Source organism: Streptomyces olivochromogenes (assembly GCF_001514115.1).
Lineage (GTDB): Bacteria > Actinomycetota > Actinomycetes > Streptomycetales > Streptomycetaceae > Streptomyces > Streptomyces olivochromogenes.
Genome location: NZ_KQ948456.1, coordinates 112,869 through 221,490, shown reverse-complemented (window position 1 = coordinate 221,490; position 108,622 = coordinate 112,869). Strand labels below are relative to the sequence as shown.

Genomic DNA, 108,622 nt, shown 5'->3' with positions numbered 1-108,622 from the left:
CTGGTGGCGCAGTTCCCCGCGCCCCTGAAAGCCTCGGGGCGTCCGGCGTTCGAGGCCAGCGCCAGACACCGCACCCCGCCCTGCGCCATCCACCCCGTCCCGCACCATTCAGCCTGTCCGGCGTTTGAGGCCAATGCCGAAGACGGCATCCCTCCCGCCCCGTCCCGCACCATTCAGCCCGTCCGGCGTTTGAGGACGAGGCCGTTCAGGCCGGTGGGGTGGAAGGGGCGGAGCCCCTGGGGATGGGGCGGGTAGGGGCGGCGGGGGCGAGGGAAAGGGTCAGAAGCCGAGTTTGCGGAGTTGGCGCGGGTCCCGCTGCCAGTCCTTCGCGACCTTCACATGGAGGTCGAGGAAGACCGGCGTACCCAGCAGCGCCTCGATCTGCTTGCGGGACTTGATGCCGACCTCCTTCAGCCGCTTGCCCTTGGGGCCGATGATGATCCCCTTCTGGCTGGGGCGCTCGATGTAGACGAAGGCGTGGATGTCGAGGAGGGGCTTGTCGGCGGGGCGGTCCTCGCGGGGAAGCATCTCCTCGACGACGACGGCGATGGAGTGGGGGAGCTCGTCGCGCACACCCTCCAGCGCCGCCTCGCGGATCAGCTCCGCGATCATGACCTGCTCGGGCTCGTCGGTGAGGTCACCCTCCGGGTAGAGCGCCGGGCCCTCGGGAAGGAGCGGGACGATCAGGTCGGCCAGCAGGTCCACCTGCTTGTCCCCGACCGCCGACACCGGCACGATCTCCGCCCACTCGAACCCCAGCTCCCGCCCGAGCTGATCGATCGCGATGAGCTGCTCGGCGAGTGTCTTGCTGTCGACGAGGTCGGTCTTCGTGACGATCGCGATCTTCGGCGTCTTCTTGATGGACGCCAGTTCCTTCGCGATGAAACGGTCACCCGGACCGAGCTTCTCGTTCGCGGGCAGGCAGAAGCCGATGACATCGACCTCGGCCCACGTCGTGCGCACGATGTCGTTCAGGCGCTCACCCAGCAGCGTGCGCGGCTTGTGCAGACCAGGGGTGTCGACCAGGATCAGCTGGGCGTCGGGGCGGTGCACGATGCCCCGTACCGTGTGCCGCGTGGTCTGCGGCTGGTTCGCGGTGATCGCCACCTTCTGGCCGACCAGAGCATTCGTGAGGGTGGACTTGCCCGCGTTGGGGCGGCCCACGAAGCAGGCGAAGCCGGCGCGGTGGGGTGCCTCGGACGGCTCGGATGACTGGGTACGAACGCTCATGGCGCCCATTGTCCCTGATCCACAGGCCCGCGCCGCACGCCATATGCCTTTGACCGCTCCCGCGCGGCCCTGTGAGGTTTCGGAAACCCCCACGCGATACGAAACACGCCGGAAACGCACACGTGCACAACCGGAAACGCGAGCCCGTGACTCTCTGACGACGCCCCCGCACCCAGGAGAACCGAGGAGAGCCGTCCGTGCAGTTCGTGCAGACCGTGGAGACCCTGGACACCGTCAACCTGGCCGCCGCACCCCACCTCGACACGGGCGACACCGCCTGGCTGCTCGCCGCCACCGCCCTCGTTCTCCTGATGACACCGGGCCTGGCCCTCTTCTACGGCGGCATGGTCCGCACGAAGAGCGTCCTCAACATGCTGATGATGAGTTTTGTGTCGATCGCCCTGGTCACCGTCGTATGGCTGGCGGGCGGCTACTCGCTCGCCTTCGGAGACGACGCCTTCGGGGGGCTCATCGGCGGGCTGCGGCACGTCGGCATGAGCGGTATCGGGCCGGACAGTGTGCACGGGACCGTGCCCACCCTGCTCTTCGCCACCTTCCAGCTCACCTTCGCGATCATCACCGCCGCGCTGATCAGCGGGGCGATCGCCGACCGCGCGAAGTTCGCGGCGTGGCTGGTGTTCGTGCCGGTCTGGGCGCTGCTCGTATACGTTCCCGTCGCGCACTGGGTGTGGGGTCCGGGGGGCTGGGTCCAGGCGAGGCTGGGGGCGCTGGACTTCGCGGGCGGGCTGCCGGTCGAGATCACCTCCGGCGCCTCCGGCCTGGCTCTCTGTCTCGTCCTCGGCCCCCGTCTCGGCTTCAAGAAGGACGCCATGCGGCCGCACAACCTGCCGATGGTGATGCTGGGCGCGGGGTTGTTGTGGTTCGGCTGGTTCGGCTTCAACGCCGGGTCCGCGCTGGGCGCCAACGGACTCGCCGCCGCCGCTTTCCTCAACACCCTCGCCGCCGGCTGCACCGGTCTGCTCGGCTGGCTCTTCGTCGAGCAGAAGCGCGACGGCCACCCCACCACCCTCGGCGCCGCTTCCGGTGCGGTCGCGGGTCTGGTGGCCATCACCCCGTCCTGCGGGTCCGTGTCGCTGCTGGGCGCGCTGGTCGTCGGTCTCGCCGCCGGCGTCGTCTGCTCGTACGCCGTGGGCTGGAAGTTCCGGCTGAACTACGACGACTCGCTGGACGTCGTCGGCGTTCACCTGGTCGGCGGCATCGTCGGCACCGTCCTCATCGGTGTCTTCGCCGACGCGACGATGACCGGCGGCGCCGAGGGACTGCTGTACGGCGGTGGGTTCGGACAGCTCGGCAAGCAGCTGGTGGCGGTCGTGGCCGTTGGGGCGTATGCCTTCACCGTCACGTACGGCATCGGGAAGGTGCTCGACAAGGTCGTGGGGCTGCGGGCGGACGAGGAGCACGAGCACACCGGACTGGACCTTACGGTGCACGCCGAGACCGCTTACGATCACGGGGTCCTGGGCCACGGCGCCCCGGTCTCGTCATCCCTCCCCACCGCTCAGAAGGCCAAGGCCCAGGCATGAAGCTCATCACCGCCATCGTCAAGCCGTACCGCCTCGACGAGGTCAAGACCGCTCTCCAGGAGCTCGGCGTGCACGGGCTCACCGTCACCGAGGCCAGCGGGTACGGGCGCCAGCGCGGCCACACGGAGGTCTACCGCGGCGCCGAGTACCAGGTCGACCTGGTCCCCAAGGTCCGTATCGAGGTCGTCGTCGAGGACGCGGACGCGGAGGCCGCGATCGACGCGATCGTCAAGGCCGCGCAGACGGGGAAGATCGGCGACGGGAAGGTGTGGTCCGTACCGGTCGAGACGGTCGTACGGGTACGGACGGGCGAGCGCGGCCCCGACGCACTCTGAGCCACCACCGGCGGGTACCGCCCCTGCGCGCTCCGAGCGGCCACGGGCGGGTACCGCCCCTGCGCGCCCTGATCACCACCACGGTGGCGGCGATCCCCGCGCCCGCCACCACGGCCACCAGCCACGGGAGCGCGAAGAACGACGTGCTCGCCGACTCCCGGGTGCCGGGCGCGCTGGCCGTCAACGTCACGTGGCCCCAGTCGAGTTGGGGTGCCCCGTGCCACGGTTCGGTCAGCCGGACCCGTTGCCCGGGCAGCAGCTCCGAGGGGATCTTCGTGAGCCCCCGGGACAGCAACGTACGCCCGAAGAGGCCTTCGGCCCTGAGCCGCACCTTCGGGTTCAGGGTCACGTTCCCGGTGTTGTGGAGGGTGTACGAGACGGTGGCGCCGCTCTCGCCGAGGCCGGGGACCAGGGGCTGGTGGTGGCTGATGCGGACCTTCTCGACGGCGAGGGCGGGGACGGTGGGTCCGCCGACGCGGAGGTAGATCCGGGCGCCGACCGCCCGTTGCACCGCCACCGAGGAGGTCGCCGCGTCCCCGGACTCGAGGCGCTCGTCGAGTGCGACCAGCGCGCCCGGATGGTCGCCGGGTTCGGCCTTCGCGGGCACCTGGAGAGTGAACGGCACGGTCACCGAACCGTGCGCGGGCACCGTCACCCGGGAGCGGGCGGGGTGCGCCCACGCGCCGACCCCGAGCTGCTTCTCCTTCACCGTCCGCACCGCGAACCCGCCGTCGCGCGCGGTGTTGTACGCGTCGGCGGCGTACAGCCGGAAGGTCAGCGGGGCGCCGGTCTTGTTGGCGACGGTGACCTTGTCCCGGAGGGTCTGTCCCGGGTCGGCCGAGAGGTAGAAGTACGGGCGGGCCGCGATCTGCGTGGAGACGGGGTAGACGGACCAGCTGCCGTTGTCGGCGGCGTACGCGGCGGGCGTGGTGAGCGCGAGAAGGATCACGGACAGGATGAGGACGTACAGCTTGCGCATGGGTGCGGACCCCCGCGGATGTGGGTGGACAGGCCCTGGGTGGACGGGCGGGTGCGCGCCCGGCCACCGCGGTGCGGAGGGGTGGATCAGGTGAGCGTCAGCGTGAGCACGCCGGAGTAGGAACCCGGCGGGGTGAACGCCGGTACGTCCAGTGACAGCCCGGCGTCGACGGTGAACTCACCACCGGTGAGCGCCCCGTTGGGGGTGGACGCCAGCGTCGCTCCCGCACCGCCCACCGCGCCGGACGAACCGGCCTGGCAGGTACTCGGGCTGCCCGCCTTGGTCGCGCAGGCGGGGGTCCAGCTCAGCTTCCCGGCGTCGATCTTGGCGCCGGGACCGGTGAAGTCGGTGACCTTGCCGGTCAGGGACCAGCCCGCGGGCCCGCCGCGGAAGTCCTTGACGGTCACCGTCTGCAGGGCGCCGGTGGAGGCCCCGCCCTTGCCGAAGTCCACCGCCGACAGCTGGACGGCGTCCCCGGCCTGGGACATCGACAGGGTTCCCGCCTTCACCGTGGTGGTGAGTTTCTGGGAGCCCGCGGGGACCGGGGTGTCGTCGACGACCACGTACGCCGCCGGCCCCGCGCCCTTGGTGTCGCTCCAGCTCGCGCCCTCGTACGCCACCACACCGGTCGTCGTCTTGTCGTTGACGGCCAGCGTGCCGCTGATCGAGCCCTGTGCGTCGGCGGTGGTGGTGGCGGTGTCGGCGGTCTGGGTGGCCCCCGACCGTCCGGCGAGGGTCACGCTCGCGCCCGGGGTGAAGTTGCTGCCGGTGACGGTCACGCTGTCACCGGGCTTCCCGGAGGCCGAACCGAGCGAGATGGCACGGTTGTTGGTCTGGGTTCCGTCCGTCGCGGTGATCGTCCCGGAGACCGGGGCGGGCGGGTTGGTGACCGTGCAGGGGGTGTCCAGCTCCAGGATGTAGCTGGTGTGGATGTTGTAGTCGCCGGGCGCGAGGGTGATGGCGCCCGGGCTGGTGACGGTGAAGGTGCCCGTCATGCTGAACCCCGGGAAGGGCGCGTTGCCCGCCACCGGGTCGTTCTTCCTGGGGCCCGCGACCGTGACGTCCCCCGTCTGCGCGCCGCCGAGGGCGACCTTGCCGGTGGGCGTCATGATGTCGGCGGGCAGGGCGAGGGCGGTCGGGTTGTTCGCGGCGGGCGTGACCACCTTGTACGTCACGGTGACGGTGTCACCGACCTTGGGACTGGGGTTGTCCACCGTGATGATCGCGGTGGTGGTGCCGTCGATCGGCGGAATGCCCGCGATCGCCGGCGGGATGCAGTGCGTGGCGAAGTCCACGTTCTGGGAGTCCGCGGCCGCGGCGCCCGCCGGGGCCGCCAGCGCGCCTCCCGCGGTGACCGCCAGCGCGGTCACCCCGAGCAGTGCCGCCCAGCGGCGTCTTCGGGCGTGCGAACCCCTGGTTCCCCTGTGCGTTGCCATGTGCCCCCTCCTGAGGGATGCGGGCGCAGCGGCTCGTCTGCGCCGACAGGGGGCCATTGATGTGCGGGTTGTGTGAGAAGTCAATGGAGGGCCCGGACGGTAACTGATGGGCCATCAGGTCGTGTCAATATCGTCAACTGGACACCCCTGTAGGCCAGTTGGCTGTGATCAGGCAGTTGTTCAGTTCAGTTTTTCAGGCAGTACGAGGACCGGTGCCGCCGCGCGCCGGCGACACCGGTCTTCACGCAGGTGCTGTGGCGGGGCTCAGCTGAAGACGAACGGGCCCGGTGCCTGCGCCGCACTCGCGGTGCATGTGATGGTGATGCCGAAGACGACCATCTTCAGCGAGCCCCCGTACGCGTCGAGGCTGTCGCCGGAGGCGACGGTGCCGCTGAGCGGGCCCACCGTGACCCCGCCGCCCAGCGGAATGGCGGGATTCTTCGTGCCGGTGAACGCGACGGTGCCGCCGCCGGTCTTCGCCATGGTCAGGGTGGAGGCGATGGAGTCCTGCGCCAGCGCGATCGGCGCGGTGATCGAGGTGGAGCTGAGGGTGATGGTCGCGGCCGTGCCGTCCTGGGTGGCGGTGAGGGTGGCCGCACCACCACCGCCGATCGTGCAGGTCGCGTTGATGGTCGCGGTGAGCGGGGTGACGGCCGCGGCGGTCGGCGCGAGGGCCAGGCCGGTCGCGGCGAGGGTGCCGGCGGCTAACGCCGCGGCGATTCCGAGTTGCTTGCGTCTCATCGGGTTCCCTTCCCTTGTGGGGGAATTGCCATGTGGGGATGGAGGGACGGAACCGTCTGCTCAGAGGCCGGGGCCGGGCCGGGCACACGGACGCGTCACCGGTGAACGCCGGTGCGGGTGCGGAGAGATGTGTACACGGACCGTCCGCGAGCGGGGTGCGGGACGCCAGCGGAGGCGTTTCTGACGGTCCGTCGGAACTAGCGGTTCCATTGATGCGCGAGCGGCTTGGGATTGCAAGGCATGCCGGGCGGTTTCTTCAGGGGTTGTCGAAAGTGGCCGAAGTTCGTCCCTGCCCCCTGATCGGCCCGCTCCTCGTGATCGGCCCGCTACTCGGCGAGTTCCGCGATCAGCGCCGTCGCCACCGTCCGGAACCCCAGGCGGCCGTACATCCGCGCCACGTCCTCGTCCCCGGCCGACAGGAACAGCGTCTCGACGCCCCGCTCCCGCGCGTCGGCCACGAGGGCGGCCGTGACGGCGTACGCCAGCCCGCGGCGCCGTTCGGCGGGCAGGGTGCCGACGCCCGCGATCTCGCTCACGCGGCCGACGGGCAGGTGCATCCCGGAGCAGACCACGGCGCCGTTCTCGACCGCCGCGGCCAGTACGGTGCGGCCCACGCGGATGCGGTCCGCGGCGGCGGGCACCTCGGCGGCACGGGCGGTGATCTCGGTGGCCAGTTCGCCGGTTCCGGCCTCCCCCACCGCCGTGCCCGGCGCCGCGAACGCCACATGCGGCACCGCCAACGCGCCCGCCAGGAAGGGGTCTTCGGGATCCAGGACGCGGACCAGGGGATGCGGGTCGGGCAGCGGCGCCTCCTCGTCACGGATCATCAGGGGATGCGCGTGCACCCGTAGCCCCGTCGCCTCGACCGCCTCCCGCAGGTCCGGCGTCACCTCCGCCACCCACTCGAAGGCCTCCGGCACACACAGCTCCCGCTGCCGCGCCCGCACCCGTTCGACGTCCTCGGCGGTGGCCGCCGGGCCCGTCCACTCCAGGGTGGGGCGCGCGTAGTACGGCCAGCCCGTGGCCTCCCGTACGAAGAGGGTCAGCGGGCCGAAGTCCTCGGCCCGCGCGGCGGCGCGCGGTACCGAGTCGTAGTAGCGCTCAAGACGGTCGAGGGGTGTGTCGTGCACCGTGTTCATGGAGCCATCCAAGAGCAACACCGATGCCGGTGGCACCTGAATTCACTCCACGCCCCTGATCCGCCCCACCAGCAGTGCCCCCGCCAGTCCGATCACCGCCGCCACCAGGTACAGCACCCGGTAGCCGCCCAGATACGTCACGATCGGTGCCGCCAGGGCGGGGGCGGCGACCTGGGGGAGGGCGTTGGCGACGTTGATGACGCCGAGGTCCTTGCCGCGGTCCAGGGCCTTGGGCAGGACGTCCGTCATCAGGGCGAAGTCGACGGAGGTGAAGACGCCGAACCCGATGCCGAGGACCGCCGCCGCGACGAGCGCGCCCGGCCAGGTCTGCCACCCGGAGAGGACCGCCGTCGCCACCGCCATCAGGACGCCCGACCAGATCACGAACGGCTTGCGGCGGCCCACCCGGTCCGACCACACCCCGCCGACCACGACCGTGGCGAGGAGGGTGACGCCGTTGACCGCCGTGAGGATCAGTACGCCGTTCTCGGGGTCGTCGTAGTGGAGCCGGTCGCGGAGGTAGTACAGGAGGTAGAGCAGGACCAGGGCGTTGCTCAGCTTGATCAGGAAGCGGGTCAGCCAGGCCCAGGCCAGGTCCGGGTGGCGGCGCGGACTCAGCCAGAACGAGGCCGTGAACGTGCGCCAGGACCAGGCGGGCCGCGCCGACGCCGGCAGTCGCAGGTCCTGGTACCGCAGTACGTACGGCAGCACGCCCACCAGTGTGAACACCGCGCACGCCGCGTAGCCGCCGCCCACACCCCCCGCCGCCGTCGCGAGACCCGTCCCGCCCACCACGCCCAGGATCTGCGCCGCGCCCAGCCAGCCGCCCACGGAACCCCGCTGGAGGCGGGGCACCCGGTCGGGGACCGCCGCGGTGATCGCGGCGAAGGCGGCGTTCAGGGTGAGCTGGACCAGGCACCAGCCGGCCGCCATCGTCCAGACCCCGCCCGCGCCCGCCAGGAGCAGCAGGGAGAGAGCGCCGCCCGCCGCACCCGCCACGATCCACGGCGTACGGCGGCCCCAGCGCGCCGTCGTCCGGTCGGACAGCGCGCCGAAGAGCGGGTTGGCGACCAGCGACACCACCGCGCCCGCGCCCGTGACCCACGCCAGCATCGTCTCCTTCGACATGCCGGTGCCGGGCGCGAAGTCCTCCGCCTGGGAGGCCAGCAGGATCTGCAGCGGGCCGTACCAGCCCACCCAGATCGCCCCGTTGGCGAGCGAGAGCGCCGAGGTCCAGCCCCGGCCGACCCGCTCGACGGGCTCGGCGAGCGCCTCCACGTTCGCGACGGGGTCCGCCGCCGTCATCCCCGCGCCCGCAGCGCGTCGCGCAGCCAGGTGTACGACGCCTTCGGGGTCCGCTTCAGCGTGTCGTAGTCGACGTGGACCAGTCCGAAGCGCCGCGCGTACCCCTCGGCCCACTCGAAGTTGTCCAGCAACGACCACACGAAATACCCGCGAACGTCCACGCCCTGTTCCAACGCCCGGTGCAGCGCCCGGACATGGCCGTCGAGGAACGCGATCCGCTCCTGGTCGTCGATGCCCTCGTAACTGCAGCCGTTCTCGGTGATGACGACCGGCGGGAGGCGGTCCCCGTAGCGCTCGCGGAAGCCCACGAGGAGCTCGGTCAGCGCCTCGGGGACCACCGGCCAGCCGAAGTCGGTGACCGGGTAGCCCTCCAGTTCCCGTACGGAGAAGGGGAGTTCGGCGGGCAGGGTCAGTCCGCTGAACTCGATCTCCGCGCCTTCGGGGGCGCCCACCTTGGTCGGCTGGTAGTAGTTGATCCCGTACCAGTCGATCGGCTCCGCGATGACCTTCAGATCCGCCTCGACATCGCCCGGCATCAACTCCCCGATGCCATCCGGGTATTGGCCCAGCAGCAGCGGGTCCGCGAACAGGCGGTTGAGGAGGAGGTCGTAGAAGTCGGCGGCCTCCACGTCCTCGGGCCGCTCGGAGGCCGCCCAGGTCGGGCCGTGCGAGTTGGCGATGCCGATGTCCGTGACGCCGGCCGCGCGCAGCGACCGGACGGCGAGGCCGTGGGCCAGCAGCTGGTGGTGGGCGACCGGAAGTGAGTCGAACAGGAGCTGTCTGCCCGGGGCGTGGGCGCCGAGCGCGTGGCCGAGCAGGGTGTGTTCGGCGGGCTCGTTGAGGGTGATCCACTTCTTGACGCGGTCGCCGAGGCGGGCGGCGACGACACCGGCGTACTCGGCGAAGCGCTCCGCGGTGTCCCGGTTCAGCCAGCCGCCGGCCTCTTCGAGCTTCAGCGGGAGGTCCCAGTGGAAGAGGGTGGGTACGGGGCGGATGCCCGCCGCGAGCAGGGCGTCCACCAGGCGGTCGTAGAAGTCGAGGCCGCCGGGGGAGTTCACGCGGGGCCAGGAGATCGAGAAGCGGTACGCGTCCACGCCGAGGTCGGCGAGGAGGGCCACGTCCTCGGGGTAGCGGTGGTAGTGGTCGCAGGCCACGTCCGCCGTCGAGCCGTCCTTGATGTGGCCGGGTTCGGCCGTGAACGCGTCCCACACCGACGGGTCGCGTTCGGCCGCGGCTCCCTCGATCTGGTGGGCCGAGGTGGACACGCCCCAGAGGAAGCCGGGCGGGAACTGCGGTAGGGGGTTCGTCGCCATGCGCGCGATCATCCTTACCGACAGTAAGGGAAGTCAACGGGTTGGTGTGAACTGGGAGTTACGGCTTTTTCGGGGGGCGCCCATACGGAGGGGTGGTGCGGTGTTCTTCGCGACTGCGGCCCGGTGGGGGCTTGTCGCGCAGTTCCCCGCGCCCCTGAAAAGCTCCCCTGAACCGGCGTTTCTAGGCGCCCTCCTTCAGGACCCTCGAAATCAGGCTTCGCTGTTCCTCCGTCAGTCTCGGGTCGGCGGCGTAGACCGTCTTCCCGTTCACCGTGATCTCGTAGCTGAAGCCGTCGGGGACCCCGGCGGGGCGCGTGCCCTGGCCGGAGGCGATCGCCTGCTCGGCCAGGGCATGCCACTCGGGCGCGTCGGAGCGCCCCGAGGTGTCCACCTCGGCACGGCGCTCGATGCCCGCGAATCCACCCGTGCGCCTTACCTGAATACGCATGGGTCCTGTCTAGTACGAGTCGGGCGCCGAAGCTACGACGTCGGCACCCCGACCTGTTCCCAGGCCTTCGTGACGGACTGGAGCTCCTCGCCCTCGCCGTACCGGCTCCTGGCCTGGGCGACCGTCAGCTTGGCGAAGTCGGAGAAGCTCGCCTGGGACTGGAGCTCGCCGCCGGTGAGGACGTCGTACCAGATCTGCCCGGCGCGCTCCCAGGCATGGCCGCCGAGGGACTGGGCGACCAGGTAGAAGGCGTGGTTGGGGATGCCGGAGTTGATGTGGACACCGCCGTTGTCGCGGCCGGTCTTCACATAGCCGTCCATCGTCGCGGGCTGCGGGTCCTTGCCGAGCACGTCGTCGTCGTACGCCGTGCCGGGCTCCTTCATGGAGCGCAGCGCCTTGCCGGTGACGCGCGGGGCGAGCAGGCCCGCGCCGATCAGCCAGTCGGCGTCGGCGGCGGTCTGGCCGAGCGTGTACTGCTTGATCAGCGAGCCGAAGACGTCCGACATGGACTCGTTCAGGGCGCCCGGCTGGCCGAAGTAGGTGAGGTTCGCCGTGTACTGGGTGACGCCGTGGGTCAGCTCGTGGCCGATGACGTCGACCGGGATGGTGAAGTCGAGGAAGATCTCGCCGTCGCCGTCGCCGAACACCATCTGCTCGCCGTTCCAGAAGGCGTTGTTGTAGTCGACGTCGAAGTGGACGCTCGCGGTGAGGGGCAGGCCCTCGCCGTTGATCGAGTTGCGGGCGTAGGCGTTCAGATAGAGGTCGAAGGTGGCGCCGAGTCCGGCGTAGGCGCGGTTGACCGTGGCGTCCTTGCCGGGCTTGTCGGCCTCGCCGCGGACCTTCTTGCCCGGCAGGTCCTGGTGGTGCCTGGCGTCGTAGATGGTGCGCTGCGGCTTGTCCGCGGGCGCGCCCTGGGGCGGGGCCACGGTGGGCGCGCCGATGACCGTGGTCAGCCGGCGGTGGGTGCGCTCGAAGGCGTCGCGCTCCAGGGTGCGGCGCGCGGGCCCGGCGAGCGCGGGGTCCTCGTGCTGGGCCAGCGTGTCGAGGACGTGGGGCGGCACGATGGTGCAGAAGACAGGCTCGAAGCCTGCCGGGTTCGCGGTCATGCTCGGCACAATTGCACTGAGTTACTTCGCTGTCACTACCGGCGACCAAGATTGCGTGAAATGCGGCGATAAGGAGCCCATCGGTCCGCTCTTCAGTGGTAAGAGGGCTCACTCTGAGTGGTGCGCCACACTTTTTGTCCGTTTTCTTCCTTATGTGGTCACGATCCCGCATACTGATACAGCCCTCCGGAGAGAGTGAGGCTCGGCTAGGCTGCGGAGCATCATGCGTATCGGGCTGCTTCTCCTTAGCTGCCGCGGCGAGGGCCTGTAGTCGAGGCCGACCCCCTCCCCGCGGAGTTCGGCGTTGCGCCGTCGGCCGTCCTTCCGGACACCCTCTGAGGAGCCCACGCATCATGCCGAACTTCCAGCAGTCCACCGCCATGCCGGTCCACAAGTACGGCAAGTACGAGCAGGTGGACATTCCTGACCGCACCTGGCCGGACAAGCGTGTCACCGTCGCCCCCCGCTGGCTGTCGACGGACCTGCGGGACGGCAACCAGGCGCTGATCGACCCGATGTCTCCGGCCCGCAAGCGCGAGATGTTCGACCTGCTCGTGAAGATGGGCTACAAGGAGATCGAGGTCGGATTCCCGGCCTCCGGGCAGACCGACTTCGACTTCGTCCGTTCGATCATCGAGGACGAGACCGCGATCCCGGACGATGTCACGATCTCCGTACTGACCCAGGCCCGCGAGGACCTGATCGAGCGCACGGTGGAGTCCCTGGTCGGCGCCAAGCGCGCCACGGTCCACCTGTACAACGCGACGGCCCCGGTCTTCCGCCGGGTCGTCTTCCGCGGCTCCAAGGACCAGATCAAGCAGATCGCCGTCGACGGCACGCGGCTGGTCATGGAGTACGCCGAGAAGCTGCTCGACGAGCGGACGGTGTTCGGCTACCAGTACAGCCCCGAGATCTTCACCGACACCGAGCTGGACTTCGCCCTGGAGGTCTGCGAGGCGGTGATGGACGTCTACCAGCCCGGCCCGGGCCGCGAGATCATCCTCAACCTGCCCGCCACAGTGGAGCGTTCGACGCCGTCCACGCACGCGGACCGCTTCGAGTGGATGTCGCGCAACCTGTCCCGCCGCGAGTTCGTCTGCCTGTCCGTGCACCCGCACAACGACCGGGGTACGGCTGTCGCCGCCGCCGAGCTGGCCCTGATGGCCGGCGCCGACCGCATCGAGGGCTGTCTGTTCGGCCAGGGTGAGCGCACCGGCAACGTCGACCTGGTCACCCTGGGCATGAACCTGTTCTCGCAGGGCGTCGACCCGCAGATCGACTTCTCGAACATCGACGAGGTCCGCCGCACCGCCGAGTACTGCAACCAGATGGAGGTCCACGCCCGTCACCCGTACGTCGGCGACCTCGTCTACACCTCCTTCTCCGGCTCCCACCAGGACGCCATCAAGAAGGGCTTCGACGCCATGGAGGCGGACGCCGCCGCGAAGGGCGTCACCGTCGACGACATCGAGTGGGCCGTCCCGTACCTGCCGATCGACCCGAAGGACGTCGGCCGTTCGTACGAGGCCGTGATCCGCGTCAACTCGCAGTCCGGCAAGGGCGGGATCGCCTACGTCCTGAAGAACGACCACAAGCTGGACCTGCCGCGCCGGATGCAGATCGAGTTCTCGAAGATCATCCAGGCGAAGACGGACGCCGAGGGCGGCGAGGTCACCCCGAAGGACATCTGGGCGATCTTCCAGGACGAGTACCTGCCGAACCCCGACAACGCGTGGGGCCGCATCCAGGTCAGGGCAGGCCAGACCACGACCGACCGCGACGGCGTCGACTCGCTGACCGTCGAGGCCTCGGTGGACGGCGTCGACACGGTCCTGACCGGTACCGGCAACGGTCCGATCTCCGCGTTCTTCGACGCCCTGCAGTCCGTCGGCATCGACGCACGCCTCCTGGACTACCAGGAGCACACGATGAGCGAGGGCGCCTCCGCGCAGGCCGCCTCGTACATCGAGTGCGCGATCGACGACAAGGTCCTGTGGGGAATCGGCATCGACGCGAATACGACACGCGCGTCGCTGAAGGCCGTGGTCTCCGCGGTCAACCGCGCGGCCCGCTGAGGACTTTGACCGGCACTTTCGGGGCCCTGTCCGCCTTTCGAGGCGGGCGGGGCCCCGTCGTATACCGGCCAATCGCCGTGGAGATCACGGAAAGGTCTCGTCCAAGGTACTGACTCTGCCTCAACAATGTGGCTAACATCACGCCAGCGCGGCGATGTTGCCGCGGCGTTACGGAGGTGTGCGAGCGTGCTGCCAGGATGGGGACGAAACGGTCGTGCAGTGCAGATTTCCCGCATCCTAGGCACCCGTACCGCGTGGACCACCATGGGGGACGGCGAGTTCTTCTGCCCGGGCTGCGGGGGCGACCGCAACTATCAGCGGCTCACCGGCCGGCGCCGCTTCACCCTCCTCGGCGTCCCGGTCCTGCCGCGCGGTGACACGGGACCCGTCGTCGAGTGCGCCGCCTGCGGCTGCCACTACGGCGCGGACGTCCTGGACCACCCGACCACCACCCGCTTCTCGGCGATGCTCCGCGACGCCGTCCACACCGTCGCGCTCGCCGTGCTCGCCGCCGGCGGCACCTGCTCCCGTACGTCCCTGGAGACCGCGGCGACCGCGGTGCGCTCGGCCGGCTTCGACGACTGCACGGAGGACCAGCTCGGCGCCCTCGTCGAGGCGCTCGCCGCGGACACGGGCCGGATCTTCGGGGAGCCGTGCGGGGCGGGCCTCGCCATAGAGCTGCACGAGGCCCTGGATCCGCTGGCGCCGCACCTCGCCGCGACGGGACGCGAATCGATCCTGCTCCAGGGCGCCCGGATCGCCCTGGCGGACGGGCCCTACACCCCCGCCGAACGGGACGTCCTCGCCACCGTGGGCGCGGCGCTGACGATCTGCGCGGACGACGTGACGCGACTGCTGGCGGCGGCGCGCACGCCCTCGTAGCGAGGGGCGGGAGTGACGGTCGGTGACTCAGGGTACGGTGTGAGCGACACACCGTAACCGGACCCTCGTGTTGCGCGGGGGAGAGCGGGGACCACCCTGAGCCGCAGCCTCGTCGCCGCCCTGGCCTTCGGCCTGCTCGCCTCCGGCGTCGGCGTCGAGTCCGCCGCCCCCGGTTCCCGTGCCGACTGCGCCTCCTCCGTGCCGTACACCGCGGGCGAGGGCGGCTACGACACCTACCGCATCCCGGCGGTCGTCACCACCCGCGCGGGCACGGTGCTCGCCTTCGCCGAGGGGCGGCACGACGGCGCGGGCGACAGCGGCCACATCGACGTCGTCCTCAGACGCTCCTTCGACGGCGGCTGTACGTGGGATGCGCCGCGGGTCGTCGCGGCGGGGGCCGGGGACACCCGGGGCAACCCGGCGCCCGTCGTGGACCCGCGCACCGGCCGGATCGTCCTGGTCACCTCCTACAGCAGCGGCGCGGTGACCGAGGCGCGGATCATGCGGGGCGAGGTCGCGGCGCGCCAGGGCCGCCGCGTCTTCGTCCAGACGAGCCGCGACGACGGCCTGCGCTTCTCCGCTCCCCGGGACATCACGGCCGAGGTGAAGCCGCCGGGCTGGCGCTGGTACGCGACGGGCCCCGGCCATGCGATCGCCCTCCGCCACGGCCCGCACGCCGGTCGTCTGGTCGTCCCCGCCAACCACTCCGCCGCCCCGCCCGCGGGCTCGGCCGACACCGGCCGGGAAGCCAAGTACTACGGGGCGCACGCGATCTACTCCGACGACGGCGGCCGTACCTGGCACCTGGGCTTCACCGACCGCACCTACGACGGCCGGGTCGACGCCAACGAGAGCGGCGCGGCCGAACTCCCCGACGGACGCCTGTACTTCAGCGCCCGCGACGAGGGCGGCACCACCCCCGGCAACCGACTGGACACCTACTCCAGCGACGGCGGCGAGACCCTGGACCGCCCCTACGCGATCCAGCCCACCCTGGACGACGTCCCCGTCGTCCAGGGCAGCGTCCTCCAACTCCGGGGCGCCCATGCCCCCTTGCTCTTCTCGGCCCCTTCCGTACCCACCGCCCGCCGCGCGATGACCATCTGGCGCAGCACGGACGACGGCAAAACCTTCACCAGGGCGACGACCCTCTCCTCCGCACCCGCCGCCTACTCGGACCTGGTCGACCTTGGAACCGACCGGGTCGGGATCCTGTACGAGACGGGCTCGACACGGCCGTACGACAGGATCGAGTTCCGCCGTCTGCGCCGGCCGGGTCCGCCCGTCAGGTGAACGCGGGCAGGACCTCGCGCTCGAACAGGCGCAGGCTCGACCAGGCCAGCTCCATCGGCATTCCGCCGCACAGGGGGTGGAACTGGGTGAAGGGCCGCGGTGAGGACTTCAGTTCCGCCACGAACCGCTCGGGTGTCAGGACCCGGTACTGGCCGCTCTCCCGCAGCTCGTCGGCGCCGGTGACGGAGTGGAAGGGGGCGGCGAGGTCGTCCTGGGCCTGCCAGGCCCCGTAGGCGTTCGTCTCGTGGAGGAAGAACGGCGCCATCTGCTCCCACCCCTTGTCGGGGTCCTCGGCGAGCGCCACGACCTGGTTCCTGCCGATCGGGCTTGGGCCGGGGTCGGGCCGGCCGAGCATCAGTACCTCGTCCCGGTAGTACTCCCACACCTCGGACACGGAGGGGATGAAGCCGTCGGCGATACGGGCGGCCCGGCGCGCGGCCGGTTCGGTGCTGCCGCCGAGCGAGACGCTCGGGCCTCCCGGCCGAAACGGCGCGGGCGTGAGGCGTACGGTGCGGCCCCGGTAGGTGAACTCCTCGCCGGTGAACGCCGCCTTCAGGGTGGTGACCACCTCGGTCACCCGTTTCGCCCGCTCGTTCATCGGCACGCCGAACAGGGCGAACTCCTCGTGCACATAGCCGCCCGCGACGACCAGGTCGACGCGCCCCCTGCTCAGGTTGTCGAGCACGATCATTTCCTCGGCGAGCAGCAGCGGATCGTGGAACGGGGCGATCAGCGCGGCGACGAGGAAGCGGACGTTCGTCGTCCGTGCCGCCATCGCCGCGAGCATCGGGATCGGGGCGGGCAGGTAGCCGTCCGGTGAGCCGTGGTGTTCGGAGACGGTGATCCGCGCGCAGCCCAGACGGTCGGCCCACTCGGCCATGTCCAGGGCGGCCGCGTAGCGATCGGCCGTGGTGGTTCCGGCCTGCTCCGGATTGCGGAAGTCGAATCGAAGCGCGAAGGCTGTCACCGGACAAGAGTATGATTCTGATATTTCAGAACGCAATACTCGTGAAGTGAAAATGAGATTCTCACTTCCAGGGCTGTTCTCTTCCAGGGCGTGTTCTAGAGCAGGCCCGCTCCCGCCAGGTACTTCCCCACCCGCTCGACCTCCGCCTCCGACAGCGGCACCTGCGGCTCCGCCGTGGCCGGACAGGCGATGACGCCCCGCAGGTGCAGTGCCGCCTTGAACGCCCCGAGCGCCGACGAACCCCCGCCCATCCGGGCCGGGTCCCCCACCCCGACCATCCCGAACAGCCCGCACAGCCGCTCCTGTTCGGCCCGCGCCCGCTCCCAGTCGCCCCCTCGGCAGAGCCGGTCGAGCCGTACGTACCCGTGCGGGTCGACGTTGGCGAGACCCGGCACGGCCCCGTCCGCCCCGAGGGCGAGCGCGGAGTCGACGACGAGTTCGGACCCGGTGAGAGTGGTGAAGCCGGCGATGTCGGGCTGGGCGCGGGCGCCCGTGACGACGGCGCGGAAGGCGGCGAGGTCGCCGCTGGAGTCCTTGAGGCCGCTCAGCACACCCTCCGCGGCGAGGGACAGGACCAGCTCCGGGTCCAGCTTGGTGTGGACGGACACCGGGATGTCGTAGGCGAAGACGGGCACGGACGAACGGGCGGCGACCAGGCGGAAGTGGCGTGCGATCTCCGCCGGATGGGTGCGGGCGTAGAAGGGTGCGGTCGCAACGATCGCGTCCGCGCCCGCCGCCGTCACATACGCCACATGGTCCAGCACCCTCGGCGTGGTCATGTCGATCACCCCGGCCAGCACGGGGAGCCGGCCGGCCACATGGGCGACCACCGTCTCCACCACCAGCCGCCGCTGGGCGTCCGTCAGGAACGCCGCCTCCGAGGACGAGCCAAGGACGAACAGGCCGTCGACGCCCCCGTCCACCAGGTGGTCCACGAGCCTGATGAGCGAGGGGACGTCCACCTCGCGGTCCGGTGTCAGGGGCGTGCAGACGGGCGGAACGACACCGGTCAGCGGGGTGGGGATCGGCATGAAGACTCCCTCGGGACGATCAAGGCTGCTGCTGGGCGGGGATGTCGGCCACGGCGGGCGCCGCGGACACGGCCTGGGCCACCAGGTCGCGCGTCGACTGGTCCTCCTGCACAGGATGGTGGCACCGGAAGTGGTGGTCCGGCGTCGACGCGGCCGTGAAGTCCGGCATCACGCTCACGCACTCCCCGTCGGCCTTCCAGCAGCGGGTGCGGAACGGGCAGCCGGTCGGCGGGTGCGTGGCCGAGGGCACCGGGCCCACCAGCGGGATCGGGTCGATCGGGTCCAGGAGGCCGGGCGTGGCGGAGAAGAGGGCCCGGGTGTACGGGTGCCGGGCGCGGTCGGTGACCCGGGCGGCCGGGGACTCCTCCACGATCCGGCCGAGGTACATCGTGATCACCCGGTCGCTCATCCTCCGTACCGTCTGGATGTCGTGCGAGACGAAGACCAGGGCCAGGTCCAGGCGCTCCTTCAGGTCCAGCAGGAGGTTGAGGATCTGGGCGCGGACCGAGACGTCCAGCGCGCTCGTCGGTTCGTCCGCCACCACCAGGTCCGGGTCCAGGGCCAGGGCGCGCGCGATGGCCACCCGCTGGCGCTGGCCGCCGGACAGCTGGCCGGGCAGGGCGTCCGCCAGGGCGCGGGGGAGGCCCACCAGGGACATCAGCTCCCGCACCCGGTCGTCCCGTTCCCGTGCCGTGCCGCGCCGGTGCACGTCCAGGGGGTCCCGCAGGATCCGGCGTACGGGCAGACGGCGGTTCAGGGCCGTCGACGGGTCCTGGAAGACCATGCCCGTGCTGCCGCCGACGGACGCTCGTCGCTCGGCGGGCTTCATCGACCAGAGGTCACGGTCACGGAAGCGCACGGTGCCGGACGTCGGCCGCTGGACGCCCACCAGCACCTTCGCCAGCGTCGACTTCCCGCACCCGGACTCGCCGACGACGCCGACCGTCTCGCCGGGCGCGATGGTGAGGTCGGCGCCGGTCAGGGCGTACACCCGGTCGCGCGTGAACAGGCCGCCGGAGCGGGCCTTGTGGACGACATGGGCGTCGGAGAGGGTGATGAGCGCGTTCACTGGACGGCCTCGCTCTGCGTGGTGATCAGATCGACCGCGGGGTGATGGCACGCGGCCGTGTGCGTCCGGGTGCCCAGCAGGTCGGGCGCCGTCGTCCGGCACACCTCGCTCGCCAGCGGACAGCGGTCGGCGAACCGGCAGCCCGCCGGGAAGTCGGCGGGTGCGGGCACGACCCCCTTGATCTGCGTCATCCGTTCGGCCGCGGACTCCAGGGACAGGACGCTGCCGAGCAGGCCGCGCGTGTAGTGGTGGGCCGGCGCCTCCACCAGGTCCGCCGTCACGCCCGTCTCCACGATCTGCCCGCCGTACATCACCACCACCCGGTCCGTGACGTCCGCGACGAGTGCCAGGTCGTGCGAGACGAGGATCAGCGCGAAGCCCAGCTCTTCCCGCAGCTTCAGCAGCAGGGTGATGATCTGCGCCTGGACCGTCACGTCCAGTGCCGTGGTCGGCTCGTCCGCCACGATCAGCTTCGGGCCCCGGGACAGGGCCATCGCGATCAGGACACGCTGACGCTGGCCGCCGGAGAGCTCGTGGGGGTAGCTGCGCAGGGTGCGCTCGGGGTCGAGACCGACCAGAGCGAGCAGCTCCGCGGGGGTCTGTCTCCCGCCCCGGCGCACCAACTGCTTCAGCTGCGCCCTGATCGTCATCGCCGGGTTCAGGGACGACAGCGCGTCCTGGTAGACCATCGCCATCTCGTGGCCCAGCAGACGCCGCCGTACGCGCATCGGTTCGCCCACCAACTGACGTCGGTCGAAACGGACCTGGCCCCGGACCCGGGCCCCCTTCGGTTCCAGGCCCATCACCGCGAGCGCCGTCAGCGACTTGCCGCAGCCCGACTCGCCGACCAGGCCCAGGACCTCACCGGGGTGCACGTCGAAGCCGATGCCGTCGACGATGTCCACCCCGCCGTGCCGGGCGTCGAAGCCGATGGCGAGGTTCTCCACGGAGAGGACGGGCCGGCCGGTGGGCAGGGGGCGGGCCCGGGAGCGCAGGCGCGCGGCGGCCTGCGTCAGACCGGGCAGTTCGAGGACCTCTCCGCTGCCGGGCTCGGGCGCCTCCAGCCGGTCACCGGCGGTCGCCGCCGCCACCTCCCGCGCCACGGGCGCCGCCCACGCGTCCGAGACGCCCTCGGAGAGGATGTTCAGCGACAGTACGGTGATCAGTATCAGCAGACCCGGGAAGACCGTCGCCCACCAACCGCCGGTCAGCACCATGTTCTTGCCGTCCGCGATGACACTTCCCCAGGACGGGTCGGGCGGCCGGACGCCCGCGCCGATGAAGGACAGCGAGGCCTCGAAGACGATGGCCTCGGCGACCTGGACCGTGCAGAACACCAGCACCGGGGCGGCGCAGTTGACGGCCACGTGGCGCAGCACGATGTGCGGGGTGCGGGCGCCGATCACCCGTTCCGCCGTCACGTAGTCCTCGCCGTACTGGTCGAGGACGTTCGCGCGGACGACCCTGGCCACCGACGGGGTGAACAGGAAAGCGATCGCGCAGATCAGCACCGTGATGCCGCCGCCGAAGACCGCGACCAGGACGGCGGCCAGCGCGATGCCGGGGAACGCCATCACGACGTCCAGGCAGCGCATCAGCGTCTCGTCGACGGCCCCCCGGGAGGTCGCGGCGATCGCGCCGAGGAGCGCGCCGACGACGAGGGCGAGCGAGGTGGCGCCCAGGCCGATCGCGAGGGACCAGCGGGCGCCGTACATCAGCCGGCTCAGGATGTCCCGGCCGAGGCTGTCCTGCCCCATCCAGTGACTGCCGGAAGGGGCGCCGGTGCCGTCGACCTGCGGTTGCTGGTCGAGTGGGTCGTGCGGGGCGAGCAGCGGCGCGAACACGGCCAGCAGGACCACGAGCGTGAGGAAGCCGAGGGCGATCCGGGAGAGGACGGGCAGGCGTCGCAGCCGGATGCCGGGCCGGGCGAGGCCCTCGGTGAGCCGTCGGCGGGAGAGTGGGGGGATCGTCACGTGGCATCCCTCAGTCGCGGATTGACCAGCAGATACAGGATGTCGATGGCGAGGTTCACGACCACGAACCCGGTGGCCGTGGTCAGGACGACGCCCTGGACGACCGCCGGGTCGCCGTTCTTCACGGCGTCGATCATCAGCTTGCCCATGCCGGGGAGCGAGAAGATCGTCTCGATGACGACCGCGCCGCCGAGCAGATAGCCGACGCGCAGACCGAGCACGGTCAGCGGGTTGATCAGCGCGTTGCGGAGCACATTGCGGCCGACCACGACCACCGGCGGCAGTCCGCTGCCGATCGCCGTCCGGACGTAGTCCTTGTCCAGTTCCTCGACCACGGCCGTGCGCACGATCCGGGTGAGCTGGGCGGCGACCGGGAGGGAGAGCGCGAAGGCGGGGAGCGTCATCGTCTTCAGCCAGCCGCTCAGCGAGTCCCCGGGGTTGATGTATCCGCCGGTCGGGAACCAGCCCCGGTCCACGGCCAGGTACTGGATCATCAGCAGCGCCAGCCAGAAGCCGGGCGCCGCGACCCCGGTCAGCGACACGACCCGGATGACCTGGTCGGGCAGCCGGTCGCGGTGGATCGCGGCGGTGACCCCGCCGAGCAGCGCGAGCACGACCGCGATGGCGAGGCCGAGGAAGGTGAGCTGGAGGGTGAGCGGCAGCGCGGTGGTGACCTGGTCGACGACGGGCGCCCGGGTCAGCGCGCTGGTGCCCAGGTCGCCGTGGAGCAGATCGCCGATGAAGTGGACGTATCGCACCGGGAGGGGGTCGAGCAGGCCGTTCTGCTGCCGGAAGTCGTGCAGTTGCCGCGGAGTGGGGTTGGCACCCTGGAAGAACGCGGACGCCGGGTCGACGTCCGAGAACCGCATCACCAGGAACACGAACAGCACGATGCCGAGCATCAGCGGCACGAGCAGGGCGACACGGCGGGCCAGGATGCGGACGATGGCCGTCATCTACGTCAGGCCCACTTGGCCTGGAGGAGGTTGATGCCCGGATAGGGCTGGGCCCTGATCCCCGTGAGCTTCCTGGGGTCCCAGGCCGTCATCAGCTCGTTGTGCACGACCGGGTAGAGCACGGCCTGTTCGGCGACGACGTCGATGTAGTCCTGGATCATCGTCTTCTTCTTGTCGGCGTCCGGCTCCCGGGTCGCCCGGTCCATGTCCTTGAAGAGCTGCTTGGCGACCGGGTCGCCCGCCCACCGGGCGTACTGCATCCACAGGTTCTCGGGGCCGTAGTTGTAGTGCATGATCAGATCGGCGTCGAGGCCGAACTGGTTGGGGTTCGAGGCGGCGGCCACCACCTGGTAGTCCTGCTTCTGGTCCATCTTCGTGAAGACGGCCGTCGTCTCCTGCGGCGAGAGCGTGGTCTCGACGCCGATCGCGTCCCAGGACGCCTTGATGGTCGGCAGGCAGTCGACGATCCAGCTGACGTTCACGGACAGGATCTCGATCTTCAGCCCGGAGACCCCGGCGGCCTTCAGGAGCTGCTTGGCCTTCTGCGGGTCGTACCCGTACACGGTCTTCGCCGGCCGGTAGACCGGGTTCCCCTCGTTGAGGAACGAGCTCGACGGCTTGCCGTGTCCGTGGAGGGCGACCTCGACCATCTTGCCGGTGTCGATGGCGTAGTGCAGGGCCTGGCGTACCCGTACGTCGTCGAAGGGCTTGTGCTTGGTGTTGAACATCAGGAAGAGGTTGTTCATCCCCGCGCCGCCCTCGACGGTCATGCCGCCCTTCCTCAGCTGCTCGATGTTGGCGTACGGGATGTTGTCGGCGATCTGGGCCCCGGCGCTCGCGCCGGAGATCTTCGCGACGCGCGGCGCCGCGTCCACGATCGTCAGCCAGTTCATCTTCTTGAAGGCCGGCTTGCGCGGGCCGTTGTAGGCGGCGAACGCCTCGAAGGTGGTGTTCGACTTGGGGTGGTGGGCGGTCTGCCGGTACGGCCCCGAGCCCACCGCCTTCCCCTTGATCGCGTCGTCCCAGGCACCGGGCCGGGAGAACACGTGCTTGGGCATGATCTTCGCGAGCGTGAGCCGCGCGATGCCTTCCGGGAAGGGGAACTTCAGCACCAGTTCGACGTTCGACGCGTCGATCTTCCGGACCTCCTTCAGCCAGCTCGCGAAGAAGCCCTTGCCGAGGGTCTGCGTCTTCGGGTCGAGGATCCGGTCGAAGACGAAGACCACGTCGTCGGCGGTGACGGGCTTCCCGTCGTGGAAGGTGGCCCCGGCCCGCAGCGTGAACTTCCAGGACGTACCGCTGAGATCGCCCGGCACCTGGGTCGCGAGCGCCGCGTACGGCTCGCGCGAGATCGGGTCCGTGTCCAGCAGCCCCTCGTAGATGTGGCTGTTGGCCGCCATGGCGAAGGCGGACGCCGTCTGCGTCGGGTCCCAGCTGCCGTCGTTCCCGTAGCCGATGACGGCGGTGAGCGTCGCGTCCTTGCCACCCTTCCCGCCGCCGGTGTCATTGGTGGACTGCGGCCCGGACGAACAGGCCGCCAGCGAGGAGGAGAGGGCCCCGGCCACGCCGAGGGCGCCGGAGTACTTCAGGAAACGTCGGCGGTGCAGCGCCGAGTGGTCGGTCACGTCGCGCACGGTTCCTCCAGGGAGAGGCGGGAGATACGACGTCCTACGTCATGGTGGGCAGCGTGACCATAAGAGGGCCCGTGAGGGCGGTCAAGGGATCGCACACGAATGGCGTATCTTCCAGAGGTGCGACCAATGAAGCCCTGAAACACGGGTAGTTGGTGCTGAATCCGCCCGGAGGTGGGACGTCGGATGTCCAGTGAGCGTACGATGCGGCGCATGTCTGAGGAGACCGGGAACCGGCGCCGGCCCGAGCGCAGGTCCGAGCGTCGGGTGAGCAGTCAGATCCAGAGCGAGGTCATGCAGCTGATCCTCGACCGCAGGCTCCAGGCGGGCGCCCCGCTACCCACCGAGACCGAGCTGATGCAGGACCTCGGCGTCAGCCGCAACTCCGTGCGCGAGGCCCTCAAGGCCCTGCAGGCCCTCGACATAGTCGACATCCGGCACGGCTACGGCACCTACGTGGGCGAGGCCTCCCTGACCCCCTTCGTCGACGGCCTCACCTTCCGCACGCTCGCCCAGCCCGACGACAAGAACGAGACCGGGGCGCTGGCGGAGATCCTCCAGGTACGGGAGGTGCTGGAGGAGGGGCTGATACGCCGGGTCGCGGCCGTGCTCACCGAGCCGGAGCTCGACCGCCTCGAAGCCGTCGTGGCCGAGATGGAGGAGGCGGGCCGCTCAGGGCGCCCTTTCCCCGAACTCGACCGCGAGTTCCACGAGTTGCTGTACGCCTCGCTCGGCAACGCACTCGTGCCCCAGCTCCTCGGCGCCTTCTGGACCGTTTTCAGCAGGGTCGCCGGCATACGCGGCTGGACCGACGACCCGTCCCCCGAACTGACCGTCCGCCGCCACCGCGACATCGTCACCGCTCTGCGCGCCCGCGACGTGGAGGCCGCCCAACGCGCGATGGCCGACCACTTCCGCGGCATCGAGGCGAGGGCGGCCCAGGAGTCCAGGGGCGTGGGCTGACACGGGGTCCTGTCCGGCAGCGGGTCCTGTGCGCCTCTAGACGCCGGCCAGGCGCCACACCTGGAGTTCCTTCGTGTCCTCGGCGATCGTGTACCAGCTGCCGTCGCCCAGGGTGTTCGGCACGCCGGATGTCGGGAAGGGGTAGGTGACCTCGCCGAGCAGCCGCATGTCCCGTACGTCGACCAGCCAGTGCCGCCCCGCCCCGTACTCCTCGTCGGCCTCGGTGGTGCCCGCGATGACGGTGTGTTCGTCGAGGAAGCCGCCGTAGTAGTCCCAGTGCGCCTCGGGCTCGTCGTCGTCCGGGTCCAGGGCGGGGTGATCGGGTATGACCTCCTCCGCGTCCAGCTCCGACACCACCGAGCCGTCCTCGACCCGGTGCAGGGACAGGAGCTCCTGGTAGTGGGTCACGGTCAGGAAGTGCTCGCCCGACGGGCTCACGGCGAGCAGACACCGGTCGTCGTCGATCCGTTCGACGGAGAGCCGCTCGCCGTCCCAGCGGCCCCACAGCAGCGGCGCCCCGTCCTGCCCCTCGCCGACGCTCAGTCCCATCTGTCCGGGGTCCGGGTGCGACACGTGCCCCGAACCGGCGGCCACGGTCTGGGTGTCCGCCTGCCCGAGGACCGTGCCGTCCGTGGCGTCCAGCACCAGCCACTCCTCGATCACGTCCGGATCCCCGCCCCCCGCCGCGAGCGGCCCGCGCACATGAGCCCACACGAGCTTGCCGTCCGCGGAGAAGACCACCGAGCCGCTGTCGGCGTACCGGTGCCCGCGACCGGCCGCGCTCCCACCGCTCTCGCCGTACTCCTCGAACGAGGCGTGCATCTCCCGGCAGCTCCCCTCCCAGCAGCCGTGCCGCACCTCCCACAGGGTGGCGCCCCGCCGGTCCACCGCCCGCACCGCGTGCACGCCCGCGAAGACGGCGACGTCCAGCCCCGGCGACACGGTGCACGTCCCGAAGCGGCGCGGCCACGGCAACGGGAACCGGGCCACCGACGCCTCCCCCGCGAGCGCCGCGGCCAGGTCGTACGCGGCGAGCTGGGTGTCGTCGCTCTGGAGGATCAGCGTCCGGCCGGGCAGGCACCGCTCTCCTGGGAAACCGGCCGTGGCCGACTCCAGCGGGCCTGCGAGCGTGGTGACGAGACGGGCGCTCGCGGACATGGTTCCTCCAGTGCGCGTGATGCCGTACGGCGTTGTGTGCGTGGGGTGCACAGTACGGCCGCCCACTGACAACCACGGACGCGGCCGTCCCGTACGACCTCTCACACGTCCCGGCGGTCCACCGCCACCACGACGATCACCGCCGACACCACCGCCCACGCCCCCAGCACCACCCAACTGCCCGTCACCGTCGCCCCGTAGCGCGGGACCCGGGTGAAGGGATCCTGGCCGTAGGCGATGCCGGTCAGCCGCGTCCAGGCGTTGACGGGCATGGCGTGCCGCACGGCGGCCGTCCAGCGGTAGCGGTCGGTGATGAAGCCGGGGACGAGAAGCAGGACGGCGGTGACGGCGACCATCGTGCTCGCGCTGTGTCGGATCAGGGCCCCCAAAGCCATGCCCGCCAGCGCGCAGACCGGGGCGAGCAGCGCGGAGGCGACGACCACGCGCAGGGCACCGAAGTGGGTGATCGACACGGCGGCGTGACGGGTGGTGAGGATCGCCTGCGTCGAGGCGAAGGAGGCAGTCGCGACGAACGCGCCGTACAGCGTCATGACCGCCGTCACCACCACGACCTTCGCCGCCATCAGGGCACGCCGGTCCGGGACGGCCGCGAGGGTCGTACGGATCAGGCCCGTCGAGTACTCCCCGACGACCGTGATCGCGCCGATGCTCGCCGCCGCGAGGATCAGGATCAGCGCCGACCCGTTGGTGAAGGCGTCTCGCAAGGCCAACTCCCATGCGATGGAGCGCATTTGGGGGTTGTAACGCGGATAGTCGTGCGTGTGCACCCGCGCCGCGTTGGCGTTGAAGCCGATGACGGCGAGGGCGCCCGCGCCGAGCGCCCAGTAGGTCGAGCGCAGGGAACGGAGTTTGATCCACTCGGCGGCGAGAAGATCGGTGAACCGTGCGGCGGGGGGTGCGGGAGCGGGGGTGAGGGCGAGAGTGGTCATCGGGCGTCTCCGGCGAGGAACTCGGTGCTCTCGGCGGTCAGTTCCATGAAGGCGGCCTCCAGGGACGCGGCCTGCGGGGTCAGTTCCTCGAGCAGGATCCGGTGGTGGAGGGCGAGTTCACCGATGCGGGCCGCGCTCAGGCCCGTCACCTTGAGGGTCCGGTCGTCGTACGGAGCCACCGCCGCGCCCTCCTCGGACAGCACGGCCGTGAGCTGCGCGAGGTCCGGCGTCCGCACGGTCACCGTCGGCCGGGTGCCGCGCGCCGCGAACGCGGCCACGCTCTCCGCGGCGATCAGCTCACCCCTGCCGATGACGATCAGCTCGTCCGCGGTGTGCTCCATCTCGGACATCAGATGGCTGGAGACGAAGACGGTACGCCCCTCGGCCGCGAGCCCGCGAAACAGCTCCCGCACCCACAACACACCTTCCGGATCGAGCCCGTTGAGGGGTTCGTCGAAGAGCAGCACCGGAGGTTCGCCGAGCAGCGCGGTGGCGATGCCCAGCCGCTGCCGCATGCCCAGCGAGAATCCGTCTACCCGGCGCCGCGCCGCCGCCCCCGCGAGTCCCACCTCCTCCAGCACCTCGTCCACCCGGCTCCGGGGGATGCGATTGCTCCGCGCCAGCGCCTCCAGATGGGCCCGCGCGCTGCGCCCGCCGTGGACGTCGCCCGCGTCGAGCAGCGCGCCCACGTGCCGCAGCCCACGCGGATGACGCCGGAACGGCTGTCCGCCGATCGTCGCGCTCCCGCCGGTCGGGCCGATCAGCCCGAGCAGCATGCGCAACGTCGTCGTCTTGCCCGCGCCGTTCGGGCCGAGGAACCCGGTGACGTGCCCCGGGCGCACCTGGAACGTCAGGTTCCGTACGGCGGTGGTGTCGCCGTACCGTTTGGTCAGTTCGTTGACTTCGATCACACGGACCACCGTCTCGTCGGCGCCCCGCCGCGCGGTATCGCCCCGTGGCCGACACTCTCCCCGGCCGGTGTCGACCAGGGGTGTACGTCCCCGGACCGATGCCCCTCCACGGCCCGCGTGCCTACGATCGCCGCATGCATGCCATGCCGCTCCCGCCCCGCCTCAAGCTCGTGCCGCCCGGTGCCTGGGTGGCCCTGGCCTGGAGCGCGAGCACGGCGTTCACCTTCCTCGCCCGCGTACGGCTCCCCGGTGAGGAGGCAGCCAACGAGTTTGCCGCCGTCCAGTTCTACCGCTGGGACGGCCTGGTGGTCCTGACCATCGCCTGTGCTCTGGCGCTGCTCGGCAGCATGTGGTTGCATCGACGGCCGCTGAGGGCCCTCGGCCTGCTCCTGACGGCCGCCGCCTTCCTCACCATCAACCTGGCCGCGGTGGCGATCCAACTGGCCCAGTTCCTCGCCGTCGATCTCGCCCTCTACTTCATCGCGGCCGGCCGCCCCCGCCGCACCGGAGTCGCCGCCCTCTGTACGGCGCTCGCCGTCCTGGTGGGCTGGGAGTCCCTACGGCTGCTGCGCGGGTGGGGCATCGGCACGCTGGAAGAGCTGACCGTGGCGCTGACGGCCGTCGTCGCCTGGCTCCTCGGCGACGCCTCGCACCGCACCCGCGAGTACGGCGAGAGGCTCCGCGCCCAGGCCGCCACCCAGGCGGTCACCGACGAACGCCTGCGCATCGCCCGCGAGATGCACGACATGGTCGCCCACAGCATCGGCATCATCGCCCTCCAGGCCGGGGCGGCGGCCCGCGTCGTCCACACCCAGCCGGAGGCCGCGCGCGAGGCGATGACGGCGGTGGAGACGGCCGGACGGGAGACCCTGGCGGGGCTGCGCCGGATGCTGGTCGCCCTGCGCCATGCGGACCAGGACCGCTCCCGCGCCGCCGCCGAGGCCGACCGGTTGCACCCGGCCGAGGGCCTTGCCGACCTCGACCGCCTGGCCGCCGCGACAACGGCGGCGGGCCTCCAGGTCGACGTCCACTGGAAGGGCGCGCGTCGCCAACTCCCCCCGGACATCGACCTCTCCGTCTTCCGGATCGTCCAGGAGTCGATCACGAACGTCGTACGCCACGCGGCGACGACCGCCTGCCGGGTGACGGTCGACTACCTGGAGGAGCATGTGACCGTCGAGGTCACCGACGACGGCCGGGGCCGGGGCAGCACCACCGACACCGGCTTCGGCCTGGTCGGGATGCGTGAGCGCGTGGCCCTGCTGCACGGCGAGTTCACGGCGGGCCCCCGTCCCGAGGGCGGCTTCCGGGTGACGGCCCGTCTGCCGGTCCCGGCGACCGCGGCGACGGCGACCGCGGCGACGGTGGCCGCGTGATGCCGATCCGTGTCGTCCTCGCCGACGACCAGCAGCTGATCCGCACGGCCCTTCGGATGGTCATCGCCGACATCGAGGACGTGGAGGTGGTGGGGGAGGCCGCGGACGGCCAGGAGGCGGTGACCCGCACCGAGGAACTCCGGCCCGACGTCGTGGTGATGGACATCCGCATGCCGGGCGTGGACGGCATAGAGGCGACCCGCCGGATCACCACGGGTGCGGGCGAGTCGAGGATCGTCGTCCTGACCACCTTCGACGACGACGACTACGTGTACGGGGCGCTGCGCGCGGGCGCGTCGGGGTTCCTGGTCAAGGACATGGCCCTGGACGACATCATCGGCGCCATACGGGTCGTGGCGGCCGGCGACGCCCTCATCGCCCCCAGCGTCACCCGCCGTCTGATCCAGGACTTCACCTCCGCGCGCTCCTCCGAGCCGGCGCGTCCACGCCGCGACCTGACCGCGATCACGGACCGCGAGCGCGAGGTCCTCACCCTGGTCGGCACGGGCCTGTCCAACGCCGAGATAGCCGAACGGCTCTTCATCAGCGTCGCCACGGCGAAGACGTACCTGACCCGCCTGCTGTCCAAGCTGGACGCACGGGACCGGGTCCAGCTGGTGATCATCGCCTATGAGGCGGGGTTGGTCTCGGTGAACCGGTGAAGCGGCCGGCCGACGGCATGAGTCACTTCTTGGCCGCGGCCGGCTTCGGTCCGGCCTTGGGGCGGTCCGGGCGTACGGAGAAGGCCGTGTCGCCCGCCACGGCCACGATCGTGTCCTTCACGAGCAGCAGGCTCGGGACCGTGGTCTCCGGCGAGTTCCCCGGGTTGTCCAGCTTGTCCGTGTTCCATCGCGCGGCGCCGGTCGCGCGGTCGAGCGCGAGCAGTCGGCCGTAGCGGTTGGCGAAGAAGAGGTCGTCGTACGTCGTCGACAGCACCGGCTTCGACAGATTCTCGATCTGCGTCTCACGCTGCCAGAGCCGGGCGCCGTCGCTCACCCTGACCGCGGTGACGGTCCCGTCGGGCCGGACGAAGTACACGACGCCGTCGAGGAGGGTGACCGAGCCGCGCGGGGGGCCCGCCAGGGGGATCCGGACGAGGGCGCCGCTGGTCGGGTTCACCCTCAGCAGGCTCGAGTACGGGGTGTCCGCATCGTCGACGAACTCGTCGTCCGCCGCGTTGCGTGGCACGGCGAACAGCGGCTGCCCGCCTGTGGTGCCCAGCGGCACCACTCCGTGGGGCAGCTTGGCGAGGTCGTGCGCCGTGCCGTCGGCCGGGTCGAGGCGCACCAGGCCGGTCGGGCCCGTGTCGGAGTTCTGCTGCGTGCACAGGCCGTAGGGGATGCCGTCCAGGGCCAGCGGGGAGCAGGAGTTGGTCACCGACGACTTCGCCGGCGTCCGCCACAGGTCCTTGCCCGTCCGGGCGTCGAAGGCGACGAACTCCGTCCCGTCCTCCCCGTCGTCCGACTTCGCCAGGACGCCGCCGTCGAACAGGACGGCAGGCCAGACCTCGTTGATCGGTCGGTACCAGAGCCGTTTTCCGGTGCCGGCGGAGAGGGCGACCAGCCGCCAGGTCTCGCGGACGTTCAGGCCCGGCTTCTCGTAGGTGTAGACGATCCCGTCCCGGACGCCGAGCGGCAGCGTGGTCTGCGGGGTGTGGCCGGCCCGCCACTCCACGCGGCCGGAGGCGGCGTCGAGCTTGGCGACGGTGAAGCCGGACCCCGCGCAGTACAGGGAGGAGCCGCCGGACACGCAGCCGGATTCCGAGCCGCTGATGGAGATGTCCGCGTACGCCTTGTCCGGGGCCTGGGTGAGGTTCGCGCGCCAGGGCTTCCAGCCGGTGGGGAGCGCCGCGGCGGGAGAAGCGGCGGCGTGGGACGCGGTTGTCCGCCCGCCGGGCGTGCCCTCGGTGCTCTTCGGGCGCGCCACCAGGTAGTACACCGACGCGGACACCGCCGTGACGGCCAGGGCGGCGCCGAGTGCGACGAGGAGGCGTACCCGGCGACCGCGGCGGCCGGAGCCGGTCGAGGCCGTCGTGTCGCCGTGCCTCCGGGCGGCCCCGCGGCCTCCCACGACGGTCGAGGGGCCCGACGCGGCCGCAGTGGCCGGGGCGGTCGCCACGTCCGGCAGGTCCCTGAACAGCCGGTGCAGTTCGGTGAGGTCGGGCCGGGCGGTCGCGTCCTTGTCCAGGCAGCGCTCGGCGATGCTCCTGAGGGGCTCCGGTACGCCGTCCAGGACCGGCTGCTCGTGCACCACCTGATAGCCCGTCATGTACGGGCTGCCGCCGTCGAAGGGACGGTTGCCGGTGGCCGCGTACACCAGCAGCGAGCCCAGCGAGAACACGTCCGAGGCGGCGGTGACGTCCCGGGGCGAGGCGAACTGCTCCGGGGACATGAAGGGCGGGGTGCCGATCAGCCGCCCTGTCACGGTGAGGGCCTGGTTGTCGGCGGCGCGCGAGATGCCGAAGTCGATGACGCGCGGACCGTCCTCGGCCAGCAGGACGTTGCTCGGCTTCAGATCCCGGTGCACCACACCCGCCTGGTGGATGTCCCGCAGTGCCTCGACGAGCCCCAGCGCCAGTGTGCGCAGCGCGTGCCCGCTCAACGGGCCTTCCTGCGCCACGATTTCGGACAGTGTCCGGCCCGGCACGTACAGCGTCGCCATCCACGGCACTTCGGCGTCCGGATCGGCGTCCACCACGGGAGCGGTGAACGCTCCGCTCACCCGGCGGGCCGCCGAGATCTCCTGCCGGAAGCGGACCCGGAACTCCTCGTCCTGCGCGTACTGCGCGTGTACGACCTTGACCGCGACCTGCCGTCCCGAGGCGGAGCGTCCCAGGTAGACGACGCCCATACCGCCGCTGCCGAGCCGGTCGACGAGCGTGTAGCCGCCTATCGACCCGATGGACTCCGACTCCCCGGTGCTCAGCGGCATGGCCGGTTACCTTTCCCAAATCCCCTGTGTCGCACGCCTGTTCTGCGGCATCACACTAGTGCCTGCGGCACTCGAACACCGGCGAGGTCGGCTGACCTGGGACACGAGTCGGCGGCCCAAGGTTGAGGAGCGATTGGCGGAAATGGGCCGGCCGAGACCACCCTTAAGCTCCAGCATCTTCGCGACGTAATCCGCGTACCGCTTGTCATCAATCGGTTTTCGCCACGTCGCTCGAATAAGCCGTCGGTTTGCAGGAGCTCATCGATCCGTCGGGCCACATCCAACTGTGGTTTCCGAATGGCCTGTTCGAAGCGGCCCGTGTAACCCCCGGAGACGCGAACCGTCGGCCATGGTCAAACCCCTTACGGCGCGCCGAACTTGCAGAGGACAGACTCCTGCCGAGTGTAGATGCGGAGCGTCACTTTGGGGATGCGAAGAGTGAAACTCGGAAAGTCGGGGGAACAGGGTGAAGGCACTGCACGCGGCGCTCTGCGTCGAAGAGGCGGAGGTAACGGTGAAGGAATTGCGGACGGCACGGGAGAAGGCCGGAATTACGTCGCTGTCGCTCCGGATCGACCCGGCGAGTTTGGCGCGCGAGGCACCTTGTCCGCGTGTCGAATGCGGCGGCTGCTCCATCGAGGTCGCGACCCGGCTCGCGGCGGCGCTGCGGTGAGGCCGCCGACGAAGCCGCCGATCGGCTCGTGCGTCGTCGACACGCACACAGGGAGGGTGGGCATGGTGATGGGACACGAGGGACCGTACGTACAGCTGAGACCGCTGGGCGGGGGCAAGGAGTGGGACTGCGCGCCGGACGCCGTCCGACGGGCCACCGCGGCGGAGCGGCTCAGCGCGGCCACGGCGTATGCGAACGCACGCAGCCGCGGTGAGGTCCCGTGAGCGCTGGTTCGGCCGGCGTCAGTGCAACGGAGTGACCTCGGCACGCTTGCCGACAGGACCGAGTCGGTCCAGGAGGTGCTGGATGTCTCCGGGGTCCGACGTGACAATCACGGCACCGAGGTCCGCCGCCAGCAACGCGACGGTGCCGTCGACCGGGTCCGATGTGGCGGCCTGTCCCAAGAGGGCCCCCACCCTCCTGGCGAGTGCGTGATCGAGTACGGGGACCTCACAGCCGTTGAGAATCCGGGCCAACTGGGCCTGGCGGGCGCCATCCCGCCAGGCCTGCGCCACGACCGGTGCGGGTGCCAGGGGCAGGCCGCCCGCGGTGAGGTAGGAGCGGTGGGCTCGCCAGAAAGCGGCGTGGTTCCGTTCCGCGGCGATCAGTGGCCCGGCGTCATAGACCACGGGCCTGAGCACGTTCACGCGGCACCCTGCGACTGTTCGGCCGTGAGCGTGGGCTGAGTGACGCGGTTCATGAAATCGTCGACCCATGCCTGCTCGTCCGGCGTGGGCGGATCGACGTATGCCATGGCCTCCTCCGCCGCGGCCAGCCCGGCTTCGATCTTCGCCGCGTGTCCAGCGGCACGCGAAAGCCAGGCGGAGACACTCAGGCCTTCGCGCTCGGCGGCCGACTTGACCGCGTCGAGCGTCTCGCTCGGGATGGTGATGGTGACTCGCTCCAGGCTCATACCGAGAGTCTTACTGACGTGAGCGGTCGGCCGCCAGGCGAGTCGGCCATATTCACCGGCAAGAAGTACGGCACCCGCCGGTGCATGCCCGTGCGTACGCGAGAATGGCCCCATGAGTCTGTTCCGCGACGACGGCATCGTGCTGCGCACCCAGAAGCTGGGTGAGGCGGACCGGATCATCACGCTGCTCACCCGCGGTCACGGCCGCGTACGGGCCGTGGCCCGTGGTGTACGGCGGACGAAGTCGAAGTTCGGGGCCCGGCTCGAACCCTTCTCGCACGTGGACGTGCAGTTCTTCGCGCGCGGGAGCGAGCTGATCGGGCGCGGCCTTCCGCTGTGCACACAGAGCGAGACGATCGCTCCGTACGGCGGCGGGATCGTGACGGACTACGCGCGCTACACCGCCGGTACGGCCATGCTGGAGACGGCGGAGCGGTTCACCGATCACGAGGGCGAGCCCGCCGTGCAGCAGTATCTGCTGCTCGTCGGCGGGCTGCGCACCCTCGCCCGGGGCGAGCACGAGCCGCACCTCGTCCTCGACGCCTTCCTGCTGCGCTCCCTCGCCGTGAACGGCTACGCGCCCAGCTTCAGCGCCTGCGCGAAGTGCGGGATGCCGGGACCCAATCGGTTCTTCTCGGTCGCTGCGGGAGGTTCCGTCTGCGTGGACTGCCGGGTGCCCGGCAGCGTCGTACCCTCGGCGGGGGCCCTCGAACTGCTCGGCGCGCTGCTGACGGGAGACTGGGAGACCGCGGACGCGTGCGAGTCGCGGTACGTCCGGGAGGGCAGCGGGCTGGTGTCGGCCTATCTGCACTGGCATCTGGAGCGCGGGCTGCGCTCACTCCGGTACGTGGAAAAGTAAGACTGAGGGAGACGAGAAGCACATGGTCGTACGCGGGATCCTGGGACGCCAGCGCCGCGAGTACAGGACGCCGGAACCGCACCCGTCCGGCGCCGTCGCGCCCAAGCTCCCCGGTGAGCTGATCCCGAACCACGTGGCGATCGTCATGGACGGGAACGGGCGCTGGGCGAAGGAGCGCGGGCTGCCGCGTACCGAGGGGCACAAGGTCGGCGCCGAACGCGTCCTCGACGTACTGCAGGGCGCGATCGAGATGGGGGTCGGCGCCATCTCGCTGTACGCCTTCTCCACCGAGAACTGGAAGCGCTCGCCCGACGAGGTGCGCTTCCTGATGAACTTCAACCGCGACTTCATCCGCAAGACCCGCGACCAGCTCGACGAACTCGGCATCCGGGTCCGCTGGGTGGGCCGGATGCCCAAGCTGTGGAAGTCGGTGGCCAAGGAGCTCCAGATCGCCCAGGAGCAGACCAAGGACAACAACCGGCTGACGCTGTACTTCTGCATGAACTACGGCGGTCGCGCCGAAATCACCGACGCCGCGCAGGCCTTGGCCGAAGACATCAAGGCCGGCCGGCTCGACCCGTCGAAGGTCACCGAGAAGACCTTCGCGAAGTACCTGTACTACCCGGACATGCCCGACGTGGACCTGTTCCTGCGGCCGAGCGGCGAGCAGCGCACCTCCAACTACCTGCTCTGGCAGAGCGCCTACGCCGAGATGGTCTTCCAGAACGTGCTGTGGCCGGATTTCGACCGGCGCGACCTGTGGCGGGCGTGCGTCGAGTTCGCCCAGCGCGACCGCCGCTTCGGCGGGGCTGTCCCGAACGAGCAACTGCTCGCGATGGAGCAGGGCATGCGGGGCCGCGCGGAATAGGGCCTGAGCGGAACAGGGCCTGATGTGTGAAGGGGCGCTCCGTCAGGAGGCGCCCCTTCAGGGGCGCGGGGAACTGCGCGCCCAGCCCCCACCAACCCGCAGCAAAAAACGAGCCCCCCGCTACCCCTTAGCGGCAGCGCACTCCGCACAGGTACCGAAGATCTCCACCGTGTGCGCGACGTTCACATAGCCGTGCTCGACGGCGATCGCCTCGGCCCACTTCTCGACGGCCGGCCCCTCGACCTCGACCGCCTTGCCGCAGACGCGGCAGACGAGGTGGTGGTGGTGCTCGCCGCTGGAGCAGCGGCGGTAGACGGACTCGCCGTCGGAGGTACGCAGTACGTCGACCTCGCCGGCGTCGGCGAGGGACTGCAGCGTGCGGTACACGGTGGTGAGTCCGACGGAGTCACCCTTGTGCTTGAGCATGTCGTGGAGCTCCTGCGCACTGCGGAACTCGTCCACCTCGTCGAGCGCCGCCGCTACGGCGGCACGCTGCCGGGTGGAACGGCCCCGAACGGGCGATCCAGCGGTTGTCACCGTTGCCTCCTCACGTCTGCCCTTGCCCGGCCATTGTGCCAGCCCGGACTGTGCGTGGTCAGACGCCGACCTTGCGTTCCGGGCCGCGGGTGGCCGGAATCGCGCACTCCGCGGGGTCTCCGGCCCCCTGCGCGGCGGCCAGGGCCCGGGCACGGCGCCGGGCCAGCGGCGTCGCCAGCGCGGTGAGCACGATGAACGCGCCGATGGTCAGCAACACGATCGTCGCACCGGGCGGCACGTCCTGGTAGTACGACGTCACGGTGCCGCCGATCGTCACGCTCACCCCGATGGCCACCGCGATCGCGAAGGTGGCGGCGAAGCTGCGGCTGAGCTGCTGGGCCGCGGCCACCGGGACCACCATCAGCGCGCTGACCAGGAGCAGGCCGACCACCCGCATCGCGACCGTCACGGTGACGGCGGCGGTGACGGCGGTGAGCAGGTTCAGGGCGCGCACCGGCAGGCCCGTCACCCGAGCGAACTCCTCGTCCTGGCTGACCGCGAACAGCTGTCGGCGCAGGCCCAGGGTGACCAGGACCACGAAGGCCGCGAGCACGCAGATCGCCGTCACGTCGGACTCGGAGACCGTGGACAGGGAGCCGAAGAGGTACGAGGTCAGGTTGGCGTTGGACCCGCCCGGCGCGAGGTTGATGAACATCACGCCGCCCGCCATACCGCCGTAGAAGAGCATGGCGAGCGCGATGTCGCCGCGCGTCTTGCCGTACCAGCGGATCAGCTCCATGATCACGGCGCCGAGGACCGAGACGGCCGTCGCCATCCACACCGGGTTGGTGGAGAGCAGGAAGCCGAGGCCGACACCGGTCATCGCCACATGGCCGATGCCGTCGCCCATCAGGGCCTGGCGGCGCTGGACGAGGTAGATGCCGACGGCGGGCGCGGTGATGCCCACCAGGACGGCGGCGAGCAGCGCCCGCTGCATGAAGTCGTAGTTCAGGATGTCCATCAGCTCTGCGGTCCCATCAGCTCAGCAGTCCCGTCCGGATCGGTTCGGCGTCGTGAGCCGCGTGCGGGTGTACGTGGTCGTGGCCGGGCAGCGCGTGCTGGCCGACCGCCCGCGGGGGCGGGCCGTCGTGCAGGACGCAGCCGTCGCGCAGGACGACCGCGCGGTCGATCAGTGGCTCCAGGGGACCCAGCTCATGCAGGACGAGCAGGACGGTGGTGCCCGCCGCGACCTGCTCGCGCAGGGTCTGGGCCAGCACCTCCTGGCTCGCGAGGTCGACGCCCGCCATCGGCTCGTCCATGATCAGCAGCTCGGGTTCGGAGGCGAGGGCGCGGGCGATCAGGACGCGCTGGTGCTGGCCGCCCGACAGGGCGTTCACCGAGTCCTTGGCGCGGTCCGCCATGCCGACGAGCTCCAGGGCGTGCCGTACGGCCTCGTGGTCGGCCTTGCGCAGCACGCCGAAGCGGGCGCGGGAGAGCCGGCCGGAGGCGACGATCTCGGTCACCGTGGCGGGCACGCCGCCCGCGGCGGTCGTGCGCTGCGGCACGTACCCCACCCGCTTCCAGTCGCGGAAGCGGCGCCGCGGGGTGCCGAAGATCTCTATCTCGCCGCCGCTGACCGGGACCTGGCCGATCACGCTGCGGATGGCCGTCGACTTGCCGGAGCCGTTGGCGCCGAGCAGCGCGACGACCTCGCCGCGGTGCACGGTGAGGTCGATGCCGCGCAGGACGGGGCGCGAACCCAGCTCGGCGGTCACGCCGCGCAGGGATATGACGGGCTCGCTCACGCTGTCCTCCTGGAACTCGGACTGGGTGTCACTTGGCGCCCAACGCCGTTCGCAGCGCCTTCAGGTTCGACTCCATGACCTGGAAGTAGTCGCTGCCCCTGGACTTGCCGGTGATGCCCTCGATCGGGTCGAGGACGTCCGTCTTCAGGTTCGCGTCGCCGGCGATGGTCTTGGCGGTCTTGTCGCTGACGAGCGTCTCGTAGAAGACCGTCGAGACGCCGTCGGCCTTCGCCATCTTCTCAAGGTCCTTCACGCGGTTCGCGCTGGGCTCCGACTCCGGGTCCAGACCGTTGATGGCCTCCTCGGTGAGGCCGTAGCGCTCGGCCAGGTAGCCGAAGGCGGCGTGCGTGGTGATGAAGACCTTGGTCCTGGTGTTCGCCAGCCCGCTCTTGTACCGGGTGTCGAGATCGGCGAACTTCTTGCGCAGCGCCGCCATGTTCTTGTCGTAGTCCGCGGCGTGCTTCGGGTCGGCCTTCTTGAGGGCCTTGGCGACCCCTTCGGCGACCTGGCCGTACTTCACCGGGTCGAGCCAGATGTGCGGGTCGGTGGCGCCGCTCTCCTCGCCCTTGGAGGTGTCGTGCGAGGCCGCGTGCCCGCCGACCTCGTTGCCGTGCTTCTCCAGGGTCGTCAGTGACGCGGCGTCGATCTTGGTCTTGACCTCGGACTGCGCCACGGCGTCGTCGACGGCCGGCTGCAGGTTCTTGAGGTAGACGACGGCGTCCGCCGACTGGAGCTGCGCGGTCTGCCGGGCGCTGATCTCCAGGTCGTGCGGCTCCTGACCGGGCTGGGTCAGGCTCGTGACGTGCACGTGCGTCCCGCCGATCTGCTCGGCGAGGTACTGCATGGGATAGAACGACGCCACGATGTCGAGCTTCCCGTCGCTCCTGCCGTCGGCCGCCGTGGAAGCCGAGCAGCCGGTGAGGGCGCCGAGGCCGACGGCGGTGGCTGCCAGGGCCGCGGACCCGGCAGTGCTTATTCGAGAAGCGGCGAGGCGCCGACGTACGTTCATGACAGTCATTTTCAACAAACCTGGAAACGATTGTCAACAAGCCTTCGGTATGCCCTCGGTAAACGAGGCGGCGAATGAGCCGGTAAGGGGCACGATGAGAGGAGGTGTCCCCGAACCGATTTGATACGAGGGTGGGCGGCGCCGGTAACCTGAATCATTCGCTGCCGTCCGTTCGTAATGAAGAGAGCACCGTGGCCGCCGACAAGATCGACACCATCGTCAGCCTGAGCAAGCGCCGTGGCTTCGTTTTCCCCAGTAGTGAGATCTACGGCGGACAGCGTGCCGCCTGGGACTACGGCCCGCTCGGCGTCGAGCTCAAGGAGAACATCAAGCGTCAGTGGTGGCGCTACATGGTCACCTCCCGCGAGGACGTCGTCGGTATCGACTCGTCGGTGATCCTGGCGACCGAGGTCTGGGTCGCGTCGGGGCACGTCGCCACGTTCACCGACCCGCTCACCGAGTGCACCTCCTGCCACAAGCGCTACCGCGCCGACCACCTGGAGGAGGCCTACGAGGCGAAGCACGGCCGCCTCCCGGAGAACGGCCTCGCCGACCTCAACTGCCCCAACTGCGGCAACAAGGGCACGTTCACCGAGCCCAAGCAGTTCTCGGGCCTGCTCACCACCCACCTCGGCCCCACGCAGGACAGCGGCTCCGTCGCCTACCTGCGCCCCGAGACGGCCCAGGGCATCTTCACCAACTTCGCCCAGGTCCAGCAGACCTCGCGCCGCAAGCCGCCCTTCGGCATCGCGCAGATGGGCAAGTCCTTCCGCAACGAGATCACGCCCGGCAACTTCATCTTCCGCACCCGCGAGTTCGAGCAGATGGAGATGGAGTTCTTCGTCAAGCCGGGCGAGGACGAGAAGTGGCAGGAGTACTGGATGCAGGAGCGCTGGAACTGGTACACCGGCCTCGGTCTGCGCGAAGAGAACATGCGCTGGTTCGAGCACCCGCAGGAGAAGCTCTCCCACTACTCCAAGCGCACCGCCGACATCGAGTACCGCTTCAGCTTCGGCGGCAACGAGTGGGGCGAGCTGGAGGGCGTCGCCAACCGCACCGACTACGACCTCGGCGCGCACTCCAAGGCCTCCGGCCAGGACCTCTCCTACTTCGACCAGGAGGCCGGCGAGCGCTGGACTCCGTACGTCATCGAGCCCGCCGCCGGTGTCGGCCGCGCGATGCTGGCGTTCCTGCTGGACGCCTACGTCGAGGACGAGGCCCCCAACGCCAAGGGCAAGATGGAGAAGCGCACGGTGCTGCGCCTCGACCCGCGCCTCGCGCCGGTCAAGGTCGCCGTCCTCCCGCTCTCCCGCAACCCGGAGCTGTCCCCGAAGGCCAAGGGCCTCGCCACCGCCCTGCGCCAGCACTGGAACATCGACTTCGACGACGCGGGCGCCATCGGCCGCCGCTACCGTCGCCAGGACGAGATCGGCACCCCGTTCTGCGTCACGGTCGACTTCGACACCCTCGACGACAACGCCGTCACGGTGCGCGAGCGCGACTCGATGAAGCAGGAGCGCGTCTCCCTCGACCAGATCGAGGGCTACCTGGCCGCGCGTCTGATCGGCTGCTGACCTGGCTTGTCCGTGAAAAGCCCCTGGTTCCCGCGACGCGGGAACCAGGGGCTTTTTCGGATCGCCGGACACTTTGCGTGGCCCCGGCCCCGGCGCCGGACTGATCCGAGAGACAGGCCCTGGCGGCCGGACAGCTCCAAGTAGCCGGACAGGTCCTGGCGGCCGAACAGGTCCCAGTGACCTGAGTCCAAGGAATCCCTGGCCCAGGTCACTGGCCGGTGATCAGCGCGTCCCAGGACCGGGGTCGGGTGAACTCCTGCCACTCGTCCCGGAGCAGGGCCAGCACCGCGACGTCGTATCGGCGGCCCCGGTGCAGGCAGGCGGAGCGGCGCACCCCCTCCTGAACGAACCCTGCCCTGGCCAGGACGCCGAGGGCCCCTGTATTGGTGGTGTGGGTGACCGCCTGGACACGGTGCATGGGCAGTTCACCGAAGGCGAGGTCGACCAGCGCGTCAACGGCGTCCGTGCCATGGCCCCGGCCCCGGTGGTCGGGGTCCAGAAGCAGCATGATCTCGGCTGTGCCGTCCACCATGTCCTGGTCTGTCAGGGCGATGTGGCCGATCGGCGTGCCGTCGGGGAGCAGGACGAGGAAGTCGTCGCGGTCGTGCTCGTCGCGGTCGCGCTCGATGCGCTCGCGCACGGCGGAAAGGGAACGCGGCCAGATGCCGATTTCGTTGGCGGCCACGGGGTCGGAACGCCACCCATGGATCAGCTCCGCGTCGTCGACGTCGAGCGGCGCGAAGGCGACGCCCCTACCCCGCCAGCAGACCTCCCGAGGCGATTCCGCCTCCCCGCCCTCCCCCTGCTCCCCGGCGACGCGCCCGTCCACAACCCTTGCCCCGTCCTCGATCATGGCCGGAGGCTACCGACCACAGGGACCGGTGGACCAGTCATTTCTGTCCCCGCCCGGCCCGCTGCGAGTGGAGAGAACCGCCGAGGAATCTCTGACTCGGGCAGTGGTCGGAGAGGCCCTAGCGGCGGGCGCCGGTCGGTGTGCCCATGGCGCGGGCGACGAGCGCGTCGTAGGCGCGGTCGGGCAGGGCGCGGCGCAGGAAGATGAGGGGCCTGGCCCCGAAACCGACGGCGTACCGGGTTCTGGGGCGGCGAGCCGTGACGGCCTTGGCGACGGTGTCGGCGATGACCGAGGGCGGGGAGCTACGGCGGGCGGTGCTCTCGGACCCCAGGGACTCGGCCATCGCCTCGGCCTGCACGGCGTACGCGGTGTCGCCGGAGGTCTTGCGCAGGTTGTCCGCGGCGATGCCGCCCCACTCCGTCCTGATGGCCCCGGGCTCGACGATGACCACGTCGACGCCGAACGGCTTGAGCTCCATGCGCAGGCAGTCGCTGAGCCCTTCGAGGGCGAACTTGGTCCCGTGGTACCAACCGCCCAGCGGGGTGTGGATCTTGCCGCCCATGGACGAGATGTTGACGATCGTGCCGCTCCGCTGCGCCCGCATGTGCGGCAGCACGAGCTGGATCAGACGGGCGGCACCGAAGATGTTGACCTCGAACTGGGCCCGCGCCTCGTCCAGCGGCACGTCCTCGATGGCCCCGTAGGACCCGTACCCCGCGTTGTTCACCAGGACGTCGATACGGCCCGATTCGGCGATGATCCCGTCGACACCCGCCTGCATCGAGGCGGTGTCGGTGACGTCCATGGGCAGGACGTGGACGCCCGCCTCGGCGAGCCGGGACATGCGTTCCACCCGGCGGGCGGCGCCGTACACGGTGTATCCGAGCTCCTGGAGCTTGAGTGCGGTGACTTCACCGATACCGGAGGAGGCACCGGTGACCAGGGCGACCTTGCTGGACATGGGGCAAACCTTTGATTCGGCCCCTCGCGGGGCGGGGAACGCCAGGTGAAGATGAACCATGGCTCACCTTCATCATGAATCATGGTTCACTTTCCTGCAAGCGAACCGCATAGGCTTGACTCCTCGATGAGACTGGAGGGCACGATGACCCAGGCCCGGCCGCTGCGCGCCGACGCGGTCCGCAACCGCAAGAAGATCCTCGACGCGGCGCACCTGCTGATCACCCGGCACGGCCCCGAGGTACCCATGGACGCGATCGCCGAGGCTGCGGGAGTGGCGGTGGGCACGCTCTACCGGCACTACCCCACGAAGACCGATCTCGTCGGCGCGGTCCTGTCCCGGCATGTCGAGCGGATGACCCTCGCCGTGGAAGAGGCGGCGGATCGCGTGCGGGCGGGGGAGCACGCCATGACCGAGCTCACCGCGCTCGTCTCCCGCGTCATCGAGGCCGCGGCCCAGGACCACGCGGTGAAGGCCGCCGCGCAGGGAGTCGGCGCCTCGTACGCGCCCGAGAACGACACGCGCGCGGCCGCCGCGCTGACCGAGCTCATCACCGCCGGCCAGGCGGACGGTGACCTCCACTCGGACGTCACCGTCGCCGACTTCTACCTCCTGCTGGCCACCGCTCCTCTCGACCAGCCGCGCGAGGTCCGCGAACGCTGGCTCACCCTCACCCTTCCGGGCTTCACTGCGGCGGCGCGCTGAGATCCGCGGGGGCGTGCTGAGAACCGCGGTGGCACGCTGAGATCGGCGGCGGTGCGTCGGAAGTGGACTGCTCAGTGGGCTGCTCGGTGGACTGCTCCCCGAGCCGCCCTGGCTCTCAACGGCCCTGCAGCGCCTTGACGTTGTCGCCGAAGGTCCAGTTCTTCGAGCCGTCCCAGTTGATCGACCAGGTCATCAGACCCTTGAGGCCGGTGCCGTAGTGCCGCCACGCCTGGGAGACCAGGCTCGGTGACATGTAGCCGCCGCCGGCGCCCGACTGGGCGGGCAGACCCGGGACCTGCTTGTCATAAGGCACCTTGATGGTGGTGCCCTGCACGACCAGCCCCTTGTTCAGGCAGTCGGTCTGCGCGGTGAAGCCCTGAACGGTGCCCGCGGAGTAGGAGTCGCCGGAGCATCCGTACATGCTGCCGTTGTAGTACTGCATGTTCAGCCACCAGAGGCGCCCGTTGTCCGCGTACTTCTTGACGATCGGCAGATACGCGCCCCAGATCGAGCCGTACGTGATGCTGCCACCGGTGACGTACGCGGTCTCCGGCGCCATGGTCAGTCCGAAGTTGGCCGGCATCTGCGACAGCACGCCGTCGATGATCCGGGTCAGGTTGGCCTGGGACGTGGAGAGTTGGCCGATGCTGCCACTGCCGACCAGGCCCGTCTCGATGTCGATGTCGATACCGTCGAAGTTGTACTTCTTCAGGATGGGCACGATCGTCGCGACGAACCTGTCGGCGACGGCGGAGGAACTGAGGTCGATGCCCGCCGCCGCCCCGCCGATCGACAGCAGGATCGTCTGCCCGGACGCCTTGGCCGCGCACATCTCCGCCGGCGTCGCGACCTTCACACCGGCGTCCATCCCGTCCTCCCACAGCGCCGTGCCGTCGGAGCGGATGACCGGGAACGCCGCGTTGATCACGTTGTAGCCGTGCGCGGCGATACGGGAGTCGGTGATCGGCGTCCATCCGAACGGCGGGTGCACTCCGTTGGAAGAGCCGTCCCAGTTCTCCCAGTAGCCCTGGAGAACCTTCCCGGACGGGCGGGACTTCACCGCGCAGGTGTCGGCGGCGGATGCGGTGGGGGCGGTGGCGACCGACAGTGGGGCGAGGACGGCTGCGGTGAGTGCGAGGGCGAACAGGCGCAGCTTCCGACGGATCATGCGAGGCCTCCCGGTGGGGGGTGCGGTGAGGTGTCGTAGGCATGACAGTGCCTGCGGTCCAGACCTGTCGTCAATAGGTCTGGACCAAAGTGGGGTGAGGGGTGACTGGTGGCGGATGACGGATGACGGATAACCGGTGACGGATAACCGGTGACAGATATCAGGTGACAGATGACAGATGACAGATATTGAAATCTGTCATCTGTCATGCCATCGTGAAAGGGCACCAATCCTTCAAGGGACACCATGGAGTCCTCATGCAAACCCGCCCCCTCGGAACCACCGGCCCCCAGGTCTCCGCCCTCGGCCTCGGCTGCATGGGCATGTCCGCGCTGTACGGCGAGGCGGACCGCGCCGAGTCCATCGCGACCATCCACGCCGCCCTCGAGGCGGGCGTGACGCTCCTCGACACCGGCGACTTCTACGCCATGGGCCACAACGAGATGCTGATCGGCGAGGCCCTGCGCGCGGCTCCGGCGGCCCTGCGCGAGCAGGCGCTGACCAGCGTCAAGTTCGGCGCCCTGCGCGACCCGGACGGCGGCTGGTCCGGATACGACGGCCGACCCGCCGCGGTGCGGAACTTCGCCGCGTACTCGCTGCAGCGCCTGGGCGTCGATCACATCGACGTGTACCGGATCGCGCGGCTCGACCCGAACGTCCCGATCGAGGAGACGGTCGGCGCGATCGCCGAACTCGTGGAGAAGGGGCACGTCAGGCACATCGGCCTGAGCGAGGTCGGCGCCGACACCATCCGCCGGGCCGCCGCCACCGCTCCCATCTCAGACCTTCAGATCGAGTACTCGCTGATCTCACGCGGCATCGAGGACGAGGTCCTGCCGACCACCCGTGAGCTGGGCATCGGGATCACCGCGTACGGCGTGCTGTCCCGCGGGCTGATCTCCGGCCACTTCACGGCCGACCGGCAGCTGGCCCCGACCGACTTCCGTTCCATGAGCCCCCGCTTCCAGGGCGAGAACCTCCAGCACAACCTCTCCCTCGTCGAGGCACTGCGGAAGATCGCCGAGCAGAAGGGCGTCAGCGTGGCGCAGATCGCGATCGCGTGGGTGTTGTCGAGGGGCGAGGACATCGTGCCGCTGGTCGGTGCGCGGACCCGGGAGCGGCTGACGGAGGCGCTCGGCGCGCTGGACGTCACGCTCGACGACGCCGACCTCGCCGCGATCGAGCAGGCCGTGCCGGCGGACGCCGCCGCGGGCGACCGCTACCCGGCGGCGCAGATGTCGCATCTCGGCACCGACCGCTGACAGTGCCGCCAGGTACGGTTTTCGACATGGCACCGACCACCGAAGCACTGACCGCCGAGCGCATCCTCGAGGCGACCGAGGAGGCGCTGCGCCGCCACGGCCCCGCGAAGGCCACCGTGGTGGACGTGGCCCGCGCGCTCGGCGTGAGCCACGGCAGCGTCTACCGTCACTTCCGTACGAAGGCGGCGCTGCGGGAGGCGGTCACGAAGCGCTGGCTGGACCGTACGTCGCAGATACTCGCGGAGATCGCCAGGCCGTCGTCCTCGCCGCCCCCGGAGGCGCTCGAGCACTGGCTGGCGACGCTGTTCACCGCAAAGCGGCACAAGGCGGGTGACGATCCCGAGCTGTTCGCCACGTACTCGGTGCTGCTCGACGAGGCGAGCGCGGTGGTCGATGAGCATGTCGCCGAGCTGGTCGACCAGCTCTCGGACATCATTCATCGCGGCGTGATGGAGGGCGACTTCATGACCGTGGACGGCGACTCCGTCGCGACGGCCCGCGCCGTCTTCCACGCCACGAACCGTTTCCACGACCCCGCCTACGCCCACGAGTGGGAACAGCCGGGCATCGAGGCCGAGTTCACGACCGTCGTCACCCTCGTCCTGCGCGGACTGCGCCGCCGTATCGACTGAATCCCCGGTCCCGGCGGACCGGTGGACCCGGTGGAGGACTATCCCTCCGTCGGGTCCACCGTCGCCTGATGCGCCTCGGCGAGGTGTTCCTCCGCCTTCAGCCACGGCAGGAACTGCGCGCCCTTGCGCCAGCCGCAGGTGTCGCATCTGATCGTGCGCTGTACACCGGTGCGCTGGACATGGACGACGTGCTCGCGGCCGTGCTGGTCCCAGCGGCTTACCTTGCTCGTGTTGATCTGCAGCATGACACCTCCAGGTGTTACCGCTCCGCTTGCCCGGCAAGGCGTTGGCGGCAAGCCTTTCGCAGCAAGGAGTGTGCAGCATCGGGAAGATCAACGGGGGTTCTTCGGCCGCGAGTTCACCGCGTGGTCGTACGCGATCACGATCCGTCGCCGCCCGCCCACCCTGCGCGCTGCCGAACCCCCCGATCTAGACTCCGCTCATGACGACCGGAACTCCCGCCATCGCCAAGGACCTCGCGCCCCACGGCACCCTGCGGGCCTCGATCAACCTGGGCAATCCGGTGCTGGCCCAGGGCACACCGGAGGCTCCGGCCGGCATCACCGTCGACCTCGCGCGGGAGATCGCCGCCCGCCTCGACGTCCCCGTGGAACTCCTCTGCTTCGACGCGGCCCGCAAGTCGTACGAGGCGATGGCAGAGGGCCGTGCCGATCTGTGCTTCCTGGCCGTCGAGCCCGCGCGGGAGGCCGAGGTCGCGTTCACGGCGCCGTACGTCGTGATCGAGGGCGTGTACGCCGTCCCCCGTGACTCGGACCTGACGACCGTCGCCGAGGTCGACCGTCCCGGCGTACGGATCGGTGTGAAGCGCGGGTCCGCCTACGACCTCTTCCTCTCCCGCACGCTTCGGCACGCGAGCGTGGTGCGCGGGGAGGACGGCGTCGAGGCGTTCGGGGCCGAGGGGCTGGAGGTCGCGGCCGGGATCAGGCAGCCGATGACCGAGTTCGTCGCGGCACACCCCGAACTCCGCCTGATCGAGGACCGGTTCATGCAGATCCGCCAAGCGGTCGGCACGACGAGGACCCGCCACCCCGAGACCGTCCGCTTCCTCCACGACCTCGTCGAGGAACTGAAGGCGAACGGTTTCGTCGCGAACGCCCTACGCCGCGCCCACCAGCCGGAGACCCTGGCCGCCCCGCTCGCCCGCCCTGGGAGCTGACCTAGGATCGGCACGTGATCGCCGAACTGCAGTGCGTGGTGCTGGACTGCCCCGAGCCGCTCCGACTCGCCGAGTTCTACGAGGCCTTGCTCGGCGGCACCGTCAACCGGCCCGACCCGCGCTGGGCACTCGGCGAGACCTGGTCGACGTTGCACACGCCGTCCGGTCTCGTGCTCGCCTTCCAGCGAGTGCCGGCCACGGAGTACCGGCCTCCGCAGTGGCCCGATCCCGCCCGCCCCCAGCAGTTCCACCTGGACTTCAGCGTCCCCGATCTGGACGGGGCGCGGGAACAGGTCCTGGCTCTGGGTGCGACACCGCTCGACGTCTCCGACGGGCGGGGCTGGCACATCTACGCCGATCCGGCAGGACATCCCTTCTGTCTGGTCCGGCACTGAGAAGCCGTAGCCATGGCGGTGGGGCGGACGGTGCCGAAGTGGGTGACGGGCGTCGACGGACATGTGCCTCGCCCGGGGAAAGATGGGAACAAGTTTACTAAAGGCGGCCATGTGTTTTCCCTGCCGCTTCATAGGATGCATCCACCGCACGACTCCGACGAGTCACACGAGTGCGGCAAGTTTCATGCACACGACGGGGGTTGGGTGGCGTGAACAGTCTGTTCATCGTCGGTATGGGCTTCGGGACCGCAGGGATTCCAGCCATTAGGTCGTGACCGCCATCGGCGGTTCGGCCACCAGCGCCAAGACGACACGCACGGCTGCGGCCGAGGGTGCGTGTGTCACGCCGGGCTGGTCCCTGTCGACATCGGCGAGCGAGTGCGGCGCGCAGGCGCCCCGGCCGCTGGTGTTCTCTTCCTACACCGAAGGAGCAACATGAAGCCCTCTCGGGCAACTGCAAGCTCTCGTGTCCGGAAAGTCTTAGTTGTCGCAAGCTCGATGGTGGTCGCGGCCGCCGCTTTTGTCGCGACGCCCGCGAACGCCGCACCGGGGGCCGATTCCGCGCCGGCCAAGGGGTGCAGAACTCTCAGCGCCACGCAGACGCGTCTCGTCGGGGCGGACGGGAAGACCGTGTCCGCGTCGGCTGCTCAAGCCGTACGAGCCGCAGCGGGGAAGGAGTTGACCTACCGTCTGCCGGGCGGCGCGACCATGACGACGATCGTTCCGCCCCAGGGGTTCCGGCCGCAGACAGCGCCGCCCGCGGCGGCGCGGGCCTACGGCTTCGACGCCCCGAACAACGCGAAGGCGCTGGCGGCATGGCGGGCGAAGTACAACGGGTACCGCGAGACCATCCCGTCGGTGCCGTGCCTGGGGCCGTCCGGCAGGTCGGCACTGCGATTCGCCTACAGCAGTAACTGGGGTGGCTATGTCGCCACCGGCCACTCCAACTACAACGAGGTCTACGACGATCAGAACATCCCCACCTACTCCGCGAGTTGCGGTTCCAACAGCACCGCGGTGGCAGCCCCGTGGATCGGCGTCGGTGGCTGGCACACCGGCAAGCTGATCCAGCAGGGCTTCGTCTCGGGCTCGTCGACCACGGCCACCCAGGGTGCCTCGCTGTGGTACGAGTACCTCAACCCCGCGCACCCGAACCCGCCCGTCTATATCGGGCACACGACGAAGACCGGGCACGTCATCTCGCAGTACATGACCTACAGCTCCGGAAAGGTCGTGTTCCACTGGTACGACCGGACCGCCGGATCCGGCTGGACACCCGTCACCGTGTCCGGTCTTTCGTCGTACTACGACGGGACGACCGCGGACTACATCACGGAACGGCCGCTCGGTTTCAAACTGCGTAAGTTCAGCCGGCAGACGCTCAGCGCCGCCGGTGCCAGGTACGGCAGCACCTCCAAGAACCTCTTCGCGCTGCCGACCACCGAGGTGAAGCTGACCACCAACGGCGCCGCGTCCGGTGCCGCCATGTTCACCGACACCCGCTCCAGCTCGACCGCGTTCTACCAGACCTGGAAGCGCTGCTCCTAGCGTCGGGCCAGCCGTACCGGGTGTCGCCGGGAGCCGCCGTGTGCTCCCGGCGACACCCGCGAGTGGGCGAAACTCGCGAGTGGGCGAAACTCGCGCGCGGCCGGCTACTTGGCCGGGCTGAGCCGCACCTTGTGGCCGTCGGCCGTGACCGCGTACCTGACGGGCGAACCTGTCTCGGTGGTCGAGCAGTAGACGGCGACGGTGCCGCCGGGAACGTCGGGCAGAACGTCCTCGGGCTTGGCGTTCGTCGCGGCCAGGTGCTTCGCGCGGACCCGCTCGACGGTGGTGAAGGTGCCGTCGGAGGTGGACTTGCGTCCGAGTGCCTTCTTGCACACGGCGGCGCCTGACGTCGTCGTGGTGTCCTCGCGCCACAGTGCGATGAGCCGGTGGTGACTGTCCAGGAACCGCAGCGTTCGGGCGGCCGAGTCACCCGGCTCGTCCACGGCGACGTAAGCGGTACGCGCGACCGCGTCCAGGAGGTCGGGAGGAGGCGTGGTGAGCATCGGGCAGGGCTGGAACTGCGGCGGCGGCGACACGGCGGTGAACGAGCCGTCCGCATGCAGAGTGAAGCTGCCGCCGGCCAGCGGGCCGCAGGCCCTGTTCACCTGCCATGCGTTCGGTGCCCCGTCGGCGCCGATGATGACGTTCGCCGGCATGCCACTGACGTCGCGCCACGACGAGACGTCGCGACCGTCGATCCGGACAGCGATCCATCGCCCGCCGAGGCCTTCGGCGGTCAGGGCCGCGCTGCGGAAGCTGGGAGTAGCCATGGTGTTGCTCCTGCCGTGGTCCCCCTGCGTCGCGACGGCCACCGATCCGGCGACGGCCACGACGCAGGCGAACACGCCGGCGACGGCGAGCCGTCGACGCCAGCGCCGCCTCGTCCCCACGCGGACCACCTCGTCGATGTCGACGCGGTCGGCAGGAGCACTGATGCTGATGGACGCGATACGCGAGGCGAGTTCTTCTGGCGTCTTGTCAGGATTCACGATGCTCCCTCGATCTTGGTCGGTTGTGTCCGGAGCGCGGAGCGCAGAGCCTCCAGGCCGCGGCTTGTCTGGCTCTTGACGTTGCCCGGACTCGTCTTGAGCAGGGCCGCGGTCTGCTCGACGGACAGATCCTCGAAGAAGCGCAGGACGAGCACGGTCCGCTGGCCGGCCGGGATCGTCAGCAGGGCGGCGATCAGATCGTCGTCACGCTCGTCCATGCTGGTCTGCGGGGGTGAGCGCAACGTGCTCACATCCGCCTCGCTGATCTCACGTCTGGCCGGTCGACGCCGGTAGTCGGTGTGGAGATTGCACAGGATCCGACGGACGTACGCGCGCGGATCACCGGCTGCCACCACCTTGCCCCACCTGGAGTAGAGCCGTCCGAGCGCGTCCTGCACGAGGTCATCGGCGAGGTACCAGTCACCGCAGAGCAGAAACGCCGTCGTACGCAGGCGCGTTCGATGCTCAAGCACCCAGGCACGGAAGTCGGTCTCGCGGGGATGATCGGTCACGCTCTTCCTCGTCTCATGCTCCAGGTGTCGGCTGCGTTGGGCCCGGGCCGACCCGGGTCCGCGTCTCGCTACGCCCTACACGGAACCCGGGGCGCCCAGGGTTGCACGCGTCCGCGAACTCAACGGATGCTCCAACTGGTTCAACCGCACCCACAGCTCAGCTGATCGTGCGCGGCAGCCGCAGGCTCAGGGCCGTCGTCAGGGCCACGCCCGCCAGTTGGACCAGGAGGGTGGTGACGAGGGCGTCCCGCATGCCGTCGCTGGAGGCGAGGGACAGGAAGAGGGTGCCCAGGGTGGCGACGCCGACGGCGAGGGCCGACTGCTGGGTGGTGGCCATGACGCCACTGCCGACGCCGGCCCGCGCGGACGGCACCTCGGAGAGGATGATCCGGATCAGGACGGGGAGCTGGAGCGCCTGGCCCGCGCCCGCGACCGCCGCGCCCGGCAGCAGTTGCCACACGCCCAGGTCCGGCCAGGACCGCCAGGCGGCCAGCGCGATGAGGGCCACGCCCACCGCCTGGATCAGCCCGCCCGCCGTGACGACCCGGGTGCCGTAGCGGGCGATCAGCCGGGGGCCGCAGAGGGAGACGACGAAGAAGACCGCGGCCATCGGCGCCAGGGCCAGGCCCGCCGGGACCGGGCCGAGGCCCGCACCCCGCTGCAGCGCCACCGCTATCACGAACATGAAGCCGCTGAAGCCGATCGAGAACGGCACGATCATGATCAGGCCCCGGCGGAGCGAGGTCAGCGCGAACAGGCTCGGCGGCACCAGGGGCGTACGGCCCTGGCGGTCCTCCCGGCGCTCGACGAAGTAGAACGCCGCGGCCGCGAGGGGGAACAGCGCCAGCGACAGCCAGGTCCACAGGGGCCAGCCCGCCGCCCTGCCCTCGGTGAGCGGGGCCAGGAGCGCGAGAAGGGACACGGCGAGCAGCACCGTGCCGGGGGTGTCGATCGGCTCCGGGTGCTGCGAGCGGGTCTCGGGGACGGCGCGCGTGGCCAGGATCAGGCCGAGGATCACGACGGGCACGTTCACGAGGAACACCGCGCGCCAGCCGGTGCCCGCGATGTCCGCCGCGACGAGCAGGCCGCCGAGTATCTGTCCGGCCACCATGGACAGACCGGCCGTGGCCCCGTACAGGCCCATGGCCTTGGCGCGGCGCGGGCCCGCCGTCGCCGCCTGGATGGTGGCGAGCACCTGCGGGAGCATCGCCGCGGACGCCGCGCCCTGCGCCACGCGCGCCGCCACCAGCGTCCAGGCGCTGGGCGCGAGCCCGCACGCCAGGGAGGTCAGGCCGAAGGCCGCCATGCCGCCGAGGAAGAACTGGCGTCGCCCGAAGAGGTCGCCGAGGCGGCCGCCCAGGACGAGCAGGACGGCGTACGCGACTCCGTACCCGGCGACGACGAGTTCGAGGACGGCTTCGCTCGCGTTCAGGTCCCGGCCGATGGTCGGGAGGGCTACGTTGACGATGAAGAAGTCGATGAGGGGCAGTGCCGCTCCGAGCAGCACGGTGAAGAGGCCGAGGCCGCTGAGCACGGGTGCTGCGGAGGGCGAGCGGACTGGAGTCCTGAGGGTTCCGGTTTCGGTCACGTCCTCCAGACTTCTCCTGACCTCAGACTGGTACCAGAGTGTCCTTATCCTGGTAGAAGCACTACCTGGCAACAGGTTCCGGCGACCGGCAGGCTGGAGGCATGACGACGATGACGCAGGAGAGCACCGTTCCCCGGGCCGTGGAGGCCATGGACCCTGCTCAGCGGGCTGTGTCCGTGACTTCTCCCCGGCCGGTGGACCCCGAGCCGCACGGCACCGCCGCCCCCCGCGGCAGCGAGATCCGGCGGCACGAGCTCGCCACCTTCCTGCGCAACCGCCGTGAGCGCATCACGCCGGAGCAGGTCGGACTGCCCCGTGGCCGCCGCCGGCGCACGCCGGGCCTGCGCCGCGAGGAGGTCGCGCAGCTCTCCGCCGTCGGCGTCACCTGGTACACCTGGTTGGAACAGGCCCGCGACATCCAGGTCTCCGAACAGGTTCTCGACGCCCTGGCCCGCACCCTGCTGCTCGACTCCAGCGAGCGCGCCCACCTCTTCCGGCTGGCCGGAGCCGTCGACCCCACGCCCGCCGCGCGGTGCCCGACCATCACCCCGGCCCTGCTAGAGGTGCTGACCCAGCTGGAGCCAGTCCCGGCCTGCATCCAGAACAGCCGCTACGACATCCTGGCGTACAACCGCACGTACGCCCGGCTGATGATGCGCGACCTCGACGCCGTACCGCCCGAGGACCGCAACTGCATGGTCCTCGTCTACACCCACCCGGAGTGGCGCGAGTCGATCGTGCTCCTGGACGAGACCATGCGCATGATGGCGGCCAAGCTGCGCGGCTCGATGGCCGGCCATCTCGGCGAGCCCGCCTGGAAGATGCTGGTCAAGCGGCTGCGGACGGAGTCGGCGGAGTTCCGTGAGATCTGGGAGCGGTACGAGGTGTTCGGCGGCGTGCCCAGCAAGACCAAGCAGTTCCTGAACCCGTACGTCGGGCCGCTCACCCTCGACCACATCGACCTGTGGCTGGCCCCCGACATGGGCGCGCGCATGGTGACGTACGCCCCCATGGACGAGCAGAACCGCGAACGCCTGAGGAAGCTGCACGAGATCGCGCTGCGGGCGGAGACGGAAGCCGCCTAGCCCGACAGGGCCTGGAGCGAACACGCCTGGGCCGACAGGGTCTGAAGCGAACACGCCTGGAGCGCGCCTAGGCCCGGACGCCCACCGTGTCCCGGACCTCCGCCGACTCCAGCTGCCGTGCCGTCCGCTCGGCCGTCCCGCGTGCCCAGCGTCCGCTGGTCAGCGCGCCCAGGACGAGCACGGCCAGACCGCAGCCGGCGAGGATCCACCAGCCGGGGCGGGCGGCCGTCACGAACGTCTCCCGGTACGCCGAGGCCTGGATGCCGGAGGCGAGGACCGCGCCGACCACGGCGACACCGAGGGTGCCGCCGATCTGGCGGCTGGTGGAGGCGACGGCGGCCGCGACCCCGGCCTGGGTGCGGGGCATGCCGGAGACGGCGGTGTTGGTGATGGGGGCGTTCACGAAGCCGAAGCCGAGGCCGAAGAGGACGTACCCGATGACGAGCGTGACGTTCGACGTCTCGCCTTCGAACGCGGCGAAGAGAATCCCGCTCGCGGTCATCGAGACCCCCGCGATCAGCAGGGGCAGCCGCGGCCCCCGGTTGCCGACCAGCCGCCCCGAGATCGGCGCGCACACGAAGCACATGACCGCCATGGGCAGCATCCACAGGCCCGCGTGCAGCGCGTCCAGACCGCGCACGTTCTGCAGATAGAGCGTCGAGAGGAACAGGAACCCGCTGAGCGCGGCGAACGCGCTGATGGCGACGACCGTGGCCCCGCTGAACGGCGCCGAACGGAAGAAGCGCAGGTCGATGAGGGGTTCGGCGCGCCGGGGCTCGTACCACAGCAGGCCGAGCAGCGCGGCGACGGCGATCGTGCCGAAGGCGAGGGTCTGGGGGGCGCCGGAACTGGGCGCCTCGATGATCGCGTACGTCAGGGAGCCGAGCAGCGCGATGACGAGGAGCTGTCCGACCGGGTCGGGCCGGCGGGCCTTGGGGGCGCGGGACTCGGGGACGTAACGCCAGGTGAGCAGGAGCGCGGCGAGGCCGACCGGGAGGTTGATCCAGAAGATCGACCGCCAGCCGACCGAGTCCACGAGCAGGCCGCCGACGATCGGCCCCGCGGCCATCGATATGCCGACCACGCCACCCCAGGCACCGATCGCGCGGGCGCGCTCGCGCGGGTCCGTGAAGGTGTTGGTGATGATCGACATCGCGACCGGGTTCAGCATCGAGCCACCGACCGCCTGCACCATGCGGAAGGCGACGAGCGAGTCCAGGTTCGGAGCGACGGAGCACAGGACCGAGCCGAGGGTGAAGATCACCAGGCCCGCCTTGAAGACCCGGCGGCGGCCGATGCGGTCGGCGGTCGAGCCCGCGAGCATCAACAGCGACGCCAGGACCAGCGTGTACGCGTCGATGGTCCACTGGAGGCCGGCCACGCTCGCGTGCAGTTCCTTCTGCATCGAGGGGAGGGCGACGTTCAGGACCGTGTTGTCGAGGCTCACGATCAGCAGGCTCATGCAGCAGATCGCGAGGACGAGAAGCCGGTGGCGGGGACTGAGCTCGGGCATTCCTCCAGCCTACGCCCATGTCGATAGTGCGTCTAACTAATGACCCTCCCCTGACCCTCCCCTGACCCTCCCTGACCCTCCCTGACCTTCCCTGACCATCCCCTGACCCACCTCTGTTGCGCACCGCACTCGTTCATGACGGTCACCACAGTCATCGCACCCGTCCGCGTACGCGACAATGGGGGAATGTCCACGACCGCCCTCGCCCCCGCCACCCCGCTGTCGATCGGCCCCCACACCGTCCAGCCGCCCGTCGTCCTCGCCCCCATGGCCGGGATCACGAACGCGCCGTTCCGCACGCTGTGCCGCGAGTTCAGCGGCGGCAAGGGCCTGTTCGTCAGCGAGATGATCACCACGCGGGCGCTGGTCGAGCGCAACGAGAAGACCATGCAGCTGATCCGCTTCGACGCGACCGAGAAGCCGCGCTCGATCCAGCTGTACGGCGTGGACCCGGCGACCGTCGGCAAGGCCGTCCGCATGATCGCGGAGGAGGGCCTCGCCGACCACATCGACCTGAACTTCGGCTGCCCGGTCCCGAAGGTCACCCGCAAGGGCGGCGGCTCCGCCCTCCCGTACAAGCGCAACCTCCTGCGGGCGATCCTGCGCGAGGCCGTCAGCGGGGCGGGCGACCTCCCGGTGACGATGAAGATGCGCAAGGGCATCGACGACGACCACATCACGTTCCTCGACGCCGGACGGATCGCCGTCGAGGAAGGCGTCACCGCCATCGCCCTGCACGGCCGCACCGCCGCCCAGCACTACGGCGGCACGGCCGACTGGGACGCCATCGCGCGCCTCAAGGAGCACGTGCCGGAGATCCCCGTCCTCGGCAACGGCGACATCTGGTCGGCGGAGGACGCGCTGCGGATGGTGCGCGAGACCGGCTGCGACGGGGTCGTGGTCGGGCGCGGCTGCCTCGGCAGGCCGTGGCTGTTCGGCGACCTGGTGGCCGCCTTCGAGGGGCGCCAGGACGACTTCGCCCGCCCGACCCTGCGCGAGGTCGCGGCCGTCATGGTCCGCCACGCCACCCTGCTCGGCGAGTGGATCGGCGACGAGGCGCGCGGCGTCATCGACTTCCGCAAGCACGTGGCCTGGTACCTGAAGGGCTTCGCGGTCGGCTCCGAAATGCGCAAGCGGCTCGCGATCACGTCCTCCCTCGCCGAACTCTCCGACGGCCTCGCCGAGTTGGACCTCGACCAGCCCTGGCCGACGGGCGCGGACGGCCCGCGCGGCCGCACGTCCGGCAACAACCGGGTCGTCCTGCCGGACGGCTGGCTCAAGGACCCCTACGACTGCGCGGGCATCAGCGAGGACGCGGAGCTGGACACGTCCGGGGGCTGACTCTCCTGTCGGGGGCTCCCTCGAGCGCCCCGAAAGGGGCGCGGGGAACTGCGCGACCAGCCCCCAAGGCCCCGCACCCGACTTCCGGCCTCAAGCGCCCCCGACCGCCGTGAGCAGCGCGAGCGGTGCCGCCGCCGAACGGGACTCCCGTACGCACGCATGCGGATAAGGCACCGGCTCCCCGTGAGTCTCGCGGCCGTACCCCGCGAGGACCTCCGGCAGACGGTGGCCGGCGACCGTGGCGGCGTCGACGAGCGCGTGGGCGACCGTCCGGGCCTCGTCGTGCAGGCCGTAGCGGGCCAGCCCCAGCGTGATCAGCGCGTTGTCGTGCGGCCAGACCGAACCGCGGTGGTACGACAACGGGTGGTACGCCGGCTGGCCGGCCGCCAGGGTGCGCACACCCCAGCCGGAGAAGAAGTCCGGCTCCAGCAGGCGGCGGCCGACCAGTTCGCCGTACTCCTTGTCGAGCAGCCCCGACCACAGCAGGTGCCCGGCGTCCGAGGCGAGGGCGTCGACCTGACGCCCGTCACCGTCCAACGCCAGCGCGGGGAAGGCGTGTTCACTCATCCAGAAGTCCCGCTGGAAACGGTCACGGAGGTCGCCCGCCGCCTGTTCGAGCAGAGCGGCGTAGACCTCGTCGCCCCAGACCGTACGGGCCAGGTGGGCGGTGCGGCGCAGCGCGTCGTACGCGTATCCCTGCGCGCCCGCGGCCATCACCGGCCCACTGGGGCGGCTCCCGTCGGCGGAGCAGATCGCGCCGGGGGAGTCCTTCCAGTTCTGGTTGGCGAGGCCGCCGCCGTCCGCGCGGTAGACGAGATAGCCGACGGAGGTCAGACCGCCGTGGTCCAGCATCCAGCCGATCGCCGCCCGGGCGTTCGCCTCCAGCCGCCGGGCCAGGGCCGGGTCACCCGTCTGCTCGGTGTACGCGCCGAGCAGCACCAGGAACAGCGGCGTCGCGTCCACCGATCCGTAGTACCGCCCGTACGGCACCTGCCCGAAGTGCGCCAGCTCACCGTGCCGCACCTCGTGCACGATCTTGCCGGGCTGGGCCACCGCACCCGCCCCCACCTCGACCGCCTGCGTCGCGGCGAGCGCGGGCAGGGTGGCGGCGGCGAGCTCGGGGCGGTAGGGGAGCGCGAACAGGGAGGTCAGCAGGGCGTCGCGGCCCAGGAGCGTGAGGAACCACGGCACTCCGGCCGCCGGCACCCGCAGCTCCTCGCCGTCCGGGCCCGTCGCCGGGACCTGGAGCACCGCGAGATCGGACAGCCCGCGCGCACAGGCCGCGGCCAGCTCCGGCCAGCCGGTCGGGAAGGGCACGCCGTCCGCGAACTCGCCTTCCAGCGCGAGGATTCGTTCATTCGCCGCGGAGGGTGAGGCGGGCACCTCCGGGTCCTTCAGCGCCCCGTGCGGGCGGGCCGCCACGCGCAGCGCCAGCTCCGCCGAGGCGTGCGGTTCGAGGTCCAGGGTCCATACGAGGCGACGGGCGCCGGTGCCGGTCTCCTCGACCCCGTCCGGCGGCGGCTCGGAGGTGACCGTCGTACAGGACCGCCACTCCCCGCGCTGGTAGCTGAACTCCACCCCGTCATCGAGGACCTGACGCCCTCGTACGGCGCCGATCTTGGCGTACGTACGGTGGTCGGAGCGCAGCTCGAACTGGTCGGTGAAGTCGGCGTCCACGGTGAGCGCGATGCGCACCGTCGTGGGCGACGGGCGGTTGCTGGTGACGCGCAGCGCCTCCACGAACGCGCCGTCGGTGACGGCCTGTTCACGGAAGAGCGTGTACGCGGGCGGTTCGTTGCGCCCGCCGCGCGGGACGAGTACACAGCGCGCCGTGTCGCCGTCCGCGACCGGCGTCAGCGCCTCGGGCACCGCGCCGTCGACGGTCAGCTGCCAGCGGCTGAGGTGCCGGGCGTCCCGTACGAATAACCCGTCCGGGGAGCTGCCGCTGCGCACCCCGCTGATGTCCCCGCCGTCGCCCACGGCGGCGAACGTCCCACCGTGCACGAGCAGATGATGCCGGTCCGTCATCCCCGGTCCCCTCCCTTGGCGCCCGTCTCGAAAGAACTGTGTGGCGTGTGTGGCGTGTGTGATGCGTGCGATGTGTGTGGCGGCGTGCCCTGTGCCTTGTCGAACGCGCGGTGCCCCGGATGGGACACGACTTGCGTCGACCGATCTGCCTGGTCGGCTCGCGCGGGCTCGTGCAGGAGGTCCAGCGTCAGCGCGGCCGTCCAGCTGAAGCCGAGCGCGCCGCAGGCCTCGCCGGTGTACGGATCCACGTACTCCGCGAACCCGGACGAGTCGGCCGTCTCCAGCAGCGCCGCCCGCAACTCCTCCGCGCGCCCGTGCTCCCCGTGCAGCCGCAGCCCGCGCTCCAGCAGCCAGTTCGTGTTGAACCACGCCGGGCCGCGCCAGTAGCGGTGCGGGTCGAAGGCGTGCCCGGTCAGGTCGTAACTCGGCGCCAGGCGGGCGAGCCCGCCGAGCCCGAAGTGCGGGCCGCCCGCCGTGCGGACCAGGGTGGCGGCGATGTCGCGGGGGAGCGCGGGGAGGATGAGCGGGAGCAGTCCGGCCACGCTGCGCTCGGGGATGAGCGCACCGTCGCGAGAGCGCTGCTCCGAAGCGTGAGCACCGCTCTGGCGGGAGCGCCGCTCCGAAGCGAGAGCACTGCTCTCGGCAGAACACTGCTCCGGTGCGAGAGCACCGCTCCGAGAGCCCCGCTCCGACCCGTGAGCACCGCTCTCGGAAGAGCGCCGCTCCGAGGCGTGAGCACCGCTCTCAGGAGAGCGCCGCTCCGAACTGAGAGCGCTGCTCACGCCCCCGTCGCCCCCATCCCCGCCATACACATCCCGGCAGAAGAACATCCCCTCCGCCGGGTCCCACAGGCGCTCCACCAGCGCCGCCGTCAACCGTTCCGCGCGGGCGTGCCGCGCCGTCCCCGCCGCGCCCAGTTCCTGCGCGATCGCGGCGAGCGCGTGCTCGGAGGCGATCAGCAGCGCGTTGAACGCCGGGTCCTCGACGGCGAACTCGCCGGCGCCGTCGGCGTACCCGCCGTCCCGGTAGTCCGTCGCGAGTCGCACGTACCGGCCGTAGTCGAGGTCCGTCGGCCGGTCCTCCGCGGACCCGTGGTCGAGGTCGGCGCGGCGGAAGGAGCGCGGCGCGGCCGGGGTGACGCGGCTGAGCGGGGCGTCCCAGCACGGGCTGTTGTCCATGCCCTGCTCCCACGGGTGGACCACGGAGGCGAGCCCGCCGCCGCCCAGGTCCCGCCGGTGCAGCAGATAGCGGTGCCAGGCGGCCAGCCGGGGATACATCCGGGAGAGGAAGGAACGCGACCGGGACAGACCCGGGTCGGCCTGGTGCACCAGCCAGGCGGCGAGCGCGTGCACCGGTGGCTGCACGACGCCCGACGTCTGTACGGTGCGCGGGGCGCCCGCAGCGCGCCCCGCGGTCGAGGAGCGCCAGAAGTCGGGGCTCGGGAAGTAGGCGTCGAGCGGGACGGAGGGGTTGAACACGATGTGCGGAATACGGCCGTCACCCCATTGGGCGCCGAGCAGCGTCTCCAGTTCCGTCTGTGCCCTCAAGGGGGACAGGTGGCGCAGGCCGATCGCGATGAAGGCGGAGTCCCAGGACCACTGGTGCGGATACAGGCCGTGCGAGGGAACCGTGGACGTTCCCGTCCAGTTGCCTTCGAGTACCCGGGCGGCCCTGAGGTGCAGCGACCCGGCGGGCCGGTCGGGATCGTATACGTGCGCACCGGAGTGGGTGATCTCGTGCGAACCGGGCGGAGCGGGGGAACCCGAGGTGCGCGCGGGGACGGTGGTCCCCGTGCGGCGGATGGTGAGTTGGGTTGTGCTGTCCACTCAGGTCTCCCCGAAGACGTCCGGCCGATCGGTTCGGCACTAGCTACCGTAGGGTTACGTCTATTTAACACGCAAAACTCAATATGTAATGCAGAGTTGGTGAACGCAAGGGGTTGGGCATGACAGGCATGGCGGGGATGGCAGGAAGGGCGGCGAAGGCCATGAGGGCCGGGCATCAGGCAAGCGCCGGGGAACTGCTCGAACTGGTGCGCAGCGGGCGTGCCACGACGCGCGGCGCGCTGCAGCAGGCCACCGGTCTGTCGCGGGCCACCGTCGGCCAGCGCCTCGACCGGCTCTTCCGCGCGGGCTGGCTGCGCGAGGGCGCGGGCGGCCCGGTGGACTCCCCCCAGGGCGGCCGACCCTCGATCACCCTCGAGTTCGACGACGAACACGCCGTAGTCCTGGCCGCCGACCTCGACACCCGGCACGGCCGGGCCGCCGTCGTCTCGCTGAGCGGCGAGATCCAGGCCGAGCACCACGGAAGCCTGCGCATCGAGGACGGCCCGGACGCCGTGCTGGGCGAACTCGGCCGCTGGTTCGCCGAACTGCTGGAGAAGGCCGGGCAGCGCGCGGACGCGGTGTGCGGGATCGGGATCGCGGTGCCGGGCCCGGTCGACACCGACACCGGCAAGGTGGTGCAGCCGCCGATCATGCCCGGCTGGGACGGCTACGACATACGCGGGCGTCTGGGACGTGCCTTCGCCGAGCACGCCGGCATCAACAGCGCTGGTGGTGAGGGTGGCGCGGGTGGCGCCACGGGCGCCGGGGGCATGAGGAGCGGCGCCCGGATCCCCGTACTCGTCGACAACGACGCCAACCTGATGGCGTACGGGGAACAGCGCACCGGCTATCCGGACTGTTCGGCGTTCGCCCTGGTCAAGGTCTCCACCGGTATCGGTGCGGGCATGGTCGTCGGCGGCTCCATCTACCGGGGCGTCGACGGGGGTGCCGGGGACATCGGGCACATCCGGGTGGGCGCGGACGCGCTGTGCCGGTGTGGTTCGTACGGCTGTCTGGCCGCCGTCGCGAGCGGTGGCGCGGTGGCGCGCAGACTCGCCGAGTCCGGTGTCCCGGCCACCTCCGGATCGGATGTGCGCGATCTGCTGACGGCCGGGCACCCGGAGGCGATGGCGCTCGCGCGGGAGGCGGGGCGCCAGGTCGGGGACGTACTCGCGACCGTGGTGACCCTGCTGAATCCGGGTGTGCTGATGATCGCCGGGGATCTGGCCGGAACCCCGTTCCTCACGGGTGTGCGCGAGCTGCTGTACCAGCGGGCGCTGCCGCGTTCGACCGCTCATCTGGACGTGGTGACCTCGCGGCTCGGGGAGCGGGCGGGGCTGGTGGGGGCCGGTGCGCTGGTTGTGGAGTACCTGTACGCGCCGGAGCGGGTGGAGGAACGGCTGGCGGCGCTGGGTGTGTGACGCCTGGGTGACGCGTATGGGTGGCGGGGCGTGTGACATCCGTGTGTCGCGTTCGCGTCGCGTCCACATCGTGGTCCGCATGATGAAATTCGGGCCGTCTTCGCTGCGTGATTCTCGCCACCCTTGATAGGGGTGGCGCTCAGATGAGCGGATCTTGAGCGACTGCACTTCCCTAAGGGGTGGCACTCAGTGCCACCCCTTGATCGTTCATCGATTAAACTCAGACGTGTCACCGACCGCTCATCTGAGCGTATACTTCTCTCTGAGGGCATCTATTCGTTCAAGAAGTGAAAACATCGCCCCGTGACCGCTTGCCAAGGCTTGACTTTCAATCGAGTGGCGGACGGGTGGTTACAGGCTCATGACGTGCAAGTAGACGTACCCAGACGCCTTCGATCTGGGTATGTTCCTCGCCGTCAGGGCAGCCACCGCGACGTCGAGGAGTCGAGACTCGTGTCGGAAAACAAAGATCCCCATGTAGCCGAGAGCGGCGACAACGGCGTTGAGGGAACGAAGTTCGTTTACGACTTCACCGAAGGCAACAGGGACCTCAAGGACCTCCTCGGTGGCAAGGGTGCGAACCTCGCCGAGATGACCAACCTGGGCCTTCCCGTCCCTCCGGGCTTCACCATCACCACCGAGGCGTGCAAGACCTACCTCGGCAGCGGCGAGGAGCCGGCGGCACTGCGTGACGAGGTGAGCGCGCACCTCGAGGCCCTCGAAGCGGCGATGGGCAAGAAGCTCGGCCAGGCCGACGACCCTCTCCTCGTATCCGTCCGTTCCGGGGCGAAGTTCTCCATGCCGGGCATGATGGACACCGTGCTGAACATCGGCCTCTCCGACAAGTCGGTCCAGGGCCTCGCCAAGCAGGCCGGCGACGACCGCTTCGCGTGGGACTCGTACCGCCGCCTCATCCAGATGTTCGGCAAGACGGTCCTCGGTGTCGACGGCGAGCTCTTCGAGGACGCCCTGGACGCGGCGAAGACGGCCAAGAAGGTCACGGTCGACACGGAACTGGAGGCCGCGGACCTCAAGAAGCTGGTCACCAAGTTCAAGAGGATCGTCAAGACCGAGGCCGGCCGGGACTTCCCGCAGGACCCGCGCGAGCAGATGGACCTCGCGATCCACGCGGTCTTCGACTCCTGGAACACCGACCGCGCCAAGCTCTACCGCCGCCAGGAGCGCATCCCGCACGACCTCGGCACCGCGGTCAACGTCTGTTCGATGGTCTTCGGCAACCTCGGCCCCGACTCGGGCACGGGTGTGGCGTTCACGCGCGACCCCGCATCCGGCCACCAGGGCGTGTACGGCGACTACCTCCAGAACGCCCAGGGCGAGGACGTGGTCGCGGGCATCCGCAACACGGTCCCGCTCGCCGAGCTGGAGACGATCGACAAGAAGTCGTACGACCAGCTGATGCAGATCATGGAGACCCTGGAGAACCACTACAAGGATCTCTGCGACATCGAGTTCACCATCGAGCGCGGCCAGCTGTGGATGCTCCAGACCCGCGTCGGCAAGCGCACGGCAGGTGCGGCCTTCCGTATCGCCACGCAGCTGGTGGACCAGGGCCTGATCGACGAGGCGGAGGCCCTCCAGCGGGTGACGGGCGCCCAGCTCGCGCAGCTGATGTTCCCGCGCTTCGACGACCAGGCGAAGGTCGACCAGATCGGCCGGGGCATCGCGGCCTCGCCGGGCGCGGCGGTCGGCAAGGCGGTCTTCGACTCGTACACCGCGATCAAGTGGTCGCGTTCGGGCGAGAAGGTCATCCTGATCCGCCGTGAGACCAACCCCGACGACCTGGACGGCATGATCGCGGCCGAGGGCATCCTGACCTCGCGCGGCGGCAAGACCTCGCACGCCGCCGTCGTGGCGCGCGGCATGGGCAAGACGTGCGTGTGCGGCGCGGAGGAGCTCGAGGTCGACACCAAGCGGCGCCGGATGACGGCCCCGGGCGGAGTGGTCATCGAGGAGGGTGACGTCGTCTCGATCGACGGCTCGACGGGCAAGGTCTACCTGGGAGAGGTCCCGGTCGTGCCCTCCCCGGTCGTCGAGTACTTCGAGGGCCGGATGCACGCGGGCGCCGACGACGCGGACGAGCTGGTCGCGGCCGTCCACCGGATCATGGCGTACGCGGACCGGGTCCGCCGCCTGCGCGTGCGCGCCAACGCGGACAACGCGGAGGACGCCCTCCGCGCCCGCCGCTTCGGCGCGCAGGGCATCGGCCTGTGCCGCACCGAGCACATGTTCCTCGGCGACCGGCGCGAACTGGTCGAGCGTCTGATCCTGGCCGACACGGAGGCGGAGCGCGAGGACTCCCTCAAGGAGCTCCTGCCCCTCCAGAAGCGGGACTTCGTCGAACTCTTCGAGGCGATGGACGGCCTCCCGGTGACGATCCGTCTCCTGGACCCGCCGCTGCACGAGTTCCTGCCGGACGTGACCGAACTGTCCGTACGGGTGGCACTGGCCGAGTCGCGCGGCGACGCCAACGAGAACGACCTGCGCCTGCTCCAGGCCGTGCACCGCCTGCACGAGCAGAACCCGATGCTGGGTCTGCGCGGCGTACGTCTCGGCCTGGTCATCCCCGGCCTGTTCACCATGCAGGTACGGGCGATCGCGGAGGCGGCGGCCGAGCGCAAGAACGCCAAGGGCGACCCGCGGGCCGAGATCATGATCCCCCTCGTCGGTACGGTCCAGGAGCTGGAGATCGTCCGTGAGGAGGCAGACCAGGTCATCGCGGAGGTGCAGGCGGCCGCCGGCACGAACCTCAGGCTCGCCATCGGCACGATGATCGAACTCCCGCGGGCCGCCCTGACCGCCGGTCAGATCGCCGAGGCCGCCGAGTTCTTCTCCTTCGGTACGAACGACCTCACGCAGACCGTCTGGGGCTTCTCCCGGGACGACGTGGAGGCGAGCTTCTTCACCGCGTACCTGGAGAAGGGGATCTTCGGCGTCTCCCCCTTCGAGACCATCGACAAGGACGGTGTGGGTTCCCTGGTGAAGTCGGCCGTGGAGGCCGGCCGCGCCACCCGCCCCGACCTCAAGCTCGGTGTCTGCGGCGAACACGGCGGCGACCCCGAGTCCGTCCACTTCTTCCACGAGGTGGGACTGGACTACGTGTCCTGCTCCCCCTTCCGGATCCCGGTGGCACGCCTGGAGGCGGGCCGCGCGGCGTCGACGGCGAAGGGCAGCGACCACCGCTAGCCTGCCGGAACTCCGGAGCCGCCGACGGTCAACCCTGACCCTCACCGACGGCCGACGGCTCCGGCGTACGAAAGAAACGGGGCGGCACCTTGTGCGGAGGTGCCGCCCCGTCGTGCATCATCTGCGGAGACCGTCAAGCTACTGCGGAGACCGTCAAGCTACGCCGCTGACCAGGCGAGTTGGCGTTTGCCGGCGTTGGCTGCCGTTGAACCCGCGCGAAGCTGTTGCGCCCTCGTTGTGCCCTCCGGGTGGGGTTGGGTTCCGTCACGGGCGGACCGGCCGGTGGCGGAGCCCTCGCCCGGCGGTTGTTTGCGGGAGAGCGAGCGCGCTGAGCTGGAGCGGCTGCGGGCCGAGGCCGGGGAGAAGGACAAGCGCATCCGCGAGCGGCATGCCTGACCTGCGGCCCCGGATGGCGACGGGTCAGGGCCGATGGCAGCCTGGATGGCAACACCGTTCGTGTTCGCAGGAGGTGGAGTATCCGTGCAAAGCCACATGTCGCGCACCGGAAAACTGCTGAGCACCGCCGCGGCCGCCGCCCTGTCGGCCACGCTCTTCCCTGTCGTGGCGGCCCCGCCCGCGGCGGCCGTGACCTGCGACCAGGCCGCCGCCAACCGGGCCCCGACTGCCGGGACGATCACCCAGGCGAGGGCTGCCGTGATGTGCCTGATCAACGCGCAGCGCACACAGCGCGGGCTGCCTTCCCTCACCATTAGCCAGGCCCTGACGAACGCGGCCCAGCAGCATGCCGTCGCGGCCGTCCAGCTGAAGTGGTGGGGACCGGGCAAGGACCCGCACCGCAACCCCCAAACCGGCTCGACACCGCAGAGCCGCATCCAGGCGGCCGGATACTGTCCCAACCCCCGCTCGTGGGAGTTCAACGAGATCACGTACACCGGGTGGGGCGGATCGGGAACTCCGCAGGCCGCCGTCAACTGGTGGATGAACAGCCCCGCCCACCGCGCCATCATCCTCAAGCCGTCGCTGCGCGAGATAGGCCCGTGGGCCCAGCCCGGCTCGGCGGACCGGGCCGGGGCCTCGTCGCCCGGCGCCGGCACCTACGTCGTGACGTTCGGACGCTGCCAGCGGTGAATCCCCCATCGAGGTCTCTCGCGTGTGCAGGACCGCGCCAGTTGACGGGGGCAGTCGCGACAACCGGGGCGGCATTCGCCACGGAGGTGCCGCCCCGTCTTCACTCAGGCCGGGGCCCTCGTCCACGACGCACCTTCACCGTCATCGCCTCGGCGGAGTCCCTGTTCACCGCGGCCGTGATGGTGGCGACGGGTTCGAGGCCGTAGGTGCGGGCCTGATCCAACCGAGGCGCAGGACAGGCGCCGGCGCTGACCCGCCGCATCCTCGGCGTGGAAGAAGCACCGACGGCCGAGCGCGGTAGTTCAGCGAAGCCTGCGTGCGCTGTCCCGTCCTGATCGGCGCCGGTTCGCGCCTCTCGTGCTTCCGGATCACCTGATGGGATGGCGATTCGTAGGCAGAAGGTTTCAGCGCGTTACTGATCCATTACCTTCTGTAACTCCTGGGGGCCGGTGGGGTCTTCGGGAGACAGAGGAGTGACGGATGAAGACGGCGATGGTTGGCGTGGTGGCGGCGGGAGTCTTCCTCGCGGGGGCAGGGGCGGCGATCGCGGAATCGTGGCACTACATGCCCGATCTTCAGGCGCCGGGAGTCGTTTTCCACCAGGGCCACTATCGGTTCAACCCGCCAGGGCAGAACCATGGTTCCTTCGAGTGGTCGGGATACCTCAAGGATGGCTCGCCCCGCGACGGCCACAACATCTACGTGCGGGTCCGGGTTGAAGGCCGCGATGGGGTCGAGTACCACGGAAAGCAGGGGCAGTCGGTGTTCCTGCACAAGTCCAACTGGGAGGCATCCCAGCGCTACACGGACGATGCCTATGTCCGGGCCTGTGTTGATCGCGGAGCTGTTTTGCTGGACGCCTGTTCCGCCGAGGTGCACTTCCGCAAGGGCTGAGCGGTTCCACCGGTGACCAGGACTCGGGTGCAGGCCCGGGTCCGCTTCCCTTCGGGAGTACAGATCAACACGTCAGAAGTCCTCACCGCCAAGGGGATCGACCTCTACTACGGCCCGGCGCACGCTGTTAAGGGCGCATCCATTGCGCTCCATCGGGGCGAGGTAGTGGCGATTATGGGCCAGAGTGGTTCAGGTAAGTCCTCTCTGCTGTATGCCCTTGCAGGCGTTCTGCCCGTCGCAAGCGGTGAAGTCCACTTCGAGGGCCGCCCGTTGGCCGCACTCGACGATGAGGAACTCAGCGCCTTGCGCCGAGATCGCTTCGGGTTTGTTTTCCAGTACGGAGAGCTCCTGCCCGAGCTGACCGTGGAGGAGAACACAGCTCTGCCGCTACGGCTGGCAGGGCAGCGCAAGGCTCCGGCGCTTGCTGCTGCCGGGGAGGTACTGGGGCGTTTGGGCCTCGCGGATCTGAAGGAACGACGTCCTTCGCAAGTGTCCGGTGGACAGAACCAGCGCGTTGCCGTCGCTCGCGCTCTCGTGCACAGACCCGCAGTGGTCTTTGCCGATGAGCCAACAGGGTCGCTGGACAGCGCCAATGCGGCCACAGTGCTCAAGGAGTTTCTCGCGCTGGCCCGTTCGCGGGGCACGGCAGTCGTGCTCGTCACGCACGACGCGAAGGTCGCTGCACAGGCGGACAAGCGCTTCTCGATGCTTGATGGTGAGCTCACCCCGCAAGTACAGGGGGAGTTGTGAAGGAACTCCTCTTGGGGTTGAGACTGCTGCTCGGCAGCGGACGCGGCAATCGTGTGCGCTTCGTCCTTATGACGGTCGGCGGCTCACTGGGCGTGTGCTGTCTGGCCATCGTGATGGCGATTCCAGGGATCCTCGCCGCGCAGGATGGGCGCATTGTCGGCAGACAGTCAGTCAGTCCCACTGTTCAATCCAACGGCGTCATCGCCGACGGCTACCCCCTGACCCTCGACCGCACAGATCCCTACGGCTCAACACCCCTCACCCGCGTCTTCACAGCGCGTGGTACCAGGTCTGTCGAGCCGCCCCCGGGACTCCCCTCGTTCCCCAGGGTCGGTGAAGTGTTCGTCTCGCCGCAGCTGCACGAACTGCGCCAGCACAACCCGGCGTTGGCCCAGCTGGTCCCTGGTGAGGAAGTCGGGTTGATCGGTGCCGAGGGACTGGCCCGCCCCGATGAACTCGTCGCGTACGTAGGCATGAGCCGTGCAGAACTCTCCGGCGGCAGCCCTGTGGAGCGGTTCGGCGAGCGCTACGGGCCACCCCCTACGTTGGATCCGACGACCCTCGGCATCCTGCGGTTCGCACTGTCGGCGGTCGTGCTGCTCCCGCTCGCCGTCTTCCTCTCGGTCTGCGCACGCCTCTCCGCGGCCGACCGGGCACGCAGGCTGGCCGCGCTACGCCTGCTGGGGTTGAGCAAGAAGGGGACTCAGCGGGTGAACGCCGCCGAGACCGTCGCCGCCGCCGGGCTGGGCGCGATCCTCGGACTCGGCGAGTACTGGGCCGTGAACCAACTCGCCTCACGAGTCGGTCTGCCGGGGTTCACGTGGTACCCGGCCGATGGCGCGCTGACCTTCCAGACCCTCGTGGTGTGTCTCGTCGGATGCCCGACACTCGCCTGGTACGTGGGTCGCGCCAGTGCGGGGAAGGCCGCTGCCAATCCCCTGGCCGTCCGGCGCGGCGCGGTGGAGAAGCCGCCCTCGAAATGGGTCTTCCTGCCGTTGATCGCAGGTCTGGGAGTCATCACGGGCTACTGCGTCGCGGGCGCGACCGGCCATGCCCCCACAAGCACCACCGTGTCCTCGTTGCTCATGCCGCTGGCCATCATCCTGGCCGGTGTCGGGCTCGCGCTCTCGCTTCCGTCGCTGTCCCGATTCCTCGCGCAACGGATGGCGCGCTCCACCCGGTCACTCTCCCTCGGGCTCGCGATGCGGCGCAACGAGGCCGAGCCGGGCGGTGCGATCCGGGTGGCCACCGGGCTTGTACTGCTGGTCTTCGCGGCTTCCCTCGCACAGGGGGTCGTCATTGAACTGAACGGGGTCGCCAAGAGCGTCTTGGCCGTACAGACGTACGAGATCTCGTACGGAGAGCTCAGTGGGTCCCAGCGACGGGCCGTCGAGGCGGTGCCGGGGCTCCGCGCACATGTCGTCACCCTGAGGTCGGACTCCGCCGACGGGGGAGCGGCTCCCAGCCCTGAGGCCGTGGTGGCGACGTGCGGTCAACTGCGCAAGGCGGTGCCGTGGGTCAAGGGGTGCGTGGACGGGCGGCCCATGAGGCTGTGGGATGCCACGCAACCTGAGGAGAATGCCGAGGCGGGCGGCAGTGCCGTCTTCAGGCTGAAGGTGGGACAGCATTCTCGTGACCTGAAGCTCACTGTGCCGCAGCAGACCATCCGGTACAGCGACCATGAGGGCATCCACGTCCTGCCGAGCGGAGCGATCCTGGTTCCCCCAGCCGCACTGCCGCCGAACGCACGCCTGGAGAGCGCCACCCTCACACTCGTCAGCGGTCCGTCCGAGAAGACCGTCCGCACCGTCCTCGACGGCATTGGCGGCATCGCCCCCATGGCGGGTGTCACCACTCCGGGACTGATCGTCGACTCCTTCCAACGGGTCACCATCGTCAGGACCCTCCTGGCCGTAGGCATGATCCTCGGCCTGATCATCGGCGTAGCCGCCTACCTCGTCGCTGCCACCGATCGGGCCGTCGAGCGGCGGCCGCAGGTTACTGCGTTGGCCTTGTTGGGGGCGCGGGCGCGGACGTTGCGGGCTGTGCAGGTGGTGCAGGTGGTGTTGCCATTGGCTGTGGGGTTGGTGTTGGCCGTGGTGGTGGGGAAGATGGCCGAGTCGAGCTATCTGGTCACCGGGGGTGGGGCCGTCTTCTGGGACGGAGGCGGGGTTCCGCTGCTGCTCGCGTGTGCACTCGGGGTGCTGGTCGTCGCCGCCGTGGGCGCGTTGCCGCTTGTGGGGCGGAGGATTGATCCCGAGTTGATCCGGCGAGACTGAGCGTACGGTGAGTGACGAGCAGTGGTGGAGAGGGGTCTGGGCATGGCCGGGTGGACTGTGAGTGACATCCCTGATCAGCGTGGCCGTACGGCCGTCGTCACCGGGGCCAACAGCGGGATCGGGTTCGTCACGGCACGTGAGCTGGCACGGCGCGGGGCGCGGGTCGTGCTCGCCTGTCGGAGCGAGGCGCGGGGGAGTGAGGCGGGGGACCGGATCACCTCCGAAGTACCCGGCGCGGACGTGGAGTTCGTACGGCTGGACCTCGGCGATCTCGACTCCGTGGCGGAGTTCGCGGCGATGTTCGACCTTGTGTACGGCGAGCGGCTCGACGTGCTGGTCAACAACGCCGGGGTCATGGCCCTGCCGTTCGCACGTACCTCTGATGGGTTCGAGACTCAGTTCGGGGTCAATCACCTGGGGCACTTCGCGCTCACCGGGCTGCTGCTTCCCGCGCTGCTCGCCACCCCGGGCGCCCGCGTCGTGACCGTGTCGAGCATGTTCCACGTGCTCGCCAACATCGACATCCGCGACCTCGACAGCGAGCGCGGCGGGTATCGGCGCTGGGTCGCCTACGGGCGGTCCAAGAGCGCCAATCTTCTGTTCACCCACGAGCTGGCGCGGCGGCTGGCCGGTGTCGGGTCCGATGTCGTCGCTGCCGCCGCTCACCCCGGGTACGCCTCCACGAACCTCCAGACCGCCGGACCGAAGCTCGCGGGGCGCAAGGGCGCCGAGCGGGTCATGGAGATCGGGAACCGGCTCCTCGCGCAGAGCCCGGACGCCGGGGCGCTGCCCACGCTGTACGCCGCCACCGCGCCCGGTGTGCGGCCCGACTCGTTCACCGGACCCTCGTTCGCGATGTGGCGCGGCGCGCCCGCGAGCTCCTGGCGGGCCGGGTGGACGCGCAACGACGCCGTCGGCGAGCGCCTCTGGAGCGCCTCCGAGCAGCTCACCGGCGTGACCTACGACGCTCTGAAGTGACCTGACCTCCCGGTCCGCGTCAGAGGGCGCCTCCGCTGTCCACCACCAGGTCCGTGCCCACGATCGACGCCGCGTCGTCCGACGCCAGGTAGAGGACGGCCGCCGCCACCTCCTCGGTCTTCGACACACGGCCCAGCGGCAGTTCGTGGCGTGCCCGCTCCACCCGCTCGGCCTCCGACTCGCCCGGCCGCAGTGACATCGTGGTGGCGGAGGCGCCGGGGCTGACGACGTTGATCCTGACTCCGTCGGCGATGTGGTCGAGGGCCGCGGCGCGGGACAGTACGGTGACGGCGGCCTTGGCGGCGGCGTAGGCGGCGACGCCCGGGCGGCGGGTGTGCAGGCCGACGGTGGAGGCGAGGTTGACGATCGCGCCGCCGGACGGCTGCGTCCGCATCTGCCGGATCTCCGCCTGAAGGGCGAGGAACACGCCGGTGACGTTGATGTCCAGTTCGGCGTGCCAGTCGGCCTCCGGAAGGTCGGCCAGCGGTGTTCCGCCGTGGAAGACGGCCGCGTTGTTCACCGCCACGTCCAGGGAGCCGAAACGGTCGACGGCCGCCTCGACGAGGGCGTGCACCTCGTCCGAGCGTGACACGTCCGCGGTCACTGCCAGCGCCTTTGCGCCCCGGGCCTCGATCAGCGCGACCGTCTCGTCGAGCGATGCGGCGGTGCGGCCGGCGACGACCACCTGCGCGCCCTCCGCGGCGAACGCCAGGGCGGTGGTCCGGCCTATACCGGATCCGGCGCCCGTGACGAGAGCGGTCTTTCCCGAGAAGCGTGTGGTCATTCCGGATCCCCTTATTTGACCGATCGGTTCATTATGAAGGCGTGCGCAAGCCTTGGAGCGTGGTCTTCAGTCGAGCAGCGTCAGCGCCTGTTCCGCCGCGTCCTGGACCCGGGCCGGGTCCGCGGACGCCTTGCCCACCACCCGTAGGCCCTGCATCAGGACCAGCAGCATGCGGGCGAGGGTGAGCGGGTTGCGGTCGGCGGGCAGTTCGCCCTGGGCCTGCGCGCGGACCAGGGCCGAGTGCAGCAGGGTCTCGAGGTGGTCCCAGTTGTGCTCGACGCGGCGGGCCGCGGCCGTGTCGTGGGGTGCCAGTTCGGCGGCCGTGTTGGTGACGAAGCAGCCGCTCAGGCGCCTTCCCTCGGTCGTCGCCTCGGTCGCGAAGCGGCGTATCACCGCTCGTACGGCGGGCAGTGCGGGGCCCGGCTGGGAGAGCTCCCGCAGGAGCCGCGGATTGCGCGCCTGCTGGTAGCGGTCCAGCGCCTTCAGGTACAGCTCGTGCTTGTTGCCGAAGGTCGCGTAGATGCTGGCGCGGCCGACGCCGAGGTGCTCGACGAGGTCCGTCATGGATGTCGCCTCGTAGCCGCGCCGCCAGAACAGCTCCAGAGCCGACTGCAGCGCGGCGTCCGGGTCGAATTCCTTGGTCCTGGCCATGGGGCGACCGTAGGGCAATCGAGAATGATCGGTCAAGTAAGACCGGGGTTAAGACCGGGGTGACCGGCGGACGTGAGGAGGTCCCGGTCACCCCGGCCGTCAGGAAACGGCTGTCAGGTGATCCGGACCTCGTACGTCGTCACCCGTACCGTCTCGTCGTCCAGGCACCGGCCCGACTCCAGGTCGAACCGTTGCTTCAGCAGGGGCGAGGCCACGAACGGGCGGCCCTGGTGGGAGCCGATCAGGCCGCGGGAGAGGACCGCCGCGCCGCTGAACGGATCGCGGTTGTCGATGGCGTACATCCGGCCCGCGCGGTCGAGGAAGACGGCCGCCTGGCCGCCGTCCGGGAGCAGGGCGGCCACTCCGCGGCCCGGCGTCAGCGCGGACAGGTCGCAGAGTGCCAACCAGGAGTCCGTCAGGCGGAGTTGGACGGTGAGAGTGGTCGTTTCGGGTGCCGGAGTCATCGCTGGGCGCTTCCTTCCAGGGCTTGCGAGGGGCGGCGGCCGATGCTCAGCAGCGGCAGGTCCGGCTTGATCTGGTCGCGCTCGGGGACGAAGCCGACGACGGGGTCGGGGGTGTCCGGGGCGTTCACGAAGGACACGAACCGGGCCAGCTTCTCCGGGTCGTTGATGGTCTCGGCCCACTCGTCGCGGTAGGCGGCGACATGCGCGGCCATGAGCGACTCCAGTTCCTCGCAGATGCCGAGCGAGTCCTCCACGACCACCTCGCGTACGTGGTCCAGGCCGCCCGGAATCCGCTCCAGCCAGGTCGACGTGCGCTCCAGGCGGTCCGCGGTGCGGATGTAGAACATCAGGAACCGGTCGATCAGGCGAACGAGTTCGGCGTCCGAGAGGTCCTGCGCGAACAGGTCCGCGTGGCGCGGAGTGGCGCCGCCGTTGCCGCCGACGTACAGGTTCCAGCCGCCCGCGGTGGCGATCACGCCGAAGTCCTTGGACTGGGCCTCGGCGCACTCACGGGCGCACCCGGAGACCGCCGACTTGAGCTTGTGCGGGGAGCGCAGCCCCCGGTAGCGCAGCTCCAGGTCGATCGCCATGCGGACGGAGTCCTGGACGCCGTAGCGGCACCAGGTCCGGCCGACGCAGGATTTGACCGTGCGCAGGGCCTTTCCGTACGCGTGCCCGGACTCGAAGCCCGCGTCCACCAGCCTCGCCCAGATGAGGGGGAGTTGCTCGACCCGCGCGCCGAACAGGTCGATGCGCTGGCCGCCCGTGATCTTCGTGTAGAGGCCGAAGTCCCGGGCCACCTCGCCGATCACGATCAGCTTCTCCGGGGTGATCTCGCCGCCGGGGACGCGCGGCACGATCGAATACGAGCCGTTCTTCTGGAGGTTGGCGAGGAAGTGGTCGTTGGTGTCCTGGAGGGCCGCCTGCTCGCCGTCCAGGACATAGCCGCTGGCGCCGATGGTCGGGGCGAGGGAGGCGATGATCGAGGCGACGGCCGGCTTGCAGACCTCGCAGCCCTCGCCACCCCGGGCGCCCTCACGGCCGTAGCGGTCCAGCAGGACCTGGAAGGAGGGGATGCGCAGCGCGAGGGCGATCTCGTACAGCTCCTCGCGGGTCTGGGAGAAGCAGCCGCACAGGCCGTGGTCGACCTCGACGCCGCTCGCCGACAGCTCCTCGTTGACGAGCCGGTCGAGGACCTTGACGCAACTACCGCAGCCCGTACCGGCCTTGGTGCACTTCTTGACCTCGGGCACGGTGGTGCAGGAGTGCTCGGTGACCGCGCCGCGGATCGTGCCCTTGGTGACGTTGTGGCAGGAGCAGATGACCGCGGAGTCGGGGAGCGCGGAGGGGCCGAGCGCGACCGGGGCGCCCGCGTCCGCCGGGAGCACCAGCTGCTCGGGGGCGATCGGGGGCACGGAGCCGGTGAAGGCCCGCAGGGTGCCGTACGCCTCCGCGTCGCCGACCAGGATGCCGCCGAGCAGTTCGCCGCCGCGGCCGATGACCAGCTTCTTGTACGTGCCCGAGCGTGAGTCGGAGTAGACGACGTCGAGGCAGTCGGCGGTGGCGCCGTGCGCGTCACCGAAGGACGCGACGTCGACGCCGAGCAGCTTCAGCTTCGTGGACAGGTCGGCGCCCGTGAAGCTGGCCTCGTCCGCGGCGATCGTCGCGGCGGCCGTCTCGGCCATCTCGTAGCCGGGCGCGACCAGGCCGTACACCCGGCCGTCCGAGGCGAGGGCGCACTCGCCGATCGCGAACACCTGCGGGTCCGAGGTGCGGCACTGGTCGTCGACCGTGATGCCGCCGCGCTCGCCGACCGTGAGCCCGGTGTCGCGGGCGAGCTGGTCGCGCGGGCGGACGCCGGCCGAGAACACCACGAGGTCCGTGGGGAGTTCGGAGCCGTCGGAGAGCCTCATCCCGGTCACGGCGCCGTCGCCGCCGGTGACGATCTCCTGGGTGCCCGTGCCCGTGTGCACGCTCAGGCCCATGTCCTGGATGGTGCGCAGGAGCGCCGCGCCGCCGCCCTCGTCGACCTGTACGGGCATCAGACGCGGCGCGAACTCCACGATGTGCGTGGTCAGTCCGAGTCCCTTCAGCGCGCCCGCGGCTTCGAGCCCGAGCAGGCCGCCGCCGACCACCGCGCCGGTCGTCGCCCGCGCCTTCGCGTACTTCTCGATGGCGAGCAGGTCCTCGATGGTGCGGTACACGAAGCAGCCCTCGGCGTCCTTGCCGGGCACCGGTGGGACGAAGGGGTACGAGCCGGTGGCGAGGACCAGGGTGTCGTACGTGAGGACCAGGCCCGAGCGCGCGGTGACCTGCCTGGCCTCCCGGTCGATCGCCTCGGCCGGGTCGCCGAGGTGCAGTTCGATGCCGTGCGTGGTGATGAACTCGGCGTCGGTGAGGGAGAGTTCCTCCGGAGTGCGGCCCGAGAAGTACGAGGTGAGCCGGACGCGGTCGTACGCCGGGCGCGGCTCCTCGCACAGCACGACCACACGGTGCGTGGTGGTCAGGCCGCGTTCGGCGAGCGCTTCGAGGAAGCGCTGGCCGACCATGCCATGGCCGACGAGCACGATGGTGTGCGCGCTGCCGTCGGTGGCGTTCGCCGCCGCCGTCGTCATCGTCGTGTCCGTGGACATTCAGGAGCCTCCGTCGTTGGTGAGCAGGTGGAGCAGCGGGGCGCTGTCCGCGGGGGAGCGGTGCGGTTCCCTTCCGGGCGAGGGCAACGGTGAGTGCGAGCCGGGTCAGGGAGCGGGCGCATTCGAGGTCATGCACCGCAGCCTGCGACGCCGGTGTTACCCGGCCGCATCACGGCTGTTTCCCGGGAGGAACGCTGCCCTCAGCGGGAGCGGCACCCGGTTGTGAGGGTTTGGCGGGGTCGACCGAACCGTTCCCATGGACTGAGCGGGAGTGAGTTTTGTGGCCGGATCTCAGAACATGCCGAACCTCAGAAGACGCTCAGGCTTCGCAAAATCCATGGACGGCACATCTACCTCGTCCATAGGGTCGCGATCATGCCCGAGATATCGCTGACCATCGTCGTTGTGCTCTGCCTCGCCTCCCTCGCGGCGGGCTGGATCGACGCCGTGGTGGGTGGCGGCGGGCTGCTTCTGCTCCCCGCGATGCTGCTCGGACTGCCGGGCGGTACACCGGCGGCGTACGCGCTCGGGACGAACAAGGCGGTCGCGATCGTCGGGACGACCGGCGCGGCGGTGACGTACGCGCGCAAGGCGCCGGTGGATGTGCGGCTGGCCGTGCGGATCGGGCTCGCGGCGCTGGCGGGCTCCACGGCCGGTGCCTTCGTGGCCGCCGGGATGAGTACGGACGTGCTGAAGCCGGTGGTCATGGTGGTGCTGCTCGGCGTCGGGACCTTCGTCATGCTGCGGCCCGCCTTCGGTACGGCGCCCTCGACCGAGCCCGTCTCCGCGCGGCGCGTGCTGGCCGCGATCGGGCTCGCGGGCCTCGGGATCGGCTTCTACGACGGGCTCATCGGACCCGGTACGGGTACGTTCCTCGTCCTGGCGCTGACCGCGCTGCTCCACTTCGACCTGGTGACCGCCTCCGCCACCGCGAAGATCGTCAACTGCTGCACCAACGCGGGCGCCCTCGCGACTTTTGCCTGGAAGGGCACGGTGTACTGGCAACTGGCCGCGCTGATGGCCGTGTTCAACCTGGTGGGCGGCATGGTGGGGGCGCACACGGCGCTCAAGAAGGGCAGCGGGTTCGTCCGGGTGGTGCTGCTGACGGTGGTGTTCGCGCTGGTGGCGAATCTGGCGTACCAGCAGTGGATCGCGTAGGCGCCGCAGACGGCGGTCAGCGGCTGCCGGTGAGGTGGGCGAAGACGACCACGTTCCCCTGGTACCCGGTGGCCTTCGAGTAGTCGCCGCCGCAGGTGATGACGCGCAGTTCGGGGCGGGAGGCGGCGCCGTACACCTTCTCGTCCGGGAAGTCGCGGGCCGCGTACACCTCGACGGCGTCCACGGTGAAGAGCGCGGTGCCGCCGTCGCGGCGGGCCACCTCGATGGCGCTGCCCTTCTTGAGGGCGCCGAGGTTGTAGAAGACGGCGGGGCCGTTGGCGTTGTCGACGTGGCCCGCGACGATCGCGGTGCCCCGCTCGCCAGGGGTGGTGCCGGCCTGGTACCAGCCCGCGAGGTTCTTCTCCCCGGCGGGCGGGACGTCGAGGCTGCCCTGCGGGGTGAGGCCGAGGCCCATCAGCGGGGCGTTCACGCCGATGGAGGGGATGCGGATGCGCTCGGGCGGGGAGTGGCGGAGCGCGGGGGCGCCCTGCCGGAGGGCGTCGCCGGTGCCGGCCTGGGCGGCGGAGGGCTGGGGCGGTGGGTGGACCTGGGCGCCGTTGTGGAGCAGCCAGGTCCCTGAGCAGAGGGCGACCACGGTGACGGAAGCTATGGCGGTGTTGCTGACCCGGCGCATGTGAGCCTCCTCCCGGGGTCAGGGGTTGTGCGGTTGTGGTCGTGACGGCCGTGGTCGTGGCCGTAGTCGCAACCCCAACGGTGGCCGTGGTCGGGGCCGTGGTCGTGGTGGGTCCCCTTCCCCCTCCGGGCCGCGAGGGGCGTCGGGCCACGGAGGGGGAGGGGACGGCGGTACCGGCGGACGGACAGCGGAGGGTGTCCGTCAGATCCCGTCGCCTCTCGCCCGGCGATGCAGGAGCCAGGTACCGCCCGCGGCGGCGACGGCCAGGGCCGCCACTCCCGCCGCGGTCTGCACGGGGTCGGGGCCGAGTGCGCCGCCGACCCCCGTGTTCACATGCCCACGCGGCAGATGGATCTGTTCGCGTGTGGCGGTCAGGTTCACGATCAGGTCGCCGGTGACCTGTCGGCCTTGGGAGCACTTCGCGACGATCTCGTACGTCCCCGGCTGGGCGCTCGGCGGCACCTTGAACTGGCCGATCGCGTCCTGTTCGTGCGCGCTGGCGGCGAGGATGAAGATGCCCGCGCCGACCGCGCTGGCGTCACCCGTGGCGGTGCCGTCCGTGCCGCACGCCGCCGTGTTGACGGTGACGTCGGCCCCCGGGACGACGGTGGAGGGGAACACCTCCAGACTCTCCGTGGACCCGCCGTACGCGGGCGCGGTGGCGAGGCCCACCGCGGCGACGGCGAGCGCGGTACCGGTCAGCAGACGGGCTGTGCGTCGCATGGCTGTGCTCCTCCGAGGGGGCGCGGCCGGCGGCACCCCCAAGTGCCGCTGTGTCGGTCGTGCCCCTGCCCTTCCGAGGTAAGTGGCAGTCGGCCGGGTTCGCTCCCTGACGGAGCGTCACACATGCGGGGAAAGGGGGCCTGGCGGGGGCGCCCTAGGGGCCGGAACGAGGGCGTTCCAGCAGGTCACCGGCGTACGGCCGGTGTGTCGCGGCGAAGAACCCGAAGTGCGCAGGGAGGGGGTGCGAACGGGTGACGGGGGCGGGTGGGAGGCACCTTGACCTCAAGGATGGTTGAGGTGATGGCTCCTGTGTGCCATGAAGGCAACCGCGAGGGCCGTTTCCGTCCCGGCGCCGCCGACCGGCCGCTGCGGCTACCGCACCCGGCGTCCCGGTCCCGGTTCGCACAGCCACGCCGGCGCCGCACGTGCGACACGCGCTCGCGCCGGGGCGGTCGGCTCGCGGCGGCCGGTCGAGGCCGAGGTCCGGCGGAGCGCCTGACGCGTCGGTGCGAGGGAGGTGGGACCGGCCCGGGACCCGATGCGAGACAACGGACCCCGGGCCGCCCCCGTACAGCCGACGGTTCAGCTCACGGACACCGCGGACCACGCCGCCGCCACCGCGTTGTACTCCGTGCTCCCGGCCCCGTACAGGTCCTTCGCCGCGTTCAGCGTCGCCGTCCGCGCGCCCGCGTAGTTCGTCGAGGACGTCATGTAGACCGTCAGCGCGCGGTACCAGATCGCGCCGAGTTTGTCCCGGCCGATGCCGGTGACCGTCGAGTTGTTGCAGGTCGGGGAGTTGTAGCTGACCCCGTTGATGGTCTTCGCGCCGCTGCCCTCGGCGAGCAGGTACGCGAAGTGGTTCGCGACGCCGGACGAGTAGTGGACGTCGAGGTTGCCGACCGAGGAGCTCCAGCAGTTCGCCGAGTTGCCGTCCTTGGAGGGCTGGTCCATGAACCGCAGGGCCGCCTTGCCGAAGCCGGAGCGGACGATCTTCTCGCCGATCAGATAGTCCCCGCGGTCGGTGGGATTGTTCGCGTAGAACTCCACCAGCGTGCCGAAGATGTCGGAGGTCGCCTCGTTCAGACCGCCGGACTCGCCCGAGTACGTCAGCGCCGCCGTCTTCGACGTGACACCGTGGGACATCTCGTGACCGGCCACGTCGAGCGCGACCAGCGGCCCGAACGTCGTCCCGTCACCGTCCCCGTACGTCATGCAGAAGCAACTGTCGTCCCAGAAGGCGTTGTTGTAGTTGCTGCCGTAGTGGACGCGGTTGTACGAGCCCTTGCCGTCGCCCGCGATGCCGGTGCGGCCGTGGACATTCTTGTAGTAGTCCCAGGTCTCGTTCGTGCCGTACTGGGCGTCGACCGCGGCCGAGGAACGGTCCGAAGCCGCCCCGGTCCCCCAGTGGTTGTCGGCGTCCGTGAAGAGGGTCGCCGGAGCGCGGCTGACGCAGATCCCGAAGATGCACAGGTCCGTCTTGTTCGCCGCGTCGCCCGTGTACGTGTTCCCGCGCGTCGGGTCCTTGAGCTGGTACGTCGATCCGGAGAGCGTCGTCTCCAGCGGGACCGTGCCGCTGTAGAGGGACTGGCCGTCGCCCGTCGCCGTCTCGATGCTGTCCCACGCGTCGATCTGCCGGCCGGTGCGGGCGTCGGTCAGCACCGTGCGGGCGACCGGGTTGCCCAGCGAGTCCTGGCCCACCACGTTGGTGCGCCAGGCCAGCCGAGGCGCGCCGTGCAGGGCGTCCACGACGAGCTGGGGCTTGGCCGTCACCTTCTTCAGCGTCTCGCCGAGGTGCGCGGCGCGCAGCGCGGCGGTGGCCAGGTCGGCGGCCTCGGGGGCGGCGAGCGCGGGCGTGGTGGTGGGGACGGAGAGGTCGCGGGAGGTGGCCCGGTTCGCGCCGCGGTAGGAACCGTCGGGGGCGAGGTGGACGACGAAGTCGCCGCCCAGGACCGGCAGTTTCCGGTACGTGCGGTCGTAGCGAACATGCTGGTCGCCGTTCGCGTCGACGACGACGTCACGGACGCTGGTGCCCTCGGCGGAGGTCAGGCCCAGCCGGGCGGCCTCCTTCACCAGGGCCGCGGCGGCGTTGTCGATCGCGGTGGCGCGGCCGGGCCGGTCGGCGGCGCCCGCGGTGGGGGTCAGTGCGGCCGCCAGCAGGGCGGTGGCGGCCGCGGCCACACCGGCCGCGGCCAGGCGGGAGCTTCGGGTGTGCGGTCGGGTACCTCGGGTCTGCCGTATCCGGATCCGACTCATCGGTCTCCTCGGGGAGGGGCGCTCAGACGCGTGGGGGCGCTGATGTCGAATCAGAGTTAAAGGTTCATGACATGTCATGTCCATAGCGCGTGCGTGATGTGCGCGAGGTGCGGCGAGAATCGTTTCTGCACCCTCACGAAAGGAGACGATCATGGAGATGGCCGCCGGGGCGGGCACCGGAGCGGGCACTGGAACGGGTGCCGGAACGGCCGCTGGAACGGCTGCCTGGCTGACCGTGCTGACCACGACCGACGCCCCCGAGAAGGCGGAGGCGCTCGCACGCGGCGCGGTCGAGGCGCGGGCCGCGGCCTGCGCGCAGATCACCGGGCCGGTGACCACCGTCTACCGGTGGAAAGGGGCGGTGGAGACCGCGAGCGAGTGGCAGGTGCTGTTCAAGACGACGGGTGCGCGGTACGACGCGCTGGAGGCGTATCTCCTCGCGGCGCACGACTACGACACCCCCGAGATCATCGCGACGCCCGTCGTCCGGGGGAGCGCGGACTATCTGCGCTGGGTCGAGGAGGAGACCGTGGAAGGAGAGAGCGTGGAGGAGGAGACCGTGGAAGGGGGGACCGGCGAGTGACCGTCCCCTTCTTCGTCTACGGAACCCTGCGTCCCGGCGGGCACAACCACGACCTGTTCCTCCGCGGCCGCACGGAGTCGGAGGAGCCCGGCCGGATGCGGGGAGCCGTGCTGTACGAAGGGCCCGGATATCCGTACGCCGTCGAGGAGCCCGGAGGTGTCGTGCGCGGGGAGTTGGTCACCGCGCTCCCGGAGGCGTACGGGCAGTTGCTCGGTGCGCTGGACCGGCTGGAGGAGTACGTGCCGGGCGACCCTCGCAACCTGTACGAGCGGGTGGCGCGGGAGGTGACCCGCGCGGACGGCACGGCCGTACGGGCCTGGGTGTACGTGGCCGCTCCCGCCGTCGCCGCGCGGCTGCGGGCCGGCGGGACGCTCGTTGAGGGCGGGGACTGGCACGTCCGTCGTTGAGGGCGGGGACTGGCAAGTCCGTCGTTGAGGGCACCGGGCGCACCTGTCATCACGGAGCCCACTCGTGCGGGTGGCGAGTCCGCGTGACTCCGCGCGCCCCCGCGGTCGCGCCCCGGGCCGCCCCTAGGGTCCCGCCATGACCGACAGCCACATCACCCGGCGCCGTCTCCTCGCACTGGGCGGCGCGGGTGCGGGGGCCGCTCTGGGACTCGGGATCAACTCGTGCTCGTCGAGGCCAACGAACACCTCGAAACCACCGAACACCTCGAACATTCCGAAACCACCGAACACCTCGTCCGCTACACGGTGAGCCGCGTCAGCAGCACCGACGGAGCCTCCGGCAACGTCACCCGCAGCGCCGACCCGTCCCAGGCCACCGGCCCCGCCGACCCGTGCAGTACGTCGACCCGCACCTCCCGCCCCGTCAAGTGCGCCGCAGGCAGGGCGACTTCGGGATCGTCGCCCGCTCTGCGCCACACCAGCACATACGTGGTGTCGAGGAACGGCACCCGCATCCCCAGCGCCACCCACGCGTCCCGCCACCCGGGCAGCCCCAGCGGCCAGAACGGCACCGACCGGCACAGATCGCCCCGGACGGCCTTGTACGTCACCAACGCCTCTCGCACGAGGCCGAGTTGGTGCGGCGTCATGCGGTCCAGACGCCCGGAGAGATGAACCCGCCCCAGCAGCGCCGAGCCGAGGGTGAAGGCGATCTCCTCGTCCGTGAACTCCGGTTGCGGGTACGCCCACACGGCACCCTGCTCGGGCGGCACCGCGGTCGGCGCGGCGGCCGCGATGGGCGGGTAGCGCAGGGGGTCCTGCTGGTCGGAGGTGGACTGGAGCTGGGCCACCGCCAACGACGCGCCGTCCATGCGCAGCCCGCCCGAACCGCAGTTCTCGACGACCAGACCCGGGTGGCGGTCCAGGACGGCCGACAGCCAGGAGAGCCAGGCGCGCGTGTGGTCGAGGAGCCCGGGCGCGGAAGTGGTGATGTTGTAGTCGAGCTTGAGATAGCCCACGCCCCACTCGCCGACGAGCCGGTCGACCGTCCGGTCGAGGTGCGCGCGGGCGGCCGGATGCGTCAGGTCCAGCTGGTGGCGGCCCTGTTCGGTGACGCGCACACCGCCTCCGTGGCGCAGGAAGGCCTCGTCCGGCAGCTCGGTGGCGAGCGGACTGCGGACGCCGACCACCTCCGGCTCCAGCCACAGCCCCGGCACCATCCCGCGCTCCCGGATCCGGCCGAGCACGGCGTGGAGGCCGTCCGGGCCGGGGAAGCGCCGCGCCGACGGCAGCCAGGCGCCGACACTGTCCCACCAGCCCCCGCCGCCGTCCCCGCCCGTGTCTCCGTCCCCGCCCCCGCCCGTGTCCCCCTCCGCATCTCCGTCCCCGTCCCCGTCCTCGTCGTCGTACCACCCGGCGTCGACGCAGAAGTACTCCGCGCCCGCCGCGGCCGCCGCGTCGATCAGCGGCAGCAGCTTCTCGGTGGTCGGGTCGCCCATGAGGGTGTTCATGTAGTCGTTGAAGACGACGGGGAGCCGGTCGTGGTCGGGGTGCGGGCGGCGGATCCGGCGGCGGTAGTCGGTCAGCGCGGTGAGTGCCCCGTCGAAGCCGTCGCCGAGCGCGAGGGCCGCGTACTCGGAGACGAACTCCGCGCCGGGGGACAGGACCTGATGCCATTGGTGGTCGTCGGCGGTCGGACCGCTCAGGGAGAGGTACGTGTGGTGGTCCGCCTCGCCCGCCTCCCACAGCCAGCTCGCGGCGGACTCGATCTGCCAGAGCCAGCAGCGCCCGTCGGTGCGGTCGGTGAGCGCGCCCATCGCCAGATGCCCGTCGGTGGGCCAGCTCCCGCGCCCGGCCAGCCGCACCCCGGCCCGCCCGTCGTGCCCGTGGAACGCCCGGCCCACGTCGGGTAAGGACTCCCGCAACTCCTCGGTGTACCAACGGCATTCGGCGAGCCAGTCGTTGCGTGCCCGGTGCACGTCGAGTACGTCGGGCGAGGGCAGCGCGCCCAGCAGCAGACTGCTCACCGAGCGCACGGTGACGGGTGTGTCACCGTCGTTGCGGATCCGGACGCGGGCGCGCAGCACCGGTACCGCGTCCGGTGAGGAGTACTCGACGAAGACGGTCAGACCGCCCCGTCTGTCCTGGAGTTGGACGGTGAGGTGGTGCCAGCCGTCGCCGTACGCCGCGTGGTGGGCGCGGTGGGTCAGGCGCTGCCCGAGCGCCGTACCGGTGAAGCGCGGACCGGACCAGCCGGTGCCCTGCCCGAGGAGGGTCACGTCGACGAGCGGCAGCGCGGCCCCGGCGGCCTCGGCGGCGCATTTGGGCTCCGGTTCGCCGGGCACGGTCAGCCGGACCAGGCGGGGTGTGCGGCGGTCCAGATCGAAGTCGGCGGTGAGTGCGGAATGGCCCCAGCGATAGCTGAACTCCTGCGTCACGCGGCCATGCTAGTGCCGGGGGCACCTGCCAACAGGCGTGTTCCCAGGAGCCGTTCACTGTTTCGAGTCATGGCGCCTACTGGCTACTGGCGGTTCAGGGAGCGTGTGACGCCCGCCGCGATCGTCGTGGCCAGGATCCAGCCGACGGCGATCAGCAGATACGAGAGCCACTGGTACCAGCCGCGCGGCGCGAAGGCCGTCTCCTGACCGAAGTCGACGAGGGGCAGCAGCAGGTCGAGGGTGTAGAAGACCGGGTTGAAGCCGGGCGCCTCGGCGGGCTTCAGGGCGGGCGGATGGTGCAGTGTGAAGGCGGTGGCGCCGGTGCACAGCAGCAACAGCAGCCAGCCCGCCGCGCGCATCGGCCGGTAGCCGTAGCCGACGGCCACGTCCTGGAGCCGGCCCCAGAACCTGGCGTAGCGGGGGAGGGTGCGGCGGTGCCGGCGGAGTTTGGCCAGCTGGACGGTGCGCGCGGCGGCGTCGTCGCCCGCTGTGCGGTAGGCGGCGGCCAACTGCTCGTAGGCGTAGGGAAGATAGCCGCCCTCCTCGCGTTCCAGCAGCGGCAGTCGCTGCTCGGCGGGCAGATGCGGGGCGAGGGTGCGGTAGCCGAGGCCGTCGATCCGGACGCGGTCGGGCCACACCCCCGGAGGCACGTGCAGAAGGTCCAGCTGGGAGCGGCGCAGGTTCACGGTGCCCACGATCGGCGCGGCCTCGCGCAGCCACAGCTCGCCGATGACACAGCTGCTGGCGCGCAGGGCCGGACCCCCGGGGTTGGACAGCCGGGCGTAGGCCAGATTCAGCTGGTGGGGAATCCTCGACCCGCTCAGGTTGACCCGGCCCCGCGCGCGCAGCCGCACGGCCCGCAGGTCGGTGCCGACCGACAGGGTCTCGGCGTGCAGGGCGGTCTCGCCCGCAGGTACGCGCAGATCGGCGTCGTCGAGGTTCACCTGACCGCCGACCGTGGCCCCGTTCAGCCGTACCTGGCCGTGCGCGAGGAGGCCGACGGCCCACAGGTCGGTGCCGATGGCCGCGTGGTTGAGCTGGAGAACCGGTTCCGCGGACGTCTCCGTGTCCGGGGTGTCCAGTGCCGCCGGGCGGCCCAGCCGCGCCCCGTTGACGAACACGGCGCCGGAGATCTTCGCGCCCTGGAGCCGTATCGGCCCGCTGACCCGGCAGCAGCTGAGCCGCAGCACCCCGTCGACGCGCAGGTTGCCGGCCTTGAGCCCGGGGAGCACCGAGTCGCTCAGTACCAGGGCGCGCAGCTGCGCCCCGTACAGCTTCAGAGGCTGCTCGAAGTGGCAGAACCGCAGCTGCACGGCCTGTTCGACCGTCCCGTACACGAGATCCAGCTGTCCGGTGATGCGCGCGCCGGTGAGCTTCAGGCCGGCTATCTCGCCGTCGTGCGCCGGTCCGTCGATCAGCAGCGCCCGCAGCACCTCGGCGCGCACGGTCCGCTCGGGGCCCCAGGAGGCGCCGGCCGCGGGGTCGTCGGCGGGGTTCCCGCCGGAGTCGGCGCAGGAGGCGGAGGCGGGTTCCTCGCGGAAGTCGACGCCCTCGCCGAGCGGAAAGGCCTCCCAGACACGGCGTTCCGCGGGCGTCAGACCGGCGGGATCGATGACCGCCCTCACTTCCGCGCCGCCGCGAGGGCCCGCGCGACCCCCGGCTCCTTGGGCCCCAGGAACTGCGGATCGGGCTTGAACACCGCGTCCAGCAGGGCCTTCCCGGCCGCGAACACCTCGCGGGTGCCCCCGTAGTACCAGGTGACGTCGTGGGTGGCGTCGACTCCGATGCCGTACGACCGCACGCCCGCCGCCCGGCACAGCGCGACGGCCCGCCGGATGTGGAAGTTCTGGCTGATCAGCACGGCCTCGTGGACGCCGAAGATCTTCCGGGCCCGCACACAGGAGTCCCAGGTGTCGAACCCGGCGTAGTCGCTGACGATCCGCCGGTCCGGCACCCCACGCTTCGTCAGATAGGCCCGCATCGCGTCCGGTTCGTCGTAGTCCTTGCGGCTGTTGTCCCCGGTGACGAGCACGGCCTCGATCCGCCCGGCCCGGTACAGCTTCGCCGCCGCGTCCAGCCGGTGCGCGAGGTATGGGGACGGCTCGCCGTTCCACAGGCCGGCCCCGAACACCACCGCGACCTCGGTGCGCGGCGCGTCGGCCGTCGTACGCAGCCCGTCGGCCGTGCTCACGTACAGCCAGGTCACCGGAAGCAGCGCCAGCACGCACAGCAGCATGACCGTCTGCACGGCCCGCCGCTGCCCGGCGCGGGTGCGCGGCAGGCGGGGCAGCCGCGGTCTGAGGATCCTCGGGTGCGGCAGGCGCGGCATGGTTGTTCGTCCCCCCGGTGGCGTCCGATCACGTCGGTGTTCGACAGATGGGGACGCAGCGTAAGCCCGTTCGGTTCGCCCGGATGCCGTGACCGGGTTCACCCGGCGTCGCGGAAGCGCAGGTGGGAGGTGCTCACACCGCCATCGCACCGGGCCGTGAACCGCCGGAAAACACCTGACACGCCTGTGCAACCGCGCCGCAACCTCGTACCGTCACCATCGGTCCATGACGGCGTCGAACCCCTCTCACGACGAGTCCAGAACCCTCCCCCACTCTCGGTTTCGCCCGAGTGCGGGTACCCCCACCGGCGGGCCCCCGCTCGGTGGCGCCCACCTCGACAGTACGGCGCAACTCATGAACGCGATCACCAGCCAGCTCGGCAGTCAGCTCAGCCTCGTGTCGCTGAACGGGGCCCGCCGTCCCGCGCCGCCGCCGCTCGTCCTCGTCGCGCACGGCAGCCGCGACCCGCGCGCGCTGAGCACCGTACGCACCCTGATCGAGCGCGTCCGCGAGCTGCGCCCGCACCTGTCCGTGCACCTCGGCCACATCGAGCTGAACGAACCGCTGCTGGCCGACACACTCGCCTCCCTCGCCGCCGAGGACGGTGCCGGCGGGGCCGACGGTGCCGTCCTCGTGCCGCTGCTGCTCAGCCGCGGCTACCACGTCAAGCGGGACATCCCCGCGGCCGCGGCCGCCGTACCGGGACTGCGGGCCCGTATCGCCGCCCCGCTCGGCCCGCACCCCCTGCTCGTCGAGACGCTGTACGCGCGGCTCGTCGAGGCCGGCTGGCGGACCGGGATGAGCGACGCGGCGCGGCGCGCCGGCGGGGTCGTGCTCGCCGCCGCGGGCTCGCGCGACCCGGAGTCGATCATCGACACCCGCCGCACCGCCCAGCTGCTGGCCGAACGCCTCGGCGTGCCCGTCGTCCCCGCGTACGCCTCCGCCGCCGCGCCCACCGTCGCCGCCGCCGTGCGGGCCCTGGCCGCGCGTGGCCGCCACCGCATCGCCGTCGCCTCCTACTTCACCGCGCCCGGCCGCTTCGCCACCGAGTGCGCCGCGGCCGCCCCCTGGATCGCCGCCGCCCCGCTGGGCGCCCACGCCGCGATGGCCCGCCTGATCCTGCACCGCTACGACCAGGCCGTGGCGACCCCGGCCACCACGGAGCAGACACTGGCGGCAGTCTGAAACGAGGGCAACGGCAGCGCCCCAAAGGGGCGCGGGGAACTGCGCGACAAGCCACAATGATCCCGCACCCGCCCGAAAACAGCACCCGGCAGACGCGCAGGCGCCCCGCAACGCCCTGATTGTCACTGTCGACGCTTACTGTCGAAGCATGGACGGCACCGCACCCCTCTCCGACGAGTACGACCCGACGTCAGTCGAGCGCTGGGCCGTAGAGCCCGACAAACGTCCAGGCCGCACCGCCTTCCAGCGCGACCGCGCACGCGTGCTGCACTCCTCCGCGCTGCGCCGCCTCGCGGGCAAGACCCAGGTCGTCACCCCCGGCACGCGCAGTCAGGCCTGGGATGCCAGCGCCCGCACCCGCCTCACCCACTCCCTGGAGTGCGCCCAGGTCGGCCGCGAGCTCGGCGCCGCCCTCGGCTGCGACCCCGACCTCGTCGAGGCGGCCTGCCTCTCCCACGACCTCGGCCACCCGCCCTTCGGACACAACGGCGAACAGGCGCTGAACGAGTTCGCGGAGGACTGCGGCGGCTTCGAGGGCAACGCGCAGTCGCTGCGCCTCCTGACCAGGATCGAACCCAAGCGCTTCGTCCACTCGCAGGAGACGGGCGAACTCGTCAGCGTGGGACTGAACCTCACCCGCGCCGCCCTCGACGCCGCCACCAAGTACCCCTGGCCGCGCGGCGCCCACCCCGCCGACCCCGCCTCACCGAAGTTCGGGGCCTACGAGGACGACCGGCCGGTCTTCGACTGGGCCCGCAAGGGCGCCCCCGGCACCCGTACGTGCTTCGAGGCCCAGGTCATGGACTGGTCCGACGACGTGGCGTACTCGGTGCACGACGTCGAGGACGGTCTGCACGCCGGCCACATCGACCCCAACTGCCTGCACGCCGAGCCGGAACGCGAGGAGATCTTCAAGGTCGCCATCGGCCGTTACGTGCCCGCGGACACCGACCCGGCCGAGCTCTCCGAGGCCCTCGACCGGCTCCTGGAACAGGAGTGGTGGCCGCACGGGTACGACGGATCGGCCGTCGCGCAGGCCCGGTTGAAGGACGCCACCAGCCAGCTCATCGGCCGCTTCTGCCTGGCCGCCGAGGGCGCCACCCGCGCGCGGTACGGCACCGGCCGGCTCACCCGGTACGCGGCGGAGCTGGTCGTCCCGCGCGCCGCCCGCCACGAGTGCGCCGTCCTCAAGGCCGTCGCCGACCGGTACGTCATGCAGCGCGCCGAGCAGGAGCGGCTGCGCGCCGATCAGCGGATCGTCGTCGCCGAGCTGGCCGAGGCGCTCACCACCCGTGCCCCGGACGGTCTTGACCCGCAGTTCCGTGCGCTGTTCGACGAGGCAGGGGACGATCGTGCGCGCAAGCGGGTGATCGTCGACCAGATTGCCTCGCTCACCGACGCCTCGGCACGTTCACTGCATCTCAGGCTCACCATGCGCCCCACAGGCGGCGGCGGAGTGTGACCCTGCGTGGCCTGATCGGGCCACTCCCTCTTCCCGCATCACGCTGCGTGCGGGACGCTCGCCTGGCGACAACGTTACGAGGAGGCATCAAGTGGTCGACGCGGATCAGACATTCGTCATCGTCGGAGGAGGCCTGGCCGGCGCCAAGGCGGCCGAGACGCTCCGAGCGGAGGGTTTCACCGGCCGCGTGATACTGATCTGCGACGAACGTGACCACCCTTACGAGCGCCCGCCGCTCTCCAAGGGCTATCTGCTCGGCAAGGAGGAGCGGGACAGCGTCTTCGTGCACGAACCCGCCTGGTACGCGCAGAACGACGTGGAGCTGCACCTCGGCCAGACCGTCGACGCCATCGACCGCACGGCGAAGACCGTCCGCTTCGGCGACGACGGCACCCTCGTCCACTACGACAAGCTGCTCCTCGCGACCGGCGCCGAGCCGCGCCGCCTCGACATCCCCGGGACGGATCTCGCGGGCGTCCACCATCTGCGCCGCCTCGCCCACGCCGAACGGCTCAAGGGCGTCCTGGCCGCGCTCGGCCGTGACAACGGCCACATCGTGATCGCGGGCGGGGGCTGGATCGGCCTGGAGGTCGCGGCGGCGGCCCGCGAGTACGGTGCCGAGGTCACCGTCGTCGAGCACAACCAGACCCCGCTGCACGCGGTCCTCGGCCCCGAGCTCGGCCAGCTCTTCGCCGAGCTGCACCGCGAGCACGGCGTCCGCTTCCACTTCGGGGCCCGGCTCACCGAGATCGTCGGCCAGGACGGCATGGTCCTGGCCGCCCGCACCGACGACGGTGAGGAGCACCCGGCCCACGACGTACTCGCGGCCATCGGGGCGGCGCCGCGCATCGGTCTCGCCGAGGCCGCGGGTCTGGAGATCGCCGACCGCGCGCACGGCGGCGGTATCGCGGTCGACGACCGCCTGCGCACCTCCGACCCCGACATCTACGCCGCCGGTGACGTCGCCTCCTTCCCGCACGCCCTCTTCGACACCCGGCTGCGCGTCGAACACTGGGCCAACGCCCTCAACGGCGGACCGGCGGCGGCCCGCGCGATGCTGGGCCGCGAGACGACGTACGACCGCGTGCCCTATTTCTTCTCCGACCAGTACGACGTGGGGCTCGAGTACTCGGGCTGGGCGCCCCCGGGGTCGTACGACGAAGTGGTGATCCGGGGCGACGCGGGCAAGCGCCAGTTCATCGCCTTCTGGATGAAGGACGGGCGGGTGCTGGCCGGGATGAACGTGAATGTGTGGGACGTCACGGAATCCATCCAGCGGCTGGTCCGGTCCCGGGCCCAGGTGGACACCGAGGCACTCGCCGACCCGCACGTCCCGCTGGACAGCCTGGTCCCCTGACACCGGGGCGTTCGCCTCGCCCCAGGAGTGTCGGTCCGGCCCCGTAGAATCACCTCGTGGCTGGAAGGATCAACGACGAGGACGTGAAGGCGGTTCGGGACGCGGTCCCGATCGACGCCGTCGTGTCCGAGTACCTCCAGCTGCGCAACGCGGGCGGCGGAAACCTCAAGGGTCTGTGCCCCTTCCACGACGAGAAGTCCCCGTCCTTCCAGGTCAGCCCGAGCAAGGGTCTCTTCCACTGCTTCGGCTGCCAGGAAGGCGGCGACACCATCACGTTCGTGATGAAGGTCGACCACCTCACCTTCTCCGAGGCCGTCGAGCGCCTCGCCGGGCAGGCCGGCATCACCCTGCGCTACGAGGAAGGCGGCTACAACCCCTCCCACCAGCGCGGTGAGCGGATCCGCCTGGTCGAGGCGCACAAGTTCGCCGCCCAGTACTACGTGGAGCAGCTCGACATCAGCCCCGAGGCCGACGCGGGCCGCAAGTTCCTCGCCGAACGCGGGTTCGACCAGGCCGCCGCCGCGCACTTCGGCGTCGGCTACAGCCCCCAGGGCTGGGACCACCTCACCCGCCACCTGCGCGGCAAGGGCTTCACCGACAAGGAGCTGCTTCTCTCCGGCCTCTCCCAGGAGGGCCGCCGAGGCCCCATCGACCGCTTCCGCGGCCGCCTGATGTGGCCGATCCGCGACATCGGCGGCGAGGTCGTCGGCTTCGGCGCGCGCAAACTGTACGAGGCGGACAACGGCCCGAAGTACCTGAACACGCCCGACACCGCGATCTACCGGAAGTCCCAGGTCCTCTACGGCATCGACCTCGCCAAGAAGGACATCGCCAAGGCCAGCCGCGCGGTCGTCGTCGAGGGCTACACCGACGTCATGGCCTGCCACCTGGCCGGCATCACCACCGCGATCGCGACCTGCGGCACCGCGTTCGGCAGCGACCACATCAAGATCCTCAGACGCCTCCTGATGGACAACGGCTCGGCCCGCGTGATCTTCACCTTCGACGGCGACTCGGCGGGCCAGAAGGCCGCCCTGCGCGCCTTCGAGGACGACCAGAAGTTCGCCGCCGAGACGTACATCGCCATCGCGCCGGACGGCATGGACCCCTGCGACCTGCGCCTCGCCAAGGGCGACGAGGCGGTCGCCGACCTCGTCGAACCCCGCACGCCCCTCTTCGAGTTCGCCCTGCGCCAGATCATCCTGCGCTACGACCTGGAGACCCCGGCGGGTCGCGCGGCGGCCCTGGACGAGGCGGCGCCCATCGTCGCCCGCATCAAGAACAGCGGCGCCCAGCACGAGGTCGCCGTGCAGCTCGCCGGCATGCTCGGCATCCTGGACACCCAGTTCGTGGTCAAGCGGGTGGCCCAGCTGGCCCGTTGGGCCCGCGACCGCGGCGGCAAGGGCCCCGCCCCCGCCGACGGGCAGCGCTCCCAGCAGGCGTACGCCGCCGTCCGGACGTCCACGGGCGGCCCGGCGCTCAACCTCCGCAACCCCGTCTACGCCACCGAGCGCGAGCTGCTCAAGCTCGCCCTCCAGCGGCCCGAGCTGGTCTCCCCGGCCTTCGACGCCTACGGGATCGACGAGTTCACCGCCGCGCCCTACGCCGCCGTACGCCTGGCGATCATGGAGTCGGGCGGCGCCGAGTTCGGCACGCAGGACCCCCAGGAGTATCTGGTCCGGGTCCGCGAGGCCGCCCCGGACGACGTGGTCCGTTCCATGGTCACCGAGCTGGCCGTCGAGGCGATCATGCGCAAGACCGTCGACGAGACCTACGCGGGCGACCAGCTCGTCATGGTCCGCCGCCGTGCCGTCGAGCGCCGCGTCGTGGACGTCCAGGGCGCCCTGGCCCGCGCCAGCGCCCACGGCGACCCGGCCCAGCTGGCGGCCGTGCAGAACGAGTTGTGGGTGCTCCAGCAGTACGGACAGGCGCTGCGCGAACGGGGCGCGGAGGCGCTCTGAGGCCGCCCTGCCCGGTCCGAGGCCCGGGCTGCCCGGATGGGCCCGGCGCACATGCCAATCCCGTACGCCGTTCAATCGGTTTCGCGCGCGCTGAACTGCGCACTCGGAGGGCACGGTAACCACCGGGTCACGGACCGGACGCAAAAAGTCACCGCACGCCCCTCGTGGCGGCGATGTGTCGTACTCCACACTGGGTTCCGGTGCCTGAGTCCTCGGAGCGCGGCCGACCCGCACGCGACGGGTTTCCGATTCCCGCGGTTCCGCCAAACGACTACGGGATGGACAGCGGCGAGGCCGTCGACCCCATCCCCGACGTACCGCTGCCGCACGCCTCAGCAGCGACATTCCTGGAGGTCGCCCCCGTGCAGACCCAGACCCTCACACAGACCGACAACCTCACGGACGCGGATACGGACGCCGAGCCCGACGTCGTCACGGCGGTGCCCCCGCAGCGGGGTGCCGCGCACCACCCCGAGACGGAGCCGGACGGGCCGGCGGCGGACGCCGTCGAGGCCGAGGCCGAGGCCGAGCCCGTGGAGGTCGAAACCGAGGCCGAGGTCCCGGAGCCCGTCGAACTGCCCCGGGGACGCAGTACGGACACCGGAGGCCCCTCCTCGGACCTGTTCCGCCAGTACCTGCGCGAGATCGGCCGCATTCCGCTGCTCACCGCGGCGGAGGAGGTCGAACTCGCCCGTCGCGTCGAGGCCGGACTCTTCGCCGAGGAGAAGCTCCGCCTCACCCCCGACCTGGACAGTCAGCTCGCCCTCGACCTCGACAAGCTCGTCGTCATGGGCCGCATGGCCAAGCGCCGCCTCATCGAGGCGAACCTGCGCCTCGTCGTCTCGGTCGCGAAACGCTATGTGGGCCGCGGGCTCACCATGCTCGACCTGGTCCAGGAGGGGAACCTCGGTCTGATCAGGGCGGTGGAGAAGTTCGACTACGCCCGTGGGTACAAGTTCTCGACGTACGCGACCTGGTGGATCCGGCAGGCCATGTCGCGGGCGCTGGCCGATCAGGCCCGTACGATCCGGGTCCCCGTCCACGTGGTCGAGTTGATCAACCGGGTCGTGCGGGTCCAGCGGCGGATGCTGCAGGAGCGCGGCTACGAACCGACGCCGGACGAGGTCGCCGCGCACCTCGACCTTCCCGGTGAGCGGGTGAGTGAGGTGCTGCGTCTTGCCCAGGAGCCGGTGTCGTTGCACGCGCCGGTGGGGGAGGAGGACGACGTGGCGCTCGGCGACCTGATCGAGGACGGTGACGCGACGTCGCCGGTGGAGTCCGCCGCGTTCCTGCTCCTGCGGGAACACCTGGAAGCGGTGCTCTCCACGCTCGGTGAGCGTGAACGCAAGGTTGTCCAGCTCCGGTACGGGCTCGCCGACGGCCGCCCCCGCACGCTCGAGGAAATAGGCCGCATCTTCGGCGTCACCCGCGAGCGCATCCGCCAGATCGAGTCCAAAACCCTCAACAAACTGAGGGACCACGCCTTCGCGGACCAACTCCGCGGCTACCTGGACTGACCCGACGTCTCTCGCCCCCGCCGCCCCTACCCGTCCCATCCTCCTGGGGCTCTGCCCCAGCCCCCGTGGGGTGGTCTTTCGGCTGCGGGTGGGTGGGGGCTGGTCGCGCAGTTCCCCGCGCCCCCAGGGCGGGGCTTCGCCCCGCTTCCCCCGGCCGCCCGGTTTGTTCGGCTGCGGGCCGGTGGGGGCTGGTCGCGCAGTTCCCCGCGCCCCTAAAGGCTTTCAGCCTGTCCGGCGTTTGAGGACGAGGCCGTTCAGGCCGATGCGGGGGTCTGGGGGCGGCAGCCCCCAGGGATGGGACGGGTAGGGGCGGCGGGGGCGAGGAAACGGACCTCCCCGCACCCCTACCCACCCCCACCCGCTAGTCGACCTCGGCCACCGCCTGGGCGAACTGGGCCTTGTAGAGGCGCGCGTACGCCCCGTTCGCCGCCAACAGCTCCGCGTGCGCGCCCTGCTCGACGATCGAACCGTTCTCCATCACGAGGATGGTGTCCGCGTCCCGGATCGTGGAGAGCCGGTGGGCGATCACGAACGACGTCCGCCCGTGCGCGAGCTTCGCCATCGCCTTCTGGATCAGCACCTCCGTACGGGTGTCGACGGAACTGGTCGCCTCGTCGAGGACGAGGATCACCGGGTCGGACAGGAACGCCCGCGCGATGGTGATCAGCTGCTTCTCGCCCGCGCTGACCCCCGTCCCCTCGTCGTCGATGACGGTGTCGTAGCCATCCGGGAGCGTACGGATGAAACGGTCCGCGTGCGCGGCCCGCGCCGCCTCCTCGATCTCCCCGCGTGTGACCTCACGCGAGGCCCCGTACGCGATGTTCTCCGCGATCGTGCCGCCGAACAGCCAGGTGTCCTGGAGCACCATCCCGATCCCGGCCCGGAGTTCGTCCCGGGACATGGACGCGATGTCGACCCCGTCGAGGGTGATCCGGCCACCGGTGACGTCGTAGAACCGCATCAGGAGGTTCACCAGCGTGGTCTTGCCGGCGCCGGTCGGACCGACGATCGCCACCGTGTGGCCCGGCTCCACCTTCAGCGACAGGTCCTCGATGAGCGGCTTCTCGGGGTCGTAGCGGAAGGACACGTTCTCCAGCGCCACCCGCCCGCGCAGCTCGTCGGGGCGCGCCGCCGGCACCGGGTCGGCCTCCTGCTCCTCCGCGTCGAGGAGTTCGAAGATGCGCTCCGCAGACGCGACACCGGACTGTACGAGGTTCGCCATCGAGGCGACCTGCGTCAGCGGCATCGAGAACTGGCGGGAGTACTGGATGAAGGCCTGGACGTCGCCGATCGACAGCGAGCCGGACGCGACGCGCAGACCGCCGACCACCGCCACCAGCACGTAGTTCAGGTTCGACACGAACATCATCAGCGGCTGCATGACCCCGCTGTTGAACTGCGCCTTGAACCCGGCCTCGTACAACTTCTCGTTCTGCTCGGCGAACTGCGCCGCCGACTCCTCCTGCCGCCCGAACACCTTCACCAGCGTGTGCCCGGTGTACATCTCCTCGATGTGGGCGTTGAGCTTGCCGGTGGTGCGCCACTGCTGCACGAAGTGCGGCTGCGAGCGCTTGCCGATGCGCGTGGCGACGAAGAAGGAGAGCGGGACCGTGACGAGCGCGACCAGCGCGAGCAGCCACGACACCCAGAACATCATCGCGAGCACGCCGACGATGGTCAGCAGGGAGTTGACCAGCTGGCCCATCGACTGCTGCAGGGTCTGCTGGATGTTGTCGATGTCGTTCGTGGCGCGGCTGAGCACCTCACCGCGCTGGCGCTTGTCGAAGTACGACAGCGGCAGCCGCGACAGCTTCGCCTGCAGGTCCTCGCGCATGTGGTAGACGGTCTTGTTGACGGCCCGGTTCACCAGGCGCGTCGCCACCGCCATCAGCAGGCCGGCCAGCAGGAACGTACAGAGCGCGAGCAGCAGGATGTTTCCGACGGCATCGAAGTCGATGCCCTTGCCGGGGGTGAAGTCCGTCCCGGCGAGCATGTCGGCCATGCCGCCCTCACCACGCCTGCGCATGGAGGCGAGGACCTCGGCCTTGGTGGCGCCGGCCGGCATCTGCCGCCCGATGATGCCCGCGAAGACCAGGTCGGTGGCCTTGCCGAGGATCTTCGGCCCGACCACCGAGAGCCCCACGCTCAGGACGACGGCGACCAGCATCCCGTACATGGTGACGCGCTCGGGTTTGAACTGGGCCAGGAGCCTCTTCCCGGACACCTTGAAATCCATCGAGCGCTGATCGGGGCCGCCCCCGGCCATCATGCGTCCCATGGGCCCGGCCATCAGGCGGCCTCCGCTTCCGTCAGCTGGGAGAGAACGATCTCCCGATAGGTCTCGTTGTCGGCCATGAGTTCGTGGTGCCGCCCCGTGCCCACCACCCGGCCCTCGTCGAGGACCACGATCCGGTCGGCGTCCCGAATGGTCGACACCCGCTGGGCGACGATCACCACGGTCGCCTCGGCGGTCTCCTGGGAGAGCGCCGCGCGCAGCGCCGCGTCCGTCGCGTAGTCGAGCGCGGAGAAGGAGTCGTCGAAGAGGTAGATCTCGGGGCGCTGGACGAGGGTGCGGGCGATGGCGAGGCGCTGGCGCTGACCGCCGGAGACGTTGGTGCCGCCCTGGGCGATCGGCGAGTCCAGGCCGTTCTCCAGCCGCTCCACGAAGCCCTTGGCCTGCGCCACCTCCAGCGCGTGCCACAGCTCCTCGTCGGTCGCGTCCGGATTGCCGTACCGGAGGTTGGTGGCGACCGTCCCCGCGAACAGGTACGGCTTCTGGGGGACGAGCCCGACCGTCCTGGCGAGCAGCGTCGGCTCGACGGTCGACACGTCGACCCCGTCGACGAGGACTTCTCCGTCGGTGGCGTCGAAGAGCCGGGGCACGAGCCCGAGCAGCGTCGACTTGCCGCTGCCCGTCGACCCGATCACGGCGGTCGTCTCACCCGGCCGGGCCACCAGTTCGATGGACTTCAGGACGGGCTCCTCGGCGCCCGGGTAGCGGAACCCGGCGCCGCGGATCTCCAGGTGGCCGTGGCGCCGCAGCTCCACGACGGGCGCGCTCGGCGGCACGACACTCGACGAGGTGTCCAGGACCTCTTCGATGCGCTCGGCACAGACCTCCGCGCGCGGCACCATCATGAACATGAAGGTGGCCATCATCACGGACATCACGATCTGCATGAGGTAGGCGAGGAACGCGGTCAGGTCGCCGATCTGCATGCCCCCGCTGGCGATGCGGTGGGCGCCGAACCAGACCACGGCGATCGAGGAGAGGTTCACGACGGTCATGACCATCGGGAACATCAGGGCGAGCATCCGGCCGGTGCCGAGGGACACCTCGGTCAGCTGGGCGTTGGCGGACTCGAAGCGGTCCTTCTCGTAGTCGTCGCGGACGAAGGCGCGGATGACGCGGTTGCCGGTGATCTGCTCGCGCAGCACCCGGTTCACGGTGTCCAGGCGCACCTGCATGGTCCTGAACAGCGGGCGCAGCCGGCGCACGATCAGGGTCACTCCGATGCCGAGCACCGGCACCACGGCGACCAGGACCGCGGACAGCGGCACGTCCAGGCCGAGGGCCAGCACGATGCCGCCCACACACATGATCGGCGCCGACACCAGCAGGGTGAACGTCATCAGGGTGAGCATCTGCACCTGCTGGACGTCATTGGTGGTGCGGGTGATCAGGGAGGGCGCCCCGAAGTGGCCCACCTCGCGTGCGGAGAAGGACTGCACCCGATCGAAGACGGCGGCCCGGATGTCCCGGCCGACGGAGGACGCCGTACGGGCGCCGTAGTAGACGGCACCGATGTTGCAGACGACCTGGACCAGTGAGATCCCGATCATCAGGGCACCGATGGACAGGATGTAACCCGTGTCTCCCTTGACGACACCGTTGTCAATGATGTGTGCGTTCAGGGTCGGCAGATACAGGGTCGCGCACGTCTGCAGGAACTGCAGCAGCACGAGGAGAGCGATGGGTTTCTTGTACGGACTGAGGTAGGTCCGAAGCAGTCGTATGAGCACGCGGCTTCTCTCGGAGTCGTCGACGGCAGTGCGGTCGGTGGTGCACCACCCCCTATCGTCGAACACTCCACCCGCGTTACCTCAACCGATTAATCCAAGAGCGGACCAAGAGCGGACCGGAACCGGACCTTGAGACGTACGTCATAGGGCCCATGTCGGCCTCTACGCCCACCGGAACACTCCTTCGCGCCCCTTACGGCCCCTATGCCCGGAACGCCCCCGGATGCGTCTGTTCCCGTACGGACACGTACTGCTGCCGTACGGCCTGACCCACGGCCAGTTCCTCACCGGGCTCCAGAATCTGGGCGACCGCACCCTGCCAGACGGGTGGCAGCTGGGGGTCGAGCGTGCCCTGCGAGGCACCGAGGGCCCAGGCCGCCTGACGGGCCGCGCCCAGCGCCGCGTAGTCCGCAGGCTGGGGGACGACGACCTGCGCGCCGAACAGCGCGGGCGCCACGGCCTGCACGGCCGGCAGCTCGGCGGCCGCCCCGAGCAGGAACACCCGCCGTACGTCCACGCCGCGCCCGCGCAGCACGTCGAGCGCGTCCGCGAGCCCGCACAGCATGCCCTCGAAGGCGGCCCGCGCCAGGTGTTCGGGCCGCATCGACTCGCGCCGAAGTCCCGCGAGCGTCCCGGCGGTGTGCGGCAGGTTCGGGGTCCGCTCGCCCTCCAGGTACGGCAGCAGGACCAGTCCGTGGGAGCCCGGTGTGGACTTCATCGCCAGATCGGAAAGGCTCTCCAGGTCGGGCAGGCCGAGCAGTTCGACGGCGCCGCGCAGGGTCCGTACGGCGTTGAGGGTGGTCACCACGGGCAGATGCATGCCGGTCGCGTCGGCCAGTGAGGTGATCATGCCGGTCGAGTCGACCAGCGCCTCGGGGTGTACGGCCATCACGGACCCGGAGGCGCCGAGGGACACGACCGCGTCCCCGAGCCCGATACCGAGCCCGAAGGCCGCCGCCATGGTCTCTCCGGTGCCCGCGGAGATCAGCAGCCCCTCGGGTGTAGTCCCCGCCGCCTCGGACGGGCCCAGCACCTCGGGCAGTGTGGCCTGGTGGCCGAGCGCGAGCTCGACGAGATCCGGCCGATAGCCGCCGGTCGCCGCCGACCAGTAGCCGGTCCCGGAGGCCCCGCCCCGGTCGGTGGTTCGCCGCATCGGCCGCCCGAGCAACTGCCACACCAGCCAGTCGTGCGCCTGCAGCAGCACGGCGGTGCGCAGCGCGGCGTCGGGCTCGGTCTTGTTCAGCCAGCGCAGCTTGGTCACCGGTTGGGCGGCCTGCGGTACGTGGCCCACGGCCTGCGCCCATGCCTCGCGCCCGCCGAGCGCGTCGACGAGATCGGCGGCGGCGACCTGTGCGCGCTTGTCGCCGCCGACCATGGCCGGCCGCACCGTGTTGCCCTGCGTGTCCAGCGGAACGAGCGCGTTCTGCTGTGCGGAGACGCCGATGGCCTGCACGCCTTCGAGGAGCCCGCCGCCGGCCGCCTCGCCCAGGGACAGCAGCCAGGCCTGCGGATCGACATCGGAAGGACGGCCGCCGCCCTCGGTGGTTTCCACCGGATGCGGGGCATATCCCTGCCTGAGCACGGCTCCCGTGTCCGTGTCGCAGACGACGATACGAGTGAAATCGGGCGAACTGTCCAACCCGGCGACTATCCCCATGGCGGAAATTCTGCCGTACGGCGGGGGATGGGCGCGCCGGGCCGGGCGGTAGTGACCGGCTCACGGGGTGTCCGCCGGGCCGGGGCGCAGGTCGGACGGGGTGGCGCGATCGCCGACCCCGTCAGGGATCCCGCGCCCCCGCCTGCCGGGAGTCGCTCGGCTTTCGGCCGGTGGGGGCCGATCGGGTGGTTCCCCGCGCCTCTCACGGGGTCCCTACGTGTTGCTGGTGCCCCAGTCGTCCTCGCGGGTGCCGTTGGTGTTGCGTTCGCGCAGCGAGCGGACGCGGGCGGTGACCGAGTCGGGGACGTGGTCGCCCACCTTCTCGCCGACCGTGTGGAACGCCTTGCCCGCGATCTCGCGCCCCTGCTGGGCGGCGGTCTCGGCGGTGTTGCGCACCGCGGGGTTCTGCGCGACCTGGCGCGCGGACTTCTTCAGCTGTTCGTAGCGCTCGCGCCCGGCGCGCGTGCCGAGCACGTAACCCAGAGCCAGTCCGGCGACGAACGTGAGCCGGTAGCGCATGACGGCCACCCTTCCCTTGCGTCGGCATCGGTGCGGGGGGAACCGATTGGCGGAGCACCCCCCTGCTTGCGCTAATGTATGTGTCGCAGCGAGCGCACGCCCCCTGGCGAATACCCAGGTAGGTACGATCGATGCAACGAGGCATTCCCCTGTAGCTCAATTGGCAGAGCAGCCGGCTGTTAACCGGCAGGTTACTGGTTCGAGTCCAGTCGGGGGAGCTTCGATCTTCCGTAGCTCAATTGGCAGAGCAGCCGGCTGTTAACCGGCAGGTTACTGGTTCGAGTCCAGTCGGGAGAGCAACGGAAGAGGACCCCTCAGGGGTCCTTTTTCATGTCCGGCGGAACCGCGCAGGCCACGCCGAAGTCCTCATGGTCATGCGTTGCCGACCATCCGAAGCAGGAGATCGTATGAGCGGCTATGCTGCGGCAGACGGCGCGCACAAATGTGCGCGACGCGCCGTAAGGGGCGGTAGCTCAGCCGGTTAGAGCAGCGGACTCATAATCCGTCGGCCGTGGGTTCGAGTCCCACCCGCCCCACTCCGCGCTACGCGTGAAGAAACGATGCCGCCTGCGCACTCGTGGTTTGCCAGCAACAAGGTTGCGGCCCCCGGAGCTGATCCGGGGGCCGCAGTCGTGCGTTTCGCGTTCTTTGCACTCGTCCGGGGGAACGACCGGGGAATCACCGTTCCCTGGTGTGACGTCAGTTCGAGCCAGGAGCGGCCCCATCGGCCTCACCGGGTCCGCCGGTGACGGGCGGCCCGGGGGGTCGGGTCAGGGCTGGACGGGCTTTCCGCGGCCCCAGGCCCAGGCGAGGCGGTCGGCGCCGGACTGGTTGGTGGTGGCGAGCCAGGGGCGGTTGGGGTCGCCGGTCAGGGTCTGCAGGGAGTACGTGTCGTCGGTGCGCAGGCCGGGCCAGTAGACGGAGCCCATCTTCAGCTGGCGGAAGGTGTCGGTGACGGCCTGGACGTAGTTGACGTAGTTGTTGGAGGCGTCCGGCTTGTTGTAGTCGAGGCCGGTGGTCATCGGGGCGCCGAACTCGTCGGCGACGGTACGGCCCGCGCAGTCACCGATGCGCTCCTTGAGGTCGGACACCCACTGGTCGTAGGTGGCGTAGTCCTTCCAGAACCCGTAGTGGTGCAGGGAGAGATAGGTGCCCTTCAGGCGCGGGTCCGCGCAGACGGAGGTGACGTGGTCGTTGTAGCCGGCGCCGCTGACGAACACCCGGTCGCGCGGGACGGAGGGGTAGGTGGCCAGCCACTTCGCGGCGATGTCGGCCCACTCGGTGTCGGTGTAGCCGTGGGGCTCGTTCATCGGCTCGAAGTAGACCTGCTTGTCGTTCTTGTAGGTCTTGACCACGGTGTTCCACATGGGCCAGAAGGTGGCGGGGTCGTCGATGAAGCCGTCCTTGCGGGCGCCCGTGCCCTCCCAGTAGGAGACGATGACCTTGAAGCCCTTGTCCGACGCGGCGTCGATGACCCCGCGGTAGGACTTCCAGTACGAGCCGCCCGCCGTGTACGGGTTGATGGGCAGTCGGACGGTGTTGGCGCCGAGGTTCGCGCGGAACGCCGAGATGATCCGGCTCGCCTTGGCGTAGGTCCGGGCGTAGCTGTCGGAGGTCGACAGGCCGGACAGGACGACCGGGTCGTCGGCGAAGTTGTCACGCGGGTCGGCCCAGTTCACGCCCTTGAACTGGGTCGTGTCCTTGCTGGGCGCGGCGTGGGCGGGGCCGGCGACGGCCGTGCCGCTGGTCGCGGCGACGGCTGTGCCGCTGGTGCCGGCGATCAGGAGCGCCACGAAGGCGGCGCGCAGGCGGGGCGTGAGGCGGGTTCTGGCGGGGGTAGTGCGCATCGACTTGCCCTTTCAGGTGACTGCGGCTCAGCGCCCGGCGGAGCCTGCGCGGGGCTGGGCGGCCGTCGGAAGGTTCGCCGGGCCGGACGGGACGCGGGTGCGTCGGCTCGCCGTCGTGGGCCCGGTGACGACCGGTGCTGTATCGGTGGTGCGGTGGTGCTTCACCGGTGGCGATTCACCGGTGGCGCTTCGCCGGTGTGGGGGAAGGGTGTGGGGGGCGTGCGGGGCGGTCCTGTCGCCCGCGCGGGTGGGCCTCGGCGTGCTCAAGGCAGGTGCGAGGCACGGTTCTTGCGCCGTCTCGACCTCGACGGCCTACAGGTGCCGTGCACCCTCGCCCGTGGCGCTGAGCCCATCCGTCCGCTCCTCCCTGATCCACCGACCGGAACGCTGTGTTTACGTAAACATCGGCCGGCGCGGCGAGGCCTGAACTCATGGCCGGGGCTGGGTCGGTGGCGATGTTTACGTAAACATGGCGGCGCCGGAATCGTGGCACCCGGGACAGTGATCGTCAAGGTTTCCCGCACGTAACGTCGTTGGGCTCCTGGGGTGGATTCCCGGCGCAGGGGCGAGAGCGGTGAGCGGTGGTGAAGTGACGGAACTGGACGTCAGTCCTGGTCGTCGGGTGTGTGGAGGTGGGCGAGGACCTTCTCCAGGGGGAGGTCGAAGCGGTCCTTGTCGGCGGTCCAGTGGCGCAGCACCGTGGCGCCGGCCTCGGCCAGGTCGGGCGGGAGGCCGGTGGAGCGGAGGGTGGCGGCGATCTCCTCCATCTCGGGGGCCCAACGCCAGGCGCGGGCCGCGACGCTGGGCAGGTAGTCCACTTCGGCGAGAATCCCGGAGGTGATCGACTCGGCCTCCAGGGTCAGTTCGGCACCCACTCCGTGACGCGTGGCGAGCGCGTGCGAGACGGCGGCCAGGACGCGGGCGGCCTTCTGGAAGGAGGCGAAGGCCATTTTCAGCGCCGACGCGGCACCGACTCCGGCGTCGAGCGGTCTGGCGAGTACGGCGGTGCCCTCGAACACCGCGGCCACCCGGCCGACAGCCTTCTGATCGCCGCTCAGGTAGAGCCGCGGGGAGCTGTCCGCTCCGGGGGGAGCGCCGATGATCGAGCCGTCGACCATGACGACGCCGCGTTCACGGCAGGCTGCGTCGATACGGAGGGCCCGATCGGGGCTGATGGCGTTCGCCTCCACGTAGACACCGGTGAAGGCGTGCTCGAGGACCTCGCGTGCGACGTCCTCTGCCGCGTGCGGTGGGCAGATCGACAGGACCAGGTCGCTGACGGCCAAGGCGGACCCGAGTGACCCGGCCGCCTCCAGGCCGGCCTTCCGGGCCCGCTCGACGCTGGCGGAACCACGGCCGGTGGGGACGTGGAGCACCCGGGCCCCGGCGCGGTGTGCCTGGGCGCCGACCTCCGCGCCCATCGCGCCGGGGTGCAGGAGTGTCACGGTCGTCATGAGCGGGTCCTCGTGGAGTCGGGGGAGGTGGATGACGGGGGAGGCGGAGGAGGGAGAGGCAGGTGACGAGGGAGATGGATGACGCGGCGGTGGATGACGGGGAGAGCCCTACGTTACGAGGAAGATCCACCGACGCGGGGCGTCGCGGCGCGACCCCGCTCCGTGACCCCCGGCCCCTCCTGACCCGTCATTCAGCTGGCGGCGCGGTGCATATCTGCACACGTAACCCTCCCGTGGCCCAAGCATCATTCACACGTTCCCTTTTGGGGGGCCGGTGTTCGCTGTGATTTATCTGTGGGACGTTTACGCTTTACCGTCCTTTGGGCGTTGGATCCCCACTGCGCAGCCGGTCGTCATCAGGGTGTGCGCACCTTCTGTCCCCCCGCGTACGCAGCACTTCTCCTATACCTGCGAGGGTCAAAGAGCCATGCGAGCGTTCCTCACCACCAAGACCGCCAGGCGCGCCCTGCGTCCGATCGCCGACCTCATCGATCAGCGCATCGAACGCCAGATCCGCCGCGCCATCGGGGACGGATCCGAAGGCGGACTCCAGCGCGAGCTGGCGACACTGCGCAACCGTCAGCGCCCCCTCGAGTTGCTGATCGACGGGACGGGGCGCGGCGTGTCGCGCATGCCGGCCCAGATCCACCTCGACCGCGCCATCGAGGAGTTGGCGCAGGTGAGCGGAGACAGGAGCGGGGCGGAGCGAAACATCTCCCAGGCGTTCCGGCTGCTCATCGCCCTGGAGGCGCTCGGCGTCGGCCGGATCGCCGGCGGCACCATGAACATCTGCGGCAAGCTCTCCGCCGTCCCGCTGCTCGACCCGCCGAACGACGAGATCCTCGAGATCGGCACCCTGTACGGGATGTTCGGCGCGGCCCTGATCCGGATGATGGAGCGCGCGGGACGCGATCCGCGTCTGACGATCGTCGACCCGCTCGCGGGCCTGCAGTTGCAGCCCGGCACCACCGAGGGGGCCGACCCGACGGGCACCCCCGTGCGCGGCGCCGCGGTGCGCGCCAATCTGGCCCTGGTCGGCGCGGCCGGTGCCGCGGCCCGCGTCCAGCAGGGCTTCTCCGAGGACCCCGAGGTGCGCGCCCTGGTCTCCGACCGTTCCTACGGGGTGATCATCGTCGACGGTGACCACTCCGCCTCCGGTGTCGCCGCGGACCTGGAGTGGGCCGAGCAGATCGTCGCGCCCGGCGGAATCGTCGTACTCGACGACTTCGGGCACCCGAAGTGGCCCGGTATCAAGGAGGCCTTCGACAAGCACATGGCGACGGACACCCGGCTGACGTTCCTCGGGCAGGTGGCGAACTCGGGGTATCTGCGCGCGAGCGCGTAGAGAGGCGTTGCAGGGGGTCTGCCCATCGGCCCCGACTCGTGATAGAAGCGGCGGAAGGGGATTGTCGGATACTGAGAATGAGGTTCTGGCATGAAGGCTGTCGTGGTCGGGGCGTCGAGTGGACTGGGCCGGTGCATCGGGGTCGACCTGGGGCGCCGCGGCGACCGGGTCGCCCTGCTGGCACGCCGGCGCGACCGACTGGTCGACGCGGCGAAGGAGGCGGGCCCGGACGCGCTCGCCGTCGCCTGTGACGTGACCGACGAGTCGTCCTGCCGGGCGGCGGTCGAGGAGGCCGCCGCCGGGCTGGGCGGCATCGACGCGCTCGTCTACGCCACCGGCATCGGCCCCCTCGCCCCGGTCGAGAAGCTCGACGCCGACGCCTGGCGCCGCGCCATGGACACCAATGTGATCGGCGCGGCGCTGGTCACGAGCGCAGCGCTCCCGCATCTGACGAAGTCGGGCGGGGTCGCCGCCTATCTGTCCTCCATCGGCGGCTCGCTCACGCCGTCCTGGCCGGGGTTCGCGGCCTACCACGTGAGCAAGGCGGCCCTGGAGAAGCTCGTCGAGGCCTTCCGCGTCGAGCATCCGGGCGTGGGCTTCACCCGGTTCGTGGTCGGGGACTGCGCGGGCGGGGAAGGGGACTCCAGGACCGGGTTCAACGACGGCTGGGACCGGGAGTACGCGGCCCAGGTCTACCCGGTCTGGCGGCAGCGCGGCTATCTGACGGGTTCCCTGCTCGACGTGGAGGAGTTCCTCCGCGTCCTCGACGTCGTGCTGCGCTGCGGCGGCACCATCCCGGAGGTGACCGTGACGCCGCGCCCGCCCGTCCGGGCGTCCCAGGCCTGATCCGAAGGACAGGCCCTAACGGCCCAGCGCCGCGCCCCCGTTGATGTGCAGCAGCTGCCCCGTCAGGTACGCCGCCTCCGGTGACGCCACGTACCGGACGGCGGCGGCGATCTCGGAGGGGTGGCCCGGCTTGCCGGTCAGGGTCTGGCCGACCCGGGAGGCGATGAACTCCGGTGTCGCGCGGGCGCCGAAGAACTCCGTGTCGCCGACGAAACCGGGGGCGACCGCGTTCACGGTGATGCCCTCGGGGCCGACGCGCTGCGCGAGGGCGTAGGTGTATGTGTTGACCCAGGCCTTGGAACCGCCGTACGAGCCGGGCCCGCGCAGCGAGGCGATGGAGGAGAGCTGCACGATACGGCCGCCGGGGCGGCGCATGTGGGGGAGCAGGGCCTCGGTGAGCAGGACCGCGGTCAGTACATTGGCGTCGAAGTTGTCGCGGTAGCTGTCCGCGAGGGAGGCGAGCGTGCCGTCGGGCTCACGGGCCACGTTGCCGCCCGCGTTGGCCACCAGCACGTCCACCGGGGTCTCGTCCGCCGTGATGAACTCCCTTGCCCGGCCCACCTGTTCGGGGTCGGCGAGGTCAGCCGCGCACCAGCTCGCCGTCGACTCGCCGTACTGGCCGTTCAAGGTGTCGGCCGCCTTGTGCAACACGTCCTCGCGGCGGCCGAGGAGCACCACCCGGTCCCCGTCGGCGGCGAACGCCTCCGCCGTCGCCAGGCCGATCCCGGTACCGCCGCCGGACACCACCACACGTCGCTGAGTCATGGCCATCCCGTCCTCGGATGTGAATATTGGTCATGTGGGCGTACGGGCTGCGACGCTACGGAGGCCCTGAGGGGACGTCAAGTGAGTTGCGGACGCGACTCACAGGGGCGACTGCCAGGTGACCGTCGTCCCCGCGCCGCCGTCGTCGAAGACCGTCAGACGGACCCCGGGGCGTCCGTCGGGGAGAGGCGCCGTCACGTCGACCGTGATCTCGACGCGGGAGACACCGGCGCGGCGGGAGGCGGCGGCCAGGGCGCGGCGCAGTGCGGTGAGCAGCCGTCCGGCGACGGGCTCCGCGAGACGGTTCTCCACCGCGCCGGTGAACCGGGCGGACGGCTGGAATCCCAGCACCGCGGCCGCGCCCGCCGCCTCGCGCAGGACCTTGCCGCGGAAGGTGGTGGGGGCGTCGGCCGGCGGCTGCTGGAGCGCGAAGATCGCCGTGCGGACCTCCTGGATGGTGGACTGGAGTTCGTCGACGGCACGGCCGAGCATCGCGTGCACTTCCTTGTCCGTATCGCCCGTTCCGGCGCTCCTGCGCTGGGTGGACTCCAGCATCATGCCGGTCGCGAACAGCCGTTGGACGACGAGGTCGTGCAGGTCGCGGGCGATCCGGTCGCGGTCCTCGTAGACCGCGAGCCGCTCCCTGCTGTGCTGGTCCTCGGCGTGCACCAGCGCCAGCGCGGCCTGTGAGGCGAACTGGGTGGCGAGCAGCCGCTCCACCGCGGTGTACGGACGGCCGCCGCGCCGGCGGGGGAGGGCGAGCGTGCCGAGGAGGCGGCCGCCGGCCTGGAGCGGCAGCATCATGCTCGGCCCGAACCGGTGCCGTACGTGCGTGGTCATCCGGGGGTCGGTCGCCGAGTCCTCGATGAACACCGGCTCCCCGCCGAGGAGTTGTTCGAGGACGGGACTGCCCGGCTCGATCACGGTGCCGACGATGTCACCGGGGTCGTCGAGCGTGGAGGCGGTCACGATCTCCATGCCGCCGTCCCCGGTGGGCTGGAGGATGACACCGGCCGAGGCCTCGGCCAGGCGCCGGGCCCGTTCGGCGACCGTCATCAGCGCGTCGGCGGCGCCCTCGCCGCTGAGCAGCGCGGTGGTGACGGCCGCCGCGCCCTCGATCCAGCGCTCGCGCTGCCGCGCCGTCTCGTACAGGCGGGCGTTGCCGATCGCGATGCCGGCCTGGGTCGCCAGGACCCGTACGAGTTGCTCGTCCTCGTCCGTGAACGGGCCGTCGCGCTTCCCGGCGAGGCGCAGGTCGCCGAAGACCTCGCCGTCGACGTGGATCGGCACGACCAGCTCCGACGGCTCCGGTGGGCCCGGCGACTCCGGTGGTTTTGGGGGTTCCGGGGGTTCCGGCGACTCCGGTGGCGTCGGCGGCTCCGGCGGCTCGGGCCGTTGCGCCGTACGGATCCCCCTGAGGCCGTCCCGTCCCGGATCGGTCATGTCCAGCGCCGCGTACCGGGCCTCCGTGAGCTCGGCGGCGGCGTCCACGATGTGCTGGAGCGTGGCCCGCAGTTCGAGGTCGGTGCCGACGCTGAGGACGGCTTCCAGGAGCGACGGCAGGCGGGGGACCGGATCGTGCATACCGGGGACCTGTTCCGGGGCCCGGCCGTCACAGCGCCAGCGGGTCCAGCGTCAGCGGCTCGATCTTGCCCTCCAGCATGTAGCCCAGGCCCTGCACCGCGCACACGTCGGGACGCTCGGCGATGTGCACCGGCATGCCCGTCGCCTGCCGCAGCATCTGGTCGAGGCCCGGCAGCAGCGCGCTGCCGCCGACCATCATGATGCCGCGGTCGGCGAGGTCGGCCACCAGGTCGGGCGGGCAGGCCCGCAGCACCTTCCCGATCCCGTCCAGTACGGCGGTCAGCGGGGTCTGGATGGCATCGCGTACGGCGGCGGTGTCGACCTGTACGGACCGGGCGAGGCCGGTCGCCACGTCCCGCCCGTGGATCTCCGTGGACGCCGGGCCGTGCGGGGTGAGCCCGTTGCCGGAGAGGGCGAGCTGCAGGGGCCGCACCGACTGCGAAGGAAGCATCAGCTCGTGCTGGTGGCGCAGGTGCTGCACGATCGCGCGGTCGACGGCCTCGCCGCCCACCGGAATGCGCTCGGCGGTCACGATGGACCCCAGCGACAGCACCGCGACCTGGGTGGCGGCCGCCCCGCACACCATGATCATGGTGGCTTCCGGCCGTTCGACGGGCAGCCCGCACCCGACGGCGGCGGCGATCAGTGTGTCGACCAGCTCGACCCGCCGCGCCCCCAGCCCGACCAGCGTCTCGATCGCGGCGCGTTGCGCCAGCGGGTCCGCGTCGTGCGGGGTGCAGGCCGCGGCGCGCAGCCGGGGCTTGCGGCGCAGGGCGCGGCGGACCTTGTCGCCGAGCAGCTGGCGCAGCATGCGCTGGGCCATCTCGATGTCGACGACCGTGCCGCCGGACACCGGCCGCATGACCCGGATGTAGTCGGGGGTACGGCCCGTCATCTTCTCCGCGAACTCGCCGACCGCGATCAGGGCGCCGTTCCTGGTGTTGATCGCGGCGACACTCGGCTGATCGACGACCAGCCCCGCGCCCTTCACATACACCCGGGTCCGGGCCGCGCCCAGGTCGACGGCGAAGTGACAGCGGCGCAACCGCTCGAGGCTGGCGGTCATGGCAGGTCCTCTCGAGAGCAGACCGTGGGGACTCCGCCGGGTGGCGGTCCTTCCTCGCATCGTGGACGGGCGCCGGACCAGGCGCCTTTTGTGGGGGGCCGGGCGGGGTGCCGCTGGATGGGTGGTCCTGTCCGGATGCCGGTTGGGCGGTCTTGTCCCGATGCGTGATCCCGGCGGCCTGGCGGAAACCCGCCAGGGCAGTTTCTCGCCAGGCTCCGTCAACTCCCGCGCACCACCGGCCCCCCGAAACTCTTCGCAGCACCGGAGCCACCACGTGCCGACGAGGAGAGGTCGTCCATGACCAGAGGACCAGTCAGACGGGGGGCGGCTCTGCTGTCCGCCGGGCTCGTGCTCGCCGTACTGCCCATGGGGCCGGCGGGCGCGGCCGAGGCGGCCGCCCCGGCCCCGACGCGCACCGCCTCCGCCACCCACACCGTCACGCTCGTCACCGGCGACAAGGTGACCGTCACCGACCTCGGCGCCGGCAAGAAGACGGTCGCGGTCGAGCGGCCCCGGGGGGCCACGGGGGCGGTCCGCACCCAGGTGACGAACGGCGCCGTGACCGTCGTACCGGACGAGGCGCTGCCCTACCTGCGGGCGGGCACCCTCGACCGGCGGCTGTTCGACGTGAGCGAGCTGATACGTCAGGGGCTCACCGACGGGAAGACGGCCGAGCTGCCGCTGATCGTGACGTACGGGAAGGGGCGCGCGGCCGCCTTGCGCGGGGCCGAGCAGAAGCGCGCGCTGCCCAGCATCCGGGGTGCCGCCGTCGCCGCCGACAAGGGGCGCACCTTCTGGCAGTCCCTCACCCGGCAGGACGGGACGGTCGACAAGGTCTGGCTCGACGGGCGCGTGCAC

At 70.7% G+C, this 108,622-nt stretch carries 93 protein-coding genes, 3 tRNA genes and 1 pseudogene (1 of these 97 running past the window's edge); 42 read left to right on the top strand and 55 right to left on the bottom strand.

The window, feature by feature from the left end:
• Window positions 1-279 precede the first annotated feature (279 nt).
• A complete protein-coding gene (gene era, locus AQJ27_RS18725) occupies window positions 280-1,239 on the bottom strand; it encodes a GTPase Era (protein WP_179436579.1) in 960 nt (319 codons plus the stop codon).
• Between the two features lie 188 nt (window positions 1,240-1,427).
• Between era and AQJ27_RS18720 the strand changes: the two genes are divergently transcribed.
• Both AQJ27_RS18720 and AQJ27_RS18715 read left to right on the top strand, forming a co-directional pair.
• Window positions 1,428-2,774, top strand: coding sequence for an ammonium transporter (locus AQJ27_RS18720; RefSeq protein WP_425275211.1), 1,347 nt, complete (start codon window positions 1,428-1,430; stop codon window positions 2,772-2,774).
• Window positions 2,771-3,109 (top strand): P-II family nitrogen regulator, encoded by a 339-nt coding sequence (locus tag AQJ27_RS18715; protein WP_067369901.1) that lies wholly within the window; start codon window positions 2,771-2,773, stop codon window positions 3,107-3,109. The genes AQJ27_RS18720 and AQJ27_RS18715 overlap by 4 nt, the downstream gene beginning before the upstream one ends.
• Here AQJ27_RS18715 and AQJ27_RS18710 read toward each other — a convergent pair.
• The 8 genes from AQJ27_RS18710 to AQJ27_RS18675 form a co-directional block, all read right to left on the bottom strand.
• Window positions 3,003-4,088 carry a WxL protein peptidoglycan domain-containing protein gene (locus tag AQJ27_RS18710; RefSeq protein ID WP_067369898.1) on the bottom strand — a complete coding sequence of 362 codons (1,086 nt, stop codon included), beginning with the start codon at window positions 4,086-4,088 and terminating at the stop codon, window positions 3,003-3,005. The two genes, AQJ27_RS18715 and AQJ27_RS18710, sit on opposite strands and share 107 nt — an antisense overlap.
• 86 nt (window positions 4,089-4,174) lie before the next feature.
• On the bottom strand, window positions 4,175-5,524 hold the full coding sequence (locus tag AQJ27_RS18705) for a beta-xylosidase (protein ID WP_201264268.1): 1,350 nt from the start codon (window positions 5,522-5,524) through the stop codon (window positions 4,175-4,177).
• 264 nt (window positions 5,525-5,788) lie between these two features.
• Window positions 5,789-6,265, bottom strand: a complete 477-nt coding sequence (locus AQJ27_RS18700) for a hypothetical protein (RefSeq protein ID WP_067369887.1) — start codon at window positions 6,263-6,265, stop codon at window positions 5,789-5,791.
• A 326-nt stretch (window positions 6,266-6,591) separates the two neighbouring features.
• On the bottom strand, window positions 6,592-7,404 hold the full coding sequence (locus AQJ27_RS18695; protein ID WP_067369884.1) for a GNAT family N-acetyltransferase: 813 nt from the start codon (window positions 7,402-7,404) through the stop codon (window positions 6,592-6,594).
• Window positions 7,405-7,446: 42 nt separating this feature from the next.
• Window positions 7,447-8,709: an MFS transporter gene (locus AQJ27_RS18690; protein WP_067369880.1), complete on the bottom strand. Its 1,263-nt coding sequence runs from the start codon at window positions 8,707-8,709 to the stop codon at window positions 7,447-7,449.
• A complete protein-coding gene (locus AQJ27_RS18685; protein ID WP_201264267.1) occupies window positions 8,706-10,034 on the bottom strand; it encodes a GH1 family beta-glucosidase in 1,329 nt (442 codons plus the stop codon). Before AQJ27_RS18685 ends, AQJ27_RS18690 begins: the two co-directional genes overlap by 4 nt.
• Before the next feature lie 169 nt (window positions 10,035-10,203).
• The gene (locus tag AQJ27_RS18680; RefSeq protein WP_067369877.1) at window positions 10,204-10,470 is read right to left on the bottom strand and encodes a protealysin inhibitor emfourin; all 267 of its coding nucleotides are present in this window, start codon (window positions 10,468-10,470) and stop codon (window positions 10,204-10,206) included.
• Between the two features lie 32 nt (window positions 10,471-10,502).
• Complete coding sequence (locus AQJ27_RS18675) at window positions 10,503-11,576, bottom strand: M4 family metallopeptidase (protein WP_067369874.1); 1,074 nt, start codon at window positions 11,574-11,576, stop codon at window positions 10,503-10,505.
• Window positions 11,577-11,929: 353 nt separating this feature from the next.
• Here AQJ27_RS18675 and leuA point away from each other — a divergent pair, with 353 nt between their 5' ends.
• The 3 genes from leuA to AQJ27_RS18660 all read left to right on the top strand — a co-directional run bounded on the left by leuA (window position 11,930) and on the right by AQJ27_RS18660 (window position 15,826).
• Entirely contained in the window at window positions 11,930-13,651 is a 1,722-nt protein-coding gene (gene leuA, locus AQJ27_RS18670) for a 2-isopropylmalate synthase (protein ID WP_067369872.1), read from the top strand.
• A 186-nt stretch (window positions 13,652-13,837) separates the two neighbouring features.
• On the top strand, window positions 13,838-14,533 hold the full coding sequence (locus AQJ27_RS18665; RefSeq protein WP_067369870.1) for a tellurite resistance TerB family protein: 696 nt from the start codon (window positions 13,838-13,840) through the stop codon (window positions 14,531-14,533).
• Window positions 14,534-14,665: 132 nt separating this feature from the next.
• On the top strand, window positions 14,666-15,826 hold the full coding sequence (locus AQJ27_RS18660; protein ID WP_235613491.1) for a sialidase family protein: 1,161 nt from the start codon (window positions 14,666-14,668) through the stop codon (window positions 15,824-15,826).
• On the opposite strand, the gene AQJ27_RS18655 is transcribed toward AQJ27_RS18660, so the two are convergent.
• The 6 genes from AQJ27_RS18655 to AQJ27_RS18630 form a co-directional block, all read right to left on the bottom strand.
• Window positions 15,819-16,793, bottom strand: a complete 975-nt coding sequence (locus AQJ27_RS18655) for an LLM class flavin-dependent oxidoreductase (protein ID WP_067369865.1) — start codon at window positions 16,791-16,793, stop codon at window positions 15,819-15,821. The genes AQJ27_RS18660 and AQJ27_RS18655 overlap by 8 nt on opposite strands.
• A gap of 95 nt (window positions 16,794-16,888) precedes the next feature.
• Entirely contained in the window at window positions 16,889-17,824 is a 936-nt protein-coding gene (locus AQJ27_RS18650; protein ID WP_067369862.1) for a dihydrodipicolinate synthase family protein, read from the bottom strand.
• Window positions 17,825-17,843: 19 nt separating this feature from the next.
• Entirely contained in the window at window positions 17,844-18,893 is a 1,050-nt protein-coding gene (locus AQJ27_RS18645; RefSeq protein WP_067369859.1) for an oligopeptide/dipeptide ABC transporter ATP-binding protein, read from the bottom strand.
• Entirely contained in the window at window positions 18,890-20,866 is a 1,977-nt protein-coding gene (locus tag AQJ27_RS18640; RefSeq protein ID WP_096239748.1) for a dipeptide/oligopeptide/nickel ABC transporter permease/ATP-binding protein, read from the bottom strand. Before AQJ27_RS18640 ends, AQJ27_RS18645 begins: the two co-directional genes overlap by 4 nt.
• The gene (locus AQJ27_RS18635) at window positions 20,863-21,822 is read right to left on the bottom strand and encodes an ABC transporter permease (protein ID WP_060896480.1); all 960 of its coding nucleotides are present in this window, start codon (window positions 21,820-21,822) and stop codon (window positions 20,863-20,865) included. Before AQJ27_RS18635 ends, AQJ27_RS18640 begins: the two co-directional genes overlap by 4 nt.
• 5 nt (window positions 21,823-21,827) lie before the next feature.
• Complete coding sequence (locus AQJ27_RS18630) at window positions 21,828-23,456, bottom strand: ABC transporter substrate-binding protein (protein WP_067369856.1); 1,629 nt, start codon at window positions 23,454-23,456, stop codon at window positions 21,828-21,830.
• Between the two features lie 210 nt (window positions 23,457-23,666).
• Here AQJ27_RS18630 and AQJ27_RS18625 point away from each other — a divergent pair, with 210 nt between their 5' ends.
• Window positions 23,667-24,416 carry a FadR/GntR family transcriptional regulator gene (locus AQJ27_RS18625; protein ID WP_235613470.1) on the top strand — a complete coding sequence of 250 codons (750 nt, stop codon included), beginning with the start codon at window positions 23,667-23,669 and terminating at the stop codon, window positions 24,414-24,416.
• 36 nt (window positions 24,417-24,452) lie between these two features.
• On the opposite strand, the gene AQJ27_RS18620 is transcribed toward AQJ27_RS18625, so the two are convergent.
• The 3 genes from AQJ27_RS18620 to AQJ27_RS18610 form a co-directional block, all read right to left on the bottom strand.
• The gene (locus tag AQJ27_RS18620; protein ID WP_067369853.1) at window positions 24,453-25,574 is read right to left on the bottom strand and encodes a hypothetical protein; all 1,122 of its coding nucleotides are present in this window, start codon (window positions 25,572-25,574) and stop codon (window positions 24,453-24,455) included.
• Window positions 25,575-25,675: 101 nt separating this feature from the next.
• On the bottom strand, window positions 25,676-26,524 hold the full coding sequence (locus AQJ27_RS18615; RefSeq protein ID WP_067369850.1) for an ABC transporter permease: 849 nt from the start codon (window positions 26,522-26,524) through the stop codon (window positions 25,676-25,678).
• The gene (locus AQJ27_RS18610) at window positions 26,521-27,435 is read right to left on the bottom strand and encodes an ATP-binding cassette domain-containing protein (RefSeq protein ID WP_067369847.1); all 915 of its coding nucleotides are present in this window, start codon (window positions 27,433-27,435) and stop codon (window positions 26,521-26,523) included. Before AQJ27_RS18610 ends, AQJ27_RS18615 begins: the two co-directional genes overlap by 4 nt.
• 134 nt (window positions 27,436-27,569) lie before the next feature.
• On the opposite strand from AQJ27_RS18610, the gene AQJ27_RS18605 reads away from it, so the two are divergent.
• Together AQJ27_RS18605 and AQJ27_RS18600 are read left to right on the top strand one after the other, a co-directional pair.
• A complete protein-coding gene (locus tag AQJ27_RS18605) occupies window positions 27,570-28,811 on the top strand; it encodes a sensor histidine kinase (RefSeq protein WP_067370568.1) in 1,242 nt (413 codons plus the stop codon).
• Window positions 28,811-29,473 (top strand): response regulator, encoded by a 663-nt coding sequence (locus tag AQJ27_RS18600; protein ID WP_067369844.1) that lies wholly within the window; start codon window positions 28,811-28,813, stop codon window positions 29,471-29,473. Before AQJ27_RS18605 ends, AQJ27_RS18600 begins: the two co-directional genes overlap by 1 nt.
• 22 nt (window positions 29,474-29,495) lie before the next feature.
• Here the strand turns inward: AQJ27_RS18600 and AQJ27_RS18595 are convergent, their stop codons facing one another.
• Complete coding sequence (locus AQJ27_RS18595) at window positions 29,496-31,742, bottom strand: protein kinase domain-containing protein (protein WP_067369841.1); 2,247 nt, start codon at window positions 31,740-31,742, stop codon at window positions 29,496-29,498.
• 162 nt (window positions 31,743-31,904) lie between these two features.
• A pseudogene (locus AQJ27_RS58695) lies at window positions 31,905-32,083 on the bottom strand (transcriptional regulator); the annotation flags it as partial.
• Window positions 32,084-32,208: 125 nt separating this feature from the next.
• Here AQJ27_RS58695 and AQJ27_RS18590 point away from each other — a divergent pair.
• Both AQJ27_RS18590 and AQJ27_RS58690 read left to right on the top strand, forming a co-directional pair.
• A complete protein-coding gene (locus tag AQJ27_RS18590; RefSeq protein WP_067369838.1) occupies window positions 32,209-32,415 on the top strand; it encodes a hypothetical protein in 207 nt (68 codons plus the stop codon).
• Window positions 32,361-32,639 carry a hypothetical protein gene (locus tag AQJ27_RS58690; protein WP_235613469.1) on the top strand — a complete coding sequence of 93 codons (279 nt, stop codon included), beginning with the start codon at window positions 32,361-32,363 and terminating at the stop codon, window positions 32,637-32,639. Before AQJ27_RS18590 ends, AQJ27_RS58690 begins: the two co-directional genes overlap by 55 nt.
• An 18-nt stretch (window positions 32,640-32,657) precedes the next feature.
• Here AQJ27_RS58690 and AQJ27_RS18585 read toward each other — a convergent pair whose 3' ends face one another.
• Together AQJ27_RS18585 and AQJ27_RS18580 are read right to left on the bottom strand one after the other, a co-directional pair.
• Entirely contained in the window at window positions 32,658-33,062 is a 405-nt protein-coding gene (locus AQJ27_RS18585; RefSeq protein WP_067369834.1) for a hypothetical protein, read from the bottom strand.
• A complete protein-coding gene (locus AQJ27_RS18580) occupies window positions 33,059-33,328 on the bottom strand; it encodes a ribbon-helix-helix domain-containing protein (protein WP_067369832.1) in 270 nt (89 codons plus the stop codon). The genes AQJ27_RS18585 and AQJ27_RS18580 overlap by 4 nt, the downstream gene beginning before the upstream one ends.
• Window positions 33,329-33,440: 112 nt before the next feature.
• Between AQJ27_RS18580 and recO the strand changes: the two genes are divergently transcribed.
• Both recO and AQJ27_RS18570 read left to right on the top strand, forming a co-directional pair.
• Window positions 33,441-34,187, top strand: a complete 747-nt coding sequence (gene recO / locus AQJ27_RS18575; RefSeq protein WP_067369828.1) for a DNA repair protein RecO — start codon at window positions 33,441-33,443, stop codon at window positions 34,185-34,187.
• Between the two features lie 22 nt (window positions 34,188-34,209).
• Window positions 34,210-35,055: an isoprenyl transferase gene (locus AQJ27_RS18570; protein ID WP_067369825.1), complete on the top strand. Its 846-nt coding sequence runs from the start codon at window positions 34,210-34,212 to the stop codon at window positions 35,053-35,055.
• A 120-nt stretch (window positions 35,056-35,175) separates the two neighbouring features.
• Here AQJ27_RS18570 and AQJ27_RS18565 read toward each other — a convergent pair whose 3' ends face one another.
• From AQJ27_RS18565 to AQJ27_RS18550, 4 genes are read right to left on the bottom strand one after another with little or no spacing between them, the layout of a single operon-like run.
• Window positions 35,176-35,592 carry a Fur family transcriptional regulator gene (locus AQJ27_RS18565; RefSeq protein WP_067369822.1) on the bottom strand — a complete coding sequence of 139 codons (417 nt, stop codon included), beginning with the start codon at window positions 35,590-35,592 and terminating at the stop codon, window positions 35,176-35,178.
• Between the two features lie 58 nt (window positions 35,593-35,650).
• Window positions 35,651-36,553 carry a metal ABC transporter permease gene (locus AQJ27_RS18560; protein ID WP_067369819.1) on the bottom strand — a complete coding sequence of 301 codons (903 nt, stop codon included), beginning with the start codon at window positions 36,551-36,553 and terminating at the stop codon, window positions 35,651-35,653.
• 16 nt (window positions 36,554-36,569) lie between these two features.
• On the bottom strand, window positions 36,570-37,337 hold the full coding sequence (locus AQJ27_RS18555; RefSeq protein WP_067369816.1) for a metal ABC transporter ATP-binding protein: 768 nt from the start codon (window positions 37,335-37,337) through the stop codon (window positions 36,570-36,572).
• Window positions 37,338-37,365: 28 nt separating this feature from the next.
• Window positions 37,366-38,346: a metal ABC transporter substrate-binding protein gene (locus AQJ27_RS18550; RefSeq protein WP_067369812.1), complete on the bottom strand. Its 981-nt coding sequence runs from the start codon at window positions 38,344-38,346 to the stop codon at window positions 37,366-37,368.
• Between the two features lie 191 nt (window positions 38,347-38,537).
• On the opposite strand from AQJ27_RS18550, the gene AQJ27_RS18545 reads away from it, so the two are divergent.
• Window positions 38,538-39,920, top strand: a complete 1,383-nt coding sequence (locus AQJ27_RS18545; RefSeq protein ID WP_054235485.1) for a glycine--tRNA ligase — start codon at window positions 38,538-38,540, stop codon at window positions 39,918-39,920.
• 208 nt (window positions 39,921-40,128) lie between these two features.
• Here the strand turns inward: AQJ27_RS18545 and AQJ27_RS18540 are convergent, their stop codons facing one another.
• Window positions 40,129-40,773, bottom strand: coding sequence for a GNAT family N-acetyltransferase (locus AQJ27_RS18540; RefSeq protein WP_079065071.1), 645 nt, complete (start codon window positions 40,771-40,773; stop codon window positions 40,129-40,131).
• Window positions 40,774-40,891: 118 nt separating this feature from the next.
• Window positions 40,892-41,734, bottom strand: coding sequence for an oxidoreductase (locus tag AQJ27_RS18535; RefSeq protein WP_067369806.1), 843 nt, complete (start codon window positions 41,732-41,734; stop codon window positions 40,892-40,894).
• 126 nt (window positions 41,735-41,860) lie between these two features.
• Between AQJ27_RS18535 and AQJ27_RS18530 the strand changes: the two genes are divergently transcribed.
• Window positions 41,861-42,439 carry a TetR/AcrR family transcriptional regulator gene (locus AQJ27_RS18530; RefSeq protein WP_244313871.1) on the top strand — a complete coding sequence of 193 codons (579 nt, stop codon included), beginning with the start codon at window positions 41,861-41,863 and terminating at the stop codon, window positions 42,437-42,439.
• A gap of 115 nt (window positions 42,440-42,554) precedes the next feature.
• On the opposite strand, the gene AQJ27_RS18525 is transcribed toward AQJ27_RS18530, so the two are convergent.
• Complete coding sequence (locus AQJ27_RS18525; protein ID WP_067369799.1) at window positions 42,555-43,607, bottom strand: chitinase; 1,053 nt, start codon at window positions 43,605-43,607, stop codon at window positions 42,555-42,557.
• Window positions 43,608-43,864: 257 nt separating this feature from the next.
• Here AQJ27_RS18525 and AQJ27_RS18520 point away from each other — a divergent pair, with 257 nt between their 5' ends.
• Window positions 43,865-44,869 carry an aldo/keto reductase gene (locus AQJ27_RS18520; RefSeq protein WP_067369796.1) on the top strand — a complete coding sequence of 335 codons (1,005 nt, stop codon included), beginning with the start codon at window positions 43,865-43,867 and terminating at the stop codon, window positions 44,867-44,869.
• 26 nt (window positions 44,870-44,895) lie between these two features.
• Window positions 44,896-45,501 (top strand): TetR/AcrR family transcriptional regulator, encoded by a 606-nt coding sequence (locus AQJ27_RS18515; RefSeq protein ID WP_067369792.1) that lies wholly within the window; start codon window positions 44,896-44,898, stop codon window positions 45,499-45,501.
• 38 nt (window positions 45,502-45,539) lie between these two features.
• Here AQJ27_RS18515 and AQJ27_RS18510 read toward each other — a convergent pair whose 3' ends face one another.
• Window positions 45,540-45,746, bottom strand: a complete 207-nt coding sequence (locus AQJ27_RS18510; RefSeq protein ID WP_067369789.1) for a hypothetical protein — start codon at window positions 45,744-45,746, stop codon at window positions 45,540-45,542.
• Window positions 45,747-45,943: 197 nt separating this feature from the next.
• Here AQJ27_RS18510 and AQJ27_RS18505 point away from each other — a divergent pair, with 197 nt between their 5' ends.
• The 3 genes from AQJ27_RS18505 (at window position 45,944) to AQJ27_RS18495 (ending at window position 48,621) form a co-directional block, all read left to right on the top strand.
• Window positions 45,944-46,678 (top strand): transporter substrate-binding domain-containing protein, encoded by a 735-nt coding sequence (locus tag AQJ27_RS18505; RefSeq protein WP_067369786.1) that lies wholly within the window; start codon window positions 45,944-45,946, stop codon window positions 46,676-46,678.
• Between the two features lie 14 nt (window positions 46,679-46,692).
• Window positions 46,693-47,073, top strand: a complete 381-nt coding sequence (locus tag AQJ27_RS18500; RefSeq protein WP_067369783.1) for a VOC family protein — start codon at window positions 46,693-46,695, stop codon at window positions 47,071-47,073.
• A 678-nt stretch (window positions 47,074-47,751) separates the two neighbouring features.
• Complete coding sequence (locus AQJ27_RS18495) at window positions 47,752-48,621, top strand: G1 family glutamic endopeptidase (protein WP_067369780.1); 870 nt, start codon at window positions 47,752-47,754, stop codon at window positions 48,619-48,621.
• A gap of 104 nt (window positions 48,622-48,725) precedes the next feature.
• On the opposite strand, the gene AQJ27_RS18490 is transcribed toward AQJ27_RS18495, so the two are convergent.
• The 3 genes from AQJ27_RS18490 to AQJ27_RS18480 form a co-directional block, all read right to left on the bottom strand.
• Complete coding sequence (locus tag AQJ27_RS18490; RefSeq protein WP_067369777.1) at window positions 48,726-49,610, bottom strand: hypothetical protein; 885 nt, start codon at window positions 49,608-49,610, stop codon at window positions 48,726-48,728.
• On the bottom strand, window positions 49,607-50,122 hold the full coding sequence (locus AQJ27_RS18485) for a SigE family RNA polymerase sigma factor (protein WP_067369774.1): 516 nt from the start codon (window positions 50,120-50,122) through the stop codon (window positions 49,607-49,609). Before AQJ27_RS18485 ends, AQJ27_RS18490 begins: the two co-directional genes overlap by 4 nt.
• 157 nt (window positions 50,123-50,279) lie before the next feature.
• A complete protein-coding gene (locus AQJ27_RS18480; RefSeq protein WP_067369771.1) occupies window positions 50,280-51,710 on the bottom strand; it encodes an MFS transporter in 1,431 nt (476 codons plus the stop codon).
• A gap of 101 nt (window positions 51,711-51,811) precedes the next feature.
• On the opposite strand from AQJ27_RS18480, the gene AQJ27_RS18475 reads away from it, so the two are divergent.
• Window positions 51,812-52,795 carry a helix-turn-helix transcriptional regulator gene (locus AQJ27_RS18475; RefSeq protein ID WP_235613468.1) on the top strand — a complete coding sequence of 328 codons (984 nt, stop codon included), beginning with the start codon at window positions 51,812-51,814 and terminating at the stop codon, window positions 52,793-52,795.
• A 67-nt stretch (window positions 52,796-52,862) separates the two neighbouring features.
• Here AQJ27_RS18475 and AQJ27_RS18470 read toward each other — a convergent pair whose 3' ends face one another.
• Window positions 52,863-54,308 (bottom strand): MFS transporter, encoded by a 1,446-nt coding sequence (locus AQJ27_RS18470; protein WP_067369768.1) that lies wholly within the window; start codon window positions 54,306-54,308, stop codon window positions 52,863-52,865.
• 186 nt (window positions 54,309-54,494) lie between these two features.
• Between AQJ27_RS18470 and dusB the strand changes: the two genes are divergently transcribed.
• A complete protein-coding gene (gene dusB, locus AQJ27_RS18465; protein ID WP_067370563.1) occupies window positions 54,495-55,649 on the top strand; it encodes a tRNA dihydrouridine synthase DusB in 1,155 nt (384 codons plus the stop codon).
• Window positions 55,650-55,739: 90 nt separating this feature from the next.
• Here the strand turns inward: dusB and AQJ27_RS18460 are convergent, their stop codons facing one another.
• Complete coding sequence (locus tag AQJ27_RS18460; RefSeq protein WP_067369766.1) at window positions 55,740-57,677, bottom strand: amylo-alpha-1,6-glucosidase; 1,938 nt, start codon at window positions 57,675-57,677, stop codon at window positions 55,740-55,742.
• Window positions 57,674-59,503: an MGH1-like glycoside hydrolase domain-containing protein gene (locus AQJ27_RS58685; protein WP_079065069.1), complete on the bottom strand. Its 1,830-nt coding sequence runs from the start codon at window positions 59,501-59,503 to the stop codon at window positions 57,674-57,676. Before AQJ27_RS58685 ends, AQJ27_RS18460 begins: the two co-directional genes overlap by 4 nt.
• A gap of 128 nt (window positions 59,504-59,631) precedes the next feature.
• Between AQJ27_RS58685 and AQJ27_RS18450 the strand changes: the two genes are divergently transcribed.
• The 7 genes from AQJ27_RS18450 to AQJ27_RS18415 all read left to right on the top strand — a co-directional run bounded on the left by AQJ27_RS18450 (window position 59,632) and on the right by AQJ27_RS18415 (window position 70,118).
• Window positions 59,632-60,924 carry an ROK family transcriptional regulator gene (locus AQJ27_RS18450; RefSeq protein ID WP_235613489.1) on the top strand — a complete coding sequence of 431 codons (1,293 nt, stop codon included), beginning with the start codon at window positions 59,632-59,634 and terminating at the stop codon, window positions 60,922-60,924.
• A gap of 453 nt (window positions 60,925-61,377) precedes the next feature.
• Window positions 61,378-64,128 carry a pyruvate, phosphate dikinase gene (gene ppdK, locus AQJ27_RS18445; protein WP_067369760.1) on the top strand — a complete coding sequence of 917 codons (2,751 nt, stop codon included), beginning with the start codon at window positions 61,378-61,380 and terminating at the stop codon, window positions 64,126-64,128.
• Window positions 64,129-64,608: 480 nt separating this feature from the next.
• Entirely contained in the window at window positions 64,609-65,217 is a 609-nt protein-coding gene (locus AQJ27_RS18435; protein ID WP_235613467.1) for a CAP domain-containing protein, read from the top strand.
• 480 nt (window positions 65,218-65,697) lie between these two features.
• Window positions 65,698-66,111: a hypothetical protein gene (locus tag AQJ27_RS18430; protein WP_067369752.1), complete on the top strand. Its 414-nt coding sequence runs from the start codon at window positions 65,698-65,700 to the stop codon at window positions 66,109-66,111.
• Between the two features lie 27 nt (window positions 66,112-66,138).
• On the top strand, window positions 66,139-66,861 hold the full coding sequence (locus tag AQJ27_RS18425) for an ABC transporter ATP-binding protein (protein WP_268814575.1): 723 nt from the start codon (window positions 66,139-66,141) through the stop codon (window positions 66,859-66,861).
• A gap of 338 nt (window positions 66,862-67,199) precedes the next feature.
• Window positions 67,200-69,140: an FtsX-like permease family protein gene (locus AQJ27_RS18420; protein WP_341866084.1), complete on the top strand. Its 1,941-nt coding sequence runs from the start codon at window positions 67,200-67,202 to the stop codon at window positions 69,138-69,140.
• 42 nt (window positions 69,141-69,182) lie between these two features.
• On the top strand, window positions 69,183-70,118 hold the full coding sequence (locus AQJ27_RS18415; RefSeq protein WP_067369746.1) for an oxidoreductase: 936 nt from the start codon (window positions 69,183-69,185) through the stop codon (window positions 70,116-70,118).
• Window positions 70,119-70,137: 19 nt separating this feature from the next.
• Here the strand turns inward: AQJ27_RS18415 and AQJ27_RS18410 are convergent, their stop codons facing one another.
• The 4 genes from AQJ27_RS18410 to nirB form a co-directional block, all read right to left on the bottom strand.
• Entirely contained in the window at window positions 70,138-70,902 is a 765-nt protein-coding gene (locus tag AQJ27_RS18410) for an SDR family NAD(P)-dependent oxidoreductase (RefSeq protein ID WP_067369743.1), read from the bottom strand.
• 66 nt (window positions 70,903-70,968) lie between these two features.
• Complete coding sequence (locus tag AQJ27_RS18405) at window positions 70,969-71,553, bottom strand: TetR/AcrR family transcriptional regulator (protein WP_067369741.1); 585 nt, start codon at window positions 71,551-71,553, stop codon at window positions 70,969-70,971.
• A 113-nt stretch (window positions 71,554-71,666) separates the two neighbouring features.
• A complete protein-coding gene (gene nirD, locus AQJ27_RS18400; RefSeq protein WP_067369737.1) occupies window positions 71,667-72,017 on the bottom strand; it encodes a nitrite reductase small subunit NirD in 351 nt (116 codons plus the stop codon).
• Complete coding sequence (gene nirB / locus AQJ27_RS18395) at window positions 72,014-74,650, bottom strand: nitrite reductase large subunit NirB (protein ID WP_279636199.1); 2,637 nt, start codon at window positions 74,648-74,650, stop codon at window positions 72,014-72,016. Before nirB ends, nirD begins: the two co-directional genes overlap by 4 nt.
• 375 nt (window positions 74,651-75,025) lie before the next feature.
• On the opposite strand from nirB, the gene AQJ27_RS18385 reads away from it, so the two are divergent.
• A complete protein-coding gene (locus AQJ27_RS18385) occupies window positions 75,026-75,808 on the top strand; it encodes a sulfite exporter TauE/SafE family protein (RefSeq protein WP_067369727.1) in 783 nt (260 codons plus the stop codon).
• A 16-nt stretch (window positions 75,809-75,824) separates the two neighbouring features.
• Here AQJ27_RS18385 and AQJ27_RS18380 read toward each other — a convergent pair whose 3' ends face one another.
• The 3 genes from AQJ27_RS18380 to AQJ27_RS18370 form a co-directional block, all read right to left on the bottom strand.
• The gene (locus AQJ27_RS18380; RefSeq protein ID WP_067369724.1) at window positions 75,825-76,442 is read right to left on the bottom strand and encodes a class F sortase; all 618 of its coding nucleotides are present in this window, start codon (window positions 76,440-76,442) and stop codon (window positions 75,825-75,827) included.
• Between the two features lie 201 nt (window positions 76,443-76,643).
• Window positions 76,644-77,165: a hypothetical protein gene (locus AQJ27_RS18375; RefSeq protein WP_067369722.1), complete on the bottom strand. Its 522-nt coding sequence runs from the start codon at window positions 77,163-77,165 to the stop codon at window positions 76,644-76,646.
• Window positions 77,166-77,747: 582 nt separating this feature from the next.
• Complete coding sequence (locus AQJ27_RS18370; protein WP_067369719.1) at window positions 77,748-79,418, bottom strand: M4 family metallopeptidase; 1,671 nt, start codon at window positions 79,416-79,418, stop codon at window positions 77,748-77,750.
• 229 nt (window positions 79,419-79,647) lie between these two features.
• Between AQJ27_RS18370 and cutA the strand changes: the two genes are divergently transcribed.
• Together cutA and AQJ27_RS18360 are read left to right on the top strand one after the other, a co-directional pair.
• Window positions 79,648-80,001, top strand: coding sequence for a divalent-cation tolerance protein CutA (cutA, locus tag AQJ27_RS18365; RefSeq protein WP_067370557.1), 354 nt, complete (start codon window positions 79,648-79,650; stop codon window positions 79,999-80,001).
• A complete protein-coding gene (locus tag AQJ27_RS18360) occupies window positions 79,998-80,408 on the top strand; it encodes a gamma-glutamylcyclotransferase family protein (RefSeq protein WP_067369716.1) in 411 nt (136 codons plus the stop codon). Before cutA ends, AQJ27_RS18360 begins: the two co-directional genes overlap by 4 nt.
• Window positions 80,409-80,707: 299 nt before the next feature.
• Here AQJ27_RS18360 and AQJ27_RS18355 read toward each other — a convergent pair whose 3' ends face one another.
• The 3 genes from AQJ27_RS18355 to AQJ27_RS18345 form a co-directional block, all read right to left on the bottom strand.
• Complete coding sequence (locus AQJ27_RS18355) at window positions 80,708-82,846, bottom strand: alpha-galactosidase (protein ID WP_067369713.1); 2,139 nt, start codon at window positions 82,844-82,846, stop codon at window positions 80,708-80,710.
• Between the two features lie 83 nt (window positions 82,847-82,929).
• Entirely contained in the window at window positions 82,930-84,459 is a 1,530-nt protein-coding gene (locus tag AQJ27_RS18350; RefSeq protein ID WP_067370554.1) for a membrane-associated oxidoreductase, read from the bottom strand.
• Window positions 84,460-84,467: 8 nt separating this feature from the next.
• Window positions 84,468-85,175 (bottom strand): SanA/YdcF family protein, encoded by a 708-nt coding sequence (locus AQJ27_RS18345; RefSeq protein ID WP_067369710.1) that lies wholly within the window; start codon window positions 85,173-85,175, stop codon window positions 84,468-84,470.
• A gap of 355 nt (window positions 85,176-85,530) precedes the next feature.
• On the opposite strand from AQJ27_RS18345, the gene AQJ27_RS18340 reads away from it, so the two are divergent.
• The 5 genes from AQJ27_RS18340 (at window position 85,531) to AQJ27_RS18320 (ending at window position 92,658) form a co-directional block, all read left to right on the top strand.
• Window positions 85,531-86,361 carry a sirohydrochlorin chelatase gene (locus tag AQJ27_RS18340; RefSeq protein ID WP_067369707.1) on the top strand — a complete coding sequence of 277 codons (831 nt, stop codon included), beginning with the start codon at window positions 85,531-85,533 and terminating at the stop codon, window positions 86,359-86,361.
• A 148-nt stretch (window positions 86,362-86,509) separates the two neighbouring features.
• Window positions 86,510-87,823, top strand: a complete 1,314-nt coding sequence (locus tag AQJ27_RS18335) for a deoxyguanosinetriphosphate triphosphohydrolase (RefSeq protein ID WP_067369704.1) — start codon at window positions 86,510-86,512, stop codon at window positions 87,821-87,823.
• 91 nt (window positions 87,824-87,914) lie between these two features.
• Entirely contained in the window at window positions 87,915-89,180 is a 1,266-nt protein-coding gene (locus AQJ27_RS18330; protein ID WP_067369701.1) for an NAD(P)/FAD-dependent oxidoreductase, read from the top strand.
• Between the two features lie 56 nt (window positions 89,181-89,236).
• Window positions 89,237-91,141, top strand: a complete 1,905-nt coding sequence (gene dnaG / locus AQJ27_RS18325; RefSeq protein ID WP_067369698.1) for a DNA primase — start codon at window positions 89,237-89,239, stop codon at window positions 91,139-91,141.
• A gap of 200 nt (window positions 91,142-91,341) precedes the next feature.
• Entirely contained in the window at window positions 91,342-92,658 is a 1,317-nt protein-coding gene (locus tag AQJ27_RS18320; RefSeq protein WP_067369693.1) for an RNA polymerase sigma factor, read from the top strand.
• A 361-nt stretch (window positions 92,659-93,019) separates the two neighbouring features.
• On the opposite strand, the gene AQJ27_RS18315 is transcribed toward AQJ27_RS18320, so the two are convergent.
• The 4 genes from AQJ27_RS18315 to AQJ27_RS18300 form a co-directional block, all read right to left on the bottom strand.
• Entirely contained in the window at window positions 93,020-94,948 is a 1,929-nt protein-coding gene (locus AQJ27_RS18315; protein ID WP_067369691.1) for an ABC transporter ATP-binding protein, read from the bottom strand.
• Complete coding sequence (locus tag AQJ27_RS18310; RefSeq protein WP_067370553.1) at window positions 94,948-96,681, bottom strand: ABC transporter ATP-binding protein; 1,734 nt, start codon at window positions 96,679-96,681, stop codon at window positions 94,948-94,950. Before AQJ27_RS18310 ends, AQJ27_RS18315 begins: the two co-directional genes overlap by 1 nt.
• A 202-nt stretch (window positions 96,682-96,883) precedes the next feature.
• On the bottom strand, window positions 96,884-98,338 hold the full coding sequence (locus AQJ27_RS18305; protein ID WP_079065065.1) for an FGGY family carbohydrate kinase: 1,455 nt from the start codon (window positions 98,336-98,338) through the stop codon (window positions 96,884-96,886).
• A gap of 213 nt (window positions 98,339-98,551) precedes the next feature.
• Complete coding sequence (locus AQJ27_RS18300) at window positions 98,552-98,857, bottom strand: hypothetical protein (RefSeq protein ID WP_054233549.1); 306 nt, start codon at window positions 98,855-98,857, stop codon at window positions 98,552-98,554.
• Window positions 98,858-99,002: 145 nt separating this feature from the next.
• Between AQJ27_RS18300 and AQJ27_RS18295 the strand changes: the two genes are divergently transcribed.
• From AQJ27_RS18295 to AQJ27_RS18285, 3 genes are all read left to right on the top strand, one after another.
• Window positions 99,003-99,075, top strand: a tRNA-Asn gene (locus tag AQJ27_RS18295).
• Window positions 99,076-99,081: 6 nt separating this feature from the next.
• Window positions 99,082-99,154, top strand: a tRNA-Asn gene (locus AQJ27_RS18290).
• A 165-nt stretch (window positions 99,155-99,319) separates the two neighbouring features.
• Window positions 99,320-99,393, top strand: a tRNA-Ile gene (locus AQJ27_RS18285).
• A 234-nt stretch (window positions 99,394-99,627) separates the two neighbouring features.
• On the opposite strand, the gene AQJ27_RS18280 is transcribed toward AQJ27_RS18285, so the two are convergent.
• Window positions 99,628-100,704 carry a glycoside hydrolase family 5 protein gene (locus AQJ27_RS18280; RefSeq protein ID WP_067369686.1) on the bottom strand — a complete coding sequence of 359 codons (1,077 nt, stop codon included), beginning with the start codon at window positions 100,702-100,704 and terminating at the stop codon, window positions 99,628-99,630.
• A 605-nt stretch (window positions 100,705-101,309) separates the two neighbouring features.
• Window positions 101,310-102,158, bottom strand: a complete 849-nt coding sequence (locus tag AQJ27_RS18275) for an NAD(P)-dependent oxidoreductase (RefSeq protein ID WP_067369682.1) — start codon at window positions 102,156-102,158, stop codon at window positions 101,310-101,312.
• 427 nt (window positions 102,159-102,585) lie between these two features.
• On the opposite strand from AQJ27_RS18275, the gene AQJ27_RS18270 reads away from it, so the two are divergent.
• Both AQJ27_RS18270 and AQJ27_RS18265 read left to right on the top strand, forming a co-directional pair.
• Entirely contained in the window at window positions 102,586-103,503 is a 918-nt protein-coding gene (locus tag AQJ27_RS18270) for a class I SAM-dependent methyltransferase (protein ID WP_067369679.1), read from the top strand.
• 90 nt (window positions 103,504-103,593) lie between these two features.
• Window positions 103,594-104,349 carry an SDR family oxidoreductase gene (locus AQJ27_RS18265; RefSeq protein WP_067369676.1) on the top strand — a complete coding sequence of 252 codons (756 nt, stop codon included), beginning with the start codon at window positions 103,594-103,596 and terminating at the stop codon, window positions 104,347-104,349.
• 15 nt (window positions 104,350-104,364) lie between these two features.
• On the opposite strand, the gene AQJ27_RS18260 is transcribed toward AQJ27_RS18265, so the two are convergent.
• From AQJ27_RS18260 to AQJ27_RS18250, 3 genes are all read right to left on the bottom strand, one after another.
• Complete coding sequence (locus AQJ27_RS18260) at window positions 104,365-105,114, bottom strand: SDR family NAD(P)-dependent oxidoreductase (RefSeq protein ID WP_067370549.1); 750 nt, start codon at window positions 105,112-105,114, stop codon at window positions 104,365-104,367.
• Window positions 105,115-105,213: 99 nt separating this feature from the next.
• On the bottom strand, window positions 105,214-106,698 hold the full coding sequence (locus tag AQJ27_RS18255; protein WP_067369673.1) for a GAF domain-containing protein: 1,485 nt from the start codon (window positions 106,696-106,698) through the stop codon (window positions 105,214-105,216).
• 28 nt (window positions 106,699-106,726) lie between these two features.
• Entirely contained in the window at window positions 106,727-107,764 is a 1,038-nt protein-coding gene (locus AQJ27_RS18250) for a rod shape-determining protein (protein ID WP_067369670.1), read from the bottom strand.
• A gap of 297 nt (window positions 107,765-108,061) precedes the next feature.
• Here AQJ27_RS18250 and AQJ27_RS18245 point away from each other — a divergent pair, with 297 nt between their 5' ends.
• On the top strand, window positions 108,062-108,622 hold the start of the coding sequence (locus AQJ27_RS18245; RefSeq protein WP_067369667.1) for a S8 family serine peptidase. The gene runs 3,057 nt beyond the window's last position; 561 of the gene's 3,618 nt are visible here — the first part of the coding sequence; its start codon is at window positions 108,062-108,064; its stop codon lies off the right edge, out of view.

Excerpts from the sequence above, each read along its gene's own strand:
- AQJ27_RS18525 (WP_067369799.1), bottom strand. The coding sequence starts at position 43,607 with ATGATCCGTCGGAAGCTGCGCCTGTTCGCCCTCGCACTCACCGCAGCC.
- AQJ27_RS18560 (WP_067369819.1), bottom strand. The coding sequence starts at position 36,553 with ATGGACATCCTGAACTACGACTTCATGCAGCGGGCGCTGCTCGCCGCC.
- AQJ27_RS18265 (WP_067369676.1), top strand. The coding sequence starts at position 103,594 with ATGAAGGCTGTCGTGGTCGGGGCGTCGAGTGGACTGGGCCGGTGCATC.
- AQJ27_RS18345 (WP_067369710.1), bottom strand. The coding sequence starts at position 85,175 with ATGCCGCGCCTGCCGCACCCGAGGATCCTCAGACCGCGGCTGCCCCGC.
- AQJ27_RS18605 (WP_067370568.1), top strand. The coding sequence starts at position 27,570 with ATGCATGCCATGCCGCTCCCGCCCCGCCTCAAGCTCGTGCCGCCCGGT.
- AQJ27_RS18470 (WP_067369768.1), bottom strand. The coding sequence starts at position 54,308 with ATGCCCGAGCTCAGTCCCCGCCACCGGCTTCTCGTCCTCGCGATCTGC.
- AQJ27_RS18515 (WP_067369792.1), top strand. The coding sequence starts at position 44,896 with ATGGCACCGACCACCGAAGCACTGACCGCCGAGCGCATCCTCGAGGCG.
- AQJ27_RS18705 (WP_201264268.1), bottom strand. The coding sequence starts at position 5,524 with ATGGCAACGCACAGGGGAACCAGGGGTTCGCACGCCCGAAGACGCCGC.
- AQJ27_RS18275 (WP_067369682.1), bottom strand. The coding sequence starts at position 102,158 with ATGACGACCGTGACACTCCTGCACCCCGGCGCGATGGGCGCGGAGGTC.
- AQJ27_RS18615 (WP_067369850.1), bottom strand. The coding sequence starts at position 26,524 with ATGACCACTCTCGCCCTCACCCCCGCTCCCGCACCCCCCGCCGCACGG.
- AQJ27_RS18370 (WP_067369719.1), bottom strand. The coding sequence starts at position 79,418 with ATGAGTCGGATCCGGATACGGCAGACCCGAGGTACCCGACCGCACACC.
- AQJ27_RS18410 (WP_067369743.1), bottom strand. The coding sequence starts at position 70,902 with ATGACCACACGCTTCTCGGGAAAGACCGCTCTCGTCACGGGCGCCGGA.
- AQJ27_RS58690 (WP_235613469.1), top strand. The coding sequence starts at position 32,361 with ATGCGGCGGCTGCTCCATCGAGGTCGCGACCCGGCTCGCGGCGGCGCT.
- AQJ27_RS18340 (WP_067369707.1), top strand. The coding sequence starts at position 85,531 with ATGAACGCGATCACCAGCCAGCTCGGCAGTCAGCTCAGCCTCGTGTCG.
- AQJ27_RS18505 (WP_067369786.1), top strand. The coding sequence starts at position 45,944 with ATGACGACCGGAACTCCCGCCATCGCCAAGGACCTCGCGCCCCACGGC.
- AQJ27_RS18380 (WP_067369724.1), bottom strand. The coding sequence starts at position 76,442 with ATGCGCCGGGTCAGCAACACCGCCATAGCTTCCGTCACCGTGGTCGCC.
- AQJ27_RS18280 (WP_067369686.1), bottom strand. The coding sequence starts at position 100,704 with ATGCGCACTACCCCCGCCAGAACCCGCCTCACGCCCCGCCTGCGCGCC.
- AQJ27_RS18530 (WP_244313871.1), top strand. The coding sequence starts at position 41,861 with ATGAGACTGGAGGGCACGATGACCCAGGCCCGGCCGCTGCGCGCCGAC.
- nirB (WP_279636199.1), bottom strand. The coding sequence starts at position 74,650 with ATGTCCACGGACACGACGATGACGACGGCGGCGGCGAACGCCACCGAC.
- AQJ27_RS18415 (WP_067369746.1), top strand. The coding sequence starts at position 69,183 with ATGGCCGGGTGGACTGTGAGTGACATCCCTGATCAGCGTGGCCGTACG.
- AQJ27_RS18580 (WP_067369832.1), bottom strand. The coding sequence starts at position 33,328 with ATGAGCCTGGAGCGAGTCACCATCACCATCCCGAGCGAGACGCTCGAC.
- AQJ27_RS18250 (WP_067369670.1), bottom strand. The coding sequence starts at position 107,764 with ATGACCGCCAGCCTCGAGCGGTTGCGCCGCTGTCACTTCGCCGTCGAC.
- AQJ27_RS18375 (WP_067369722.1), bottom strand. The coding sequence starts at position 77,165 with ATGCGACGCACAGCCCGTCTGCTGACCGGTACCGCGCTCGCCGTCGCC.
- AQJ27_RS18570 (WP_067369825.1), top strand. The coding sequence starts at position 34,210 with ATGGTCGTACGCGGGATCCTGGGACGCCAGCGCCGCGAGTACAGGACG.
- era (WP_179436579.1), bottom strand. The coding sequence starts at position 1,239 with ATGGGCGCCATGAGCGTTCGTACCCAGTCATCCGAGCCGTCCGAGGCA.
- AQJ27_RS18695 (WP_067369884.1), bottom strand. The coding sequence starts at position 7,404 with ATGAACACGGTGCACGACACACCCCTCGACCGTCTTGAGCGCTACTAC.
- AQJ27_RS18710 (WP_067369898.1), bottom strand. The coding sequence starts at position 4,088 with ATGCGCAAGCTGTACGTCCTCATCCTGTCCGTGATCCTTCTCGCGCTC.
- AQJ27_RS18715 (WP_067369901.1), top strand. The coding sequence starts at position 2,771 with ATGAAGCTCATCACCGCCATCGTCAAGCCGTACCGCCTCGACGAGGTC.
- AQJ27_RS18260 (WP_067370549.1), bottom strand. The coding sequence starts at position 105,114 with ATGACTCAGCGACGTGTGGTGGTGTCCGGCGGCGGTACCGGGATCGGC.
- AQJ27_RS18620 (WP_067369853.1), bottom strand. The coding sequence starts at position 25,574 with ATGTCCGCGAGCGCCCGTCTCGTCACCACGCTCGCAGGCCCGCTGGAG.
- AQJ27_RS18255 (WP_067369673.1), bottom strand. The coding sequence starts at position 106,698 with ATGCACGATCCGGTCCCCCGCCTGCCGTCGCTCCTGGAAGCCGTCCTC.
- AQJ27_RS18385 (WP_067369727.1), top strand. The coding sequence starts at position 75,026 with ATGCCCGAGATATCGCTGACCATCGTCGTTGTGCTCTGCCTCGCCTCC.
- AQJ27_RS18685 (WP_201264267.1), bottom strand. The coding sequence starts at position 10,034 with ATGATCGCGCGCATGGCGACGAACCCCCTACCGCAGTTCCCGCCCGGC.
- AQJ27_RS18460 (WP_067369766.1), bottom strand. The coding sequence starts at position 57,677 with ATGACGGACCGGCATCATCTGCTCGTGCACGGTGGGACGTTCGCCGCC.
- AQJ27_RS18635 (WP_060896480.1), bottom strand. The coding sequence starts at position 21,822 with ATGACGGCCATCGTCCGCATCCTGGCCCGCCGTGTCGCCCTGCTCGTG.
- nirD (WP_067369737.1), bottom strand. The coding sequence starts at position 72,017 with ATGACTCCGGCACCCGAAACGACCACTCTCACCGTCCAACTCCGCCTG.
- AQJ27_RS18475 (WP_235613468.1), top strand. The coding sequence starts at position 51,812 with ATGACGACGATGACGCAGGAGAGCACCGTTCCCCGGGCCGTGGAGGCC.
- AQJ27_RS18300 (WP_054233549.1), bottom strand. The coding sequence starts at position 98,857 with ATGCGCTACCGGCTCACGTTCGTCGCCGGACTGGCTCTGGGTTACGTG.
- AQJ27_RS18510 (WP_067369789.1), bottom strand. The coding sequence starts at position 45,746 with ATGCTGCAGATCAACACGAGCAAGGTAAGCCGCTGGGACCAGCACGGC.
- AQJ27_RS18625 (WP_235613470.1), top strand. The coding sequence starts at position 23,667 with ATGTCTGAGGAGACCGGGAACCGGCGCCGGCCCGAGCGCAGGTCCGAG.
- AQJ27_RS18595 (WP_067369841.1), bottom strand. The coding sequence starts at position 31,742 with ATGCCGCTGAGCACCGGGGAGTCGGAGTCCATCGGGTCGATAGGCGGC.
- AQJ27_RS18540 (WP_079065071.1), bottom strand. The coding sequence starts at position 40,773 with ATGATCGAGGACGGGGCAAGGGTTGTGGACGGGCGCGTCGCCGGGGAG.
- dusB (WP_067370563.1), top strand. The coding sequence starts at position 54,495 with ATGTCCACGACCGCCCTCGCCCCCGCCACCCCGCTGTCGATCGGCCCC.
- AQJ27_RS18315 (WP_067369691.1), bottom strand. The coding sequence starts at position 94,948 with ATGGCCGGGCCCATGGGACGCATGATGGCCGGGGGCGGCCCCGATCAG.
- AQJ27_RS18700 (WP_067369887.1), bottom strand. The coding sequence starts at position 6,265 with ATGAGACGCAAGCAACTCGGAATCGCCGCGGCGTTAGCCGCCGGCACC.
- AQJ27_RS18650 (WP_067369862.1), bottom strand. The coding sequence starts at position 17,824 with ATGCCGATCCCCACCCCGCTGACCGGTGTCGTTCCGCCCGTCTGCACG.
- AQJ27_RS18680 (WP_067369877.1), bottom strand. The coding sequence starts at position 10,470 with ATGCGTATTCAGGTAAGGCGCACGGGTGGATTCGCGGGCATCGAGCGC.
- leuA (WP_067369872.1), top strand. The coding sequence starts at position 11,930 with ATGCCGAACTTCCAGCAGTCCACCGCCATGCCGGTCCACAAGTACGGC.
- AQJ27_RS18450 (WP_235613489.1), top strand. The coding sequence starts at position 59,632 with ATGGCGGGGATGGCAGGAAGGGCGGCGAAGGCCATGAGGGCCGGGCAT.
- AQJ27_RS18520 (WP_067369796.1), top strand. The coding sequence starts at position 43,865 with ATGCAAACCCGCCCCCTCGGAACCACCGGCCCCCAGGTCTCCGCCCTC.
- recO (WP_067369828.1), top strand. The coding sequence starts at position 33,441 with ATGAGTCTGTTCCGCGACGACGGCATCGTGCTGCGCACCCAGAAGCTG.
- AQJ27_RS18535 (WP_067369806.1), bottom strand. The coding sequence starts at position 41,734 with ATGTCCAGCAAGGTCGCCCTGGTCACCGGTGCCTCCTCCGGTATCGGT.
- AQJ27_RS18335 (WP_067369704.1), top strand. The coding sequence starts at position 86,510 with ATGGACGGCACCGCACCCCTCTCCGACGAGTACGACCCGACGTCAGTC.
- AQJ27_RS18305 (WP_079065065.1), bottom strand. The coding sequence starts at position 98,338 with ATGGGGATAGTCGCCGGGTTGGACAGTTCGCCCGATTTCACTCGTATC.
- AQJ27_RS18550 (WP_067369812.1), bottom strand. The coding sequence starts at position 38,346 with ATGAACGTACGTCGGCGCCTCGCCGCTTCTCGAATAAGCACTGCCGGG.
- AQJ27_RS18690 (WP_067369880.1), bottom strand. The coding sequence starts at position 8,709 with ATGACGGCGGCGGACCCCGTCGCGAACGTGGAGGCGCTCGCCGAGCCC.
- AQJ27_RS18675 (WP_067369874.1), bottom strand. The coding sequence starts at position 11,576 with ATGACCGCGAACCCGGCAGGCTTCGAGCCTGTCTTCTGCACCATCGTG.
- AQJ27_RS18600 (WP_067369844.1), top strand. The coding sequence starts at position 28,811 with ATGCCGATCCGTGTCGTCCTCGCCGACGACCAGCAGCTGATCCGCACG.
- AQJ27_RS18430 (WP_067369752.1), top strand. The coding sequence starts at position 65,698 with ATGAAGACGGCGATGGTTGGCGTGGTGGCGGCGGGAGTCTTCCTCGCG.
- AQJ27_RS18270 (WP_067369679.1), top strand. The coding sequence starts at position 102,586 with ATGCGAGCGTTCCTCACCACCAAGACCGCCAGGCGCGCCCTGCGTCCG.
- AQJ27_RS18405 (WP_067369741.1), bottom strand. The coding sequence starts at position 71,553 with ATGGCCAGGACCAAGGAATTCGACCCGGACGCCGCGCTGCAGTCGGCT.